General features: G+C 42.1%; 109 protein-coding genes, 6 tRNA genes and 1 pseudogene (1 of these 116 cut by a window edge). 76 read left to right on the forward strand and 40 right to left on the reverse strand.

Going from position 1 to position 115343, the window contains the following annotated elements:
* From nuoM to upp, 3 genes are all read left to right on the forward strand, one after another.
* Positions 1–1284 (forward strand): NADH-quinone oxidoreductase subunit M (gene nuoM, locus B3R63_RS08900; RefSeq protein ID WP_286729865.1); only part of this gene is annotated, 1284 nt, incomplete at its 5' end.
* A 3-nt stretch (positions 1285–1287) separates the two neighbouring features.
* Positions 1288–2781: an NADH-quinone oxidoreductase subunit NuoN gene (gene nuoN, locus B3R63_RS08905; protein WP_005018687.1), complete on the forward strand. Its 1494-nt coding sequence runs from the start codon at positions 1288–1290 to the stop codon at positions 2779–2781.
* Positions 2782–2901: 120 nt separating this feature from the next.
* On the forward strand, positions 2902–3537 hold the full coding sequence (gene upp, locus B3R63_RS08910; protein WP_005018688.1) for a uracil phosphoribosyltransferase: 636 nt from the start codon (positions 2902–2904) through the stop codon (positions 3535–3537).
* A 282-nt stretch (positions 3538–3819) separates the two neighbouring features.
* Here upp and gigC read toward each other — a convergent pair whose 3' ends face one another.
* Complete coding sequence (gene gigC, locus B3R63_RS08915; RefSeq protein WP_005018690.1) at positions 3820–4701, reverse strand: LysR family transcriptional regulator GigC; 882 nt, start codon at positions 4699–4701, stop codon at positions 3820–3822.
* 85 nt (positions 4702–4786) lie between these two features.
* Here gigC and B3R63_RS08920 point away from each other — a divergent pair, with 85 nt between their 5' ends.
* The gene (locus B3R63_RS08920) at positions 4787–5548 is read left to right on the forward strand and encodes a ferredoxin--NADP reductase (RefSeq protein WP_005406562.1); all 762 of its coding nucleotides are present in this window, start codon (positions 4787–4789) and stop codon (positions 5546–5548) included.
* 26 nt (positions 5549–5574) lie between these two features.
* On the opposite strand, the gene B3R63_RS08925 is transcribed toward B3R63_RS08920, so the two are convergent.
* Positions 5575–5997, reverse strand: a complete 423-nt coding sequence (locus tag B3R63_RS08925) for a hypothetical protein (RefSeq protein WP_005018694.1) — start codon at positions 5995–5997, stop codon at positions 5575–5577.
* 156 nt (positions 5998–6153) lie between these two features.
* On the opposite strand from B3R63_RS08925, the gene B3R63_RS08930 reads away from it, so the two are divergent.
* The 4 genes from B3R63_RS08930 to B3R63_RS08945 all read left to right on the forward strand — a co-directional run bounded on the left by B3R63_RS08930 (position 6154) and on the right by B3R63_RS08945 (position 9297).
* A complete protein-coding gene (locus B3R63_RS08930) occupies positions 6154–6486 on the forward strand; it encodes a hypothetical protein (RefSeq protein ID WP_005406693.1) in 333 nt (110 codons plus the stop codon).
* Between the two features lie 272 nt (positions 6487–6758).
* Positions 6759–8720, forward strand: a complete 1962-nt coding sequence (locus tag B3R63_RS08935; protein ID WP_286729869.1) for a mechanosensitive ion channel — start codon at positions 6759–6761, stop codon at positions 8718–8720.
* 78 nt (positions 8721–8798) lie between these two features.
* Entirely contained in the window at positions 8799–9005 is a 207-nt protein-coding gene (locus tag B3R63_RS08940) for a hypothetical protein (protein ID WP_248132445.1), read from the forward strand.
* Positions 9006–9150: 145 nt separating this feature from the next.
* Positions 9151–9297, forward strand: a complete 147-nt coding sequence (locus B3R63_RS08945) for a hypothetical protein (RefSeq protein WP_005027661.1) — start codon at positions 9151–9153, stop codon at positions 9295–9297.
* A 1-nt stretch (position 9298) separates the two neighbouring features.
* On the opposite strand, the gene B3R63_RS08950 is transcribed toward B3R63_RS08945, so the two are convergent.
* The 4 genes from B3R63_RS08950 to B3R63_RS08965 form a co-directional block, all read right to left on the reverse strand.
* Entirely contained in the window at positions 9299–10498 is a 1200-nt protein-coding gene (locus tag B3R63_RS08950) for an NAD(P)/FAD-dependent oxidoreductase (protein ID WP_286729872.1), read from the reverse strand.
* Positions 10499–10528: 30 nt separating this feature from the next.
* Entirely contained in the window at positions 10529–11425 is an 897-nt protein-coding gene (locus tag B3R63_RS08955) for a 1-aminocyclopropane-1-carboxylate deaminase/D-cysteine desulfhydrase (protein WP_286729874.1), read from the reverse strand.
* 102 nt (positions 11426–11527) lie between these two features.
* Positions 11528–12673 (reverse strand): HlyD family secretion protein, encoded by a 1146-nt coding sequence (locus B3R63_RS08960; protein ID WP_286729876.1) that lies wholly within the window; start codon positions 12671–12673, stop codon positions 11528–11530.
* A 57-nt stretch (positions 12674–12730) separates the two neighbouring features.
* The gene (locus B3R63_RS08965; RefSeq protein WP_286729878.1) at positions 12731–14368 is read right to left on the reverse strand and encodes an MFS transporter; all 1638 of its coding nucleotides are present in this window, start codon (positions 14366–14368) and stop codon (positions 12731–12733) included.
* Between the two features lie 463 nt (positions 14369–14831).
* On the opposite strand from B3R63_RS08965, the gene B3R63_RS08970 reads away from it, so the two are divergent.
* Positions 14832–14999 carry an NF038215 family lipoprotein gene (locus B3R63_RS08970; RefSeq protein WP_005018716.1) on the forward strand — a complete coding sequence of 56 codons (168 nt, stop codon included), beginning with the start codon at positions 14832–14834 and terminating at the stop codon, positions 14997–14999.
* 268 nt (positions 15000–15267) lie between these two features.
* Here B3R63_RS08970 and B3R63_RS08975 read toward each other — a convergent pair whose 3' ends face one another.
* On the reverse strand, positions 15268–15723 hold the full coding sequence (locus B3R63_RS08975; RefSeq protein ID WP_286729881.1) for a DIP1984 family protein: 456 nt from the start codon (positions 15721–15723) through the stop codon (positions 15268–15270).
* A 186-nt stretch (positions 15724–15909) separates the two neighbouring features.
* Here B3R63_RS08975 and B3R63_RS08980 point away from each other — a divergent pair, with 186 nt between their 5' ends.
* Positions 15910–16533 carry a LysE family translocator gene (locus B3R63_RS08980; RefSeq protein WP_265768723.1) on the forward strand — a complete coding sequence of 208 codons (624 nt, stop codon included), beginning with the start codon at positions 15910–15912 and terminating at the stop codon, positions 16531–16533.
* 65 nt (positions 16534–16598) lie between these two features.
* Here B3R63_RS08980 and B3R63_RS08985 read toward each other — a convergent pair whose 3' ends face one another.
* Both B3R63_RS08985 and metG read right to left on the reverse strand, forming a co-directional pair.
* The gene (locus B3R63_RS08985) at positions 16599–16955 is read right to left on the reverse strand and encodes a hypothetical protein (RefSeq protein ID WP_005018724.1); all 357 of its coding nucleotides are present in this window, start codon (positions 16953–16955) and stop codon (positions 16599–16601) included.
* Positions 16956–17099: 144 nt separating this feature from the next.
* Positions 17100–19160 carry a methionine--tRNA ligase gene (metG, locus tag B3R63_RS08990; RefSeq protein ID WP_286729884.1) on the reverse strand — a complete coding sequence of 687 codons (2061 nt, stop codon included), beginning with the start codon at positions 19158–19160 and terminating at the stop codon, positions 17100–17102.
* Positions 19161–19526: 366 nt separating this feature from the next.
* Here metG and apbC point away from each other — a divergent pair, with 366 nt between their 5' ends.
* The 8 genes from apbC (at position 19527) to B3R63_RS09030 (ending at position 28463) form a co-directional block, all read left to right on the forward strand.
* Positions 19527–20756 carry an iron-sulfur cluster carrier protein ApbC gene (gene apbC, locus B3R63_RS08995; RefSeq protein ID WP_248132435.1) on the forward strand — a complete coding sequence of 410 codons (1230 nt, stop codon included), beginning with the start codon at positions 19527–19529 and terminating at the stop codon, positions 20754–20756.
* A gap of 221 nt (positions 20757–20977) precedes the next feature.
* Positions 20978–21154 (forward strand): hypothetical protein, encoded by a 177-nt coding sequence (locus tag B3R63_RS09000; RefSeq protein WP_005018733.1) that lies wholly within the window; start codon positions 20978–20980, stop codon positions 21152–21154.
* Positions 21155–21400: 246 nt separating this feature from the next.
* A complete protein-coding gene (locus B3R63_RS09005) occupies positions 21401–21994 on the forward strand; it encodes a LysE family translocator (RefSeq protein WP_005018736.1) in 594 nt (197 codons plus the stop codon).
* A 116-nt stretch (positions 21995–22110) separates the two neighbouring features.
* Positions 22111–22680: a dCTP deaminase gene (gene dcd / locus B3R63_RS09010; protein WP_005018739.1), complete on the forward strand. Its 570-nt coding sequence runs from the start codon at positions 22111–22113 to the stop codon at positions 22678–22680.
* Between the two features lie 246 nt (positions 22681–22926).
* Entirely contained in the window at positions 22927–24390 is a 1464-nt protein-coding gene (locus B3R63_RS09015; RefSeq protein ID WP_286729888.1) for a hypothetical protein, read from the forward strand.
* A 9-nt stretch (positions 24391–24399) separates the two neighbouring features.
* Positions 24400–25056, forward strand: a complete 657-nt coding sequence (locus B3R63_RS09020) for a hypothetical protein (RefSeq protein ID WP_005027633.1) — start codon at positions 24400–24402, stop codon at positions 25054–25056.
* Positions 25057–25089: 33 nt separating this feature from the next.
* A complete protein-coding gene (locus B3R63_RS09025; RefSeq protein ID WP_286729891.1) occupies positions 25090–27366 on the forward strand; it encodes a DUF6160 family protein in 2277 nt (758 codons plus the stop codon).
* A 29-nt stretch (positions 27367–27395) separates the two neighbouring features.
* The gene (locus tag B3R63_RS09030) at positions 27396–28463 is read left to right on the forward strand and encodes a hypothetical protein (protein ID WP_286729893.1); all 1068 of its coding nucleotides are present in this window, start codon (positions 27396–27398) and stop codon (positions 28461–28463) included.
* A 38-nt stretch (positions 28464–28501) separates the two neighbouring features.
* Here B3R63_RS09030 and B3R63_RS09035 read toward each other — a convergent pair whose 3' ends face one another.
* The 4 genes from B3R63_RS09035 to B3R63_RS09050 form a co-directional block, all read right to left on the reverse strand.
* Positions 28502–30217 carry a proline--tRNA ligase gene (locus tag B3R63_RS09035; protein ID WP_248132427.1) on the reverse strand — a complete coding sequence of 572 codons (1716 nt, stop codon included), beginning with the start codon at positions 30215–30217 and terminating at the stop codon, positions 28502–28504.
* Positions 30218–30307: 90 nt separating this feature from the next.
* Positions 30308–33412, reverse strand: a complete 3105-nt coding sequence (locus B3R63_RS09040) for an efflux RND transporter permease subunit (RefSeq protein WP_286729894.1) — start codon at positions 33410–33412, stop codon at positions 30308–30310.
* Between the two features lie 12 nt (positions 33413–33424).
* The gene (locus B3R63_RS09045) at positions 33425–34552 is read right to left on the reverse strand and encodes an efflux RND transporter periplasmic adaptor subunit (protein WP_286729896.1); all 1128 of its coding nucleotides are present in this window, start codon (positions 34550–34552) and stop codon (positions 33425–33427) included.
* 62 nt (positions 34553–34614) lie between these two features.
* On the reverse strand, positions 34615–35196 hold the full coding sequence (locus B3R63_RS09050) for a hypothetical protein (RefSeq protein ID WP_286730682.1): 582 nt from the start codon (positions 35194–35196) through the stop codon (positions 34615–34617).
* Positions 35197–35534: 338 nt separating this feature from the next.
* On the opposite strand from B3R63_RS09050, the gene pilG reads away from it, so the two are divergent.
* From pilG to B3R63_RS09080, 6 genes are all read left to right on the forward strand, one after another.
* Positions 35535–35918, forward strand: coding sequence for a twitching motility response regulator PilG (gene pilG / locus B3R63_RS09055; RefSeq protein ID WP_005018759.1), 384 nt, complete (start codon positions 35535–35537; stop codon positions 35916–35918).
* A 21-nt stretch (positions 35919–35939) separates the two neighbouring features.
* On the forward strand, positions 35940–36308 hold the full coding sequence (locus B3R63_RS09060) for a response regulator (protein ID WP_005018768.1): 369 nt from the start codon (positions 35940–35942) through the stop codon (positions 36306–36308).
* 4 nt (positions 36309–36312) lie between these two features.
* A complete protein-coding gene (locus B3R63_RS09065) occupies positions 36313–36849 on the forward strand; it encodes a chemotaxis protein CheW (protein WP_005018769.1) in 537 nt (178 codons plus the stop codon).
* Positions 36850–36894: 45 nt separating this feature from the next.
* Positions 36895–38976 carry a methyl-accepting chemotaxis protein gene (locus B3R63_RS09070; RefSeq protein WP_005018770.1) on the forward strand — a complete coding sequence of 694 codons (2082 nt, stop codon included), beginning with the start codon at positions 36895–36897 and terminating at the stop codon, positions 38974–38976.
* 165 nt (positions 38977–39141) lie between these two features.
* Entirely contained in the window at positions 39142–43524 is a 4383-nt protein-coding gene (locus B3R63_RS09075) for an Hpt domain-containing protein (protein WP_286729900.1), read from the forward strand.
* 14 nt (positions 43525–43538) lie between these two features.
* A complete protein-coding gene (locus tag B3R63_RS09080; RefSeq protein WP_286729902.1) occupies positions 43539–44003 on the forward strand; it encodes a hypothetical protein in 465 nt (154 codons plus the stop codon).
* Between the two features lie 58 nt (positions 44004–44061).
* Here the strand turns inward: B3R63_RS09080 and dapE are convergent, their stop codons facing one another.
* The 3 genes from dapE to B3R63_RS09095 form a co-directional block, all read right to left on the reverse strand.
* Positions 44062–45198 (reverse strand): succinyl-diaminopimelate desuccinylase, encoded by a 1137-nt coding sequence (dapE, locus tag B3R63_RS09085; RefSeq protein WP_106438854.1) that lies wholly within the window; start codon positions 45196–45198, stop codon positions 44062–44064.
* Positions 45199–45342: 144 nt separating this feature from the next.
* A complete protein-coding gene (locus B3R63_RS09090; protein WP_005018775.1) occupies positions 45343–45483 on the reverse strand; it encodes an entericidin A/B family lipoprotein in 141 nt (46 codons plus the stop codon).
* 137 nt (positions 45484–45620) lie between these two features.
* Entirely contained in the window at positions 45621–46490 is an 870-nt protein-coding gene (locus tag B3R63_RS09095) for a DUF1853 family protein (RefSeq protein ID WP_286729905.1), read from the reverse strand.
* A 105-nt stretch (positions 46491–46595) separates the two neighbouring features.
* Here B3R63_RS09095 and B3R63_RS09100 point away from each other — a divergent pair, with 105 nt between their 5' ends.
* The 9 genes from B3R63_RS09100 (at position 46596) to B3R63_RS09140 (ending at position 48974) form a co-directional block, all read left to right on the forward strand.
* Positions 46596–47003, forward strand: coding sequence for a YbaN family protein (locus tag B3R63_RS09100; protein ID WP_284909020.1), 408 nt, complete (start codon positions 46596–46598; stop codon positions 47001–47003).
* A 3-nt stretch (positions 47004–47006) separates the two neighbouring features.
* Positions 47007–47516, forward strand: coding sequence for a cell wall-recycling L,D-carboxypeptidase ElsL (elsL, locus tag B3R63_RS09105; protein ID WP_248132411.1), 510 nt, complete (start codon positions 47007–47009; stop codon positions 47514–47516).
* A gap of 228 nt (positions 47517–47744) precedes the next feature.
* Positions 47745–47820: transfer RNA gene (locus tag B3R63_RS09110), tRNA-Val, on the forward strand.
* Between the two features lie 24 nt (positions 47821–47844).
* Positions 47845–47921: transfer RNA gene (locus B3R63_RS09115), tRNA-Asp, on the forward strand.
* A gap of 45 nt (positions 47922–47966) precedes the next feature.
* Positions 47967–48043, forward strand: a tRNA-Asp gene (locus B3R63_RS09120).
* 19 nt (positions 48044–48062) lie between these two features.
* Positions 48063–48138 (forward strand) — tRNA-Val (locus B3R63_RS09125).
* 43 nt (positions 48139–48181) lie between these two features.
* A tRNA-Asp gene (locus B3R63_RS09130) sits at positions 48182–48258 on the forward strand.
* Between the two features lie 102 nt (positions 48259–48360).
* Positions 48361–48436 (forward strand) — tRNA-Val (locus B3R63_RS09135).
* A gap of 76 nt (positions 48437–48512) precedes the next feature.
* Entirely contained in the window at positions 48513–48974 is a 462-nt protein-coding gene (locus B3R63_RS09140; protein ID WP_005404351.1) for a DUF2750 domain-containing protein, read from the forward strand.
* Between the two features lie 58 nt (positions 48975–49032).
* On the opposite strand, the gene B3R63_RS09145 is transcribed toward B3R63_RS09140, so the two are convergent.
* Together B3R63_RS09145 and B3R63_RS09150 are read right to left on the reverse strand one after the other, a co-directional pair.
* Positions 49033–50208 carry a thiolase family protein gene (locus tag B3R63_RS09145; RefSeq protein ID WP_286729909.1) on the reverse strand — a complete coding sequence of 392 codons (1176 nt, stop codon included), beginning with the start codon at positions 50206–50208 and terminating at the stop codon, positions 49033–49035.
* Positions 50209–50318: 110 nt separating this feature from the next.
* On the reverse strand, positions 50319–50843 hold the full coding sequence (locus B3R63_RS09150; protein WP_005027608.1) for a type IV pilin protein: 525 nt from the start codon (positions 50841–50843) through the stop codon (positions 50319–50321).
* A gap of 382 nt (positions 50844–51225) precedes the next feature.
* Here B3R63_RS09150 and omp38 point away from each other — a divergent pair, with 382 nt between their 5' ends.
* On the forward strand, positions 51226–52272 hold the full coding sequence (omp38, locus tag B3R63_RS09155; protein WP_265768708.1) for an outer membrane protein Omp38: 1047 nt from the start codon (positions 51226–51228) through the stop codon (positions 52270–52272).
* A 401-nt stretch (positions 52273–52673) separates the two neighbouring features.
* Here the strand turns inward: omp38 and B3R63_RS09160 are convergent.
* The 3 genes and pseudogenes from B3R63_RS09160 to B3R63_RS09170 form a co-directional block, all read right to left on the reverse strand.
* A pseudogene (locus B3R63_RS09160) lies at positions 52674–54112 on the reverse strand (amino acid permease).
* 18 nt (positions 54113–54130) lie between these two features.
* Positions 54131–55147, reverse strand: a complete 1017-nt coding sequence (locus B3R63_RS09165) for a class I SAM-dependent methyltransferase (protein ID WP_286729912.1) — start codon at positions 55145–55147, stop codon at positions 54131–54133.
* Positions 55148–55206: 59 nt separating this feature from the next.
* Complete coding sequence (locus tag B3R63_RS09170) at positions 55207–56577, reverse strand: uracil-xanthine permease family protein (protein WP_005018788.1); 1371 nt, start codon at positions 56575–56577, stop codon at positions 55207–55209.
* Between the two features lie 174 nt (positions 56578–56751).
* Between B3R63_RS09170 and typA the strand changes: the two genes are divergently transcribed.
* Positions 56752–58587, forward strand: a complete 1836-nt coding sequence (gene typA, locus B3R63_RS09175) for a translational GTPase TypA (protein ID WP_005018791.1) — start codon at positions 56752–56754, stop codon at positions 58585–58587.
* A 175-nt stretch (positions 58588–58762) separates the two neighbouring features.
* The gene (gene mscL / locus B3R63_RS09180) at positions 58763–59209 is read left to right on the forward strand and encodes a large conductance mechanosensitive channel protein MscL (RefSeq protein WP_286729915.1); all 447 of its coding nucleotides are present in this window, start codon (positions 58763–58765) and stop codon (positions 59207–59209) included.
* 95 nt (positions 59210–59304) lie between these two features.
* Here mscL and B3R63_RS09185 read toward each other — a convergent pair whose 3' ends face one another.
* The gene (locus tag B3R63_RS09185; protein ID WP_286729917.1) at positions 59305–59589 is read right to left on the reverse strand and encodes a peptidylprolyl isomerase; all 285 of its coding nucleotides are present in this window, start codon (positions 59587–59589) and stop codon (positions 59305–59307) included.
* Between the two features lie 26 nt (positions 59590–59615).
* Positions 59616–60434 carry a bifunctional DNA-formamidopyrimidine glycosylase/DNA-(apurinic or apyrimidinic site) lyase gene (mutM, locus tag B3R63_RS09190; protein ID WP_286729918.1) on the reverse strand — a complete coding sequence of 273 codons (819 nt, stop codon included), beginning with the start codon at positions 60432–60434 and terminating at the stop codon, positions 59616–59618.
* An 87-nt stretch (positions 60435–60521) separates the two neighbouring features.
* On the opposite strand from mutM, the gene B3R63_RS09195 reads away from it, so the two are divergent.
* On the forward strand, positions 60522–61088 hold the full coding sequence (locus tag B3R63_RS09195; RefSeq protein WP_005406623.1) for a DNA-3-methyladenine glycosylase: 567 nt from the start codon (positions 60522–60524) through the stop codon (positions 61086–61088).
* A gap of 167 nt (positions 61089–61255) precedes the next feature.
* Positions 61256–62377, forward strand: coding sequence for an NADH:flavin oxidoreductase/NADH oxidase (locus B3R63_RS09200; protein WP_286729920.1), 1122 nt, complete (start codon positions 61256–61258; stop codon positions 62375–62377).
* A gap of 44 nt (positions 62378–62421) precedes the next feature.
* On the opposite strand, the gene B3R63_RS09205 is transcribed toward B3R63_RS09200, so the two are convergent.
* Both B3R63_RS09205 and B3R63_RS09210 read right to left on the reverse strand, forming a co-directional pair.
* Complete coding sequence (locus B3R63_RS09205; protein ID WP_286729922.1) at positions 62422–63210, reverse strand: tetratricopeptide repeat protein; 789 nt, start codon at positions 63208–63210, stop codon at positions 62422–62424.
* 430 nt (positions 63211–63640) lie between these two features.
* Complete coding sequence (locus B3R63_RS09210) at positions 63641–64360, reverse strand: YgfZ/GcvT domain-containing protein (RefSeq protein ID WP_119879525.1); 720 nt, start codon at positions 64358–64360, stop codon at positions 63641–63643.
* 260 nt (positions 64361–64620) lie between these two features.
* On the opposite strand from B3R63_RS09210, the gene acnD reads away from it, so the two are divergent.
* From acnD to B3R63_RS09270, 12 genes are all read left to right on the forward strand, one after another.
* Positions 64621–67227 carry a Fe/S-dependent 2-methylisocitrate dehydratase AcnD gene (gene acnD / locus B3R63_RS09215; RefSeq protein ID WP_286729925.1) on the forward strand — a complete coding sequence of 869 codons (2607 nt, stop codon included), beginning with the start codon at positions 64621–64623 and terminating at the stop codon, positions 67225–67227.
* Positions 67228–67471: 244 nt separating this feature from the next.
* Positions 67472–68131 (forward strand): hypothetical protein, encoded by a 660-nt coding sequence (locus tag B3R63_RS09220; protein ID WP_286729927.1) that lies wholly within the window; start codon positions 67472–67474, stop codon positions 68129–68131.
* A complete protein-coding gene (locus B3R63_RS09225) occupies positions 68132–68869 on the forward strand; it encodes a hypothetical protein (protein WP_286729929.1) in 738 nt (245 codons plus the stop codon). It abuts the gene before it with no gap.
* A 12-nt stretch (positions 68870–68881) separates the two neighbouring features.
* Entirely contained in the window at positions 68882–69121 is a 240-nt protein-coding gene (locus B3R63_RS09230; RefSeq protein ID WP_080548200.1) for a zinc ribbon-containing protein, read from the forward strand.
* 140 nt (positions 69122–69261) lie between these two features.
* Positions 69262–69945, forward strand: coding sequence for a hypothetical protein (locus B3R63_RS09235; RefSeq protein ID WP_101159914.1), 684 nt, complete (start codon positions 69262–69264; stop codon positions 69943–69945).
* A gap of 39 nt (positions 69946–69984) precedes the next feature.
* Positions 69985–70692: a DUF1003 domain-containing protein gene (locus B3R63_RS09240; RefSeq protein ID WP_286729931.1), complete on the forward strand. Its 708-nt coding sequence runs from the start codon at positions 69985–69987 to the stop codon at positions 70690–70692.
* 604 nt (positions 70693–71296) lie between these two features.
* On the forward strand, positions 71297–71962 hold the full coding sequence (locus tag B3R63_RS09245) for an RluA family pseudouridine synthase (protein ID WP_106438862.1): 666 nt from the start codon (positions 71297–71299) through the stop codon (positions 71960–71962).
* Positions 71963–72192: 230 nt separating this feature from the next.
* Positions 72193–72579: a ribonuclease E inhibitor RraB gene (locus tag B3R63_RS09250; protein WP_286729934.1), complete on the forward strand. Its 387-nt coding sequence runs from the start codon at positions 72193–72195 to the stop codon at positions 72577–72579.
* 99 nt (positions 72580–72678) lie between these two features.
* Complete coding sequence (locus B3R63_RS09255; RefSeq protein ID WP_286729936.1) at positions 72679–73059, forward strand: hypothetical protein; 381 nt, start codon at positions 72679–72681, stop codon at positions 73057–73059.
* 231 nt (positions 73060–73290) lie between these two features.
* Positions 73291–73527 carry a hypothetical protein gene (locus B3R63_RS09260; protein WP_075041013.1) on the forward strand — a complete coding sequence of 79 codons (237 nt, stop codon included), beginning with the start codon at positions 73291–73293 and terminating at the stop codon, positions 73525–73527.
* 128 nt (positions 73528–73655) lie between these two features.
* Positions 73656–74249 carry a DUF2939 domain-containing protein gene (locus tag B3R63_RS09265; RefSeq protein ID WP_286729938.1) on the forward strand — a complete coding sequence of 198 codons (594 nt, stop codon included), beginning with the start codon at positions 73656–73658 and terminating at the stop codon, positions 74247–74249.
* A gap of 114 nt (positions 74250–74363) precedes the next feature.
* A complete protein-coding gene (locus B3R63_RS09270) occupies positions 74364–75407 on the forward strand; it encodes a DUF1176 domain-containing protein (protein ID WP_286729940.1) in 1044 nt (347 codons plus the stop codon).
* 30 nt (positions 75408–75437) lie between these two features.
* Here B3R63_RS09270 and B3R63_RS09275 read toward each other — a convergent pair whose 3' ends face one another.
* Entirely contained in the window at positions 75438–76379 is a 942-nt protein-coding gene (locus tag B3R63_RS09275) for a tRNA-dihydrouridine synthase (protein WP_286729942.1), read from the reverse strand.
* Positions 76380–76595: 216 nt separating this feature from the next.
* On the opposite strand from B3R63_RS09275, the gene B3R63_RS09280 reads away from it, so the two are divergent.
* On the forward strand, positions 76596–77363 hold the full coding sequence (locus tag B3R63_RS09280) for a class I SAM-dependent methyltransferase (protein WP_286729944.1): 768 nt from the start codon (positions 76596–76598) through the stop codon (positions 77361–77363).
* Positions 77364–77406: 43 nt separating this feature from the next.
* Here B3R63_RS09280 and B3R63_RS09285 read toward each other — a convergent pair whose 3' ends face one another.
* Positions 77407–78216: a cytochrome C assembly family protein gene (locus B3R63_RS09285; RefSeq protein ID WP_005027562.1), complete on the reverse strand. Its 810-nt coding sequence runs from the start codon at positions 78214–78216 to the stop codon at positions 77407–77409.
* A gap of 144 nt (positions 78217–78360) precedes the next feature.
* Here B3R63_RS09285 and ffh point away from each other — a divergent pair, with 144 nt between their 5' ends.
* The gene (gene ffh, locus B3R63_RS09290; protein WP_005018824.1) at positions 78361–79776 is read left to right on the forward strand and encodes a signal recognition particle protein; all 1416 of its coding nucleotides are present in this window, start codon (positions 78361–78363) and stop codon (positions 79774–79776) included.
* A gap of 156 nt (positions 79777–79932) precedes the next feature.
* Positions 79933–80499: an RBBP9/YdeN family alpha/beta hydrolase gene (locus tag B3R63_RS09295; protein WP_286729946.1), complete on the forward strand. Its 567-nt coding sequence runs from the start codon at positions 79933–79935 to the stop codon at positions 80497–80499.
* On the opposite strand, the gene B3R63_RS09300 is transcribed toward B3R63_RS09295, so the two are convergent.
* Both B3R63_RS09300 and B3R63_RS09305 read right to left on the reverse strand, forming a co-directional pair.
* On the reverse strand, positions 80481–81212 hold the full coding sequence (locus tag B3R63_RS09300; protein ID WP_248132386.1) for a type III pantothenate kinase: 732 nt from the start codon (positions 81210–81212) through the stop codon (positions 80481–80483). The genes B3R63_RS09295 and B3R63_RS09300 overlap by 19 nt on opposite strands.
* Before the next feature lie 17 nt (positions 81213–81229).
* Positions 81230–81976, reverse strand: coding sequence for a biotin--[acetyl-CoA-carboxylase] ligase (locus tag B3R63_RS09305; RefSeq protein WP_005018828.1), 747 nt, complete (start codon positions 81974–81976; stop codon positions 81230–81232).
* A 30-nt stretch (positions 81977–82006) separates the two neighbouring features.
* Between B3R63_RS09305 and B3R63_RS09310 the strand changes: the two genes are divergently transcribed.
* The 6 genes from B3R63_RS09310 to B3R63_RS09335 all read left to right on the forward strand — a co-directional run bounded on the left by B3R63_RS09310 (position 82007) and on the right by B3R63_RS09335 (position 91717).
* Positions 82007–82816 (forward strand): sulfite exporter TauE/SafE family protein, encoded by an 810-nt coding sequence (locus tag B3R63_RS09310; RefSeq protein WP_286730686.1) that lies wholly within the window; start codon positions 82007–82009, stop codon positions 82814–82816.
* 150 nt (positions 82817–82966) lie between these two features.
* Positions 82967–83662, forward strand: coding sequence for a GntR family transcriptional regulator (locus B3R63_RS09315; RefSeq protein ID WP_005018832.1), 696 nt, complete (start codon positions 82967–82969; stop codon positions 83660–83662).
* A 10-nt stretch (positions 83663–83672) separates the two neighbouring features.
* On the forward strand, positions 83673–87122 hold the full coding sequence (gene smc, locus B3R63_RS09320) for a chromosome segregation protein SMC (protein WP_286729953.1): 3450 nt from the start codon (positions 83673–83675) through the stop codon (positions 87120–87122).
* A 2-nt stretch (positions 87123–87124) separates the two neighbouring features.
* The gene (locus tag B3R63_RS09325) at positions 87125–88135 is read left to right on the forward strand and encodes a cell division protein ZipA C-terminal FtsZ-binding domain-containing protein (protein WP_286729955.1); all 1011 of its coding nucleotides are present in this window, start codon (positions 87125–87127) and stop codon (positions 88133–88135) included.
* Positions 88136–88210: 75 nt separating this feature from the next.
* A complete protein-coding gene (gene ligA / locus B3R63_RS09330; RefSeq protein ID WP_286729956.1) occupies positions 88211–90247 on the forward strand; it encodes an NAD-dependent DNA ligase LigA in 2037 nt (678 codons plus the stop codon).
* 270 nt (positions 90248–90517) lie between these two features.
* Entirely contained in the window at positions 90518–91717 is a 1200-nt protein-coding gene (locus B3R63_RS09335; RefSeq protein ID WP_265768696.1) for an MFS transporter, read from the forward strand.
* A gap of 93 nt (positions 91718–91810) precedes the next feature.
* On the opposite strand, the gene B3R63_RS09340 is transcribed toward B3R63_RS09335, so the two are convergent.
* Both B3R63_RS09340 and otsB read right to left on the reverse strand, forming a co-directional pair.
* A complete protein-coding gene (locus tag B3R63_RS09340; RefSeq protein WP_250705826.1) occupies positions 91811–93247 on the reverse strand; it encodes an alpha,alpha-trehalose-phosphate synthase (UDP-forming) in 1437 nt (478 codons plus the stop codon).
* Positions 93235–94083 (reverse strand): trehalose-phosphatase, encoded by an 849-nt coding sequence (gene otsB, locus B3R63_RS09345; RefSeq protein WP_286729957.1) that lies wholly within the window; start codon positions 94081–94083, stop codon positions 93235–93237. Before otsB ends, B3R63_RS09340 begins: the two co-directional genes overlap by 13 nt.
* A 533-nt stretch (positions 94084–94616) precedes the next feature.
* On the opposite strand from otsB, the gene ftn reads away from it, so the two are divergent.
* The 6 genes from ftn to bioD all read left to right on the forward strand — a co-directional run bounded on the left by ftn (position 94617) and on the right by bioD (position 99867).
* A complete protein-coding gene (ftn, locus tag B3R63_RS09350; protein WP_005018842.1) occupies positions 94617–95081 on the forward strand; it encodes a heteropolymeric bacterioferritin subunit Ftn in 465 nt (154 codons plus the stop codon).
* A 107-nt stretch (positions 95082–95188) separates the two neighbouring features.
* Complete coding sequence (locus B3R63_RS09355) at positions 95189–95905, forward strand: transporter (RefSeq protein WP_286729960.1); 717 nt, start codon at positions 95189–95191, stop codon at positions 95903–95905.
* Between the two features lie 105 nt (positions 95906–96010).
* On the forward strand, positions 96011–97303 hold the full coding sequence (bioA, locus tag B3R63_RS09360) for an adenosylmethionine--8-amino-7-oxononanoate transaminase (protein WP_286729961.1): 1293 nt from the start codon (positions 96011–96013) through the stop codon (positions 97301–97303).
* Positions 97290–98447, forward strand: a complete 1158-nt coding sequence (locus tag B3R63_RS09365; protein ID WP_286729962.1) for an 8-amino-7-oxononanoate synthase — start codon at positions 97290–97292, stop codon at positions 98445–98447. Before bioA ends, B3R63_RS09365 begins: the two co-directional genes overlap by 14 nt.
* Entirely contained in the window at positions 98444–99226 is a 783-nt protein-coding gene (gene bioC, locus B3R63_RS09370) for a malonyl-ACP O-methyltransferase BioC (RefSeq protein ID WP_265761083.1), read from the forward strand. The genes B3R63_RS09365 and bioC overlap by 4 nt, the downstream gene beginning before the upstream one ends.
* Positions 99223–99867, forward strand: coding sequence for a dethiobiotin synthase (gene bioD / locus B3R63_RS09375; protein WP_005406860.1), 645 nt, complete (start codon positions 99223–99225; stop codon positions 99865–99867). Before bioC ends, bioD begins: the two co-directional genes overlap by 4 nt.
* Positions 99868–99915: 48 nt before the next feature.
* Here bioD and rluB read toward each other — a convergent pair whose 3' ends face one another.
* From rluB to B3R63_RS09405, 6 genes are all read right to left on the reverse strand, one after another.
* Positions 99916–100821, reverse strand: coding sequence for a 23S rRNA pseudouridine(2605) synthase RluB (gene rluB / locus B3R63_RS09380; RefSeq protein ID WP_005018857.1), 906 nt, complete (start codon positions 100819–100821; stop codon positions 99916–99918).
* 41 nt (positions 100822–100862) lie between these two features.
* Positions 100863–101453, reverse strand: a complete 591-nt coding sequence (scpB, locus tag B3R63_RS09385) for an SMC-Scp complex subunit ScpB (RefSeq protein ID WP_248136670.1) — start codon at positions 101451–101453, stop codon at positions 100863–100865.
* Positions 101450–102241: a segregation and condensation protein A gene (locus B3R63_RS09390; protein ID WP_248136668.1), complete on the reverse strand. Its 792-nt coding sequence runs from the start codon at positions 102239–102241 to the stop codon at positions 101450–101452. Before B3R63_RS09390 ends, scpB begins: the two co-directional genes overlap by 4 nt.
* A gap of 237 nt (positions 102242–102478) precedes the next feature.
* Positions 102479–102748 carry a hypothetical protein gene (locus B3R63_RS09395; protein WP_286729967.1) on the reverse strand — a complete coding sequence of 90 codons (270 nt, stop codon included), beginning with the start codon at positions 102746–102748 and terminating at the stop codon, positions 102479–102481.
* 74 nt (positions 102749–102822) lie between these two features.
* Complete coding sequence (locus B3R63_RS09400; protein ID WP_005018864.1) at positions 102823–103440, reverse strand: L-threonylcarbamoyladenylate synthase; 618 nt, start codon at positions 103438–103440, stop codon at positions 102823–102825.
* Positions 103441–103534: 94 nt separating this feature from the next.
* Positions 103535–104197, reverse strand: coding sequence for an elongation factor P hydroxylase (locus tag B3R63_RS09405; protein ID WP_111282159.1), 663 nt, complete (start codon positions 104195–104197; stop codon positions 103535–103537).
* 97 nt (positions 104198–104294) lie between these two features.
* Between B3R63_RS09405 and B3R63_RS09410 the strand changes: the two genes are divergently transcribed.
* The 6 genes from B3R63_RS09410 to lysM all read left to right on the forward strand — a co-directional run bounded on the left by B3R63_RS09410 (position 104295) and on the right by lysM (position 108044).
* The gene (locus B3R63_RS09410; RefSeq protein WP_005018869.1) at positions 104295–104852 is read left to right on the forward strand and encodes a YceD family protein; all 558 of its coding nucleotides are present in this window, start codon (positions 104295–104297) and stop codon (positions 104850–104852) included.
* A gap of 73 nt (positions 104853–104925) precedes the next feature.
* Positions 104926–105111: a 50S ribosomal protein L32 gene (gene rpmF / locus B3R63_RS09415; RefSeq protein WP_000290730.1), complete on the forward strand. Its 186-nt coding sequence runs from the start codon at positions 104926–104928 to the stop codon at positions 105109–105111.
* Positions 105112–105265: 154 nt separating this feature from the next.
* Positions 105266–106252, forward strand: a complete 987-nt coding sequence (gene fabD, locus B3R63_RS09420; RefSeq protein WP_286730469.1) for an ACP S-malonyltransferase — start codon at positions 105266–105268, stop codon at positions 106250–106252.
* A complete protein-coding gene (fabG, locus tag B3R63_RS09425; protein ID WP_286730471.1) occupies positions 106249–106983 on the forward strand; it encodes a 3-oxoacyl-ACP reductase FabG in 735 nt (244 codons plus the stop codon). The genes fabD and fabG overlap by 4 nt, the downstream gene beginning before the upstream one ends.
* 85 nt (positions 106984–107068) lie before the next feature.
* Positions 107069–107308 (forward strand): acyl carrier protein, encoded by a 240-nt coding sequence (gene acpP / locus B3R63_RS09430; protein ID WP_005018879.1) that lies wholly within the window; start codon positions 107069–107071, stop codon positions 107306–107308.
* 220 nt (positions 107309–107528) lie between these two features.
* Positions 107529–108044 (forward strand): peptidoglycan-binding protein LysM, encoded by a 516-nt coding sequence (lysM, locus tag B3R63_RS09435; protein ID WP_005018880.1) that lies wholly within the window; start codon positions 107529–107531, stop codon positions 108042–108044.
* A gap of 83 nt (positions 108045–108127) precedes the next feature.
* Here the strand turns inward: lysM and B3R63_RS09440 are convergent, their stop codons facing one another.
* The gene (locus tag B3R63_RS09440) at positions 108128–108895 is read right to left on the reverse strand and encodes a hydroxymethylpyrimidine/phosphomethylpyrimidine kinase (protein ID WP_286730472.1); all 768 of its coding nucleotides are present in this window, start codon (positions 108893–108895) and stop codon (positions 108128–108130) included.
* A 99-nt stretch (positions 108896–108994) separates the two neighbouring features.
* Between B3R63_RS09440 and B3R63_RS09445 the strand changes: the two genes are divergently transcribed.
* The gene (locus B3R63_RS09445) at positions 108995–109651 is read left to right on the forward strand and encodes an HAD-IA family hydrolase (RefSeq protein WP_005027511.1); all 657 of its coding nucleotides are present in this window, start codon (positions 108995–108997) and stop codon (positions 109649–109651) included.
* Positions 109652–109775: 124 nt separating this feature from the next.
* Here the strand turns inward: B3R63_RS09445 and hemJ are convergent, their stop codons facing one another.
* Complete coding sequence (hemJ, locus tag B3R63_RS09450) at positions 109776–110225, reverse strand: protoporphyrinogen oxidase HemJ (RefSeq protein WP_005018886.1); 450 nt, start codon at positions 110223–110225, stop codon at positions 109776–109778.
* On the reverse strand, positions 110225–111454 hold the full coding sequence (locus B3R63_RS09455; RefSeq protein ID WP_005018889.1) for a beta-ketoacyl synthase N-terminal-like domain-containing protein: 1230 nt from the start codon (positions 111452–111454) through the stop codon (positions 110225–110227). The genes hemJ and B3R63_RS09455 overlap by 1 nt, the downstream gene beginning before the upstream one ends.
* Before the next feature lie 291 nt (positions 111455–111745).
* Between B3R63_RS09455 and B3R63_RS09460 the strand changes: the two genes are divergently transcribed.
* The 4 genes from B3R63_RS09460 to fusA all read left to right on the forward strand — a co-directional run.
* Positions 111746–113215, forward strand: coding sequence for an EcsC family protein (locus B3R63_RS09460; RefSeq protein ID WP_286730474.1), 1470 nt, complete (start codon positions 111746–111748; stop codon positions 113213–113215).
* Positions 113216–113374: 159 nt separating this feature from the next.
* Positions 113375–113749 (forward strand): 30S ribosomal protein S12, encoded by a 375-nt coding sequence (gene rpsL / locus B3R63_RS09465; protein WP_000246374.1) that lies wholly within the window; start codon positions 113375–113377, stop codon positions 113747–113749.
* A gap of 164 nt (positions 113750–113913) precedes the next feature.
* Positions 113914–114384 (forward strand): 30S ribosomal protein S7, encoded by a 471-nt coding sequence (rpsG, locus tag B3R63_RS09470; RefSeq protein WP_004655203.1) that lies wholly within the window; start codon positions 113914–113916, stop codon positions 114382–114384.
* Positions 114385–114516: 132 nt separating this feature from the next.
* Positions 114517–115343, forward strand: partial view of an elongation factor G gene (gene fusA, locus B3R63_RS09475; protein WP_005027507.1) — the start only. 1312 nt of this gene lie beyond the right edge of the window; only the first 827 of its 2139 coding nucleotides appear in the window; the start codon lies at positions 114517–114519; the stop codon falls past the right edge of the window.

Raw genomic sequence — 115343 nt, forward strand, 5'->3', positions numbered from 1 at the left:
TCATGGGGTGAAATCCAGAAAAATGTTGGTTTCTTCCACCTGAACTTATTATGGTCTCTAGGTGGAGTCATCGGGGTATTTCTGGCTATCGACATGTTCCTGTTCTTCTTCTTCTGGGAGATGATGCTGGTGCCGATCTACTTCCTGATCGCACTTTGGGGACATAAAGGTTCAAATGGACGTTCGCGTGTTTATGCGGCAACCAAGTTCTTTATTTATACGCAGGTTGCAGGCCTGATCATGCTGATCGGTATTCTGGGGCTGGTGATTTACGGTTATATGATGACCGGTACCATCAACTTCAGCTATAACTATCTGCTGGGCGTTGCCAATGCACTGGACACTCAGCTGCCTTCAGTTGCATACGCATTTATGATCTGTATGTTTATCGGGTTTGCGGTCAAGTTGCCAGTATTCCCGTTACATGGCTGGTTACCAGATGCCCATGCTCAGGCGCCTACAGCAGGTTCGGTTGACCTTGCAGGGATCCTGATTAAGACTGCTGCTTATGGTTTGCTCCGTTTTGTTATTCCGTTCTTTCCGGCAGCATCTGCAGATTTTGCCAATATCGCTATTATCTTTGGTTTGATCGGTATTTTTTACGGCGCATGGTGTGCTTTCCAGCAAACAGACATGAAGCGTCTGCTGGCTTACACTTCCATTTCGCACATGGGTTTTGTGTTATTGGCGCTATATGCCGGTAATATCCTGACCTTCCAGGGTCTGATGATCATGATGCTGGCTCATGGTTTGTCGTCTGCTGCATTGTTTATTATGTGTGGCCAGATTTATGAGCGTCTGCATACACGTGATATGCGTCTGATGGGCGGTATTCGCGGTCAGTTCCAGTATCTGCCATTCTTCCTGATGTTCTTTGTGGCAGCGTTAGTCGGTATTCCTGGTTTGGGTAACTTCATTGGTGAGTTCCTGATCCTGATGGGTTCTTATGCAAAATTCCCAGTATTTACAATTCTTGCAGCAGTCAGTCTGGTATTTGCCGGTCTGTATGGTTTAATCCTGATTCACAAAGCTTTATTTGGTGTGCCAAATGAAGAACAAAAGCAGCATTATTCACATCCATTAAAAGATCTGAATGCTCGTGAAATGGTAATTCTGCTGATCTGTGCGCTAGGTCTAGTCTGGCTTGGTCTCTATCCACAAACTTTCCTTGATGTGTCCAACTCAAGTATGGCGTGGTTAGCAAATAGCTACATTCCTGTTCAAGAAGTCGTTGATGTCACCCAGCAGGTGTCGACTCAACTCGAAAATGTGGAGATCCAATAAGCCATGAACTTCACAATGTCATTTTCCGAGCTTATGCCATTAGCTCCTGTGATGATCGTGGCCTTAACTGCGATCGTGGTAATGATCCTCACGGCAATCAAACGTAACCATAACTTGATTGCTACTGCCACAGTAGTGGGTTTAAACCTGTCCGTCATCTATATCCTGATGGAAATGTTCGGTGGTCATTTTGTACCGGCGAATGTTATGGGCATGTTTATGGTTGATCCATTTACCATGCTGTACCAGTTACTGATCTTGATCGCTGCACTGGCCTGTTCAACACTGTCTCATGCTTATATCGAGACCTATAAGAGTAACCGTGAAGAGCTGTATATTCTGCTACTGACTTCAGTGGTTGGTGCAATGCTGATGGTTTCAAGCAGTCACTATGCATCTTTCTTTATCAGCCTCGAACTGATGTCAATTCCGGTTTACGGTTTGCTGGCCTATACACATCAGCGCGCCCGCTCTCTTGAATCTGGTGTGAAGTACCTGGTGCTGTCAGCTACTGCTTCAGCTATGCTACTGATGGGTATGGCATATATCTATGCTTATACTGGCTCACTGTCATTCTATGATTCAGTACAGGCACTCATGCAGGCAATCCAGCAACCAATGGTAATTATTGGTCTGGGACTGATTATCTTTGCTATTGCATTTAAACTATCGCTGGCGCCATTTCATAAATGGACGCCTGATGTTTATGCAGGTGCACCAGCACCGATGGCAACCTTCCTTGCTACCGCAGCAAAAGTAGCAACTATTGGCCTGTTTGTGCGCTATATACTCACTTCAGGTGCGATCCTGATTGAGTCACTAGTAACTATTATTACCATTATTGCAGTTTTATCGATTCTGGTCGGTAACCTGCTGGCAGTTCGTCAAGTAAACTTAAAGCGCATTCTAGGTTATTCATCGATTTCGCATTTCGGTTATCTGCTGATTGCACTGGTCAGCATGACCTATGTAAGTCTGGGCAGTGTAAGTGTTTACGTAATTACTTATGTATTAACTACGATCGGCGCTTTCGGTGCTGTTGCCCTGATGTCGAGTCCATATAATAATCTGGATGAAGCTGAATCACTGGCAGATTACCGAGGTCTGTTCTGGCGCCGTCCGGTTCTGACTGCAACCTTAACTGTCATGATGCTGTCTTTAGCCGGTATTCCGTTGACTGCAGGCTTTATTGGTAAGTTTCTTGTAGTTATGGCAGCAGTTACTACCCAGCACTGGTTCTTGGCTGCAATGGTGATTGTAGGTTCAGGTATTGGTCTATATTACTACCTGCGTGTAATGGTGGTTATGTATATGACGCCGCCTGAGACACCACGTATCGATGCAGATAAGCACTGGGGCCAGAAAGTCGGCGGTTTAATGGTTCTTGGTGCAGCTGTGCTGGTATTGTTCTTGGGTATCTATCCAGATCCGATGATCAAGCTTGCGCTCCAAGCCGAGATTTTATCTCCAATCCACTTCATGTTAAGTCAGCAATAATTCTTAAAAATTATTGGATTTAACAAAAAAAGCCCCCAGACATTGGGGGCTTTGCTTATTTCAGATATAAAAAACATTTATAATGCCCCCAACTAAAACTTATTCTTTAGGTGTTCTCCCGTGCCCATTCAAGAAATCCGACATCCATTAATCCGTCATAAAATTGGTCTTTTGCGTCGTGCCGATATTAGCACCAAAAATTTCCGTGAACTGGCTCAGGAAGTTACTATGCTGCTGACTTATGAAGCAACACAGGATCTGCCAGTAGTTGACCATGAAATCGCAGGATGGGCAGGACCAGTTACAACTCAACGTATTGCCGGTAAAAAAATTACCGTAGTACCAATTTTACGTGCCGGCATTGGTATGCTGGATGGTTTTTTAAACCTGATTCCGAGCGCCAAAGTTTCTGTATTGGGGCTTGAACGTGATGAAGAAACATTAGAAGCGCGGACTTACTATAAGAAACTGGTTCCAGATGTACAAAATCGTATCGCCATGATTATTGATCCAATGCTGGCCACAGGTGCTTCGCTAGTGGCTGCAATTGATGTCCTTAAAGCCAGTGGCTGTAAGGATATCCGTGTGATGGTCCTGGTTGCAGCGCCTGAAGGAATCAAGAAAGTAGAAGATGCTCATCCAGATGTGCGTATTTTTACTGCTTCAATTGATGAAGGACTAAATGCACAGGGGTACATTGTGCCGGGTCTAGGGGACGCAGGCGACAAGATTTTTGGTTCAGTACAAAAAGACTAAAATATTTGCTGTCGAGATAAGAAAGAGGCAAAAGCCTCTTTTTTTATTAGAATATTTTAAATTTGAAATACTGCAAATTATGCTGTTAAGGTTAAGAGTGTAACATTATAGCAAAGGCCTGTACCCGCTTAATCTGGCTAGAATGAGCGTGATATTAGCCAGATGAATTCTTGCTAAAAAATGAGATTTTTTAAAAAATTGCTCCAAAATAAGAAAGACAGTAAGAATATAGCCAATGAAAATGATGTAGACTGATAAAAAAAGCGCCTTAAGGCGCTTTTTTTATTTCTCTTCACAAAATCGCATAAATGCTTTTAAACCCGGACCCTGATATTTCTGGCGGTGAACCAGCATAAAAAGAGGGCGCGTTAACTGCCAGAAGGGTGTGTCTAGTATGACTAACTGACCTTTTTCACGAAGAGGCTCAATAGCTAGTCTGGAAATACAGGAAATGCCCATACCGCCAGCGACAATTTTTAAAATGGCTTCATTATGCCCAAGCGTTAAACGGATGTTTGCATCAGGTAGATCCTGCAAAATACTATTATCAAATACTTCACGTGTACCTGAGCCTTCTTCACGCAAAATCCACTCAGCATTTAAAAAATCTTTCTGACTCAGCGGTTGTTTAAGCTGTGCCAATGGATGATCAGGTGCACAGCAGACAGCAAGCTCATCATCACGCCAATGGATACATTGCAGTTGGGGTAAATGGCATGAGCCTTCAATGAGTGCCAAATCCAGCTGAAACTGATTTACAGCTTCAATCATCTGGCGGGTATTACCTACCTGAAGCTGTAGATGAGCTTGGGGCTGAAGCTGCAAAAAACCAGCCATCAGATCAGGCATTAAATAATCACTGATCGTTAAGGTGGCACCCAGACGCAAATCAATACTTTGTAGTTCACCTTTGGCAGCCTGTTCAAAAGACTCACAACGACCTAGTATTTCTAAAGCTTGCGGAAGCAAGAAACGTCCCAGATCATTCAGTTGCAGACGTTTACCTAAGCGGTCAAACAGGGGGGCACCCAAACCATCTTCCAGATCTGCCAGTGCCATACTGGCTGCACTTTGAGTCAGTTTTACGGCATCGCTTGCCCGGGTGACGGTACCCTCTTGAGCAACTGCTACAAAAACCGCCAGCTGGCGTAATGTCATACGCATGAATGAAGCCTTAACGTTTAAAAAATATAAAATAAATAGATGGTCATGCTACCATGAGCACAGTCTCTCATGCCATGTAGAAATCATGTCAATTGAAAAATTTACTCAGGAAAAAGTTTTATCAGTACAGCGCTGGACCTCTAACCTGTTCAGTTTTACGCTGACACGACCTGCACATTTCAAGTTTACTGCCGGCCAGTTTGCGCGTATAGGCTTAAAAGTTGGAGATGAGCTGATCGTACGCGCTTATTCAATTGTTTCTTCACCTTTTGATGAAACTCTGGAATTTTTCTCGATTGTTGTGCCTGACGGGGCTTTTACTTCTCAGCTACAGTACCTGAAAGTAAATGACGAGCTGTATCTGGAAAAGATTCCTTATGGATATCTGACTTTGGCACGTTATCAGTTGCCACTGCCTAAAGATCTATGGCTGCTTGCCACAGGAACTGGTCTGGCGCCGTTTCTATCAATGCTACAGGATTTTGAAACTTGGACTAAATATCAGTCAATTCAGCTGGTCTACAGTGTACGTACAGCGGCCGAGCTGGCTTATCTAGACCGCATTCAGGAAATGGCCAAAATATTTGGGGAAGGGCAACAAGGCTTTCATTTTATACCAGTTATCACCCGTGACCCAAATGCCCGATTACATGAACGTTTGCCCGTACTTATTGAAAATGGTGCACTGGAAGCTGCGGCAGGGCTGCAATTTAACCCTGAGACCAGTCATGTGATGCTTTGTGGTAATCCGCAAATGGTAGAAGATACCAAAGAGGCACTGAAACGGCGTGGGCTCAGTATGAATCGTCGGGGTGAGGGAAATATTGCGGTGGAAAATTACTGGTAAGGGATAATAAGTATATATAGATATGTTTAATGCACAAACATATCTACGAACTCGCGGATCTCCTGAATTGCACTGTCAACATCTGAACTGAGCCAAGTCGGTTCAAATATCCCTGAATAATGTTCAATACGGTCTTGTGGGACCACCAGCCGGATTGGACAGTCTTCTTCAAGCAGGCGCCAAGGAATGATAGGCACTTCCTGATCCAGAAATGCACTGATATTACGAATATCAATGATCATCGCATTTACACAATCGGGAAACGGCATTACTGAAAATTCTTCAGTACGACGCCGGAAGTATTCTAGATCGCCCCACTTTAATACATAGCTAGGCTTGCTAAACTCAATAATCCCGATCAGGTGCAGGTCACGCGTATGATGTAAATAGCACTGATGCGTAACATCGGTGTCTAAATCCAGTGAGGTACGCTGTAGACGATATGCCATAAATAAACAGAATGCATAAAACTTGGCCCAATAGTATAGCGCATTTTTAACTACAACTTAGAAACATTGCACACGTTCCCACTATGCTTTTTCACACAATACAACATAAGTGCTTGTTATGATGAAAATCCAAGCCATAAGAATAAGAGAATGACTATGCAACACGATTTTAATAAACCGCCTCATACTAATGGCCCACAGGATACGGCAAAAAAAAACCGTTTACCTATTTATATTCTTATTGCGGTAGGTATTTTTCTGGCGGCTTTAGTGGTTTATATGATTGGCGACCGTGATCCGGATTCTTCTGAGGCTCCGCCACAGCATCCTAATGCAGAAATGGAACAAGCTTCCATGAACAATACAACCCCAGCAGTAGCCGGTAATACCGAAGCGACAGCAGTAGACAACAGTACGGCAACGGCAACAGATACTGGCGGTACAGCAGCAGCTCATGATACCGGTACTGGCTCTGCCCATGGTCAATAAGGCTAGCTAGACGAGGATCAGACTATAGTGGCGGCCGTTTAAATATTGCTATCCACTTAAGTCACCTCAGCCTATAGCCTTAATGTGTATACATTAGGGCTTTTTTGCAATCTTTTACTGACGATTTGTTGTATTTATGCTCACTGTAGTTGAATAAACATTGTCCACAAAATATGTTGAAAAGGAATATAAGCCTAGCTTTCTAAACATTCTTAACAACTTAAAACGCTTTAAAACAAGCAAATTGAAGCATAACAAGAGGGCATAACAAAATGAATGATTACTATGCTGGAGGAGCCCGAGGTCCGGGTTTTGATGCAATGTACTATTGGGATCAATTCCATCCCATTATTGCGGCGGTTGTGATATTAATTCTGGGCTGGATTATTGCATTGGTCATTGCTGCCGGAGTTAAAAAGCTTCTGCAAAAAATGAATACCAATCATAAATTATCTAATGCAGCAGGGCACACTACAACTACAGGAACGTCTCCGAATTATGAGGGACTTTTCTCACGTATTGTATTCTGGTTTATTTTAATTATTGCCATTATTGCTGCTTTAAATGTTCTGAATATCAATAGCGTCAGCGGTCCGTTTAGTAATATGATCAGTCAGGTGCTGGTATTTATTCCTAATCTGATCGCAGCAATCGCGGTAGGCTTTATTGGCTGGCTGGTAGCACGTCTGGTGCGTACCGGTTTAACCAAGGTACTGGCCCGTACACAACTTGATGAAAAGTTGAGTAATGACGTTGGTGTAAGTCCTATCAGTAAAAATATTGCTGATATCATTTACTGGTTAATCCTTTTACTGTTCCTGCCAATTGTCCTTTCTATTCTGGGACTGGATGGCCTCTTGGTGCCAGTTCAAAACCTGGTTAATAAAGCTGCGCTATATATTCCTAATATATTCATGGCAGCTATCATCCTATTTGCAGGCTACATTCTGGCCAAAATTGTTCGTGGCATTGTAGAAGGTCTGGTTAATAGCCTTGATTTGCAGACTCAGGTACAAAAAGTAGGTTTATTTAAAAATTCTAATTTACCTGGATTCCTTGGTTCATTCGTGTTTGCAATCATTATGATTACAGCACTGATTGTAGCTTTTGAAGCACTAGGTATACAAAGTATTTCTCAACCTGCAACTGCGATGCTCTATGAAATCATGAATGCAATTCCGCATATTATTGCTGCGGGCCTGATTCTGATTCTGGCATACATCGTGTCACGCTTTGTTGGCCGTCTGGTTGCTGAACTGATTGCCGGTACAGGTGCAGATGAACTACCAGCTAAGGTTGGTGTTCAGCGCTTCATGGGTAATGCCAAAGTATCCAGTATTGTTGGTTACCTAATTGTATTCTTCACTATGCTGTTTGCTCTGTCTGAAGCAGCAAACCGTCTTGGTTTTGAGCAGGTCAGCGCGCTGATTGCCATGTTCATTTACTTTGGTGCCAATATTCTGCTAGGTGCAGTAATTTTGGTAGTAGGTTTCTGGCTGGCCAATATAGTAGCGAATGTTGTTGAACGTGGTGAATACAATAGTTCACGTTGGTTAGGTTGCCTGGTTCGTGTATTAATCATGGGTCTGGTAATTGCTATGGGTCTACGTGCAATGGGCATTGCCGACTCTATTGTAAACCTTGCCTTTGGTCTAACTCTGGGTGCGGTGGCAGTAGCATTTGCTCTAGCCTTTGGTTTAGGTGGACGCCAACCGGCTGAACGTGTTTTGACTGACTTGATTGATAAAGCGAAACGTGAGGCGAACCATCCAAATCCTTTACGTAATAATGACTCCGGTACTACCAGTTCAACAATGACTTCAACCACTGGTTCATTTGCAGCTGCTCACACCCCTGCAACTAGCCCGTCAATGACTTCATCTCAAGGTACAGATACTTCAGCTGCTAAATCATCTGAATTATCTATGGACGGGGCTTCGTCTCAGGTAACTGACAGCACAACTAAAACTGCGGAGAATGGAACTTTTATGCCAGATACCGATAATGATACCAATGCGCCAATGCGTACTGATTTGTCAAATACTACTCCGGCGACATTAACGACTGCACCATATGGTGATGATGAAGCCTCTGGCATTGATCAGGTTACGCCTGATTCAGTAGGGGTTAATCCAGTAAATCCGCCTACTAATAATCCATTTGGCTCTACAGGTGAAGCGGAGCCGAATGTAGATGCTAACAAAAATCCAGAAAAGAAAGATGAACAAAAATAAGCTTTGATCTGAATAAAAGATGGGTCACCTGAGCGTGGCCTTTCTTTTTAAGTTCATAACAGGAGAGGTATAAAAATAATGCAAAACTATCCGGAGCGACGTCCACCCAACAAGGTTCTTGCACCATTAATTATTGCCGGTATTACTACAGGTTTTTTAAGTGCGGCTTATAAGTTTATCTTTAAGAAAAATTCTGAGTTAAGTCATAAACAGAATGTAACCGAAAATAAGTCCGAACATAATTCAAAGGTAAAATGTCCAGAACAGAAGCATGAGGAGTTCTGAAAAATCTTTAGGACCAAATATCGTCATGAAAATATGGCAAATTTTATAGGGTCTCAATTGTACTGAGGAAACAGTTTATATATGATGAACACTTAAAGAAAAATATTACTCAGCTATTCAATAAAAATCTAAACAAGGAACTGTTATGTCAATTAAAAATCTTTTAAATACAATGTTTAAAATAGAAAAATCAAGTTCAATGAGGCTTGCTGTAAACAAGATGGAAACAGCCATTAGCCGTTTACAGCAGGCGCGCCAGATCATTTTATTACGTACAGATTATCTCGAATAACTTATACATATTGACTGGCAGCATGGGCAGAAGCCCATGCCCATTGAAAGTTGTATCCCCCTAAGTGACCAGTGACATCCAACACTTCACCAATAAAATAAATCCCTTTCTGTTTTTTGCTTTCCATGGTTTTGGATGAAACTTCAGTCGTGTCTATCCCACCCAAAGTTACTTCAGCGGTACGGTAACCTTCTGTGCCAGAAGGCTTAACACTAAAATTTTGCAGATTCTCACCGATTTCTTCTAGTCTCTGGTCACTTAAATTACCAATTCCAATTTCAGATTCTTCAGGCCAAATCAAGTTCTGTAGCTCTACTACAATACTTTTAGCTATATATTCATTAAGTAATGTACGGAGCAGAACTTTAGGCTGCGACTGCTTTTTTTGTTTTAACCATATCGCTATATCTGTTCCCGGCAGAAAATTAATCTGAAAGCTTTCACCATTACACCAATAATTAGACAGTTGTAGGGCACTTGGGCCACTTAGACCGCGATGGGTAAATAACAGGGCCTCAGTAAAAGTATTTAAGGAATTACTTAGAGTTGCCTCCAGTGCATTACCACTTAAACGGGTAGTCACTTCCTTGAACTGATCACTAAAGGTGAAAGGAACTAAGCCTGCACGAGTAGGGTAAATATAATGACCGAACTGTTTTGCCAGTTCATAGCCGAAACCTGAACCACCCAGTGTAGGAATAGACAAACCACCAGAAGCTACAACAACAGATTCACAGTTAAACTGACCTTGTGCTGTGATAACTTCGAAGCTGTTTTCACAAAGTGGATTTACCGCTTTGACTTCACAGCTGCTTCGAATTTCAACATTCCCTGTTTTTTTACATTCACTGAGCAGCATGTTTAAAATATCTTTGGCGCCGTTTAAGGTAAAGAGCTGTCCATGCTTGCGCTCTTCATACTCAATACCATAATCACACACCAGTCCAATAAAATCCCAGTTGCTATAGCGGGATAGAGCAGAGATAACAAAATGCGGATTATGGGAAATGTAGTGTTCAGGCTCGACATATAAATTGGTAAAGTTACATTTACCGCCACCAGACATAAGAATTTTTTTGCCGACTTTATTGGCTTTCTCTACAACCAGAACCTTACGCCCCCGTCTGGCAGCCAAAGCTGCGAGCATTAGTCCAGATGCGCCGGCACCTATAACAATCACATCATAATATGCTGCAGCCATAGTAATTCCCAGTCATAAAAAAGCTCGGCATTATAGTCGATTTTCAGAAAAAGATTCAGGATGTAGAGGGAAACCTTGTAATCCTCCACTGTGAATGGCGAGAATACGGGTATGAGGTTGAAAATAATTCTTTTGAATCAGATCTATTAGTCCAAATAGCATTTTTGCCGTATAGATTGGTTCAAGAGGAATACTATAAGCTTTCTTAAAGTGTTGTATAAAGTCGAGCAGTGCAGGCGTAGTTTTAGCATAACCACCAAAGTGATAATCCTGTAGCAGCTGCCAGTGGGTTTTGTTAGTCCATTGAGTGATTTCTGCTTGTAAAAAATCTCCCTTTAGCACTGGAAAACCTAAGACCTGATGCTGTTCTGAACTGACTTCAATCAAGCCACTCATAGTTCCGCCAGTACCCACCGCACAGCAGAAAACATCATAGTTTTCCAGATCTTCTGAAGAAAGGATTTCCTTGCACCCAGTTACGGCGAGTGAATTGGTACCGCCTTCTGGAATGATATAAGCCTGAGGAAAACGTTGCTGTAACGTCTGCAGGTAGGCCTGATCAGCCCGGTGTCTGTATTCATGACGACTTACAAAATAGAGCTGCATGCCATTTGCTTGGGCCTGCATAAGGGTTGGATTAAACGGACGCTGAGCCAGTTCTTCTCCCCGGATAATACCTATAGTAGATAAACCGGCAAGTTTGCCTGCGGCGGCGGTAGCAGCAATATGATTCGAAAAAGCGCCCCCAAAAGTCAGAAGCTGTTTGAATCCTTCTGCCAGAGCAAAATGGATATTGTTTTTAAGTTTATAAAATTTATTGCCAGAAATTTCTGGATGAACCAGATCTAGCCGCTTGACAGTTAAGCTCAGTTGAGCGTTCTGAATAATAGTCTGGTAAGGTACAGGCTGAGCTAGAAGGTCAAGCATAAAAACTGGCAATATAGACTAGACTAAGATAAAACAATCATAAACTGTTGTAGCTAAAAAGGCAGTTCACTGCTGTTACATGGTAGTTATTTAAACAGCTCATTATGAGCTGGTATCAACTGAACTGATTACGGACATACCCGGACGCAAATCCTTAATTCCTGGCTGATTTGGATCAATTGCAATCCGTACCGATATACGCTGTACCACCTTGGTAAAATTGCCTGTAGCATTATCAGCCTTAATTACACTAAATTCTGAACCGGCTGCTGGAGCGATCCGTTCTACGCGACCAGTAAACTGACGATCATTCAAAGCATCTACTGTAAAAATTGCTTTCTGACCAACTTTCATATTGGCAATCTGGGTTTCTTTAAAGTTGGCAATAACCCAAGTCTGTTTTGGAATCAGAAATAACAGCTGTGAACCTGCAGCAACGTATTGCCCCACACGCGGGTTTACCTCTCCAAGCTGGCCGTCCATTGGAGCACTGATCAGACTATAATTTTGGGTGGTCTGAGCCTGTGCTTGTTGTGCCTGTGCATTTTTGACCTGTGCTTTCAGACCAATCTGGGCCACTTGAGCAGTTTTCAATGCTTCACGTGCGACCTCAACATTTGCCTCAGCCTGTCTAAGCTGTGCTTGTGCATTTTTTACATCAGCTGCGGCTCTATCCTGTTCTGTTTTAGAGGCAGCACCACTATTACCAAGCTGCTGATAGCGCTGTAGCTGGCTACGCGCTAGTTCATACTGTGCTTTGACCTGTTCTACCTGCGCCTGAGCTGCTGCAATATCGGCGCGGTGCTGGGCAATTGCCTGTTCTTGGTTAGCCAGATTGTTTTCTGCCTGTTCTACCGCAGCTTCTGCCTGGACAACTTGTTCCCCATAAGTTTTCGCATCAATTCTCAGTAAAGGTTGCCCTTTTTTGACATAGTCAAAGTCTTTGACCATAACCTGCTGAATATAGCCATTAATTTGAGAAGACAAAATAGTTGTTTGCCCTTTAACATAGCTGTTATCAGTACGTTCGATTGCTGTATGAAACGGACCTAAACGCCAGGCCCATAAGATAATTGTAATACCAATAATTAAAACAAGCAGCATCCAGAATAAAGTGGAATGTCTGGTTGGAATCAGCTTGCTGGAAGGTTGAGGTGTAGCAGGAGCTTCAGTCTTTTCATGCTCAACCTGTTCAGATTGTGCTGCCGGTTCTGTCTGTTGATCAGTTTTATTTTGGTCTTCTGGCATGGATATAACTCAAATTCTGTTTTTATATCAAATTTTCATTTAACTTGCAGATTGTGTCTATGTCTGCATGCGTCTTGCAACAATCTTCATCCGGACAATAATAAACAGTCCCCAGATTAACAGTACTACAGCAAACAGCCCGTTCAGGGCAATAACATCATTATAGGCCCGGACTTGTGCTTCGCGGGTTACAACTTGATTCAAGTTTCGTAATGCTTGAGTTTGTGCGAGTACTATATCAGGTGACTGAGCAGCTGTGGTTGCTTGGTACTGATGTAAACGCTGGCTAATCAGTGGATCGGTTCTGTCCATTTCTAAAGTAATTTCAGCTTTGTAGTTTTGGGTACGATGCTGTTGGTAGGTATTGAAAAATGAAGAACCGACCAGTCCGCCAAAAGTCTGAGTTGCAGAGAACAGCACAATGAAGGTAACGACATGCGATGGCCCTTGTGCTAGTGTTTTGGCAAAACCGGCCAGTAGCAGGGGGCCAATAAAAACACCACCTGCAAACCCAACCAGAAACTGACTGGTAAAGAAATTGGAAGGCCGTACCTCACTGGTCAGATGATAATCGAGACCACATGCCACCAGGATTAAAAACTCAGCCAGTACCAGATGTATAATAATTCGCTCTCTGGAAAAGGTTAGAGCGCTAAAAAGTGTACCGGACAAAATACCTGCTCCAATAACGATATACAGTGGCACAAACTGGTCTGGCCCCATACCTACCGTTTTTAAAAAACTGACAGCGGCATAACTTTGTTCCGACATGAGCAGACGAATGGCAAAAGCGCCCAGAATAAAATGTAAAATTGCTCCTGTACTCAACCAGCGCGTCATAATAAGCGGGTTGACCCGGTAGTGTTCATAAAGTAATCCGGCGACTAACAGGGTAAGACCAGCAATAAGCACATATGCCAGCCATTCACTATTAAACCACCACAAGATTGGTCCCTGAGTAAGTACTATACACAGGCAGGCAAAACCTGGAGCAAGTAATAAAAAGGTAAAAAAGTCCTGTTTTTCAAAAACATAAATTCTTAGACTGCGTGGTAATTTTAATGAAACTACCATTGCCAGACAGCAGATGGCTAACCCTAGTTCAAAAGTGTAAAGTACCATCCAGCTATGAGTATCGACCAGGTAAGGTGAAATAATCCAGGCTAGAGGCAAGCCAAGCTGCTGAAAACCAAAAGTAATATAAATACCTTTGGCCATATCTTCTTTCTTGAAAGCTTGCATAACATAATACATACCCAGAGAACTGAGCGGCGCGGCAGCCAGACCGGCAATAAAACGGGCAAAGAGAGCCATTTCATAGGTATGTACTAAAATATGCAGAATCAGAACTGCAATAAAAGCAATCAGCCCGACTTCTGAAAACAGACGTAAACCATATTGTTGTCGGGCTTTAAATAAAATCAGGTTTGAGCTGACATTAGCCATAACATAGGCTGCTGGTAGCCATGCCGCTTCTGATAGGGTTAAACCATATTCTCCCTGGATGATAGGTAAATTGGCAGTGATAAAGCCATTACTCAAGCTGGCCGCAATGGCTACAAATAATCCAATAAACAGATAAAGAAAACGCTTTGGGCGTGAGTGGGCGATTGCTGCTGGAGAACCAGGTAAGGTCGGGCGTTCATCCGGTGTCCAGTCCGGTGGAGTTTCTATAAAACGTGGTGTTTTATCCATACAGCTTCCCAGTTTTAGAACCCAAGGTTATAAACCTTAAGTTCCACGCATATTTCCCTATATTAAGGCGACCGTCAACTCTATAAATAAAGCTTCAAACAAAGAGTGAGCTTATTACAAATCATAGCTTTCTCGCTAATTGAATTTTTAAGTATTAAAAATGATGGAGAGTTCGACTAGGCATATATTGAAAGCTATATACTGATATGTAAGTAAGTTTTTTGTTGAAACTCTAAAGCTTTAGTTAAATATAAGACACTACAGTATAAAAAGAAAACTGCATTTATACTTTTCAAAGGGGCAGTTTTGAGCATGCTCCCTATGGTTTTCTGCAAGTTCAAGGAAGGCTAAAGTAAATATAAGTTTTATATAAAAGTTTACTTATTGAGGCTGTTTGCTGAGCGATGACTGTTGTATTATTTTCAGTATGAAACAATAACAACAACAAAAAAGGAGTGCCAGTATGGAAAAGCAGTCCCCAATTTTTTATCTATTTGTATTAATGCTGCTGAGCGGATGCGGTCAAGATCAGCTGAACAAACCGGTAACTCAGACACCCCTCAGTATTGCAGGTACGCCTGTATATGAGCAGCATTACCGTTTGACAGATACACAAACAGCTAGGCCATAAGATAAATTATATCCTTACAAGAAAGTTAGCTGAAAAAGAAAGGAAGGTGGGCATATTGTCAGTACGCGGTAGTGCCAACTAAAGAGTAAGAGATAAAAGATGAAAAGTGCTACGTCAGACTAATGAAGTATTGAAGTAGACGTCTTACCTCTATGCAAGGGTTTGTCTTATTTAAAACCTTACAAACCGGATAAAAAGGTCTTGTACTCGCCCAATATGCCCGAACTTTGAATATTGTCCTGTTTTTAAAAACAGATCAATAAAATAATCAAATGAGATCTACTTGCCAGTTTGATGCTTGAATTTCCAGATTGTTCTGACGCAATTTCTGACTGATCTGGTCGGCCTGTTTTTGTAGATCGCTGACAGAGACTACTTTTATCCAGCGAATTTCACTGGAACTGTATCTTGCAGATTCACGCCGTGTACTGTCAATTGCCTGTTGAAGAATACGATGCTGACTAATCAGGAAATCCCGTTCATTTAAAACATCCAGTAAAGCTTTACCCTGAACGGTTTGGGCCTGGGCATTAGTCATGTGAATCCGTTTAATCAAATCATGCAGCTCAATGTTGATTGCAAATGCTTCTTTTAGCAATTGCTCGGGGTCTTCACTGGGCTGGTCGCCTTCTTGTATCAGTACATTGTTATTAATACGTTGCTGCAAAGATGCAAGCTTGGTCTGTAAATCACTTCGCAGTATCAACGCTTCGGCAAGTTTCATGAGATAAAGTTATACTCTGCTATTTTCTTAATATAAAAATATTCTGAGTCTTTATTTAATACCATACAATTTCAGTTTGTATCTTGGCTGCTGTATGTTTTCTAATAAATTGATAGACTAACTCTATGCACTTCGCTATAAAGACCACAATTAAAGATTTCTCTCTAATGATTTGAGGACACGCTTGTGGAATCGTTATTTATTATAGGTTCAATTGCACTAGCTCTGATGCTGGGCGCAATAAGTCCGGGCCCAACATTTATTTATGTGGCAAAAAATTCAATTGCGATTTCACGTAAGCATGGCCTGTTTACTGCACTGGGCACAGGGACTGGCGCAGCATTGTTCGGTTTTCTTGCTGTTATGGGGTTACAAGCCATATTGCTGGCTGTGCCTTCAGCCTATTTTATTTTGAAAGTCTGTGGCGGTTTATATTTACTTTGGCTGGCTTATAAAATTATTAAGTATGCTAAAGAACCAATGGGTAGTACCTATGGAACAGTTCAACCGATGAGCTATGCCCAAGCTTATCGTTTAGGCCTGATTACACAGTTAAGTAATCCTAAAATTTCTATTATTTTAGCCAGTATTTTTACTGCGCTCTTACCTAAAGAAATACCTGCCTATTTTTATGTGGTTTTACCTCTGCTGTGTTTCTTTATTGATGCTGGCTGGTATTCTCTGGTAGCTGTTGCATTATCTGCCGAGAAGCCACGTCAGGTTTATTTAAAGTTTAAGGCTATTTTTGACCGGATTGCTGGTGGTGTGATGACATTATTAGGTCTTAAATTAATTTTTGGGATGAAGTAATACTTTCTTTTTTTATAAAATAATAAGACCTTTTTAAAAAGCCCCTCACTTGAGGGACTTTTATCTTATTTTCTACAGTTCGGTTGAGAAAGGTCAATCACTTGAGAGCCTTCTACACGGTAACCAATTTGACCAACAAGAAAAGCCTGATTTAATTGAGTAATAACTACATCAGAAAGCGCTACAGAGCACGGATTTTTTTCAATGGCACGATCAATAGCAGTTTTAAAGTTTGGTATGCCTAGTGGAAATAATACAACAGGTACTTTATCTTCACCTGTAACGCGTTCACCTTTAATAAACTGATTAGAGTTTAAGTTATAGTTTTTGGTTGAAGCAACCGTCATATCTGCAATACGCATCGTACAACCTGTAATTGCAATAGTTGATGCAGCTAGTGCAATTACTAATAGATTTTTCATATATTCCCCGGATAATTGTAATAAATGAAAAAACGCAGGTATTTTTTAATAATTTAGAATAAATTTCAATAAATTAATTATACTTTTAAATAAAAAGGCCTCTATAGTTGCTATAAAGACCTTATGCAGTTTAAGTGTTGAGTGTTAAGACACTTTATCACCCGGTTTAGCGCCATTCTCAGGTGAAATTACCCATACACCTTCGCCATTACCTGCTGCCAGAACCATCCCGTTAGAAACACCAAAACGCATTTTACGTGGGGCCAGGTTTGCCACCATAACAACTAATTTACCTTTAAGATCTTCAGGTTGGTAAAACTCACGAATTCCACTAAATACATTTCGCGGTTCAGTTTCGCCAACATTTAAGGTAAGTTGAAGAAGCTTATCAGACCCTTCTACATGCGCAGATTCTAAAACTTCTGCTACACGCAGGTCAACTTTTATAAAGTCTTCAATACCAATAATGTCTGCTTCACCGACTTGAGCTTCAGCTTTTTTCTCTTTGGCTTTTTCTTTTTTCTTCTCTACTTTAGCAGGCTCTGCCACAGGTGCTCCTAATGACTCTTTAGATGCATCAACCATTGCTGTAACTGCTTTTGGATCAACGCGTTGCATCAGCGGCTGGAATAATTCAATTTCGTGATTTACCAATATTTGCTTACGGGATTCAAAGTTAAAACTCTCAAGCTTCAAAAAGTCTTGAACCTGTTGAGCTAATACCGGAAGTACGGGCGCCAAGTAAATTGCCAGTTGGCGGAACAGGTTAATACCGACAGAACATACATTATGAACTTGAAGCTCTTCACCTTCAATTTTCGCAAGCGCCCAAGGTTTTTTCTCATCAATATACTGATTTGCACGGTCAGCCAATGCCATGATTTCACGAATAGCAGTCGAGAATTCACGGGCTTCATAAGCCTTCGCAATCGAATCGCCAGCTTCAATAAAACTCTGTACCAGCTCAGGTTCAGCACATTCAGCAGATAGTTTATGATCAAATTTAGTATTAATAAACTTTGCACAGCGGCTGGCAATATTAACCACTTTTCCAACTAGGTCAGAATTTACCTTCTGAATAAAGTCGTCCAGGTTAAGGTCGGAATCTTCTACTTTGTCTGAAAGCTTTGAAGCAAAATAATACCGCAGGTATTCAGGATTTAAATGTTCCAGATACGTTTCTGCTTTAATAAAGGTCCCACGAGATTTTGACATTTTCTGTCCATTAACAGTCAGAAAGCCGTTTACAAATAAACCTGTAGGGGTACGATAATTAGCACCTTCAAGCATGGCAGGCCAAAACAGGGCATGGAAATAAACGATATCTTTTCCAATGAAGTGATATACCTCATTTTCAGAATCTTTTTTCCAGAAATCATCAAAATTTAAATCTGGGCGTTTGGTCTGAATATAGTTTTCAAAACTCGACATATAGCCAATCGGTGCATCTACCCAAACGTAGAAGTATTTATCCGGTGCATCTGGAATTTCGAAACCAAAATAAGGCGCATCACGGGAAATATCCCAGTCTGAAAGCCCTGCATCAAACCATTCATCTAACTTGTTGGCAATTGAAACCGGTAAACGTCCTGAATCACGAGTCCATGTCTGCAGATATTCTGAGAAGTTAGGTAATTTAAAAAAGTAGTGATCTGAAGATTTCTCTACTGGTGTCGCGCCGCTTAAAGTTGATTTTGGATTAATCAGCTCAGTTGCATTATAGGTCGTTCCACATGCTTCACACGAGTCACCGTATTGGTCTTCCGTTTTACATTTTGGGCAGGTACCTTTAATGAAACGGTCTGAGAGGAACATGCCTTTTTCAGGGTCAAATAGCTGAGTAACCGGGCGAACCGCAATATTTCCAGCTTCACGGTTTTTAATATAGATTTCTTGAGAGCGTGCTTTATTCGTGTCGCTATTGGTAGAGTCATAATGATCAAAGTGAACCCCAAAGCCATTAAAGTCACGAATGTGTTCTTTTTGCACATTGGCAATCTGTTCTTCCGGTGTAATACCATTTGCCTCGGCACGTAACATAATTGCTGTACCGTGAGCATCATCTGCGCAGACATAAGTCACGTCATGGCCCATTGCACGCATAGCACGAACCCAGATATCCGCCTGGATATAACCAAGTAAGTGTCCCATATGGATGGGGCCATTAGCGTAGGGAAGGGCGTTAGTGACTAAGATATTACGCACAGATTGACTCTCTCATTCGTATTCATTATTTAAGACGGTCAATTTTACCTGATGAGCGAAGGAAAACAAAGCAAGGCTTTATTTAACAGTAAGTCTCACGCTGTAGTTAATTAAAGAAAGAAAAATGAGTTTTCAAAGAAAATAAGACCAAATCTTTATTTGATGAATAAAGGCAGAGATAATTAAAAAGAATTGAATAGAACTAGATTTAGAAAAAAATTAGAAACCAGCAGCTATAAAGCTGACTAAATTACTTGGAAATTAGAGGCTTTTGTCTGTCTGGCACAGAACAGCTATTAACCTTCACGACACTTACAGGTAAACTAACCCTATTCAGCAGAAATGGTCCGGTTTGGAGTCAAAGTTATGTCATGGTTTTCTTCATTAAAATCAGTATTTTCACCAGCTAAAGGGGTGAAGGAAGAAGAAATCCAGCAGGTACTGCAAAATTATGTGCTGCCGCATTCTAATAACCGTTTGCAGGACCGTATTACCCAGTTGCAATTGCATGAGGCAACCCTGCAACTGACCATTAAAACATATCCTGAAGAAAAGCCTTATCTACAGCAATTACATGATGAACTGGCTGACCAGTTAGAAAAATGCGGATTGCAAGAACTGAACCTGCATGTAATTCAACAAAAAAATAATCTCGCAGCTGCCACCCCTGCTCAAGACAACCAGAGTGAGAAAAGTTCTTTACCGCCGGTAGTGGATGCTTCAGCTCAAGTCAGTCCTAATACTGCGCCTGACAATGACCCGAATAATCTACCTATTGAAAAAGCTGCGCCCCAGCAACGCGATGTACCAAAACATTCACGTATTCAGAATATTATTCTGGTCTCTTCTGGAAAAGGTGGGGTAGGCAAGTCTACAACAACTGTTAATCTGGCGTTAGCGTTACAGAAACTGGGCTTAAAAGTTGGAGTACTGGACGCCGATATTTATGGGCCGAGTATTCCGACTATGCTTGGCAATGCTGGACATACGCCTCTTATTGAAGCAGAAAATTTTGTTCCTCTTGAAGCCTATGGCATGGCCGTACTTTCAATCGGCCATTTAACCGGAGATCATAATACACCTGTAGCGTGGCGTGGTCCCAAAGCTACAGGCGCACTGATGCAGCTATTTAACCAGACTTTATGGCCTGAACTGGATGTTCTAGTAATTGATATGCCACCCGGAACAGGGGATATACAGCTTACATTGGCTCAGCGTATTCCAGTAACAGGTGCTGTAATTGTAACTACACCTCAGAATGTAGCATTAATGGATGCCACTAAGGGAATCGAACTGTTCAATAAGGTACAAATTCCGGTATTAGGTGTAATCGAAAATATGTCTACACATATCTGCTCAAATTGTGGTCATGAGGAACAGATTTTCGGTACAGGTGGAGGTGACCAGTTGGCAGATCAGTACCAGATCTCGCTGCTTGGGCGTCTTCCACTCAATGTTCAGATCCGTGAAAATGCCGATGCCGGTAAACCTTCTGTAATTGCAGAGGATGAGGCAGCTGAAAGTTATATTGAAATTGCCAGAAAAATTGCTGAAAAACTGCCTCAACATAGTCGAGATGAGAAGCGCATCTTCTAATTTCGATATTCTGAAAGCAAAGCCTTCTTGATACGGCAGGGTGAAGTTCAAGAAGGTTTTGTTGCTTAATATTTTAAAATAACTAAAATTAATTAAGTATTTACTCTAGAGTGACTGCCAAGTCAATTTGGAAATTTTCGCCGTTTTTATCATTTTTTCTTTATTAGCTCCCCGCTAAGCTCTCAGCTGTTTTTTTAACTGTTATTTTTAGAGCTAATCTTATGAAAACTCTCCTGAAAGTTTTACCTCTCTCTTTAGGTATACTAGTCGCGGCTGCTCCTATAATAAGTTCTGCTACAGTAGTTTATACTCCTTCATTTCCTGCTTCGAAAAAAACTGTGCCTGTTCAGGCAGCTGAGGTACAAAATGCAGGAATTACTACAGAAGCAGCTGCTTAATATTTCAACTACCTAGCTATAAATAAAAAAGGATCAGAGCTGATCCTTTTTTATTTATAGTCTTTCGAACAGAAGAAGTGACTCAAGCGTTCTATTTGTATTTTTTCTTACAAATTATTGTATTTAAAATATTTATATAAATAACACTCGGTGGTAAATTCTATTTTATAAAGGCTCCTAAAATTATATTTTGCGAGAGTTTATAAACTCCTTTAATCTTCGCTCACTCAATAGTGAGGTGACTCTATGATTTCATGGCTTTTTATTGGCCTAGTGGCAAGCGTGCTGCTTACACCAGGACCGACAAATACTCTACTAGCCTCTTCTGGAATCCGGCTTGGGGTGCGACGTTCTGCACGTTTAATTCCAGCAGAAGTTTTAGGTTATATTATTGCCATTACTGTCTGGGGCACCTTGATTGATACAGTATCAGCTACCCTGCCGATCCTGCCAACTTTATTAAAGCTTTTAAGTGCGTTTTATATTATTTTTCTGGCAGTTAAACTATGGAAAACTGCAAATGTACAGCTTGATCTGAACCAGCCTGCGATTCGTCCTCGTGAGCTATTTGTAGCGACTCTACTCAATCCTAAAGCTTTATTGTTTGCTTCAGCTATTTTTCCGGTTGCTGCATGGGTCAACTGGTCTATCTATGCTGTGCATATGGGAGTTTTTCTGGCTCTTATTGTGCCGATTGCATTATTCTGGACTTTTATTGGTTCAAGTTTGAATACCCCAAAAGTCCGGTGGTTAAATCAGCGTAATCTACAGCGAACGGCTTCCTTGATTCTGGTCAGCTTTTCTATTCCACTAAGCTACTCGGCTTTACTGAGTCTGTAATAATATTCAACATGCATACGTATCAAGGCTTGTAGCTGATCTTGTTTTCATTGGGACAGATTTAAGTTAAAGTACAGCGCAATAATTGATTTTCAGTATTTTTGGATAGAAACAAGATGGCTATTAAGTCTGATCGTTGGATTCGCGAAATGAGCGAAAAACACGGCATGATTGAACCGTATGCAGAAAACCAGGTCCGCCTCGATGAAAATGGTCAAAAACTGATTTCTTATGGTGTGTCTAGCTATGGCTATGATGTTCGCTGTGCACGTGAGTTTAAAGTTTTTACAAATGTCCATTCTGCAATTGTTGATCCAAAAAATTTCGATGATAAAAGTTTCATCGATATTGAATCAGATGTCTGTATTATTCCACCTAACTCGTTTGCTTTGGCCCGTACGGTAGAGTATTTCCGTATTCCACGCAATGTACTAACAATTTGTCTGGGTAAATCCACCTATGCACGCTGCGGTATTATTGTTAATGTCACGCCGCTGGAGCCAGAGTGGGAAGGCCATGTTACGTTAGAATTTTCAAATACTACCAATTTGCCAGCACGTATTTATGCAGGTGAGGGTGTTGCTCAGATGCTATTTTTTGAAAGTGATGAAGTGTGTGAAACTTCTTATAAGGATCGTGGCGGGAAATATCAGGGGCAACGAGGTGTGACTTTGCCAAAAGCATAATTCAGGTTTCATTTATAATAAGTAGGCGGATCATTTGAATCCGCCTATTTTTTTACAATTCATTCATCGGAAAACATGTCTTTCAAGGCTATTTTTTTTGCAATTACATTTATATTCAGCATAATTAACTTTAAAAGATCTAGGTATAAGTACTGTTATAGCAATAATTGAATAAAGCTAGAAATACCAAGATATCGAGGAATAAAAATAAATGATGCGGAGCATCAGATAAAAAGGAAGACCGAGATGATTCATCATTGGAAGACTACAGGATTTCGTATGTCCTGTTTGGCCGCTATGGCCGGCTTATGCTTGACCCAAACTGGTTATGCACTTGAATCCTTGTCTGATGACCGTTTAGCTGAAACAACAGGAGAGGGAATAGCACTTCTTCCCGAGAATTTTAAAATGGTCTTTCAGGGACCCAATGATCAGTCGGCAGCTTCAAGTTATAACCGTTCAAATATTACCGATGCAGCTAAGTATGATACAGGTTTCATCCGAATTATTCCGACGGGTGAGAACTATGAACAACTTAAACTAACCGCCGCACAAGCTGCAGCAATGCATAATAAAGCAGACATTTTTATCTACGGTCTGGCTTTATCAAAATCCAATTCAGACTTGAACCAGAGGTTCAGTAATCAGGGGTTTAACTGGGGAGATGCTGCAAATCCATGGTTATTCCGTGCCGGAACAGCGACCAATATTAAACAGTTCGCTGCAAAAAATCCTTCTGGTGATATCAGCTATCTAGCTCTAGAAGCTCCCCTAGTTAAAGTTGATGCCGATGAATCAGATAATAATATCAAGCTGGGTTTCTGGCTGGATGCTTTTTCACGCTCTTGGGATTCCTCTAATACATTAAATCCCATTACGGGAGCACCGATTCCCAAGCCAACTTCTGATAGAAATGATCAGGATCTTGATAGAAATCAAAGACTGCGGATGCAATTCGTAGCAAATGGCCTGAGCCTAAATGGGTCTCAAGTCCGTTTATTTCAGACTCAAGCTTCAGACAATACCCAGCATAACCAGTCACTTGGTATGGCTAATATTATCCGGTTGAATACCAATGATAACCCATCCACTCTCAAGATAAGTGACTCAGAAACCAGCCGCAGTGCTAAAGCTATACGTTTGAGTACAGCAGCTATTCAGGAGGGTACGGCAGCTACACCAGCTTTGGATAAATCTTTCGCGCCAATTTTTAATGATCAGGAAGGTTTATATCTGTACAGTCCAAACCTTAATCTGGTCTTGGGTAATATGTATCAGCCTTTTGTTCTAGGTTCTGAAGGAAACAATATTATTCTTGAGGTCACCCGCATTCCGAATGTGCCGGAAATCTATAGCCAGATTTATACTTTTTATAATGATACAGATAAAGATACCAAGCTTGAGGGTGCTTTAACCGCAGCTTCTTTTAAGGGCTCAACCTGTAATGTGGCTTATTGCGGTTCGAATTTATCTGATGTGAAAGCCGGTACCTCAACTATTAAATATCAGGGCACAAATGCTACTCATAGCAGTATCTCGATTGGTAGCGTAACACGTGATCCAACTACAAATTTACTTAAAGCAAATACTGATAGTAATGCTACAGGTGTGGTATTCAGAGGACCATCCAATACGATGACTAATTTAGGCTCTGCGGTGATTGACGGGGTCATGATACAGCATCTTAAATTCAAGACGACCGGGCTATAGGAGAAGTATATGTTAAATAAATTTAATTTATTATGTGCTTTAGTCCTTTCATCTACAGCGCAAGCAGAACTTATAAATCTCGATAATGAGGCATTGTTGAATATTACAGGTCAGGGGGGAGCTGATTTAAGCTGGACATTGTCGTTAAACCATCAGTATGCCAATAATATGAGTCTTAAAAATATTTCTGAATATGATCCACAGGGAACTGTAACTCAGGCTTTTTATTCTTATCAATGTGTTTCAGATATTTTATGTCGATTCGCTTTTTCACCCAACAACCATACCGAAAACGGCAGTCAAAAATGGCTGGTATTTAAACAGTTACAGGGTACTCTTCAAATAGATAAATTCTCTTTAGATGGTTCTACAATTCTAAACCGGGAGGGTGAACCGCAAACTGCACTGCAACTTACTTTTTATGATGACCATCCGTTAAAAGTCCGTAATTTGGGCTTTAAAAGTCTTGCAGTAGAAAGCGGAAGTGAAGGGTATTTAAATGATAAAAAGTATACAACTTACGATGGCGGCAAGCTGGTTCCGAGATTTGATCAAGGAGGGGAACAAGGCTTTATGGGAGTGAACATGCATGGGAACCTGCATATGTCAGGTAATCTGAAGATTTTCAGTTATAACTGTGCGGGCACAACGACAAGTCGCTGTTAAAAGAAAAGAGAGCTCATCAATAAGGATGTTGAAATGAGAAAAATAACAAAATTAAAGTGGCTCAGTGTCTGTATATTTATGGCACAGCATTCTTATGCATTGCAGCAACTTTCTGATACGTCATTAAGTACAGTCACCGGTCAGGATGGTATTTCTATTACTCATGAAGTATCTAAAGTGGTTGTTGATCAAGCGAACTGGGTAGATTATTCCAACACTGGAAAAATGAAACTAGGTTTACATAATGTCAGAGTAGAGGGAACCCATCAGCAGAATATCAACAGTACTTTAGATATTGATGTTGGAAAAACTGAGCGGGGCGTAGGAATAAAGATACAGGGCAGTATTTCACCTTTTCAGGCGACTGTCGAAAAACTGATGCTGATCTGTGATACTAGTTGCACGAACACCGTGGCTCAACAAAACCTGGGTTCCTTGAGCCTCGCGACTATCTCGCCACTTATTTTTAATCTGGAAACAACAGCGGGCTTGTTTAACCGTGACGAGAAAGCTCATCTGGATTTCAGACTACAAAATGCCAGTATTGGTTATGGCTTGAATGGCCATAATCTGACCTTGAAAGATTTAAATTTTAATATTTCAGCGGATGGATATATGTATATCGACCCGACAGAAGGAATTGTACTGGCCACAAAAAGTAAAAATGGAGCCACAGATCATGTAATTGAACTGGGCCGGGTTTCTGATCTAACTGATGTTCATTCAAGCCGGAGTGATGCTACTAACCCTGGAGTAAACCTAGATTTACGTTACGGTTCTGACCCCGCTAACCAGAAAAACCTGATCCGTATGGGAGCATCAGGTGCTTTAACCAATGGCAAGATTTTTCTAAATGCTGACCAGACAGGACTGGCAAATTTTAATACAGTTAATGCTACAGATTTGAAAGAAACAACACGTAAAGCACAAGGGTATGATACCAAAGGTGGATTACACTTAGGGTTGGCAGCAGAGTTTACCCGTCAGGGAAATCCATTACTTACTGCTAATCATCAGGCTACAACTCTTGAGTTAGGTCATACGGGTAAAGGCAGTTATGCGATCGAATTTTCTAACTTGTCTCCCTTGGCCATTCGCAATGCAAATAGTATAACTGCTTATAACACCCAAAATGCTTATATAGACTTGGGTGATATCTATATTAATGCTGCCCAGACACCTACATTAAGTTTTATCATTAATGAAAATATGAGAAAGGTATTGGGTGAAACAGCAGTTGAACTGGTCTATAACATAGTGCCATCCGGTACTACACAAAATATTGCCTTACTGGCTATGCGTGGTATGGACTTTCAGGCGATTGCCCGTAAAGCAAGATTCATTTCTGATAATTCTATGGCAGCATTAACCAATCAAAGTGCGGAATGGGGTATTGGTATTCCTATTTTTAACTTAAATACCAATCTTGCCCTATTTTCTAAGAATTATAGTTACCACGGAAGCAGCAAAGCCGGGTTAGGCTATAACCTGGCTTTGTCTACAGAAGGTTATGGCATTGACCAGAAAACCAATACGCCTAGTACTACCTCGCTTATTATTGTTGATGGCGCAAGAGGTTCGCATGGTGAAGAAGTAAATTATTATGCAGGTTTCAGAAATATAGATGCGTATTTAAAATCTGATGGTGTCATCGGATTTGAAGATGAGGGAATCTACATTAAGGCTGACCACTTGTTACTCGCTGCTAAAGCAGAAGTCGCAATTGGCCAGTTACCTGGCTCTTTATATAATTGTCCGGCTGGGGTAACAAGCTGTGATAAAAAGGTAGTACCCATTGATAACTTTGCTCGCAAAAATGATGTTTTAACCTCGTTGGCATTTAAACTGGATGGTAATGGTGAGTTGTTTATTATTCCGGGTATTAACCCGACTGAAGGGAATCTGGATAGCAATTTTTTAACTCTAAAGGCAAATTTCGATTTTAGCGAGTTAAATACTTCACAAAAGCAAGAGCCTTCAGTGCTAGGAAGCTATGTAAGTCTGATTAATGAAGACATAAGGCCAGATGGCACGTCTAAAACTTCAAGCATAAATATCAATAAAATGCAGGGTAGTGTCGGTCTTGAATCTAGAGTCTATGTAAAGCAGGATACCGTGAAGGTAGACAGTCAAATACAGTTTAACCGCCCTTCTACATTAATGAGCCCTGGACAAGTTAATACATTGAATGCAGGTAAGATTTTTAAAGCAGAGATGGCGATGTCCCCTTCAGGTAGCATGCAAAAGATTGCAGACCTTGCAATTACGGGTGGCACCATGCGTAGTACTTTAGGTATTACTCCACGCTAGATTATAAAAAGAACAGATAAGGAAAGATAATGAAAAAGACAGGATTAGGTATTTTGTTTGTCTCTATATTAAGCAGTTCAACCCTCTATGCGATGACAGAGTTAGATGACAATGCCCTCTCACAAGTTGAAGGGCAGGCTTTATTAAATTTAACATATAATCAAGGCGTAAACTCTGGCCCTATGCAGCAAAGCAATATGGGATTTTATCGTTTAGGACTGGCTGCTGAATTATCTCTGAATGCCAATATTAAGAAATTACAGTTAGGATGCGGGGGAAGTAAGGGAGCAGGCTGTGATATTGATATTGATAATATTGCTCTGACTGGAATAAATCCTGTAGATGGTTCATATGTAAACTCAGATTTTGTCTTAAATAATCCTTTCATTGAATTTGCTATTGATAATCCTAATTCAGCAGCCACACGTCAAGTGGCTGGTTTCCGTCTGGGTGCACTTTCAGCTTTAGGTATGATGAGTATAGGTTCAAATAATAATTTAAAAAATTTAACAGATGATAAAGGTATTAATAGTTTAAGTGGAGATATTGGAGTACGTGTAACTAATGCAATGATGAATGATGTGAGAGCTTGTATAGGTTTATACGCAGGAGATTTTTGTCTAGGAGGTGAACTAAAAGGTACAGCTAATGTAGCAAATTATACCACTACACTAATTGCAAACAGATCATCTTCATTCGATTTAACCAAGATGACTGCACAAGCTTCTAGTTCTTTATTGGGATTGAAACTTGAAAATGTTAATATGTTAGGAATCCCTTATGCAACTGTACATAAGTTAGTTATTGCTGGAGAGGATGGTAAAGGTACTAGTAATGCTTCTCTCTCATTACAGAATAAAGATATTTATTGGCAAAATGTAACTGATGGCTCTTGGAAAGAAAATAGCGCTCAAAAAGGTTGGTGGATGTCTATTCCGGAGACGCAGTTTACAAATTTATCAGTAGATGAAACTATAAGATTAAATGGAGTAGGAGCAGTTTTTGGAGCACTATTTAAAACAGCAGTAAATATGGATGGAGTAGACTTAGGTCAGCTGCCTATTTCTAACTGTTACGGTGGCCTTAAATTTTGCTAATAAAAAATCCCGCATTGAGCGGGATTTTTTATGGAAACCTATTTAGCAAGTTTTGCCAGTAATTCATCTTTGTTAATGTTAACTGATTCTGTATCCGTACGGCCTTTATATTCAAAAGTACCTGCATCCAAGCCTTTTTCACCAATCACAATTCGATGTGGAATACCAGTTAGCTCCAGGTCAGAGAACTTAACGCCTGGGCGCTCATTACGGTCATCTAGCAGTACATCAAAACCTTGAGCCTGTAGTTCAATATACAGTGCTTCAGCGGCTTCCAGAGTGCGTGGCGACTTATGGGCATTCATTGGTACAATCGCTACTTCAAAAGGAGCAATGGCAGCAGGCCAAATGATACCTTTTTCATCATAGTTCTGTTCAATTGCTGAAGCAATTACACGAGTTACTCCAATACCATAACAACCCATAGTAACGGTAAGTGGCTTGCCATCTTCTCCCAAAACTTTACAGCCTAGCGCTTCAGAATATTTTTTACCAAGCTGGAAAATATGTCCGACTTCAATACCACGCTTAATTTGTAAAGTACCTTTGCCATCTGGAGATGGATCGCCCTCTACCACATTACGCAAATCATAAACTTCAGTAAATGATGCATCACGTTCCCAGTTCACTCCAGTTGCATGTTTGTCAGCTTCATTCGCTCCAGCAACAAAATCTGAAAGTATCGAAGCAGCACGGTCAACAATTACGGTAAGCCCTTTCTCGACCAGCCCTTGGGGACCAATGAAGCCGGCAGTCAAGCCCAGTGCGGCAATTTGTTCTTCAGTCGCGAAAGTGAGCGGTGCAGCAATCAGTGGATGCTTCTCTGCTTTAATTTCATTAAGCTCATGGTCGCCACGCAAAAATAATGCAATTACAGGTGAGTGACCTTTTTCATCGGCGATACCCTGCACGAGAAGTGCCTTAACAGAATGGGCAGGATCAGTGTTCAAGAAAGTTGAAACATCTGCAATGGTTTTTTGATTTGGCGTGTCTACAATTTCGAGTGCTTGAGTAGGCGCTGCACGTTCTCCCACTAAAATAGCCTCTGCCATTTCAATATTGGCTGCATAATCCGACTCTGTTGAGAAAGCGATATCATCTTCACCACTTGAAGCCAGTACATGAAACTCATGTGAACCTGAGCCACCAATAGAACCTGTATCTGCTTGTACCGGACGGAAATCGAGTCCTAATCGACTGAAGATCCTGCAGTAAGTTTCATACATCACATCATAGGTTTCTTGTAGGGATGCCTGGTCAACATGAAAAGAATAGGCATCTTTCATGATAAATTCACGTGAGCGCATAACGCCAAAGCGCGGTCGAACTTCGTCACGAAACTTGGTCTGAATCTGGTAAAAATTGATTGGCAACTGCTTGTAGCTTTTAAGCTCATTACGCGCCAGGTCAGTGATTACTTCTTCATGAGTCGGACCGAGTACAAACGGGTTAGTATGACGGTCATTGAAGCGCAGTAATTCCGGACCATATTGTACATAACGGCCAGATTCTTCCCAGAGACTGGCGGGCTGGGTCACGGGCATAAAAGTTTCCAGAGCACCAGCCCTGTTCATTTCTTCACGTACAATCGCCTCTACTTTATTCAGCACACGTACGCCCATCGGCAACCAGGTATACAGCCCTGAAGCCAATTTACGAATCATCCCAGCTCTTAACATGAGCTGATGCGAAATAACTTCTGCATCATTTGGGGTTTCTCTTAACGTTGCAAATAGAAAGCGGCTTGCGCGCATGAAAACAGTCCTAAAAGTGAGCATTGTAAAAATAAGATTATACGACAAAAGATGAGATGAATATTTCATCTCATTTTTTTCATGGCCTGATTATGACATTAATTTACGGAATTGATGTATCATCAGGTTCTTTAGATCATCCAGATAAGTAAAAATGACTGGAACCACGACCAGTGTCAACAACGTAGAGGTAATCACGCCACCAATTACAGCATGGGCCATGGGCGAACTCTGTTCACCACTTTCACCTAAGCCCAGTGCCAGCGGTACCATCCCCATGACCATAGCGCTAGTTGTCATCAGAATGGGTCTCAAGCGTGTTGTACCCGCAGCAATAATGGCATCGTAGCGGTCCATTCCACTTTCAATTCCTTTTTTAATAAAATCAATCAGCAAAATGGCATTTTTGGTCACCAGACCCATTAACATGATGATACCGATAATCGAGAACAGGTTCATGGTCGAGTTAAATAGATAGAGGGCCAAGAATACCCCAATCAGTGAAAGGGGGAGAGAAGCCATAATAGCAGCCGGATGAATAAAGCTATTAAACTGTGAACCTAAAACAATATAGATAAATACAATGGATAAGGTAATTGCAGTAATTGCATATCCTAAAGATTCAGCCATATCTGCATTAGCGCCTTCCGTGTCGAAACTATAGCCGGGCGGCAACTTGAACTGGGCTTGCATGGCATCAATATCCCGGCCAATATCGCCAGCAGGGCGGCCTGAAGTATTCGCTTCAATCAGCACTTCACGGGACAGTTCACGGCGGTTAATCTGGGACGCACCTGAAGTTTCCTTGAAGCTTGCGACCGTTGCTAGCGGAACCAGAATATTCTGGTTGTTATTATCCAGTTTTTCTGAAGTAATATACATATTCTGGATATCACTTGGCAGAGTGCGCGCATTTTCACTCAAGCGTAAATTAACGTCATAGTTCTCCCCACGTTCATCTTCCCAGGTTGTGACGTTATCACCTGCAATTAGTGGACGTACGACATTTGCAATCTGGTTCACTGATAGTCCTAAATCACTGGCCAAGATACGATTAATACTGACAGAGAGTGTAGGTTTTGGCTCTTTAAGAGAAGTTTCAAGATCAACCACACCATTAATTTTTTTCATTTCTGCCATAAAACGGTCGGATATTCTCTGGAGTTCATCCAGATCGGGTCCTTTGATTGAAATCTGGATAGGTTTGCGTCCACCGGAAACGACCTCATCTGCCGATGCCACTGAAGTAATAGTAATACCACCGACCTGTTGTAACCGGTTACGCAGGTCATTGTTCAGATCATTTAAGGTTTGTTCACGTTCGTGTCTTGGCGTAACAGTCACCCGGATGCTGCCGTGGTTTTTTCCGCGGTCAGTCATACCGTTAATTACGCCATATGTGGTCTGTACTTCCGGGTGCTGCCGAATAATATTTTCGACCTGTTGCAGTTTTGCCTGGGTATATTGCAAAGAGGCATCAACCGGAGTTTCAAACTTTACCCGGATAGAACCTTTGTCAGGTGTAGGTACAAATTCAGTACCGATCAGTTTTGACAAGGCAAACGCCCCAAATAAAGAAAGTACAGCAATCAATACTGTTAACAGGCGAAAGCGTAAGGCTAACCTGAGCAACTTTTCATAAACTGCTGTCAGGTCATCCAGCTTTTTAGAAGTCCATGCAAAAAAACGAGTTAAAGCATTCTGTTTTTTAGGCCTGTCTTTGCGTTCAGCCCAGTGTGCAGAGAGCATCGGGTCAAGAGTAAAGCTGACAAACATGGAGATCAGGACAGCGGTACTAACAGTAACGCCAAACTGATAGAAGAAACGGCCAATAATGCCGCCCATGAAAGCGACAGGCAAAAATACAGCCACAATGGTAAGGGTAGTTGCCAGCACTGCCAGTCCAATTTCTTTAGTACCATCAAGTGCTGCGGTCACATGATCTTTACCCATATCACTGTGCCGGACAATATTTTCCCGAACTACAATCGCATCATCAATTAGTAAGCCGATACTTAAAGAGAGTGCCAGTAGAGTCATCATATTGATAGTAAAACCAAATGCCCAGATAAAGGTTAGTGTTCCGAGCAAGGCAATCGGCAGAGTTAAACCGGTAATGACAGTAGAGCGGAAAGAGCCTAAAAACAACAGTACAATAATAATTGCCAGTACCGCCCCCTCTACAATGGTACGGGCAACGTCCTTAATGGTGGATTGAATTGATTCTGAGTTATCAACTACTACTTTTAGCGTAGTACCTGCCGGTAACTGTTGCTCGATCCGGTCAATGACTTGATAGGCATTTTTGACCACATCTACAATATTGGCGTCCGCACTACGTAAAATATCAATGGCAACTGCTGACTTGCCATTTAAATAGGCCGCGGTTTCCATTTCAGCCTGAGAGTCGGTAATCGTGGCAACCTGTTTTAGGTAAACTGGAGTACCTTGTTTATTGGCTATAATAAGCTCGCCGAACTGATACGGATTGAGAACCTTGGCCTGAATTTCAACCACCAGTTCCGAGTCAGGTTGCTGCAACGCTCCACCTGGAATCTGTACATTTTCATTTTTTAAAGTATTAATTACCTGGTCAATACCGACTCCAAAGCTTTGGAGCTTTTTTGGATCGACTGCAATACGGATTTGTCGCTGTGCATCGCCGAGCAGATTAACGTTACCGACTCCTTCTACAGTCCTTAACTGCGGTAAAATCCGCTGATCCAGATAAGAGCTCAGGTCTTTTAATGACATGTTATTAGATTCGAATACCAGCGACATGATGGCACTTGAGGTCGGATCATACCGCTCTACTACCGGATCTTCAATTTCATCCCTGAACTGTGCTGTTACTGATGCAATTTTATCGCGAACGTCTTGTGCGGCTACAGAGGATGAAATATCCAAGTCAAATTCTGCCACAATGGTTGAAAGCCCTTCGCTTGAGGTCGAGGTAAGCTTTTTCAGGCCTGAAATGGTGTTAATCTGATCTTCCATTTTTTTTGTAATTTCAGACTCAACCGTTTCCGGGGATGCGCCTGGGTAACTGGTATACACCACTACAAAGGGAAAATCTACGTCGGGATATTCTTCTACACCCATTCGTTGCCATGAGGCAAGTCCCAGCACCATCAAACATAACATCATCATGATAGTAAAGACCGGGTACTTCACACTGATCCGCGTAAACCACATATGTCTAGATCCTTATGATGCAGGCTTGCTGATACTGACCGGCTGGTTAACCTGATCATTGGAAAACTGGACCCGGCTGACCACATCCGTATTTTGCAGTCCTTTTACCACAGCCGTATTATTGCTGAAGTCTTGACGCAGAAGAGTAAGGGGAACCTTGGTAATACGATTATTGCGGATAGCCCAGACATATGGGCTCTGGTCTATGCTCTGAATCACATCTAGAGGTATAAGCTGACCCTGAAGCTGGTCACTGCTAATGATATAACCTTCAACAAAAGCACCAATACTTAGGGACTGAATGGCTTCATTTGGTCTTGCAAAGAACTCAATCTGGCGGCTGACCTGATTAGCAATTGGTGAAATCCGGCTTAAGGTTGCAGTGAGCTGCGCCGAGTTACCCTGAATCTGGTATTCGATTTTCTGGCCGACTTTCAAGGCCTGCTGCTGATCAGCTGGTAAGGATGCCTGTATTTCCAGCTGGCTAGGATCAACAATTTCAAATAAGGTCTGACCGGCGCTCACTGTCTGGCCCGGCTCCACTTGGCGTGCAGTAATTACACCTGAAATCGGACTGCGTAAAATACCGTCTCGGTCAGCTTTTTGTGCAATATCTACATTCGCCTGTTGAGCTCTGACGTTTTCCTGCTGGCCTCTATAGTCAACTTGGGCTTCTTCATACTCTACCTTGGAGATAAATCCTTGATTAAACAGGCGACGTTTACGTTCTACCATTAAACGACTCTGTTCAGCCTGAGCACGGGTAGAGGCTAAATTAGCTTGTGCTTGAGCCAGTCTGGCAGCATTATCCTGATTATTAAGCTGCACTAGCACTTGGCCTTTATGAACAGACTGACCTACGGATGCATTCACTTGAGTGGCAGTTGCTGTAATTTGTGCCTGAATTGAGCTTTGATTTACAGCTTTAATTGTTCCGGTAAAAGCCGTTCTATTAAATAAAGTACCACTTTTAACCGGAATCAGATCTTGAGGAATCAGTTCAATTTTAGTGGCTTCGGTCGGTGTTGCAACAGGTTCTGACCTGTCACAGGCTATTAAAGCCAGACAGAGACATAACAGGCTTATTCTGGGAATAAGGTCAAGAGTAGGCAGAGTCAATATACGCGTTGCTACTCGCATGCATATTCATCCTTATGTTCAGCATAATGCTTTTAAATTATTTTTCTCTAAAAAAGCTTACATTATTCAATGGCTTTTAAACGTGAGATAATTCTGTCGTATTGGGCTTGGGTATTGCGATAGTTCGTTTGTAAAGAAGTAATATTATTTTTAATGAGAACAATATTCTGATAATTGCTGTTCAGACTATTTTTCAAGACAGGAGGTACAGGTTGGCCTTTCCTTAAATAATCCATTTCCTGCCGTTTAAAATAGATCCGGTCACTCTGTAATTGTCGAAGTTGGTCTTGTTGAAAACTAAGCTGTTTTTTGAGGTTAGCTAAATGTTCATCACGTTTAGCCTGAGCTACCCGGCTGTTGGTATATGCTCTTTTAAGTTTTAGGTCCTGTTCACGCTCTCGGGCCTGAACGGCGCGCTGTGGAGCCTGCTTTATGTCTTTATCTACATTGTAGGGCCGACTGCGTTGAATAACCTGCATATTCTGATCTAGTGCTTCATATCCATAACGAATATGGGCCGGTGTCACCGAGGTACTAATATTGGCAATACCATTGTTATCATAATAACGGTACCACACCGCTTTAGGTGTTTCATTGACATTTGCAATGACTGGAATAGTCAGGCAGCTCAGGCTGCAAACTATCAAAAACTCACGGGTTATATTTTTCGTTCGTATCCAGCAACTTTTAGCTATAGCATGTAACACCATAAAATTCCCCAACACACTGGACCGAAGCACTTATCTTTCAGTAATAAAATTGTTATATTAGAGCTGATTTTTGCAGTTAAAAATACGGTATAGGCAAAAAAAAACCAGTTTCTGATAAAAACATAAATTATCTTATTGATTTAAATGACACCCTATAAAGCTATACTTAAAATGTTCATTGGAAATACAAGTAAATTTATGTTAAAAAAGTTGAATAACTGTAAAAATTAATCCGTCAAATATTATGTTGAATAAGCGGGAAGGCCGATTAGATGGAAGACAAATTTCAAAACCTTAAGGTTATGGTAATCGATGATTCAAAAACTATTCGCCGTACAGCAGAAACTTTGCTGCAACGTGAGGGCTGTGAGGTAATTACTGCAGTTGATGGTTTTGAAGCATTGTCCAAGATTGCCGAAGCCAATCCTGATATTGTCTTTGTCGATATCATGATGCCACGTCTAGATGGTTACCAGACCTGTGCACTGATTAAAAACTCACAAAATTATCAGAATATACCGGTCATTATGCTGTCTAGTAAAGATGGGCTATTTGATCAGGCTAAAGGTCGTGTAGTGGGTTCGGATGAATATCTGACCAAACCGTTTAGTAAAGACGAATTGCTCAATGCAATACGTAATCATGTCAGTGTCTAGAAAAAGAACTTGGGGAAGAAAATGGCTCGTATCTTGATTGTTGATGACTCACCTACCGAAACTTTCCGTTTTAAAGAGATCTTGACCAAGCATGGTTATGAGGTTCTTGAAGCGACTAATGGCGCAGATGGGGTAACTATTGCCCAGGCAGAATTACCGGACCTGGTATTGATGGATGTGGTGATGCCGGGTGTTAACGGTTTTCAGGCAACTCGTCAGATTGCTCGTGGTGAAACAACTAAAGATATCCCGGTGGTCATTGTCAGTACAAAAGACCAGGCAACTGACCGGGTTTGGGGCAAGCGTCAAGGCGCCCGTGACTATCTAACCAAACCTGTTGATGAAAATAAACTAATCGAAGTAATCCAACAATACCTCAACGCAGGATAGTGCTATGGCAGCAAATGGATTTATCGAATTACTTCGGCTGGCAAAGCGTGGCAACCGTAGCTATGCTGCCAGCAATAATGAAGTAAACCGGTGGTCAGGTATTGCTTTTGAAATGCTGGGGCAATATTTTGTTGCTCCACTTGGGGAGGTTTCTGAGGTTATTTATCCTCCAAAGTATACCGCAGTTCCTAATACTCAGCCTTGGGTACGTGGACTGGCTAATATTCGGGGAAGACTACTTTGTGTGGCTGACTTGGCACAGTTTATATCTGGACAACGCAGCAATTTCTCACCTACTCAAAAAGTACTCTGCATTAGTCATAATGAACAATATGTGGGTGTGGTGGTCGATCGGGTTTTGGGGATTCAGCATTTTAACAAACAAAGTTTTTTTTCAAAGAATGACGGGCTGGAGGATCAGTTAAATCCATATTGTCAGGGTTATTTTTATCAGCATAACCAGCATTGGCATGTGTTTTTATTCAGCCGTTTATTGAAAGACTCACAGTACATGAACGCATCTACAAAATTTATAAACTAATTTGACGCGCCTACTCAATAAAAGCGTTTTCAGGGGAGAGGCTGTATGGGCTTTAAACTCAAAAAGAAAAATACGGGAGAAAGCGGTGCTGCTCACAGCAGTAATGCGTTTTTAACCAAAATACAAACACAAGTCGAAGACTTTGCACGGTTATTTGGAGATAGTTCCAAATCTAAACCGTTTATTTATGGGGCAGCATTATCTTTAATTCTATCCGTTATTCTTTTACTGTTTTTATTCTATAGCGTACCTCGTCATAATGAGTTAACTCGTAGTTTGGGTGAATTGCGTCTACTGTCGCAAACTATTTCCCGTCAAGCAACCGAGGCGACTGCTTCTGGAACGCCTGAGTCCATTAAAACCCTGTCACAGTCACAGGCGCGCTTTGCTGAAAACCTAGAAACTGTACAGGATATTCATGGCTCAACTGATGCCGAGGTTCGGCAGGTTGAACAGACCTGGAATGCGGTATCTCGAAATATTGACCAGATTACCAGCCAGCAAAAAATTATTAACAAACTCTACGATACCAATATTGCTATTTCTGAAACCATTCCAGGTATTCAGGCAGAATATAACCTGCTAGTCGACCAGATGGCACGACAAAATATGAGTAGTAGCCAGGTAGTTATTGCTAAAAACCAGGTATTTATCGCGGAACGTATCTTGCGTTCGATCAGTTCCGTACTTGTGGGTAATGATAGCTCACGTGAATCTGCAGACGACTTCAATGCTGATACTGAAACTTTCGGTACTTATCTCAATGCACAGCTGAACGGCAGTAGTGAGCTAGGTGTAGAGCGTATTAATGACCCTGCATTACGTGAATCTCTAACCAATATTCAAGATGAGTATAATGCGGTCTTAAAATCTGCTGCAGCGACAGTTCTAAATAACTCCAACCAGATTGTTCAGGTCCGTCAGGCATCAGCACAAATTTTCTCTCAATCTGACGAACTGCTGGCAGCTCTAAACAAACTGACTGAGTCGGCAAGTAGTAACTGGGCAGAAGTGGCTCTTGCAATTCTGCTGCTGGCGTCAATTGCTGCCTTGATCTTCTCTGTAATTAAACTTCTGGCACTGCGGGGAGCGACGGATAAACAGCGTGTGACCCGCCTACAGGACGAATACGACCGTAACCAGAATGCAATTTTACGTCTGCTGGATGAAATTGCAGATCTTGCAGATGGTGACTTGCGTTCTTATGCAACCGTATCTGAAGACTTTACTGGTGCGATTGCGGATTCGATTAACTTTGCGATCGACCAGCTACGTGATCTGGTATCACGTATCAATGAAACCTCGCAAGAAGTATCACGTTATACCCAAAATACGCAGAATATTACTAACCAGCTGGCTGAGGCTTCAGAACATCAGGCTCAGGAAATTGCCGGCGCTTCCAGTGCAATCAGTGAAATGGCAACCTCAATTGACCAGGTATCTGCCAATGCTTCTGAATCTGCCGAGGTTGCACAGCGCTCAGTACAGATTGCTTCTAATGGTGCAGACGTTGTAAACCGCTCTATTGAAGGGATGGATACCATCCGTGAACAGATTCAGGAAACATCAAAGCGTATTAAGCGTCTGGGTGAGTCTTCTCAGGAAATTGGTAATATCGTTTCCCTCATCAATGATATTGCAGACCAGACAAATATTCTGGCATTGAATGCGGCTATTCAGGCATCGATGGCTGGTGAAGCAGGCCGTGGCTTTGCTGTGGTTGCCGATGAAGTACAGCGTCTTGCAGAGCGCTCAACCTCTGCAACGAAACAGATCGAGACACTGGTAAAAACCATTCAGGCCGATACCAATGAAGCAGTAATCTCGATGGAGCAGACCACAGCCGAGGTAGTACGCGGTGCCAATCTGGCAAAAGATGCGGGTATTGCACTGGATGAAATTCAGAAAGTATCAGGCGATCTGGCAAAACTGATTGCGAGCATTTCTGATGCTGCAAAGTTACAGGCTGCTTCAGCAGGTCATATTTCCAGTACCATGAGTATCGTACAGGAAATTACCTCGCAGACCACCAGCGCTACTTTCGATACTGCACGTTCAGTATCAGAGCTGGCCAGTATGGCAGAGTCACTACGTGAATCTGTAACTGACTTTAAACTGCCTGAATAACCTCAATAAAAATAGAAAACCAGACAGCAGTCCCTGAAGCAGGCTGCTGTCACAGGCACTAAGCGCATCGACAAGATGAATTCGTGTTCGAAAGTAACGTCTTGCATGATGGTTACAAAATAGTTTTCTGCCGGTCTTGGTAGAAGAAACGAAGAAGTTTTAGCTATGAAACAAATACTAAAAGACCTGATTGGAACAACGACTCTTCCTGAAGATAGCTATCTTGACCAAGATGCAGAGATTCTTGAAATTTTTGTTGAAGAACTAGAAGAAATCTTTACTGATTTGGATGTTTTGATCCAGCAGTGGATACAGCAGCCTGAGCAGCAGGACAAGCTGACCAGTATTCGCCGTTATTTTCATACCTTAAAAGGCTCCGGCCGGATGGTAGGAGCTAAAAGTTCCGGTGAGTTAGCTTGGACGGTTGAAGATCTCTTGAATCGAATAATTGCTAAAACACAGGCTTTTACCCCGGCGATCAGTCGTTATGTAGAATTAGTCTTTAAGATTTACAAATACAAGTTATTTTATAACTTTCAAAATAGTCAGCCTCATGCGATTGATTTGCGTCCCCTCGTATTGATCGGGCAACAACTGCAACAGCAGGGCAGTCTTGAACCGGCACTTGAGGAATTACTGGAGCTTAGCTGGACCTTATTTTCGTCTGAAACAGTCACCGGGCTTGAGCTGGTGGAACATACAGCAGAGACTCTACCACCACTAGGTGTAGAGAAGCTTGAAATTCACGAGGAATTTGATTCATTAACTGCCGAGACACTGGCGATCTTTCTTGAAGAGTCGGAAGAACATCTGGCAACTATTGATGAGTTCTTGAATAATAATGAACAGGGCAGTAATTATAATGCTCTGATCCGCGCTTTACATACTTTGCGTGGCAGCTCGGCCATGGCTCAGGTAGAACACATATTTGAAGCAAGTAGTAAAGTTGAAAACCTGTTTAAAACAATGCTGCAAGATGAGCTGGTATCTACTTCAAATGAAACCGCTTTACTTACTCATTATGCTGAATTTGTAAGAGATTATCTCTACATTCTAAAACAGGAATGTAATATAGAACAGTTGGAACAGGTTTATCAGACCTTTAATCATGCTTGGGAAAACTACGGATTCCATCAAGAACCTGTGGATGATCTCGTGAACCCTCAAGGTCTGGTTTCAAGGCTCCTCGAGCTTGAAATCAACCAGTTGCTAGATGCCGAGTTCGAGTTTGATCAGCGGGTCCGTACCGAATATCCAGAATATTTACAGCTTTTGGTACAGCAGGCACAGGAGCTGGTTGAACATACACGAAACCGTGCCTCCCAAGGCGTATATGATTTTACATTAGAACTACTTCAGAGCTATCAGCAGCTCTTGGCAAAACCGCAGCTATTAAATCTTGATTATGCATATGAACTTTATACTCAAGCTCATCAGCAGCTGATTTATCTGTTTGATACGCTTGCAGCGGGACAACGTGTCAGCCTGAGCCCGGCTCATCAAAGTCTGCTTGAAGAATTATCTGCATTTGTACAGCAAGAAATAGAACAGGTAGAAGAGTTGTCCACTGTTACTGAGCCTTTTAAAGCTCCGGTTGACGTAGCAGTTTTGGAACATACTTTCAACCTGGGAGAGCTTTCAGCACGTATAGCGGCTGATAAAGCGCTGATGCATTCTGAACATAGTAATCAGGTTGCTGATGCTGATCTGCGCGATATCTTCTTGGAAGAGGCCGAAGAATTACTGGCTGGTATGGATAGTGACCTGAACAGTTGGACAAAAGAATCAGGCCAAGTTACTGCTCTGAACAATCTAATGCGTTATTTGCATACCTTAAAAGGTGGTGCAAACATGGTGCAGGCCACCCATATGGGATTAATTGCACATGAGCTGGAAAGCATTTATCAGAGAATTATTAACGGGCAGGTTCAGGTCTCTACTGTACTGATGAGTATTATCCGGCTGGTACAGGATGAGCTGGCAGAACGCATCCAGATACTACGTGAACAGCAGATTGACTACCCGGCGCCAGCAACTATTGAAATCCTCAAAAATATTGAGTCGATCAGCACTGGTGTATTAGTGACTACGGCTGAGCCAAAAGTAGCAGAAGAGAAGCTGTCCGAGTCGAGCCAAAATATTGAATCAGATATAGCTGATTGTACACTTGCGGATGCGGAAATCGCTGAGCATTCCGAAGAGTTACAAACAGATGAACAGGTAAGATCAATTGTTGAAGAAGTTTTTCTCGAGGAAGCCGAAGAGCTGTTACAGACCGCTCATAAATTGCTAGATCAATGGGTAGAAGAGCGCAGTAACCGGAGTCTATTACTACAGCTGCAACGGAATGCTCATAGTCTTAAGGGCGGCGCACGGATGGCCGAGCTTGAGCCGGTAGCCGTGATTGCTTATGCGCTGGAAAATACTTTTGAACAATTTGGTCTGCACAATCTTACCACCAGTGTTTATGACCCGCTTTTACATACTGCTTTACGCTGGTTGGAAAATGCTATCTTCAAAGAGCAGTATGAAAACTTTGACAGTTTGAAGCACAGCTTGGACTCGATCCAATTTACTGAAATTCCTGCTCAGCTCATCAATCAGATTCCTGCAGATAATATCGTAGCTGATGGCAGTCTGTTTGAATTCGTGCATGGTGATGGTACTGAACCGCCTTCCATGATGGGGGAATGGGACAATACAGACCGGGCTGAAAATAATGAAATGATCCGGATTTCAGCCGATCTGGTTGAGAAAATGATTGACCTTGCAGGTGAAAACTCCATTAACCGTTCCCGTATTGAAATGGATGTGGGACAGGTCGGCTCTATTCTTTCCGACATGGAACTGGCTATTCAACGACTGGCTGACCAGTTACGCCGTATGGAGGGTGAGCTTGAGAGTCAGATTATTGCCAAGCATGGTACTGAGAATTCACGTTACAGCGATTTTGATCCTTTAGAAATGGATCAGTATTCTTCGCTAAATCAGTTATCCAAATCACTGGCTGAGTCAGCATCTGACTTACTTGACTTTAAAACCACATTATCTGAAAAAATACGTGATACTGAAGGTCTGCTATTACAGCAGTCAAGGATTCAGGCAGAGATTCAGGAAAACCTGATGCGGACCCGTCTGGTACCCTTTTCTCGATTATTACCGCGTTTACAGCGCATAGCACGGCAGACCTCTTCAGCACTAAACCGTCCTGCAGAACTCGTTGTTCAAAACACTGAAGGAGAGCTGGACCGCAATATTTTAGAGCGACTGGTCACTCCGCTTGAACATATGCTGCGAAATGCAATTGATCATGGTATTGAAACGTCTGAGCAGCGTCTCAAGCAAGGGAAACCTGAAAGTGGCCGTATTGAGCTAAATATTAATCGCCAAGGTACGGATGTCATCATTACTTTTACAGATGACGGCCAAGGTATTAATCTTGAAAAGCTGAAAAATAAAGCACTAGAGCGAGGCCTGATTGGAACGGAACAAAAACTGGAAGCTGAAGAACTGGCCCAGTTGATTTTTCATCCAGGTTTAAGCACTGCAGCAGAAATTACCCAGATTTCTGGTCGTGGTGTAGGGTTGGATGTGGTACAGAGTAGTATCAAGGCGATGGGTGGTCATGTGACGGTCGAGTCTGTACAGGTGCAGGGTACAACATTTACGATTCGTGTACCAACTACAGTAGCAATCAGTGATGCCCTGATGGTTAAAGCAGGTGACCAGCAATACGCTGTACCATTGGCGCAGATTGAACGTATTGTGCGTATCTCTCCTTCTATGCTGGAAGACTATTTTGCTGGCAAAGAAGATACTTTCCGTATCGACAATATGTATTATAAGCTACGTTATCTTTCAGAGTTTGTAGCAAATCAGTCTCTGCCTCGTCTTACCGGTATAGCCCACTCTCTGCCGGTACTGCTGATTAAAGGGAGTAGTGGCCAGACAGTAGCGTTACTGGTTGACCAGTTGGTCGGATCTCGTGCACAAATTGTGGTAAAACCAGTGGGTCAACAGCTGGCCAGCGTAGGTGCAGTAGCTGGTGCAACAATTTTAGGTGATGGACAGGTTTGTCTCATTCTGGATGGGCAGTATATTGCTCGTCAGGTTCAGTCTTCATTACGTGTCAAGGAAGTAAAAGAGTCTCGTGAGTTGCATCGCTTTAATGATGAACGACGTCTGATTATGATCGTTGATGACTCAGTCACTGTACGCAAAGTCACCAGCCGATTGCTTGAGCGTCAAGGTTATGATGTAGTGACCGCTAAAGATGGTGTTGAAGCGATTGAACAGCTGGAAAGTATTAAGCCTGATTTAATGCTGCTCGATATTGAAATGCCGCGTATGGATGGTTTTGAAGTAACTAATCTGGTACGTCATCATGATGTACATCGTAATATGCCAATTATTATGATTACTTCACGTACAGGTGAAAAACATCGTGAGCGCGCTTTTGCACTCGGAGCAACGCAATATATGGGCAAACCTTTCCAGGAAGCAGACCTGTTGGCCAATATTGAAGCGTTACTTGAGGTTATGGTCTAACGCGGGAGAAAAAAATGAGTCAAACCAATGCGAATTCAACTCTGCCAAAGATTGATCAACAGGAGTTGCAGCACCTGATTACAGTATCGACCGGTTTTATCGATGCTTATATTATTCGATGCTATGCTCAGGTACCGATGTTGCTACCCCAGAATATTGTATTGTCCGCTCTTGATAGTTCGATTAACGTCGATCATATTGATTGGCATGATTTTAAGCTTCCGGTCTATAAGGTAAATAGCCCTACGGCTAAAACAGCAGTTGCACTGGTAATAGAAGGAGAGCAGGTAGATCAGCGCTTTGCCTTGATCTGTGATGAAATGCCTCAGACTATCAGACTGCGGATTTCAGAGGTGGTCGATGAAGAACAGCCTTTTGATGATTCAAATATTTATCAGTATGTACGTATGGGAGACCAGATTTTTCAGGTTCCCAACCTGAACAAGATTCAAAACCAGTTAAGTCATAAGACATTCTAAAAATTCATTTGAAACAAAAAAGGAACCGACAGGGTTCCTTTTTTTTATCTTATATTCATCAGCTCAGGAGCTGTATCAGGATTTTTTCATAAATCTCTGCTAGCGGTTCCAGATCGTCTACATTTACGTGTTCATCAATTTGGTGGATACTGGCATTCAATACCCCAAGCTCTAGCACCTGTGCACCAGTTGGAGCAATAAAACGTCCGTCTGAAGTACCACCGCTGGTTGAAAGCTTGGCCTCTACACCATTAACCTCATGTATCGCTTGTACAGCAGCGTTTACGAGCTCCCCCACGGGTGTCAGGAAAGGTAAGCCAGATAAGGTCCACTTAATATCAAAATCAACCTGATGGCGCTGTAAAATAGCAATTACTCGTGCTTTAAGCTCATCTGCGGTCACTTCAGTAGAATAACGAAAATTAAATGTAACTGTCATTGTGCCAGGCACTACATTGGTTGCACCGGTACCAGCTTGGATATTTGAAATCTGGAAAGAGGTTGCTGGAAAATACTCATTCCCGCTGTCCCATACGGTCTCACATAGCTCTGCAAGCGCTGCAGAAGCTGTATGAATCGGGTTAATCGCCAGATGTGGATATGCTACATGTCCCTGTTTACCCTTAACAGTTAAAACACCATTTAAAGAGCCCCTACGACCATTCTTAATGATATCACCGAGCTGATGAGTACTAGATGGCTCGCCCACCAGACACCAGGTCATTTTCTCATTACGGGACTCAAGTGTTTCTACTACCTTTACGGTCCCATTTATTGAAGGACCTTCTTCATCAGAAGTAATTAAAAAAGCAATTGAGCCTTTATGGTCAGGATGCTTGGCAACAAAACGTTCTGAAGCGATTACCATTGCTGCCAGAGCTGTTTTCATATCGGCACTACCACGACCATATAGCTTACCATCACGTATTTCAGGAATAAAAGGATCAGAATTCCAGGCATCCAGGTTTCCAGTGGGCACCACATCAGTATGTCCTGCAAAACAGAAAACTGGGTCTTTAGTACCACGACGGGCCCATAAATTATCTACGTCTTCAAAGCGCATGTTTTCTATATGAAAACCGACCTTTGATAAACGTTCAGCCATAATATTCTGGCAGTTATGGTCTACAGGAGTAACTGAGGGCTGGCGCAAAAGTTGCAGGCTAAGGTCGAGAGTGTCTGATGATGAAGTCATACCGGAGAGTCAATGTCTTTAAAACTTGCCGATATAATAGGGGAATATGTAATTGAAAGGGAGTTTAATTAAAGCAAAGCTAGTCTGTATAAAATTAGGAAACCCTATCCGTAGATAAGGTTTTTTGAAAAACTGATAGCAAAATTAAAGTTTTTGTTTAGTATCTTCTGCAGTATTTGATACAGCACTTCCTGCACTAGAAACATCCTCGCCCAAGCCTTTTACTGTGTTACAACCAGTCAGTACTATTGCCAAAAACATTGAAGCAGCTAAAATTTTTTTCATCATCATCTCCAAGTTAGATTTATTTTGATGTTCACTCAGGCTAAAAAATCTGCTTACTAAATAACATTATGTTTTGATAGTAGAAACGTTATTAAATGTTTCAGAAAAAGATAAATGACTTATTTATATTGCATTTTTTAAACATTATTAGAGGTTTTGAGTAAGGGAGATAGACGGTACATAAAGAACTGTGGAGATGCATGATCAGAATAATATAAACCTTGAGTCCACCATAAAGCCCTGTTCGAACTTTGCACCTGATCCGGGCATAACCACTCCTGTCGCTGTAGACGATAGTAGTCTTGCTGGGGAATATAATCGGCCCATCCTCCAAATCTACGAGAGAAATTAATCCAGGTTGAAAAGGGCTCAGAAGAGTCAGGCCAGTTTTTTAAGGGGAAGTAAAGTTGTCCCTTGAGAATAGCGTAGCGCTCTTGAATAAGATGTCCTGATACCTTTTCAAACTGGAACTGTTTCTGCGTAAAGTGATTTAGTTTGCGTAATAAGGTATCACTACGGTTAAGACCAAACCACGATGCCAAAGAAGGTTCTCTTTCAGCCAGATAATATTTTAAAGCCACTTCCCAATGTTCTGTTTTTCCCGTTTCGGTATTTAGAATTAAAAAATCCAGCTCACCAATTGTTTTTGGTCCATCAATAATCTGGATGCTATGTCCAAGTAAACGATATGGATGATATGCATGATCAAGTAGCCAGAACCAGATCAGCATTTCAAAACGTAGTCCTAGGCGCGTACTTTTAAGCTGTCGAAGGAAGAGCTCAAGTGGTTCAGGTTGCTGGTCAAGCTGTTTTAAACGGGGCAAATAGGCTTGGAAATATTTTTGCCAGATATGGTCACGATGTAAATTAAAATGATGCTTAATTATGAGTTCTTGTGGCAGGCTTTTAAGAATATTCGGACTGGCTAGACTAAAAGCCAGCTGACGTATGGCAGGATGCTTAAATTGTAACCATGGTTCAAAATAAGCCTGCTGATCACCAAACATATACATAGTCCGCCCATAAATATCATAAGAAAACGCGCAGAATAAAAATATAGTGCGCATATAAAACACTTTATACTAGCGCAATTGCGGGATTAGGAAAGAGATATGAGAACATTGTTTTGGCGAAGTCTGGTACTGATTTTTATTGTACTTGGACTGATAGGGGCAATTTTACCCGGCATGCCAACGACAGTGTTTTTAATACTTGCTGCATGGGCTGCGTCTAAAGGCTGGCCACAAATGGATAACTGGTTACTGAATCATCCAAAATATGGGCCAACGCTCAGGGCTTGGAGAGCTAATGGCACTGTTCCGCGTAAAGCGAAATGGTTGGCCAGTATCATGATGTTAATAAGCGGTATTATGATGCTATTTACTAATGCACCACTGCTTGTCAAAATCTTTACAGATGGCATCATGCTGGTTGTGGCCATCTGGTTATGGATGCGTCCTGAGCCTCAAGATCGACCTTTACAGTCCATCGAAAAAAAAGTACCGAGAGAAATTGAGTGAAAAATGTCTAGCTATACCTTGGATCAGGCAGACCTGTTAATTGATCTGGCACAGCAGAAGCTTCATCTTCCTAAACTAAAAAAGTGTTATGCCATTTCTTCTGGTAAAAATGGAGTAGGTGAGCAGGAAAATACAGGCCAGACTCCACGAGGTTGGCATCGTATAGAAAAAAAAATTGGGGCGGAACATCCTAAAAATTCAGTGTTTATTGCACGTCAGTTTACTGATGAGATTTATAGTCCTGAACTGGCTGCTCAGTTCCCACAAAGAGACTGGATTCTAACACGCATACTCTGGTTACATGGGCTTGAGCCTGGTTTTAATCAGGGAGAAGGGCGGGATACCTTCCAGCGCTATATTTATATTCATGGTACACCAGATACTGAGCCGATGGGTATTCCGATGTCACATGGCTGTATTCGTATGCGTAATGAAGAAATCATTGAGCTTTTTGATTTAGTCCCCGAGCAGGCTTTAGTTTTTCTCTCAGAAATACCGCTTGAATTGTTTTAAACAATACATAAGCCACATTATATTTATCAGATATAAGTAAAAATAGACTGTATAAACACCTCTAATTTTTTAGAGAAATGTTTAAATAAAATACAAAAAACATTGTTTTTCCTTTAATTTACCTATTTTTTAATCATTCGAAAGTATTTTTATGAAAACAGATAGAAAAGCGTTTGACACCAGATGAGGATTCTCTATAATGCACCTCACAAACGATGAAGACCTAAAGGGCGCTTAGCTCAGTTGGTAGAGCGTCTGCCTTACAAGCAGAATGTCGGCGGTTCGATCCCGTCAGCGCCCACCAAGCCTTTATGTTGTGATCTTTCGTGCAGCGGTAGTTCAGTTGGTTAGAATACCGGCCTGTCACGCCGGGGGTCGCGGGTTCGAGCCCCGTCCGCTGCGCCACTTAAGATTTCAGAGTTTGTACCACAATAGCGACATTGTGCAAATGCAGCGGTAGTTCAGTTGGTTAGAATACCGGCCTGTCACGCCGGGGGTCGCGGGTTCGAGCCCCGTCCGCTGCGCCATTTATGCAAATCCTATTGAGGGCGCTTAGCTCAGTTGGTAGAGCGTCTGCCTTACAAGCAGAATGTCGGCGGTTCGATCCCGTCAGCGCCCACCATAACTTAGTGACTTTTACATTATTTTAAATAATGTAATGTGATGCAGCGGTAGTTCAGTTGGTTAGAATACCGGCCTGTCACGCCGGGGGTCGCGGGTTCGAGCCCCGTCCGCTGCGCCATTTCATAAAATTTGGTATCCTAATTTCCTGAGATTAAGATATTAATTAGTGTATAAGCATAACTGCTTATGCTACTATCTCTAATAGCTATGCTATTTCTCAGGGCGCTTAGCTCAGTTGGTAGAGCGTCTGCCTTACAAGCAGAATGTCGGCGGTTCGATCCCGTCAGCGCCCACCATATATCCTCTTCAGTTGTAAAACATTATTTGTTCCCCTAAGATTGTCTAAAAATATTCTTAATATAACTAATAATTATGAAAAACCCTTATCAGCGTAAAACTGTATCAAAAAATCAGCAGAAACCTTATTCGGTGCTCGAGAACTATCAGCAATTTATTCAAAATATTATCGCGCAACGTATGATTATTGCGCTTTATCATGAAGGATGGGCACTCTGCGCAACGCCTTCAGGTCAGCAGGCATTTCCCGCCTGGCAAAGTAGAAGTCTGGCAAGATTGTTAATAAAAGATCAGTGGGAAAACTATAAGATTCATGAAATTACATTAAAAGATTTGATTGGAAAAGTTCTGCCTTATCTGAGGGTAAATGACACACATCTGTCTTTAGATCTGACACCAGAGGGACAAAATATTCTGGTTCGACCAGAAAAATTTTTACTTGATCTTAAAAACTATTTATATCAGCTGTATTTACAGCAACCCGAAGTATTTAGAGAAATGCAATTACCTGCTCCTCGAAGTATTCGTCTTCATTAAAAGTTTATTTTTCTAAATAAAAAATCCCGCAATAGCGGGATTTTTTATTTGATTATTTTTAAAGAATTTCAATTGCCACAGCTGTAGCCTCACCGCCACCAATACATAACGCAGCTATGCCTTTATGTCCACCTGTACGTTTCAGGGCATGAATAAGTGTCAGAATAATACGTGAGCCGGTAGAACCTACAGGATGACCAAGAGCACATGCACCGCCATGAATATTTACTTTTTCTGGATCAAGGCCAAACTCATCGATTGGGCACATGGTAACCATTGCGAATGCCTCATTAATTTCCCATAAATCGACATCAGCCGCGGTCCAGCCTGCCTTGTCTAGAACTTTTTTTACTGCACCTACCGGCGCAATGGTAAATTCAGAAGGGTGCTGGGAGTTTGAAGCGCTCGCAATAATCTTTGCTAAAGGTTGTAAACCACGTTGCTTAGCAGTTTCATCCGAGCAGAGAACAAGCGCAGATGCTCCGTCCGAAATTGAGCTGGCATTGGCTGCTGTAATTGTTCCATCTTTTGCAAAAGCCGGACGCAAAGACGGGATTTTATCAATATTGGCATTAAATGGCTGCTCATCCTGATCTACTACTGCCTCACCTTTACGGCTAGATACAGTTACAGGGACGATTTCATCTTTAAAATAACCTTCAGTAATTGCGGTTTGAGCACGTTTTAAAGAGCGGATGGCAAAATCATCCATTTGTTCACGTGTATAACCGCGCTCATTGGCCATATCCTGGGCAAAAGATCCCATCAGGCGTCCAGTTTCTGCATCTTCCAGGCCGTCAAGAAACATGTGGTCTTTGATTTCGCCATGACCCATGCGAAAACCTCCACGGGCTTTTGGCAGAAGGTAAGGCGCATTTGTCATGGACTCCATACCGCCTGCAACTACAATGTCTGCTGAACCGGCTTTGATCATATCTGCGGCCTGCATTACAGCTTTCATCCCTGACCCACAGAGTTTATTAATAGTAACAGCGCCTGTACTATCTGGAATGCCAGCCAAACGCATTGCCTGGCGAGCAGGGCCCTGTTTTAAGCCTGCTGGAAGTACGCAGCCCATAATGACTTCTTCGACGTCATGTGCCTGCAGTCTAGCACGGGAAACTGCTTCTTTAATTACTGCTGCACCCAATTCTGGTGCAGTCTTTGTAGCGAGTGAACCTTGGAAACCACCCATCGCAGTACGCGCACCGTTAAGAATCACGATGTTTACCATTGTTCTAATCTCCACTATTTCATTATAAAAATAACTGATCTTGAGCAGTATATTTAGAAAAAATTAATGAATAAAGAATAAACACTAGTGAACATTAGACTGAACAGTTCTTAGCAAGTACTTGCTAACGATTCTACTCGTAAGTGGCCCATGGGACTAAGTACTAAACGTTTATTTAGGCTGGCAGATGAGCTGGCACAATAGAAAAAACTGCCATTCGAACCACGCGGTAGCCCGGTATCTGCTTTAAAAAACAAACGCGGTTTATTAAGAGCACCTCGCCAATCTAGTCGACCATACTCAAGATCAAGCATTACTGTAGACAGTATTTTTTCATTAGAATTAAGCTCCTTATCATTATTGGTATCTATAAAGATGAGTAAACCTTTATTCCATTGCTCATCTTCACACTGCTCTAGGTTCTGGCTTGAACAGATAACTATTTGATTACGATAAGTTAATGCATAATTTTTAGCTTGAATAATCTGCATGTTTAATAAGTGTGGAAGTGATTTGGCTTCCTGCTGTGCTCGGTACTCTTGGTAAGCAGGAATAGCAAAAGAAGCTAAAATTGCCACAATCGCTATACAAACTACGAGTTCCAGTAAAGAAACTCCATTGTTATTTTTCTTCATGGTTAAAAAATTACCTGTTTATTATAGTTTTTTGTTTTTTTAACAGTAAATTAGTGTGTAGTTATTGCATTCAAAACCAGAACAAATGATCATTAGCTTAGCTTTTGAATACTGTTAAAATAAACAGAAGCGAAAAAGATAAGCTATTCATTAGAATAAATTGAGTGAAAATTTACCGAATTACAACGGAAATTGTAAGTAATTTTGTCAATAATTTACTTGATTAAAATTATCAAGCACTTGGAAAAAAAACAAAGTGTTTGTATGATTCAAAGTGAGTAGCTTAAAAATAATACTGGGGTATATATAAGCTTATCTCAGGAGCCAAAAAGTTAATTTTAGGCTGAGCTTGAACAACAATGTTATCTCTGGAGGATAATCCATGAAATTGAGTCGTATTGCACTTGCTATGCTTGTTGCTGCTCCTCTTGCTGCTGCAAATGCTGGCGTAACTATTACCCCATTAATGCTTGGTTACACAATGTTTGATACCCAGCACAACAATGGCGGTAATGACGGTGATTTAACTGATGGTGTAGAACTTGATGATGACCTGTTTGTTGGTGCAGCACTTGGTGTTGAACTTACTCCATGGTTAGGTTTTGAAGCTGAATATAGCCAGATCAAAGGCGATACCAGCGTTGCAGGCAACGAATATAAAGGCGAAAATATCGCTGGTAACTTCTATGTTACTTCTGACCTATTCACTAAAAACTATGACAGCAAAATCAAGCCTTATGCATTGTTAGGTGCTGGTCACTATAAATATGAGTTCGACACTGATGCTGGTCGTGCTGGTCGTGGCTTAGACGAAGAAGGTACTCTAGGTAACGCAGGTCTTGGTGCATTCTGGCGTATCAATGATGCTCTGTCTCTACGTACAGAAGCACGTGGTACTTACCATTTTGACGAGCAGTTCTGGAACTATACAGCTTTAGCTGGTCTGAATGTTGTTTTAGGTGGCCACCTGAAACCTGCTGCTCCTGTAGTAGAAGTTGTTCCTGTTGAGCCAACACCAATTGTTGAGCCACAACCACAAGAACTGACTGAAGATCTGAATATGGAACTTCGTGTGTTCTTTGATACTAACAAATCAAATATCAAAGATCAGTACAAGCCAGAAATCGCTAAAGTTGCTGAGAAGTTGGTAGAATATCCAAATGCTACTGCTCGCATCGATGGTCACACTGATAATACTGGTCCACGTGCACTGAACGAACGTCTGTCACTGGCTCGTGCTAACTCTGTGAAATCTTCACTGGTGAACGAGTACAATATTGATCCATCTCGCTTGACTGCTCAAGGTTTTGCCTGGGATCAACCAATTGCTGACAACAGCACTAAAGAAGGTCGTGCTATGAACCGTCGTGTGTTCGCGACAATTACTGGTAGCCGTACTGTTGTTGCTCAACCAGGTCAAGCTCAATAATCTGAGTTTAACTTAAAAAAGCAGTTCTTCGGAACTGCTTTTTTTTATACTAATTTTATTTTAACAAGCCATCTTTTAGTATCTATCTTTACTTTTAATTAATCACGGCCTATCTGTGATCAGTTCAAAATTTTTACCTTAATTTTTATTCTTAACCTATAGACTACTTATTTATCTAAATTTTTTTAAGAACAACAGGCGTAATATATTAGAATAATTTTTATTTCCTAATTTAGAAGGCAATAATTGCTTTTCATAGTTACATCTTATGTCATATGAAAATAACCAAGAACGCTACAAGTATAAAGAAATATAGAAATAAAAATACCCAGCACAATCTATATAGAATGAGCTGGGTATATTCATATTTAGAAAGAGGGTTAAGTTCTTGAAGGTAAAAACTAGTCAAGCTTTCCTGGTTTGACATCCATTTCTTTGTAAGAAACTAACTTAGTTTTATGTTTAAGCTTATAACCAAACCAGATGACTAAAAACAAGGGAATACTGATATAGGTTGATAGCAGTCCAATCCAATCAATTTTTCCTCCTGTCACAGCTTCGTAATTTTGCCCAAGAATAATAATGGAACATAAAATAAATGCGAACCATGGAGCGAAAGGAAAGAATTTTGCTCGATAAGCCAGGTCTTCAAGCTTGTAGCCTTGCGCGATATAACCTTTACGGAAACGATAATGTGAGATCGCAATACCCAACCAGACAATGAAACCGCACATGCCCGACATATTCAGTAACCAGTTAAAGACTTCCTGCTCACCGACAAATGTCGTCAAGAAGCACAGCGCGGCAATCGCAGTGGTGGCGTATAATGCGTTCATTGGAACGCCACGTAAATCCAGCTTAGAAAATATTTTTGGCGCCCGGCCTTCACGTGCCATATCAAATAACATACGAGTGGACGAATACATACCCGAGTTACCCGCCGATAGAATGGCAGTCAAAATTACAGCATTCATCAGGCTGGCAGCAAAGGCAAAGCCGGCCTGTTCATAAAGTAAAGTAAAGGGTGAAAGTGCTATATCTTCACTGGCAGCTGCTTGTAGCAATCTTGGATCATCATAGCTCACTAACGTGCCAATGATAAAAATACATACGATATAAAACAGCAGGATACGCCAGAAANNCGTTTTGGATCTTTGGATTCCCCTGCAGCTACTCCGACCATCTCAGTGCCCTGAAATGAAAAACCAGCAATCATGGCTACACCGATCATTGCCTGTAAGCCACCAACGAATGGTGCTTCGCCTTTGGTCCAGTTGCTAAAAGTAATCATTCCCGGCGTTAACATGATTTTTATAATCATGGCGATACCAATAATGATAAAGGCAATAATGGCTACTACTTTGACCATGGAAAACCAGAATTCGCTTTCTCCAAATCCTTTAACGGTCAGTGCATTGATGCCGAAAATGATGGCCAGAAAGATTGCACTCCAGTAAAAACCAGGAATATCTGGAAACCAGAATTTCATAATGAACTGAACTGCCACCAGTTCAAATGCGACAGTAATAGCCCAGTTGTACCAGTAGTTCCAGCCCAAGGCAAAACCAAACCCATCTTCTACATATTTGCTGCCATAGGTAAAAAAAGCACCAGAGGTTGGATTATGGGTGGCCAGTTCACCAAGGCTGGTCATCAGAAAATAGATCATGATACCGATTAGGCCATAAGCCAGCAGCGCACCACCAGGACCGGCATTGGCAATAGTTGATCCTGACGCAAGGAACAGTCCTGTGCCAATAGAACCACCGATCGCAATCATATTTAAGTGGCGAGCTCCCAGCTTGCGCTTGAGTTTCGCGGGCTGATTTATTTCGCTCATCGAGATTCCTTTATTACATTAACGCGCACAGGCATACAAAACTTTAAAGCCTTGTTGATCAGCCTTAAGAGTGCATTGACCAAAATGCTGTTCAATCAAATGGGGATAATTTAAAAAACGGTTTGCAACAATCCATAGCTCGCCACCATTCTTTAAATGCTGAGGCGCAGTCTTACAGAGTTCTTCGCTGGCCTCATAATGGGTATGAATACCCTGATGAAAAGGCGGATTACTGACAATTGCATCAAGCTCAAAAGGTGCATCTGCAATACTGCTCACAGGTTGCAGACGCAATTGGGATGCTGGAACCTGATTACGCTGAAAAGTAAGTTCTGTTGAACGTAAAGCAAAAGCATCGACATCAAGAGCATATACAGTATTTGCCGGATTGGATTTTGCCAAATAGCAGGCAATAACACCAGCCCCGCATCCAAAGTCGGCAAGTCTACCTGATTTTACCTGGTCCAGATAAGGAATTAATACAGCGGTGCCAACGTCCAGATGACTCTGGCTAAAAACGCCCGGAAGGGCACAAATCTCGATTTGCTGGTCTTTTAACTGGACAGTATAGGTTTTTAACCAGCTCTCAAGCGGTTTTTGCTTTTCTATATGTTCCAGTTTTAATTGCCAGAACTGGCAATGACGTGCACTGTCGAGCTTGACCGGATGCCCAAAAGTATGTAACTGCTTGGCTGCACGTTCAACACCTCCTTTTTTCTCTCCGACCAAAAATACAGACTGACCGATTTCTAAATGGCTGACAACATTATGTAGTACATAGTTAAGTAGTTCCTTGGACTTAGGAACAAATATGACCACCTGATTAAACTGTTGTTGCGGAAAATCTACACCAAAATGGGCTTTAAAACCTGCTGCCTGAAATCCCTGATAATCATTAAAATTCCAGGTCCAGATAGAAGCATCTATCTGCGGTCCCAACTGGTTTAATAGCTGATCATTGGGTGCATGAATAAAAAGCACCTGCCCAGAGAGCTGGTCAATCTGCCGCAGCACAACTTCACTTCTTGGATCCATGGTATTTCTCATCAAAAACAATGCCCAGGCTGGGCTGGGCAATATCACTATAACAAGTATTATTTCCTGGTTTCAGGTAATACGATATTAAGAATTAATGCTGCAATACCACCTGTCGCTACACCAGAACTAAAAATATTTTTAAATAATTCAGGCAAATGTTCCAGAATTTGAGGCACCTGCGCCACACCTAAGCCCAGTGCCAGAGAAATTGCAATAATCAGCAGGGCACGACGGTCAAGCTGAATACCTGACAGGATATTTACCCCGGATGCAGCAACTGCCCCGAACATCACCATCACTGCACCACCGAGTACCGCTTGTGGTACTGCCTGAATAATCCCGGCAACGGCAGGGAAGAGACCCAGGATAATCAGCATAATTGCAATCCACAGACCTACATAACGGCTAGCCACACCAGTCAGCTGAATGACACCATTATTTTGTGCAAAGACTGAACTCGGGAAAGTATTAAATAAACCTGCCAGCAAAGAGTTGGCACCATTTACCAGAACGCCACCTTTAATACGTTGCATCCAGCTATCGCCATCTACTGGCTGATTTGACAGTTTACTGGTTGCGGTAATATCACCAATTGCTTCTAATGAAGTGACCAGATAGATGAAAGCCATCGGAATAAATAAACTCCATGAGAAGCTTAAGCCAAAGTGCATTGGTGTCGGTATCTGGATTAAAGGTGCCTCTTCAAGCGTAGAGAAATCTAAATAACCCATGAATCCGGCCAGAATATAACCGGCAACTAAAGCAATTAAAATGGCGGAGCTTTTGATCCAGACTGCTCGCATACGGTTTAGCAAAATAATAATTGCCAGGACAGTACAAGACATAATCAGGTTATCGGCACTGGCAAAAGTTTTACTTTCCATTGCCTGATAGCCACCACCCATAGAGATCAGGCCTTCTTTAATTAAGGTTAACCCGATGAGCAGTACAACAATACCAGTTACTAAAGGCGTAATCAGTTTTTTTACCCAAGGTAAAATACGGGATACCCCCATTTCAATGAATGAGCCTGCAATCACTACACCGAAAATAGCAGCCATAACCGCTTCTACCGGCGTGCCTGACGCTACCATGGCTGAGCCAATCCCAATGATAGGGCCAATAAAATTAAAACTGGTGCCCTGTACAATCAGTAGTCCAGCACCAAATGGTCCGACTTTCTTACACTGCAAGAATGTCGCGATACCTGAAATGACCAGAGACATTGATAAAATCATGTTGGTATCTTCACGAGACACCCCCAGCGCCAGACAGATCAGCAGGCCTGGAGTAACAATAGGTACAATGATGGCGAGCAAATGCTGTAATGCAGCCAGAAATGCAATTAATGGACGAGGCCTGTCATTAAGGCCGTAGACTAGATCTAGACGCTCATTTTGATCAGATGAAGTGTTTAAGTCAGACATGAGACAAACAGGGGAGTGGCAAGGTGGCGCTATTCTAATCGAGTTGTTACACTTTAAAAACCTTAAAGTACACCGCTTGTCAAAATATATTGTAGTTGTCAATCAACTGTCACTACTAATGCGTAGCATTTTTTTGTATAATTTGCCCTCAAAATTGTAGGCGTATCGAATTTCATGTCAGATATCAAAACTCTCCGCAACATCGCAATTATTGCGCACGTTGACCACGGGAAAACCACTCTTGTCGATAAACTTCTTCAACAATCAGGTGCACTCGGTGATCGTGCCGGCGAGATTGAGCGTGTCATGGACTCGAATGCGCTTGAATCAGAGCGTGGTATTACTATTCTCGCTAAAAATACAGCGATTACATGGTTAGATAAGCGTACTGATACCACTTACCGTATCAACATCGTAGATACTCCGGGACACGCAGACTTTGGTGGTGAAGTTGAACGTGTTATGTCGATGGTAGACTGTGTACTTCTTCTGGTTGACTCTCAAGAAGGCCCAATGCCACAAACCCGTTTTGTAACACAAAAAGCGTTTGCACGTGGTCTGAAACCAATCGTCATTATTAACAAAGTAGACAAGCCAAGTGCCCGTCCAGACTGGGTTATCGACCAGGTATTTGACTTGTTCGACAACTTGGGTGCAACTGATGAACAGTTAGACTTCCCGATTGTATATGCTTCAGGCTTACGCGGTGTTGCTGGTCCTTCACCAGAAGAACTGGCTGAAGACATGACACCACTGTTTGAAACTATTGTTGACATCGTTGAACCACCAGCAGTTGATGTTGATGGCCCATTCCAAATGCAGATTTCATCACTTGACTATAACAGTTTTGTTGGTGTAATCGGTGTTGGCCGTATTCAGCGCGGTTCAGTTAAAACCAATACACCAGTAACTGTGATTGATAAAGAAGGCAAGACCCGTAATGGTCGTATTCTGAAAATCATGGGTTACCATGGCCTCGAGCGTATCGATGTTGATTCTGCAAATGCAGGTGACATTGTATGTATTACCGGTATTGATGCACTAAACATCTCTGACACTATTTGTGATCCGAAAAATGTTGAAGCATTACCGCCACTGTCTGTAGATGAACCAACCGTATCTATGACTTTCCAGGTAAATAACTCACCATTTGCCGGCCGTGAAGGCAAGTTCGTGACTTCACGTAATATCCGTGAACGTCTGGACCGCGAATTGATCCATAACGTTGCTTTACGTGTTGAAGATACAGACAGTCCGGACCGCTTCAAAGTTTCAGGCCGTGGCGAACTTCATCTGTCTGTACTGATTGAAAACATGCGTCGTGAAGGCTTCGAGATGGGTGTATCCCGTCCTCAAGTGATCATGAAAGAAGTTGACGGTCAAATGCAGGAACCGTATGAAAATGTGACCTTTGATGTTGAAGAACAGCATCAGGGTTCAATCATGGAACAGATGGGTAACCGTAAGGGCGAGCTGACCAATATGGAAGTTGACGGTAAAGGCCGTATCCGTATTGAAGCAACTGTACCTTCACGTGGTCTGATCGGCTTCCGTTCTGAATTCCTGACCATCACTTCTGGTACAGGTATCATGACTTCTAGCTTCTCGCACTATGGCCCAGCCAAAGCAGGTGCTGTAGCTAAACGTCAAAACGGTGTGCTGATCTCTATGGTAAATGGTACCTGCCTGGCATTTGCTTTGTTCTCGCTGCAAGACCGTGGCCGTCTTTTTGCTGAACCACAGCTTGAAGTTTATGAAGGTATGATTGTTGGTATGAACTCACGTTCAGACGACATGGTGGTCAACCCGACTAAAGCAAAACAGTTAACTAATATGCGCGCATCTGGTACAGATGAAGCATTAACACTGACTCCAGCTATTAAATTTACGCTGGAACAGGCGCTTGAATTTATTGAAGATGATGAACTGGTTGAAGTTACACCTAAATCAATTCGTATTCGTAAAAAATTCCTGACAGAAAACGAACGTAAACGTGCTTCACGCAGTTAAGTCTCGTTTAAGTTGAAAAAACCGCCAGTAATCTGGTGGTTTTTTTATATAAATAACAAAAAGAAATTGGAATCTTTAAAGAAATCGCTAAATTATCCTAAAGGTTAATGCCATTTAAATAGGATTAAGAATGTGAAAAAGATCAGAGCATGGGTAAATTGAGTCTGGAGATAGAATGAGTATTATTCAAGAATTTAAAGAATTTGCCATTAAAGGCAATATGATTGATCTTGCAATTGGTGTCATTATTGGTGGGGCGTTTAATAAAATTATTGACTCTCTGGTTAAAGATATTTTTATGCCCCTGATTTCTTTTATTCTGGGTGGAGAAGTTGATTATTCTAACTGGTTTCTGGTGCTAGGCGATAATCCAAATAATGTTAGTAATCTTGCAGCGGCCAAGGAAGCAGGTTTGAATGTCTTTGCCTATGGCAATTTTCTCACTATCTTGATCAATTTTCTGTTGCTGGCTTGGGTTGTCTTTTTAATGGTTAAAATGATTAACCGTTTACGCCGTAAACACGAGGAAGCACCACCTAAAGAAGAGGCAACACCTACACCAGAAGATATCCAGTTACTGCGCGAAATCCGTGATGAGCTTAAAAATCGCCCCGCACCTTAAAATATAAATGGAAAAACGGCACAACAAATGCCGTTTTTTATTTTGACCGAATGCGTCACTTTAAGTCTTAAAAAATATAAAGCTGAATAAAACTGCTAGAAATTTATACGAAACTTGATTTCCAGCAAGTGGAAGCCAAACTGGCTTTTTACCGGACCATGGATTACACGTTCAGCACCACTAAAAACCAGTTTATCGATTACCGGCACCAGTTGACCTTTCTTAACTTCACCCAGTTCACCTCCGCGTCTAGCTGAGTTACAGGTCGAGTATTGCTGTGCAAGTTTATTAAAGTCTGCACCACTCTGGAGCTTCTTTTTCAACTGTTCAGCCAGTGTTTTTTCTTTAACCAGAATATGACGGACGATTGCTGTTTTCATATAATTTCTCCTGCAACTGAACCGGTTTATTTTACTGCTCGTAGCGGCTGGCATTCAGGGCAAAAAACACTTGCACGCTGTCCTAAACGGATATTCTGCAAAGGGGTTTCACAATTAATGCACATTTCGCCTTCACGGCCATATGCCAGCAGAGTCTGCTGAAAATAGCCATTTTCTCCTGCGGCATTACTGTAATCACGCAAGGTTGAACCTCCCAGTTCAATTGCAAATTTTAAAATCCTTTTAATTTCAATCACCAGCTGATCAATTTGTTCATAGCTTAAGCTTGAAGCAGGTTGAGCTGGATGGATTCTGGTATTGAACAGGCTCTCGGTTGCATAAATATTGCCGACACCGACCACTACATGATTATCCATGAGTGCAACTTTTATGCCGACCTGCTTGTTTTTAAGTTTATTTACCAGGTACTCAGTATTAAATGCCTCAGATAATGGCTCTGGTCCTAATGGGTCAATTAATTTATTTTGTGTTTCATGGTTCAGCCATAAAATACAGCCAAAACGACGCGGATCATGATAACGCAGCTGTATATTTTGGAAACTAATAATCAAATGATCATGTTTACGTAATTCGGTCGCAGGCTCACACAAGCGAAACGAACCTGACATGCCTAAGTGCCATAACATGGTATCGTGTTCAAACTGCGCAAGAATATATTTAGAGCGGCGATTTAACCTGATGAGCTTCTGGCCTTGTAGCTTTTGAATATCTTGAGGAATGGCCCAGCGAAGCCGCGGCTCACGGACCTCAACAGACATAACTTTTTGCTGTAATAAGGGTTCAAGGCTCTTTTTGGTGGTTTCAACTTCGGGTAATTCAGGCATTGATCGAGTCATTCTTATGCAATAGCAATAATATCGGGTTGCATGAATAATTTACAAGCTGGCATTGATATGAAAAGGAGGAAAAACATGGCAGAGATTCTACCTTTAACCTGGTTTCAGCGCGATACTTCAGACGTTGCGCGTGATCTGGTTGGGTGTAGGTTATGTGTGCGCCAAGATAGTGGAGAAATCAGGCGCTGTATCATTACAGAAACAGAAGCTTATCTGGGCTGTCAGGATAAAGCCTGTCATACCTATAATAACCGTAAAACACCACGTACCGAAGTTATGTACCAAGCAGGTGGAACTATTTATGTATATCTGATCTATGGTATGTATGAAATGCTCAATATTATTACCAGGACTGAAGGTGTGCCAGAAGGTGTGATGTTGCGGGCCGGCTATTTTGAGGATGCCGAGACACGGCAGGAATTCAAGTTAATGGCTGGTCCAGGGAAACTGACCCGGCATATGGGAATTAATCGTACTTTTAAAGGACAGAAAGTCGGACTGGAAAGTGGGCTATGGATAGAACAGAAAACTCAGCAGCCTGAAATTGTACAGACACCGCGTATTGGGATCGACTATGCTGAAGAGGCCAAAGACTGGCTGGAGCGTTACTGCTGGAAAGCACATCCGAGTTTGAGCCGTTAAGGTTTGGTTCATATTAACTCCTGTACAGAGTATGTTGTATTAAAGGCTGTCTTGCTCATGATTTTGTATGGTTTTTTTAGGCTGGACTATAAAAATAAAGCTGGTTCAGTGTAGGCTAGTGAGCGTCTAGGCACTCTGCCCACTTAATAATAAAACCGGAGAAATATATGGCCAAGCTGTTTGAGAAAGTTAATTTTGGTAGCCTTGAACTTGCCAACCGCATTATTATTGCACCTATGTGCCAATATTCAGCCACTGATCAGGGTGAGGTGACTTACTGGCATGAACAGCAGTGGGCCAATTATGCTCTGTCTGGTGCCGGTTTATGCATTGTAGAGGCAACGGCGGTACAGGCTGAAGGTCGAATCAGCTATGCTGATCTGGGCTTATGGAATGATCAGCAACGCGATCAGATGTGGGCTTTGCTCAGTAAAGTCCGCCAGATATCTCCCATGCCTTTTGCGATTCAGTTAGCTCATGCCGGGCGTAAGGCATCAACCGATAAGCCATGGCTAGGCAAAGGCCAGATTGCACCAGATCATGAACATGGCTGGAATACGGTGGCACCCAGTGAATTAAGTTTTGCCGCAGCTGACCTGAAACCACATGCCTTAACACTTGATCAGATTCATCAGGTACAGGCAGATTTTGCGGCGGCGGCGCGTCGTGCAGTCGAAGCAGGTTTTGACCTGATTGAACTCCATGCAGCCCATGGATATCTGTTGCATCAGTTTTTATCGCCCTTATCCAATCAGCGTACAGATGAATATGGCGGCTCACTTGAAAACCGTATGCGGATGGTACTGGAAGTATTTCAGGCGATCCGTGATGCAGTACCGGCAGGCTTCCCGGTCGGGGTGCGTCTTTCGGCTACTGACTGGATGGATGAGCAGGGAGGCTGGAATGTAGAATGTAGTGCCGGCCTGTCAAAAGCCCTCCAGATGCTGGGAGCGGTTTACATCCATGTTTCATCAGGCGGACTGCATGAAATGCAGCGTATTGAAGTCGGGCCAAATTATCAGGTGCCTTTCGCAGAGAAAATTAAACAGGGTGTAAGCATTCCTGTTATTGCAGTCGGACTGATTACTGAGCCTGAACAGGCCGAAGAAATCCTCCAAAAAGGTCAGGCAGATGCAATTGGTTTAGCCCGTGCCATGCTATATGACCCACGCTGGCCTTGGCATGCAGCTGCAAAACTCGGTGAAAATATTTCAATTGCACCGCAGTATCTACGGAGTCAACCGCATGGTTTAAAAGAATTATTCCATCCTTTTAAAGCAGAAAAATAAATTATAAAAAACCCCGTCATCTGGCGGGGTTTTATATTGAATCTTTAGCTTTTCTTGGCTTTATTCTGATCAGTCATCATTTTATTAACGGTATCGAGTGATTCTTTAGCGCGTGGAACATTCTGCTGGGCCAGTGCACTAAAAATTTTCTGTGCCTCAGGCAGATTTTGCTGCACAATGGTTCCATTGGCAAGCATATTACCCACTGCCATCAAGGCTGGTATATAACCTTTTGTGGCCAGATTCTGAATACTTTGGAGCCCCTGATTAACTTTGGCTTCTTGCTTGTTCTTGATGCCTGTACTAATGTCATAAAGTGCCTTGGTATGAATTGCCGGCATACTGTTTTTCTTGATAAGCGGATCAAGTCGCTTTAATGCCTGTTGGTCAGATGCTGGCTTATTTTCTGAAAATAGCGCCACTGCAAGCTGGACAGTTGCATCATCAAAGCCCGCATTTGAGGCTTTTTCCAGATACTCTCTGGCTTTCTTCTCATCTTTAGGCAGGCCCAGTCCACCAGTCACGTAGTTATTGGCAAGTACATAATCGGCCACTACATAGCCTTTCTCTGAGGCCTGCTGGTAGTATTTTAAGGCCTGCTGCTCATTTTTAGTTACGCCTTTTCCCACCTGGGTCAGGTAACCCAGATTATACAACGCCTGCGGATTACCTTCTTGAGCCAGCTTTTGCAACTGTTGATAAGCGGTGGTGTAATCATTTGCTTTAATTAGCTGTTCAATTTGTTCAAAAGCCGGATTTTTATCGCTACTTGGTGCAGCCATGCTAAACGTGCTGGTGACTGCAATCAGGCTGGCGAGCAGAATTTTTTTCATTTTTTTCCTCTTCTTTCTGCACATAATTCCATTTATGGGGAATGACTGTGATTCATTCAACATAAATCATAAGCTGAATTATATGAATGTAAATATGGGACACCAAAAATCTTGCAAGATTAATCAGGCTACAGCTATGACTATGCCGGTCTTTCCTTAAACTCTGATTAAAAAATAAAAGAATGTATTAGGTGATAATTTTTGATGAAAGCTCTAAAAATATTGAAATAGTTTTTATACCTTAGCCTGCTTCGTAGATAAAAATATTTATAATATTTTGATTTTTCTATTAGAAATTTGGTTAAAACTGGTTTTTCTTCCAGAACAATAGGGTTGAAAGAATGAGCTTTAAAAAAATATAAACTGATTGATAAAAAACCTCCAGATTCACTGGAGGTCATATTTACTACCCATAATTTCAAACACAGCTTTATTTTGGCCGTGCCACATCGCCTCTAAGCGATTCTGGCAATTCCAATAAGGTTAATCCAAGCGTATCAAGTGCTACCGGTTTAGCGACTACTAATGCCTTATAGCCATCTTCAACAGCGATACTATTAACCACTTCTACATCATCATGCAGTAGAGTCGCCGGAGCAGGGGCAGTACCTGAACCTTGTACTAAATGTAGCCAGTGCTTCGGTTTTGCCTTGAACCATAGCCGAGCGACGATTTCCTGACCCAGATAACACCCCTTGTCATAATGCACACCACCACGCTGATGCAGGCGTAGTTCCTGAGGCTGGAATTCATGCTCGGTTAAGCTGGTGATCCAGGCTTGGCCCTGTTCAATTGCCTGTAATTGCCAAGCATTTAAATCCGTATCTTCACTACCAAATCTGGTGAGAGCATTAACCATACTTGGAAAAACGGCACCACTCTCTTCAAATGCCATTTTAGAAAATGCACCATATTTGCGAATATGCTTGGCAAATTCTTCAGACTGGTCCTGAGTCACCACAATACTGAAATTTTCAGCATCCTGCCGACTTAACCATAAGCCAAAATGAATACGGCCTTTTAAGTCACAAATAGCAGTATAACGGTAGTTACTGTCCAGCCGCTCTACATCTGCCGTGACTTGGCCCTGCAAGAATTTTTGTGCATCAACACCTTTTAAGCTAAAACAGAGAAAAGCCAAACTAGTCATGTTATCAGTCTCAATCTTGCAATTTAATACTAAAGAATGAGTTGTATTTTCCCTGATTTTTAATAAAAAAGCAGCTTTTTGCTAGAAAAGCCCATTTAAAGGTAACTAAATATTTCAAAAACTGGTATTTTTATATATAGGTATTTGAAATATATAAGATTTGGGAAATGGGTTTTGAACAGCGTACAATGCCAATGCACGGAAAGTGAAATCAACACAAAAAGATGAAATAAAGCAAAAAGATGCAGAGGCAAGTACGTATGAATAACCAATACCGCAAAACGTTGCCAGATACCCAGCTTGAATACTTTGATGTGCGTCAGGCCGTCGAAGATATTCAGCCAGGCGCTTATGACCAGCTTCCCTATACTTCCAAAATACTTGCTGAACAACTGGTGCGCCGCTGTGAACCAGAAATATTAACTGAATCTTTACAGCAACTGATTGAGCGCCGCCAGACTCGTGACTTTCCATGGTATCCGGCACGTGTGGTTTGTCATGACATTTTAGGCCAGACTGCCTTGGTTGATCTGGCAGGCCTGCGTGATGCAATTGCTGAACAGGGCGGTGATCCGGCCAAAGTTAATCCGGTGGTACCGACCCAGCTGATTGTTGATCATTCGCTGGCTGTAGAATATGGCGGTTTTGACCCGGATGCTTTTGAAAAAAATCGCGCTATTGAAGACCGCCGTAATGAAGACCGGTTTCATTTTATTAACTGGACTAAAACTGCATTTAAAAATGTTGATGTCATTCCTGCTGGAAATGGCATTATGCACCAGATTAACCTTGAAAAAATGTCACCAGTGGTTCAGGTCAGAGATGGTGTTGCATTTCCAGATACCTGCGTCGGAACAGATTCGCATACCCCCCATACCGATGCGCTGGGCGTAATTTCGATTGGGGTGGGTGGCCTGGAAGCTGAAAACGTGATGCTTGGCCGTGCCTCATGGATGCGTCTGCCGGACATCATTGGTGTGGAATTGGTCGGTCAGCGCAAGCCGGGCATTACAGCAACGGATATCGTGTTGGCATTGACCGAATTCCTGCGTAAAGAACGTGTCGTGGGTGCATATTTAGAATTCTTCGGTGAAGGTGCAGACAGCATGTCTGTGGGCGATCGTGCCACGATTTCCAATATGACCCCTGAATATGGCGCAACGGCTGCAATGTTCTACATTGACCAGAATACTATCGACTATCTGCGCCTCACAGGTCGTGAACCGGAGCAGGTACAACTGGTTGAGCAGTATGCCAAACAGATCGGGCTCTGGGCCGAGCAGATGAAAGAAGCGGTTTATCCAAAAGTATTACGTTTTGATCTGTCTCAGGTAACCCGTAATATCGCCGGGCCGTCTAATCCGCATGCGCGTGTTTCTACCAGTGACTTAAAAGCAAAAGGAATTGCCGGGGTAGTTGAACAGCGTGATGACGGTTTAATGCCGGATGGGGCGGTTATTATTGCTGCCATTACTTCATGCACAAACACGTCTAACCCACGAAATACAGTAGCTGCTGGTTTGCTGGCACGTAAAGCCAATGAATTGGGTCTAACTCGTAAGCCTTGGGTGAAATCTTCATTTGCCCCCGGCTCAAAGGCGGCAGCATTATATCTTGAAGAAGCAGGGGTGCTTGAAGATCTGGAAAAACTCGGCTTTGGTATCGTGGCCTATGCCTGTACCACCTGTAACGGTATGTCAGGCGCGTTAGATCCGGCCATCCAGCAGGAAATTATTGACCGTGACCTGTATGCCACAGCTGTACTTTCTGGTAACCGTAACTTCGATGGCCGGATTCATCCTTATGCTAAACAGGCATTTCTGGCTTCACCGCCATTAGTCATTGCCTATGCAATTGCCGGGACTATCCGCTTTGATATTGAAAATGATGTGCTGGGTCATGATCAGGCAGGAAACCCGATTTATTTAAAAGATATCTGGCCTTCTGATGAGGAAATTGATGCACTGGTGGCACGTAGTGTAAAACCGGAGCAGTTTCAGCAGGTTTATATTCCCATGTTTAATCTGGACCGATCCGAGCAGGCAATAAGTCCACTATATGATTGGCGTCCGCAAAGTACCTATATTCGCCGTCCACCATATTGGGAAGGCGCCTTGGCTGCACCGCGTACCCTTGCAAATATGCGTCCTTTAGCAATCCTTGGCGATAACATCACTACCGATCATTTATCTCCATCAAATGCGATTGTACGTGATTCGGCAGCGGGTGAATACTTAGCAAAAATGGGTGTGCCCGAGGAAGATTTTAACTCTTATGCAACGCATCGTGGTGATCACCTGACTGCACAGCGTGCCACTCTGGCGAATCCGAAGCTGTATAACGAAATGGTAGTGCGTTCTGACGGTACGATCAAGCAGGGTTCAAAAGCACGTGTAGAGCCTGAAGGCGAAGTGATGCGTATGTGGGAAGCGATTGAAACCTACATGAACCGCAAGCAGCCGCTCATCATTATTGCCGGTAAGGATTATGGTCAGGGTTCAAGTCGTGACTGGGCTGCCAAAGGTGTACGTCTGGCAGGTGTTGAAGCGATTGTGGTTGAAGGTTTTGAACGTATTCACCGGACCAATCTGGTTGGTATGGGCGTGTTGCCGCTTGAGTTTAAGCCGGGTACAGACCGTAAAATATTAAAACTGGATGGTACTGAGCTGTATAGCGTGATTGGTAATATTGCGCCACGTTCGACTTTAACTCTGGTGATTGAACGTGCCACCGAAGATGGTAAGGAACAGACGATAGAAGTGCCTGTGACCTGTCGTCTGGATACCGAAGAAGAAGTGCATGTGTATGAAGCGGGTGGGGTATTACAGCGCTTTGCACAGGACTTTTTAGAAGGGAGCTTGATTTAATAAATTGATTAATAAAGCCTTTATTTCAAAAATAAAGGCTTTATTATAATTTCACCCTTCTAATTTGAAACATATTTGAGATCAGCATGAATATTAAATTTGATTTTTTAATTGATTCTGAAGAATTTTCAATTGATATGAAAACTGGTCTTGAAAGTCTGGAAGTGTTTCTGACACGTTTAGATTAATAGGGGAGGCATTATTAACTGATGATGTTGCAGATCGAAAAACTCATCGAAATGATGTGAGAACCAATTTAGAAAAGAATTTTAAAGGCTCTTATGGCCAAATTTTTAGTTTAGAACCTCATGATAAAGATGCGATACTTGCATTAAGAAAAATGGGGAAAGATACATTTGTCGAGCTTGTGGAGCATTTTATATCTGAAGCATTATATGAGGATCCAAAAGAATTAAGTCCAGAAGCATTAGAGGTCTTAGAAAATTTATCTAATAGAACTATCAAACTATTGATGAAAAAATTACGTAATCCATTAAGAACATTGCATAAAATTCATAGAGCATTTGGTTATTCATTAAAAATTAGATACAGGAAATATGGTAAAGACCCAATATTAATTCAAAATTTTGATGCTGAAACCTATGAGGCACTTAATGCAGTTGAAGAAAATGAAATTATAGATATCCAAGCAGCAGTTACAAAGATAAACGTACATACAGGTAATGGGAGAATTCAAATGATAGGCGCAGATAAAACTGTGGCATTTGGATTTGGAAAAGTATTTGAAAGCTTACCATCAGAGACAAAGAAGATTTTTTCCGAGAATCTGAACCATATTATGGGAACAAATCGAGAACATTGGCTATATCTGAATTTAAAAGTTTCGCCAGTAAAGTTAGGTGATGGAAGTATTGTAAAATATATTTTTAAAGAGTTTGCCTAAATGAATAATTATATTTGGGCTGCTGGGATTGCTTTATTTTTAGTATTTTCTAGCTATATCTACCAGTTTTATATAGTTTTGGATTTTCCTTTCTCCAAAGATCAAGAGGTATGGGGGCAGTTAGGTGATTTTATTGGAGGGCTTTTAAATCCATTATTTGGATTTATTTCTATAATTTTGTTAATCAAATCCCTAAGTTTACAAAACCAGTCTAACAAAAAATTGATTGAGCAAATTAACAATACACAGCGAACAGAGAGCTTAAAAAGTTTTGAAAATCTTTTCTTTAATCTGATTGATATTAAGAATGGCTACTTCACTCATTTTCTAGTAGAAATAAGTTTATCTCCACATGAGAAGAAGATTTTTGCAAAAGATATTGCAGTGGATAAATTAGAAATAATTATTCAAAAATTTCGAGAGAATTCATATACAGATGAGCAGATTAAAAATTATTTAGATGAGATCAATAACAAAAATAATATATTTAGCCAAATTAGGTGCTTCTACGTAATTGTTAAGCTCATAGATGACCATCTTTCAGATATTAATGGATTTACAAAAGATGAAAGAGAAAAATATTATAAACTTTTAATAAATTTTACAGAATTTTCCCATATACGTCTCATTTTAATATCAATGCAATTTTTAGATTTTGAGTCAACTCGATATCTTAATAATAATCCTGATTTTCAAGCTGTTTTAAATGACCTCAATCTGCGATTGAATCCATATTAGAGAACTTCGCCCATCTGCCATCATCATTTACAAAAATGGACAATAGACATTCATCACAACAGGGTTATACTGCTTAGACCATTTTCTAAACACTCATGGAGAACAAAGATGGTAACAGCTGGCTCAAAACCGGGAACAGGTTTCTATTTTTGTGTTCAATGCGGGCATCGCGTTTACTTAGAAATTGGTACAGACCGTTTACCCCCGTGTACCAAATGCTACGGCACCCAATATAACGATAAGGTGGCTTAAGCAATAAATAAAACAGATACCCCTGTTTTTTAGAAAAGCCCTATTACTCTATAGGGCTTTTTGCTTTTTAAACACTCCTGTATTTTACAGACAGTCGAGTTCATACTGTAAAAAGCTATTACCTTGGAAGTATCATTCTGATGATTCCTTATATTTTTATATTCTTCATGGTTGTTACGTTTCCAACATTAATATGGGCTGAAAATAAAAGTCCTGAAGAAATCCGGCTGAAAGAAGACAGTAGTCGCTACAAATCTTATATTCCGAGAAGTTATAGACTTACTGAAGTTATAACAGGAGATTTGAATAAAGACCGGAAAACAGATGTGGTGCTGATAGTTAAGGCAACTGATCCTGCAAAATGGGTAAATGATGAGTATCAGGGAAAGCTAGACCGAAATCGTCGTGGCATAATTGTGCTTGTAAATGAAAATGGTCAATATAAAAAGATCATACAGAATCTGTCATGCTTCTCGTCGGAGTATGAAGATGGGGGCGTATATTATGCGCCGGAACTACTATTATCTGTCGAACAAGGGTTGCTGAATGTGCATTATGCCCATGGCCGTTATGGTTACTGGCGCTATCGCTTTCAACTAAAAGAACATGATCTGCAATTGGTAGGCTATGACAATTCAGATAATTTCGGTCCTTATATTAATAGTCAAACAAGTATTAACTACTTAACTCAGCGTAAATTAGTAAGAGAAAATATAAATAAGAACCGGGATGACGATATACCAAAATTTAAAGAAACTTGGTATAAGATGAATCAGGCACCTGTGTATTTATCTAAAATTAAAGATTTTGATCATTTAAATTAATTAAAATAAGCAGACTGAACTACAAAAAAGGACATAAGGGTGAATGATAAAAACGAATTACATAAATGTCTGGTTTGTAAAAAAAATTTTAATGAAAAGAGTCTGATTCCTTTAGATACGGTACGGCAAGATATTACACAGGAAATTGCAAAGGATTTTCCAGCATGGTCTGTTCATGATTATATTTGTCAGGTTGATTTAACCCACTATCGTATGCAGTACGTGCAAGGGTTATTAAAGTCTGAACAGGGGGAAGTTTCTAGTCTTCAGTATGAAGTTATTCAAAGCCTGCAAGAACATGAGCTTATTACAAAAGACACAGAAACAGAATTTGACCAGAACTGGACACTGGGTGAACGGCTGGCCGATAAAATAGCAACTTTTGGTGGTAGCTGGGCATTTCTGATCTGCTTTACACTTTTTCTGGCAGGCTGGATATTAGTCAATACCGTTATAATGATAAACCGTCCGGCAGATCCTTATCCATTTATCTTGTTAAACCTGATTTTATCATGTCTAGCTGCAGTGCAGGCGCCTATTATCATGATGAGCCAGAACCGGCAGGAAGCCAAAGACCGGTTACGTTCGCAAAATGATTATCAGGTCAACCTGAAAGCAGAGCTTGAAATCCGGCATTTACATGAAAAGCTTGATCATCTGCTGATGCACCAGTGGGACCGGTTAGCTAAAATTCAGGAAATTCAGCTAGATCTATTAACTGAGCTCAACAAAAGAAACTTAAAGTAATAAAATAAAATTATTTAATGACGAGATAAATATAGAGTTAGAAGTTTTCTGATTCTAAAAGAAAATAATTCTGTAAAAATAAACTTTACTGCAATAAAAATATTAAAAAATGAGAGATAAAAGAAAAAATCCTTAAAACTTTACTTTTAGTAGAAAATTTTTCTAAAAAATATAAAAATTAACTGAACTTCGAAAATTAATTCCGTCCAGCTTTAGTTAAAGTAGATCTCAAGGTGTAGTAGGGATCGAAAAGAGTAGCATGCTGTGAGCGGCGCAAAACGCGAGTGCAGTACTTACCCAAAAGGTCTCGATTCGGCTTAGGACGCTATAAACCAGAAGTTTATAGGCTATAAGATCATCACTTACAAAGTTATGATAGTTGAAGTAAACCGTAAAGTTTTCCCTGACACCTGAAATATTCTGTTATTACAATAAATCTTTAGATAGTAGAACTATCAAAATAATACTTTCAAAAATATAAAGCTGCTCTTTCAGTTTGAATTCCAGACCAGAAAATCAACTGTTTAACCTGTTATAAATCAAGAATTGACAGCTGTATAATCCCTTGTTATTTTTCGGGCTAATTTGTTCTCCATATAACCGCATGGCTTTGAATCAACCCTTTATCTATGCACCGCCGCAACAGCCATTATCCATTATATATGAAGATGATGATTTAATTATTATAGATAAACCGGCAGGATTACTTTCTGTACCCGGACGTCTGCCTGAGCATCAGGACAGCGCATATCTACGTCTGTTGGAAAAATATCCGCATGCTAAGATCACCCATCGGCTGGATATGGCAACTTCAGGTATCCTGATGTTTGCCAAACATCGTGATGCAGAAGTCGCGATCAGCAAAATGTTTCAGTCACGTACCGTAACCAAGCGTTATGTTGCGCTGATACAGGGCCAGCTTAACGATCAGGGCAGTATTGATGTGCCATTAATTACCGATTGGGAAAACCGTCCGCGGCAAATCGTACATTTTGAACTGGGAAAATCGGCTAAAACCTTATTTCAGGTACTTCAATATCATGAGGAGCATGACATGACCCGGGTATTGCTGACACCTATAACTGGTCGTTCGCACCAGTTAAGAGTACATATGCAATATATTGGACATCCTATTATGGGAGACAAGTTATATCATCCTGAACCTGGTGGTTTTTACTTAAAGCGAATGGCATTGCATGCCAGTTACCTGGCTTTCCAGCAACCGCTAAGCAAAGATTTGATTGAAATTAATATGGCTATCCCGTTTTAATCACAGGTGATCTTTAAACTGGTATATTAGCTGTATAAATTAATTTAAATATAAAACAGGTGGTTCTTAAACCAGGTGCAGGGTTATAAACTTTATATTTAAAATCATCATGAATTAATTAGAAACAGAATTAAGCTGGTCATGTGAAATTAAAATAGATTAATCTTTGTGCTGATATTGAATAATGATGATTTATTTATAATGACCACAAGCATAACAAGGATAATCTCATGACTCGTAACTATCAGCAATTTCCTGACGATGAAAATGGCGATGTACTTTGGCAAATGTATGAAGACGGCAATGACTTGAGTGACCTGCATGAGGTCGAATTTTCTATTGTTTTTAAAACTCAGGAACTGGCAGAAAAGTGCGCGCTACATTTACTGCAGCAGGAACAAAAAGTTTCCATGTTTCAGGAAGACGAGCAGACTGACGGGGCAAACTTATGGATAGTAAATATTCATATTAATATGATTCCTGAACATGAAGATATTGTGGACCTAGAAGAATGGTTTACTAAAATTGCTGGAGAATTTGACGGCGAATATGATGGTTGGGGCTGCATGTCTTATATCTATGAAGATGAAGAAGAAAGTCCTAATATTTCATCCTGATAAAATTTTGATCTGACCTCAAGATTGTAAATAAAAGTATTTTGTTTCTGATATTAAGTACGCTATTTTGGCCGATAAATTTTCTAGATTTAATCGGTCATGATTCGTACTTTATTTTTAAGCCTGCTGTTGGCTAGCCCTTTGACTCATGCAGCCAACTGGAGCTGCAAAAATTATGATTTCGAAATCTATTGTGGTGCGCGTGGCTGTGAAATAAATCAGGAAAATTTTACGCCGATGTATATCCAGCTGCAGCAAGCTGTTGAGTTAAAGGTTTGTGCCTATAGCGCTTGTTGGTCAGGACAAGCAAAAATTTTATATGACCGGCAGCATCTTTTAGCCTCAGCGAATGAATTGGCAATGCATGGACAAAAAGATATTGCAGCCAATTTTATTCTGGCGATAAATGAAAATAACCAGACTGGATTTATTCAGGGTGAGGGTTTCGCAATGCCGGTACAATGTGAGCCTGAAAAATAATTATAAGTATCTTTTATCATGGGAAGCCTAATTTTATGGCAGCTGAACTTATTAGCCATTATTTAAATACATGAAGTGTTTAGGTTGCTTTTCAGCGTTTGCCCGTTGATCAAAATTATACAAAGCGGTAGGGCTGAAAGATTAAACTAATACAACGTAAATTAAAAAATCAGTTGCTCGCCTTGCAGGATAGAATAGGGCGACTGTGTTAAGAGACAGGTGGGCCTGATCTTGGAACCATATAAAGACGTTAGCGGTAAATCCCATATTGAATTTTATTATATTGGCTCGGACTACATCATGGTGCAGTTTAAAGGATCAGCCAAACAATATGTCTATACCTATATTAGTGCGGGTGAACATCATGTCGAAAAGATGAAGCAGCTTGCAGTCAGTGGTAAAGGACTCACAGCCTATATTAATCAGCATGTGCGTGATGCCTTTGCTACTATAATGTATGCTCAATAAAAAGTAAGAATTGACTAAGGCACAGAGATTTTAAGATAAAAACTGAATAGCTGAAAGAAGACTAAAACTGAAACCAATGATGCAATAAATAAACATCACTAGTTTAGATGAAATGGTAGAAAGGTTATATGAAAATTCTGAAAGTATTCAGTGGACTATTGGTATTATTGATTGCCGGCTGGTGGTTTGCATCACCTTATTGGGTACTTTATCAGGTTAAGCAGGCAGTTGAGGAGAATCAGCCTGGCAAGCTTTCAGCCTATATCGATTATCCGGCTGTGCGGCAAAGCTTAAAAAGTCAGCTAAGCCAATACTTGGAGCAAAAAATGGGTTTTGAGCAACGCTCTAATCCGTTTGAGCAATTTGGTGCGCAGCTTACAACAGACTTGACTAACCACCTGGTAGAAACTTTGGTTAATCCATATGGTGTCGCACTGTTACTACAAGGGAAAGAGTTCTCAGAAGTAATCCGGCTCACCCGGTATGAACGCTCTTCAGTTGTTTATCATCTGTCTGAACCTAAAAAAGCTGCTGCCTCATTCTTATCTGGGTCATCTGTTGCTTCAGCATCTTCTTCACAAACAGCTTTAAATTACAAGGCTGGGTATTTGAGCATGAACAGGTTTAGAGTTCAGGTACCTACAGCTAATAGGTATATCAGCTTTATCTTGAGTCGTAGTGGGTGGAGCTGGAAAATTACGGCCATTAAACTGCCTCAGTAAATAAAAAACTTTAAAATAACTATAATTATTTCTTTTTATTTACAATTTCAAACTAGGCATCTGGGCAGATGCAATTCAATATCAGGGACAATAAAATAAGTACAGGAAGCCAGTATGAAAACAGTATTTGGTCTCGGCGCTATTTTGATGTGGCCCACATTATGTCTGGCCGGTGCCTCTGCCAGTTTGGCCTTTGAATATAAAGACTGGTCACTCGCCTGCGAAAATACAGGTACCTGTCGTGCTGCCGGTTATCAGACTGAAGAAAACATCTCCCATCCGGTATCAGTTTTGTTGACACGTAAGGCTGGGCCAGATACCGCAGTGCTGGCTCAGGTCCAGATTAGTCATGAAGACGAAAAATTTCTGGAACAGATTAAAGGTACTCCTTATCTTAGTTTATATATTAATGGTCGCCCGCTGGGCAGTATTATACTAAAAAGAGACAATGCGCGTGGTACGCTTTCTAAACAACAAACCCAGCATATTTTAGCCGCTTTAAAGGGCAATAGCCAGATTGTCTTCAGTTTAGGTAAGGAGCAGTGGCAACTGTCTGATCAGGGTGCAACCGCAGTGTTACTTAAAATGGATGCCTTTCAGAACCGGGTAGATACTGCATCTGCTCTGATTCGTTCTGGAAATGTCAGCCAAGATAAAGTAATCAAGGCCCAGTCTATGCCAGTACTTACTAAAACCTATCGGCTGGGCACAGCACGACATTTCGCCTTAAATAGCCCACAAGCCAAGGCACTAATCACTAAATTTAAAAAAACAGCAGACCGGGAAGGCTGTCCAATTTTATTTGAAGCAAATTATCTTGATCATGACCAGATAACGGTCTATCCATTAGACAAGCAGAATGTTGTAGTTGAAAGTCCGTGCTGGCGTGGTGCCTATAATGCCGGTTCAGGTTACTGGGTGATGGACCCTCAACTTAAACAGGTCAAGCATCTGGCAACTACACAGGGTTCAAGTTTTAGTGAGGGTGAAATTTTTGCCCATCATAAAGGCCGTGGCTTGGGGGACTGCTGGAGCCAGCAGGAGTGGGTCTGGACCAGTAACGGTTTTGTAGAAAGTTACAATGCAACCACTGGTCAATGCAAAGGTTTTGCAGGTGGAGCCTGGCAGTTACCTACTTTTGTTTCACAAGTTAAGTAACTGGTGTGGCCAGTCTGTTATATTTTAATTTTACGGACTGGCCAGCTGTATTGCGATCTTTTCATTAATCTCGTCAATTTTTTTCAGACGTTTGATTTCATTCCACAGCATTTTTGCTTCTGGATAATGTTTTGACATCATGCCTAACCACTGTTTATAACGGCCAACCATACCGATTTCAGTTTTGGATGGGCCATTGATAAAGCGTATTTGTAAATCTAACAGGTCTTGCCAGCAAAGCAGAGGTTCATCTGAGTTATTGCGGATGCATTGGGTTAAATCGGGGGTGGTAACTGCACCACGTCCAATCATCAAATCTTCACAGCCAGATTCTAGCTGGCATCGACGTGCATCAGTGTTGTTCCAGATTTCGCCATTGGCAATTACATTAATCTTCAGGGCCTCATGAATGGGTTGCAGCTGGTCCCAGAACGCAGGCGGAGTATAACCATCAGCTTTGGTACGGGCATGAACTGTCACCCAAGATGCGCCTGCATCTTCAATAGCATGCGCATTGTCCAGCATAAAGTTACGGTCCATATAGCCTAAGCGCATTTTAGCCGAAACTGGAATATGGGCCGGGACTGCATCACGTACAGCTTTTACCAGCTCGTATACAACTTCTGGTTCATCTAGGAGTACAGAACCACCACGATGGCGGTTTACAGTTTTTGCAGGGCAGCCAAAATTCATATCGATTGCGGGAGCACCCAGTGTAGCAGCGCGTACTGCATTTGCCGCCAGCATTTCAGGATTATTGCCTAGAAACTGGACATGAACCGGAGTACCTGCGGCTGTTTTACCTTCAGTTTTTAATTCAGGACAATAACTGTAATAGATATGATCGGGCAGAACAGAGTCCGTAACACGAATAAACTCGGTCACACACCAGTCAAAGCTCCCCACATGTGTGAGTACATCCCGCATAATCGGATCAGTTAAGCCTTCCATAGGCGCAAGAACAAGTTTCACAGTGTCTTACCTGGACAATGAAAAAACAGCGTTATACGCATTTTTAAGTGGGATGTCCAGAATCGAGATAAAATAAGCTTTAATAGAATTAAACTAAGTTATGAGGATCAATTAATCTACTAAACTACTTTGTATTTTAACTATTTTAATAGATAGCAACAGGATAGGCTTTGCATTGTACAAGGTTTTATTCAAATTCAGGCAGGATGGGTTCCCATGGAAAACCGACAGTTTAAGGACCATTTTTCAAAAGACTCAAGACAGTATGCATTGTACCGGCCGAATTACCCCCATATATTAGCCAAAATGCTGGCCGAGCTTACTCCATCTTGTGCGCGTGCATTGGATTGTGGCTGCGGTACAGGCCAACTTTCGGTCTTGCTTGCCGAGTATTTTGATGAGGTGGTTGCGACAGATGCCAGTACAGAGCAGATTGCCAAGGCTCAGCCACATCAACGGATAAACTATAAAACTGCCTTGGCAGATAATAGTGGACTACCCGGAGAAAGTGTAGATCTGATCACGGTCGCGCAAGCCGCGCACTGGCTTAAACTGGAAAGTTTTTATGAAGAGGTGAGACGGGTTGCACGTCCAGATGCCATAATCGCTCTGATAAGTTATGGTGTGTTACATGTAGACGGAGAGGTAAATGCACCTATTCAACATTTTTACTACGACATCATCATGCCTTATTGGCCTCCTGAACGGCGCCATGTAGAAGATGAATACCAGAACTTGGCTTTTCCATTTCAACCAGTTGAAACACCTGCTCTGAACATGCACATGATGTGGAATCTGGAACAGCTTCTCGGGTATATCAGTACATGGTCTGCATTAAAACAGGCCAGACAGAGCTTGGGTATTGATCCCTTAAAGTCACTTCAAGCCGAATTAGTGGCAATGTGGGGCAATCCTCAACAGACCAAACTGGTTAAATGGCCATTAGCCTTGCGTATTGGTCGTGTACATCCAGTATTAAAATAAGAAGCTGACGTAAAACTGAGATTCAAGAAATGCTCAATTTTATTTAACGGCCTAATATCATTTCTAAAATAAATTTACTGCCAATGAAGCCAATAGCCAGCAAAAGAAAACCGACTAATGTAAAGCGAATCGCCTTTTGACCACGCCAGCCGAATTTGTAATGCCCAAGTAAAAGGGCACCATAAATAAACCAGGAAATGATACTAAAAGCCGTTTTATGAGCCAGATGCTGGGCGAAGAAGTTATCAACAGTAAAGAAACCCAGACCCAAGGCAATCGTAAGTAAAATAAAGCCGGTAATAATCAGGTCAAATAGCAGGGATTCCATTGCCTGAACAGAAGGCAATAAATTCACCCAAATCCGGCGTTTCTGTTTGTTTTTAAGTTCACGGTTCTGGAACCAGAGCAGCACCGCATGAATAGTTGCCATCAGCAGAACCGCGTATGCAGATAATGATAAGATAATGTGCAGGTCTAAACCTAAATCCCGCTGCTCAATAATCTGGGTCGGACGGCTAAAAGCGAATCCCATGACCAGACCGGTCGCCGCTACAGGTATACCTAACAGGTTTAAGGCCAATACCGGTCGGTAAGTACTAAACAGCAGGCTCAACAGCAGCATCAGTCCTGAGGTGAAAGACATCAGGTTGAAAACATCATAATTAATGCCCGCTGGTGTAAGCATATCGCTATACAATACTGCTGCATGCAGAAAAAGTCCTAAGCCCAGCATAATGCCGATGAGCCCATGGTTTGGTTGATGTTTAGACATTAAATTAACAAACAAATACCAGAATGATGTGGTATAAGCGATTAATGCTAAGATCGTAAAAACCAAGGGGAGACTGAGCATGTCAAACCTTTTCTCGGACTATGAATATTGAAGTTATAAGATATAAATTCTACGCGAACTACAGTATCCTATAGCATTCTATGCATAAATTTTCTATTTTTAGGAAAGATTTTTTGCAACTGGCCATTTTAAGCGGATTTTGCAATGTTTGATACCTTAACAGAACGACTCACGCAGAGTTTAAGAAATGTTACTGGCTCAGGGCAACTGACCGAAGACAATATTAAAGATACGTTACGCGAAGTACGTATGGCGCTTCTTGAAGCCGATGTTGCGTTACCTGTAACTCGTGAATTTATTGCGAAAGTTAAGGAACAGGCATTGGGGCAGGAAGTTATGAGCCAACTTTCTCCTGGGCAGGCTTTTGTCAAGATCGTCTATGACGAACTGACCAAAATGATGGGAGAGGCTAATGAAAGTCTTGACTTAGCTGCAAAGCCTCCGGTTATAGTACTACTTGCAGGTTTGCAGGGCGCTGGTAAAACGACAACTGCTGCAAAATTGGCTCGCTTTTTAAAAGAACGTCAAAAGAAAAAAGTAGCAATGGTTTCTGCCGATATTTACCGCCCGGCAGCCATTAAACAGCTTCAGACCGTTGCGAATGAAGTCGGTGCGGAATTCATTGAGTCAAGTGCTGATGAAGATCCGATTGTTATTGCGAATCGTGCCATAGAACAGGCCAAGATCAAGTTTGCTGATGTGCTGATTGTCGATACTGCAGGCCGTCTGCATATTGATGATGACATGATGGGCGAAATTAAAGCACTCCATGCCGCCATTCAGCCAACTGAAACCCTGTTCGTGGTAGATGCCATGACTGGTCAGGATGCTGCAAATACTGCCAAGGCGTTCAATGATGCCTTGCCTTTGACTGGCGTGATCCTGACCAAAACTGATGGTGATGCACGCGGTGGTGCGGCATTGTCAGTGCGTGCTATTACCGGCAAGCCAATCAAATTTCTGGGGATGGGTGAGAAACTTGATGCCCTGGAACCTTTCCATCCGGAACGTGTTGCACAGCGTATTCTGGGTATGGGTGATGTTCTGTCACTGGTCGAAGAAGTTGAACGCAAGATCGACAAAGAAAAAGCCGAAAAAATGGCGAAGAAACTGCAAAAAGGCGGCAGTTTTAACTTTGAAGATATGCTGATGCAATTCGAACAGATGAGCAAAATGGGCGGCATGATGGGTTTTCTGGACAAGTTGCCAGGTATGAGCAACTCAGGAATTCAGCAGGCGCTAGAGCAGGCTAATCCTGAAAAGCAGGTCAAGAAAATGGAAGCTATCATTCAGTCTATGACTGTAAAAGAGCGCCGTAATCCTGATCTGATTAATCCGAGCCGTAAAAAACGTATTGCTGCTGGTTGTGGTATGGACGTCGCCGAAGTCAATAAACTGATTAAACAGCATGCTCAGATGGCAAAAATGATGAAAAAGTTCTCCAATCCCGCAGGTATGAGCAAGATGATGCGTTCACTTGGCAATCTGCAAAAACAGTTTGGTGGCGGTGGTGGCGCAGGCCCGCTTTTTGGCGGAAACGACCCGCAGAAAAAGCCTTAATCGTATTTAAAAACAGAGCGCACTAAGCGCTCTTTTTTATTTTCAAGCTTAAGAATTTAGATATTTTAAGGTTAAGAAAACCCAACATTTGCTTACCCGAATCAGTCATAGTTTACGGCACACTCAAGGCATTCATCGTCAAAAGTGAGAAGAAAAATGACACAGGTTATTGTAGTTCATGGTTATACCGCTGGCCCTGAACAGAACTGGTTCCCCTGGATTCAACAATATGCCAAACAGCAAAATGTCAGTTTGCAGGTACTACGTCTGGACCCTTCAACAACTCCTAAACTGCAAGACTGGGATCAGCAAATGGCTGAGCAAATTAAAGAGATTAATGAAAACAGTATCTTTATTGGTCACAGTCTGGGCTGTATTGCCACCTTGCATTACTTATCACATCAATTAAAAGACCAGAAGATCAAACAATTGGTACTGGTGGCAGGCTTTAACGGTCGTTTAGGGCGTCTTGAAGAGGTTGACCCTTTTATTAATGCCTGCAAAATTGACCTGGAACTATTAAAGCAGCAGATAGAACATCGGGTTGTGATCTATTCAGAGGGTGATGACCGGGTACCACCAAAATTTAGCTTGGAACAGGCTAAAAGCCTGGATGCTGAAATTATCCAGGCTAAGCATCAAGGGCACTTTATTGACTCTGAAGGCTGTACCGAGCTACCGGAGGTGTGGCAGGCGATTGAACCTTATGTGCTGATTGAATAATAAATATAACGTTGTAGCCCCTTGAGCAGTAAATCAGTTTCAACTTCGGGTTGATACTGCTCAAGGAAGCGGGCAAACAGTGGTGCATCGCCTCCAGTCAGAATTAACTGGCGGGGGGACTGTAGCAAGACATGCTTGATAGTACTGAGGAGGCCTAATAATATTCCATGGTGTACTGCATCGAGTGTATTACGGCCAGGACTCAAGTCATCAAAAGCTGCTTCAGGAATACGAATTCCTTTAGTGTGCTGAATCAATGCATCACGTTGCAGATAGAGGTTCGGCAAAATATATCCACCTAAATGCTGATGACCGTGGGTCAGATCAATAGTCAGTGCTGTTCCGCAGCTGATGATACATAAGTCCTGTTTCGGCCGGGCTACGGCAAGAACCTGCAGCCAGCGGTCAATACCGAGCTGCGTGACATCATAGGCACATTCAAGGCCAGCATATTCAGCATGAACTTTGGCAAAAGTTACAGGAATATTCAGGAACCTTAAAATTTTATAAATACGGTCATTATTTTTTTTATCCTGAACCGAAGATACGCCAACCCGGGATAAATCTAAACTTTTAAAGTGCTGAATCAGACCTAATAACAAGTCAGATGGTGACTGTAAATGCAACTCGGCTGCATGTTCAATCACCTGTTGATCTTCAGTAATCCAGTATTTCAGGCGTGTATTACCAATATCTAACCATAACTCTCTCATAGCACAACCCTGATTTTTTACTGCTGACGGCGTAAGCGGCCCTGATAAAAAGTATGGCTTTCATCAGCGATTTGTAACGTAACTGCGCCATCATTTTGAATTCCGATGAATTTTCCTTCAGCAATACCTTGATGATGCTCGAAGTAAACCATATCGTTTAAAAAAGCGGCATGATGATTAAAGCGGTTTGCCAGCTGATGGCTACCATGACTAAACCATTCTCCTGCCTGCTGGATGGCATGATAAAGTTCAGCGATAAGTTGCATTAAATCTGTTTGAGCCAAACCCAGCTGTGTCAATGAAGTTACCGACTGGTCGAGTACATCATGTATCTGGTAAATGTTGATCCCTACGCCAATAATAGCTTGCTGTGCAGTAATCGGTTCCACCAGAATGCCGCCCCATTTTCCCTGATGGCTGTAAAGATCGTTTGGCCACTTGACCTGAAGTTTAAGTGGTTGTAGAGAAGGGCATTGCAAGATATTCAGGGCTATTTCAAGAGCCAGCCGGCCGTCTATTGCTGTTCCTGTCTGCAACAATGTGCTTAAATAAATGTTTCCTTCAGGCGATACCCAAGGCCTCTGATGCTGGCCACGCCCTTGAGTTTGTCTGGCACTACAGACCAGTGCAGACTTTATTCCTTTCTGTGCAATTTCACGGACATCATCATTGGTTGAGGTGGTCTCTGCTTTAAGTACTACTGCCTCAGGGTAATGGTGTGTTTGCGCCAGGAGTTGCTGGAGCCGGCGGGAATCTAAATCCATATTGAAATAAAGAGAAATGAGAAATTAATGATGGAGTTAACCATATATTTGCTGATTGGTGCAATTGCAGGTTTTGCTGCCGGTCTGTTTGGAGTAGGCGGCGGCCTGATTATTGTACCTATTCTTTATATCGTTTTTACCCAGTTAAATTATGATCCGAATGTGCTGATGCATATGGCGGTTGGTACTTCTTTAGCCACCATCATTGTTACTTCAATCAGTTCGGTAATGGCACATCATAAACGCGGTGCCGTATTATGGGCAGTGTTTAAAAACTTGGCTCCTGGCTTGGTTCTTGGTTCTTTTCTGGGAGCGGGTGTGGCAGATCTGCTGTCTGGACAGCATCTGCAGCTGGCTATTGGGCTGTTTGCCATATGGGTTGCATACAAGATGTTCAGGGGCGCACATGTTCAGGTAAATCCGGGCCGCACATTACCTTCTGCACCGGTACAAATGCTGGCCGGAGGAGGTATTGGTATAGCTTCTGCCATTTTTGGTATTGGTGGAGGCAGTCTGACAGTACCTTATCTAAACCGGCATGGTGTGATTATGCAAAAGGCTGTAGCTACCTCTGCAGCCTGTGGCTTACCAATTGCCATTGCAGGGGCCTTGGGCTTTATCTGGTTTGGACGCCAAGCAAATGTAGAAGTGCCAAATGCGATTGGCTATGTTCATATCTATGCATTTATTGGTATCAGTACAATGAGTTTCATTACGGCCAAGCTGGGTGCCAGAGTCGCCCATATGCTTTCTCCCGCTATGCTCAAAAAGTGCTTTGCCGGACTGTTGAGTGTCGTAGGTCTATATTTTATTTATCAGGCAGTCAGTATTTATTTCTAAAGCTTTCTCTTTCATGATGTGAGAATTGACCTAAAATACCTGAAAATTGTCCGACAATGACATAGTTTTAAAGTTTAAAGCTGTCAACAATTCATTTACCAATAAAAAACTGCATTCAGTGCAGTTTATATAAATAAAAGTAGGTGAGTCATGACAGTTAAAGCAACAGACAGTCTCTCTGAACAAATTGCTAAAAGCATTGCTGAACAGATTATCAGCGGAGAACTGGTTGAGGGTGAACGGATACAGGAATTGAGAATTGCCAAGGAGCTGGATGTCAGCCGTGGGTCAGTCCGTGAAGCACTGCTTTTATTAGAGCGTACTCATCTGATTGAGATTTATCCGCGTCGGGGGGCAATTGTAGCTGAAATGTCGCCTCAACAGGTTCGGGCACTATTTGATACCAGTTGCTTGCTGCTCGGGCAGGTGGTCCAGCAGATCAGTCAGGGCTGGCGTGGTACAGATGCCCAAATTCTACAGCAACTTCTGGTTTATTTGCAGGAGCAGGTAAAACATGGCCATACAGAAAAATTTTATGATCAGATTTTCGAATATCTGATGGAGCAGCAAGGATTAGTTGTCAATCTCTATTTAATGAAATTTCTGAATGAGCTGTTACCTTCTTTGAGACGCAGTTATTTTCTGACCTTAAATACTTCACGTCGTGAGCTGCAGGAGTCATTTGAACTGTTTAAATTAGTGATTGATGCTATTTTGAACCGAAATTCACAACAAGCCACTTTATTTATGGAAGATTTTTGTCGACACTTGCGCAACCTTGTGTTGGAATCGCTGACACGAATGAAACAGATCGAATTAGCTTGGGCCCGTCGCTCGCGTCGCTAATCAGGACACTATGCGTTTAAGCAGTTTAAAACTTTCCGGCTTCAAATCGTTTGCCGATTCAACCACCTTGAATTTCAGAGATAGCCGCAGTGCAGTGGTAGGCCCAAATGGCTGTGGCAAATCTAATGTGATTGACGCTATTCGCTGGGTAATGGGCGAGTCTAGTGCTCGTCAGCTGAGAGGTGGCAGCATGCAGGATGTTATTTTTACCGGTACAGCAAAACGAAAACCTGTGGGTATGGCCAGTGTCGAACTCCGCTTTGACAATACCTATGGAAAACTGGGCGGCGCCTACAATGCATATAACGAACTGGCTGTACGTCGACAGGTTAACCGTGAAGGTAAGTCTGAATATTTTCTTAATGGTACGCGCTGCCGCCGCCGCGATATAACCGATATCTTTTTGGGAACCGGTTTGGGCCCACGTTCCTATGCCGTTATTGAACAGGGCATGATTAACCGGCTGGTAGATGCCAAACCTGATGAAATGCGGGTTTTCATTGAGGAGGCCGCCGGTATTTCACGTTATCAGGCCCGTCGCCGAGAAACGCTGCTACATCTTGAACATACCACTCAAAACCTATCCCGTCTGGAAGATATTGCGCTAGAGCTTAAAAGTCAGCTAAAAAGTTTAAAAAAACAGGCCGAAACTGCAGTTCAGTACAAGGAACTGGAAAACCGGATTCGTACCCTTAAAATCGAAATTCTCTCTGTGCAATGTGAACGAAGCCAGCATTTGCAGCAGGAATATACCTTGCAGATGAATGAACTGGGAGAGTCTTTTAAACTGGTGCGTTCTGAGCTACATACTCTAGAGCATAATCTGACCTCGACCAGCGAGCTGTTTCAGCGGTTATTGCAGCAATCTGCCCCTTTACAGAGTGAGTGGCAGCAAGCTGAAAAAAAAATGGCTGAACTCAAAATGACGCTGGAACAGAAGCAGTCACTATTTCAGCAAAACACCACGATGCTTAACCAGCTTGAGCAGCAGAAAGTTCAGACTAAAGAACGGCTGAAGTTGATTGAGCTTCAGCTGGAAAATCTGTATCAGCAACAGGAACAGCTGGATGAGCAGACACAGCAACAGGAACAGCAGCACCAAGGTCGGACTCAGGATATACAACTTTTAAAAGCCCAGCAGCAACAGGTAGGGCAACAGTTTGAGCAGCTCAAACAACAGGTCGAAAAACAGCAACAGCAGAAAATGCAGATGTTGGCGCAGACCGAGCAGCTCTTAAAAAATATTGGTCGGATTGAACAGCAACGTGAAACCTTACATACCCAGATTGCCCAGCTTCAACAGCAGTATGAATCAGATGAGCTTGAACAGCGACATACTGAAAAACAGCAGTTGCAACAGCAGATTGAAGTTTTAGAACTGCAGATTAATACAAGAAAGCAGAAAATTATCGGGCTTGAATCAGTCTATACACAAAAGAGCAGTAAACTGGGAGAGCTGAAATCATCAATTCAGATACTATATTCTGAACAGAAAAACCTGAAACAGTTGATGACTCAATATGGCCCGGTAATCCAGAAAGACCAGGTACAGTTAGTACAAATACTTAAACTGAACAAGCAGGCCAAACCATATGCAAGCCTCATTGAAAAGTTTCTGTCTAAATGGCTGACTGCACATGTGCTAGAGACCGGGCAAAGCTTCAGCGAGAACATTTCAAGACAACTTAAAGGCCATTCAGATGAACTCATTCAACTGGACCACTTACCCTGTTTAGCCAACTGGATTGAAACACCACATTATTCTTTATGGACTCAGGTTGCGGTCGCTACAACTTTATCTGAAGCGCTATATTTAAAGGATAAACTGCATACTGGTCAGTCCATCCTGACACTCGATGGTTATCATGTAGGTGCAGATTGGGCCATTGCACTTTATTATGATGATGACAGCCAAGCCGGACAAGGTATGTTAAGCCACCGTATCCGTCTGGAAGAAATCGAAGCATTATTAATGCAGTCTGGTGAGCAGCTGGAACAGCAAGAAGCTCAGCTGTTAACGGTCAAGCAGCAAGTCCAGACTGAGCAGCATCAACAGCAATTACAGCTTGATCTGCTTAAGCAGCAGCAAACAGTATTACAGCAGCTTGATATCAGCATTGCTAAAATACAAAGTACCGCACAGGCACTGAAATTACAGCAGCAGCAATTACATATCCAGCTGCAACAGTTTGATCTTCAGCTGCAAGAAGATGCCATGCAAAAGGATGATCTGGAAATTGATCTGCATGCCCTAGATTTAAAGCTCGAGCAGATACTGCCAAACTATAAAGCCCAGCAGTTCCAATTTGAAGAACTGACTGAGCAGCTGGAAAGTATGCAGCAAAATCTGCAACATGCCCAACAGGAGCTGGATTTAATACGCCGGCAGGCAATGCAAACCAAGCAACAGATTGAATTGCTGGAAAAAGATGCTTCATTTTTAAAAGTCCAGTATCAGCAGATTATAACGCAAATAGAGCAGTCTAAAAAATTTGTTGACCCTATTCAGCTGGAGTTACCTAATCTGGAGTCGCAATTTTCACAGCAGCAGCAACTTACTGAAAATTTAGAAAAAAGCTGGCATAAATGGCAAGTTGAACTGAATCAGGTTCAGGAAAAACAACAGCAACTGACGGAACAGCGTTATCGTTTTCAGCAGCAGGATGAGTCTTTGCGTACCGAGCTGGAAGAAAAGCGTCTAGCCTGGCAGGCGGCCAAATCAGACTTTTTGCATTATGCTGAACAGCTTAAAGAATTAAATAGCGAGCCGGTTTTAGGGCTAAAGATTGATTTGTCTGGTCATCAGCAACAGCTTGAAAAAATACAGCAAAAATTTGAAAAAATTGGTGCAGTAAACCTGGCTGCTTCACAGGAATATGATGAGGTAAGCCAGCGTTTTGAAGAGCTGATTCATCAGATGCGGGACTTGGAAAATACTGTAGAGCAGCTAAAAAATGCCATGAAGAGTATCGATCAGGAAACCCGTAAGCTGTTTATGAGTACTTTTGATCAGGTAAATGCCGAGCTACAGGTACTATTTCCTAAAGTCTTTAATGGCGGTGAGGCCAGTCTGAGCTTGGAAGATGACTGGCAATCTGGTATTAAATTAATGGCACGGCCACCTGGGAAACGTAACAGTTCTCTGGCTTTATTGTCAGGTGGAGAGAAAGCACTGACTGCACTGGCCTTGGTATTTGCAATTTTCAGGCTAAATCCGGCTCCGTTTTGTGTACTGGATGAAGTTGATGCACCTTTAGATGATGCCAATGTTCAGCGGTTTTGTAATTTGGTAAAAGAGCTTTCTGAACAGGTACAATTCATTTACATTACACATAATAAAATTGCAATGACCATGGCAACAGACTTACTCGGTGTAACCATGCCTGAGCCAGGAACATCAAAATTAGTCACAGTCAATTTAGAACAAGCAAAAGAATACGGTTTAGTCGCGGAGGCATAAGTATGGAAGTCACTACCCTGATAGGGATTATTGTTGCTGTTATTATTATTCTAGTCGGGCTGCGTATGATGCTGAAAAAGCCAAATATGGCACCCTCACTCGAATCTGAACTTTATATAGACCCGCAAAGCAACAAGCCGGTGATTCCCCGTCATGTCCGTGACCAGCTACAGGCCAGCGAGAGTGCAGCTACGCCAACAGTGCGTAAAGAACCACAGCTTGATCAGAGCTCGGCCACTCAACAGTCTGTACCAATAGCCGGACAACATTCTAACCAAGCTTCAGAACCTGAAGTATCTGCTTCTCAGTCTGTCTCTGCAGATAAGGCTGAAACTCGGGCTCAGCCAGAAGCACCTGCAGAAGCTATTGCTTTGAGTGAAACTCAGGCGCAAGTAAAGAAAGTAGAAAAGACAACTTCAGAATCAACTGAAGTGGCTGATGGGTCTGAGCCAAAAGAGCCGGAATTTAGCTTGAATCCCACTATTGAAACTGCCGAAATTGCCGAGTTTGATGGTGAAAGTAATATTCTTGATGTACATTTACATGAACAGCAGCGCTGTGATGATGAAAGTGCTCTAGCAACTGCGCAGCAAATTATTGCACTGAATGTTTATCCGAATCCGCGCCGTGCTCTATCAGGTGATAAGGCCCTGAAGGTGCTGTTAAAATATGGTTTGCGTTATGGTGAAATGTCCTGCTTCCACCGCTATGAAAAAACAGAAGAACAAAGTCCACTGATGTTCTCTGTACTGCGTATTACTGATGAAGGTCCGGCAGGTTTTGACCTTGAAAGTCTGTCTACCGAGCAAGTACAGGGTTTGGCTTTCTTTCTGGCATTGCCGAATCCGAATGCTATTACCGGTTTTGATATGATGACCAGTATTGCCGGCCTGATTGCGCGGGAAATTGATGGTAAAGTATATGATGAACAGAATCTTGAGTTTACGCCACAGCTTAAAGAGCATTGGCGTCATCAGGTGATTGATTACCGGCCGGATCATGTCAGTGTCTGATCGGATATTTAATTAAAAAACAGATTGAAAGCAGCATCAGGGCGGGAGTATCCGCCCTTTTATATGGTGAATCTTATGGAATCTACAGCAGGCATTGTGACGCAGATGCGTCAACTTATACAGCTGATCGCACAGCATAATCACGCTTATTATGTAATGGATCAGCCCAGTATTTCCGATAATGAATATGATTCCCTGTTTCATCAGTTAAAAGCACTCGAAGAGCAGTATCCGGATCTTGTTCAAAATGATACGCCGACTCGTCGTGTAGGTGGACAAGCTCTGAGCAAGTTTATGACAGTCAGACATGCAGTGCCGATGCTGTCGCTCGGAAACGTGTTTAATAAGGAAGACCTGTTCGCGTTTGCCCGTCGGGTAGAGGAGCGTCTTCCGGGACAACAGGTCAAGTATGAGGTTGAGTTAAAACTCGATGGGCTGGCTATTTCACTCTGGTACGAAAATGGTGAGCTGGTACGTGGGGTAACGCGGGGCGATGGAGAAACTGGAGAAGATATTACCCAGAATGTTAAAACTATCCGTAATTTGCCAAAGTACCTTTATTCTGATCAGGCTGCTATACCTAAATTGCTGGAAGTGCGAGGGGAAGTTCTAATTCCTAAAACCGGTTTTTTAAAATTAAATGCTGAAAATGAAGCCAAAGGTGAAAAAATATTTGCCAATCCGCGCAATGCTGCTGCTGGAAGCCTTCGCCAGTTAGATCCGGGTATTGCCGCTGCACGTCCATTGGCCTTTTATGCTTATGGAATTGCCCAGTGTGAACCAGAGCATCACTTAAATTCCATGACCGAAAGTCTGCACTGGTTACGTGATCTGGGCTTTGAAATTGCCGAACGGCAATTTTTATGTGATTCGATTGAAGAAGTACAGCGCCGCTATGAAAAAATTATGGAAGAGCGCGCTGACCTGGGTGTGGAAATTGATGGCATGGTGGTTAAGGTAGATAGCCTTAAACAGCAAAAACAGCTGGGCTTTCTAAGCCGGGAACCGCGCTGGGCAACTGCCTATAAGTTCCCTGCAATTGCAGCCCTCACTACAGTAGAGAATATAGACTGGCAGGTAGGACGAACAGGTATCTTGACACCTGTTGCCCGGTTAAATCCGGTATTTGTCGGAGGTGTAACAGTATCCAATGTAACACTGCATAATATTGGCGAGATTCACCGTCTAGATGTAAGAATTGGCGATACAGTGAGCGTTTACCGAACCGGAGACGTGATTCCTAAAGTGGAAAAAGTCTGGCTTGAGTTTCGTCCGGACACTGCCGAAGTCATAAACCTACCGGAAACCTGTCCTGTGTGTGCCTCACCTGTAGTGATGCCGGAAGGTGAGGCTTTGGCCCGCTGTTCGGGAGAGTTATATTGTGCAGCACAGCGAATTGAATCAATTCGCCATTTTGTGTCCCGCAAGGCTATGGATATTGAAGGTCTGGGGGACCGCTGGGTAGAGTCACTGCTGCATCTTGAACTATTGAAAGATGTCTCAGACATTTATCATCTGCACCAGCATCGGAATACGTTGCTTGGCATTGAAAAAATGGGTGAAAAATCAGTTCAGAACCTGATCAATGCAATTGAACAAAGTAAAAAAACTACACTGGCCCGTTTTATTTATGCCTTGGGGATACGAGGTGTCGGTGAAACAACGGCACGGATGCTGGCCAACAGCTTTCAAACCCTAGAAGCCTTGCAACAGGCAGATGTAGATAGCTTGAAAAAAGTGCCTGATGTAGGCGATATAACAGCCGAATGGATTTATGACTTTTTCCGTGCAGAACATAATCTGGAAGTAATTGATCGATTGCTGGCCGCAGGCATCCATTGGGATGCACCAATTGCCTCAACGCGTCAGCCATTGAATGGTGAAAGCTGGGTTTTAACAGGCACACTTAAGCACCTTACACGCGAACAGGCTACCCAGATGTTACAGGCTTTAGGCGCACGTGTAAGTGGCAGTGTATCTGCCAAAACTAAATGTGTGGTTGCCGGGGAAAAGGCTGGGTCAAAACTGGAAAAGGCACAAAAGCTTAATATTCAGACACTAAATGAAAAGCAGTTTATTGAGCTAATGGAAACCTATGGTCAAGTAATTTAATGTAAATTAAATTACATGGTTTATCCATATTTATGCTGTTTTCTAGTGCATTGAAAATGTTTTCAAAGCCTTACGTAGTAAGGCTTTTACAGTTACAAAAAAGACTGAAAAAATATTTTGAAATGGATGTATTGTTCTTGTAAGTGTGTATAATTTCGCCATCAAAAGCCCTTGCCAATAAGTAGATATATCTACAAACCGGTAGGGGTTTTTCTATTGGAATTCTCTGGAATGGAATACCGAGGTCTTTTTTAATGGTGGTGGCACACTGTGATACTTTTCTCCAGAACAGCAGTTTTAGATAGCGCAGCTCAACTGAGTGCACAACGTCTATCTACACGTTTGAACTTTTTTAGCTTGGGCTTTGGAACGGCGGCCTGGGCGCCCTTGATTCCATTTGCACAGCAGCGTCTAAATTTAAATCATGCTGATTTTGGTTTGTTATTGCTCTGTATGGGTGTAGGGTCAATGATTGCTATGCCTGCGACTGGGGTTCTGGTACAACGAATCGGTTGCCGTGCAATTATTGGCTTTGCGGCGCTGTTGATACTGTTAGTATTGCCGGGGCTTGCTGTCTGGAATACATCAGTAATGATGGCGGTTTCTCTGTTCCTGTTCGGTACAGCTGCAGGAAGTTTTGGTGTCGCCCTCAATTTACAGGCAGTTATTGTAGAGAAGAACAGTCTGCGTGCCATGATGTCGAGTTTTCATGGTATGTGCAGCTTAGGTGGCTTGGCTGGTGTAATGACTGTAACGGCGCTTTTAGCGGCTGGCGTATCGCCACTGATTAGTGCGCTGGCAGTAAGTATTATGCTACTCTTCATCAGCATTATTGCGGTCCCAGCTTCATTAAGTGAAATTGAACGCGATGAACAGATTGAAGCAGACACGGCAGAGCATAAAAAAAGTCATAAAAAACTGCCTGCGCCTATTATCTTGCTGATTGGACTGATGTGCTTTATCACATTTTTATCGGAAGGTGCGGCCATGGACTGGAGTGGCATTTACCTGACCAGCAAATATGGTGTTAATCCCGCCTTTGCAGGGCTGGCTTATACTTTCTTTGCGATTGCCATGACATTGGGCCGTTTCTCGGGGCGTTACCTGTTGAAAAAACTAGGTGAAAAAAATATCGTAACTTATAGTGCTATCTGTGCTGCTACAGGTTTAGCAGTAGTGGTACTGGCTCCACATTGGTTTATTGTACTGTTAGGTTATGCACTGGTTGGTCTAGGTTGTTCAAATATCGTACCTGTCATGTTTTCACGTGTTGGACGTCAGAACTTTATGCCTAAAGCGGCAGCCCTATCTTGTGTATCGACTATGGCTTATACAGGATCTCTGTCTGGCCCGGCATTGATCGGTGTAGTTGGTGAGATGACCGGCTTAACCATCATGTTTGCAAGTGTGGCAGTATTATTGGCTACTGTAGCTATTTTAAACCGGTTTACTCGAGTAGACCCCGCCTAAAGTCAGCTTATTTAAACGCCACTACATAAAAACCGGTAAGCTGGAACTTTACCGGTTTTTTTATGGACAAAACTTCTATATAAGCTGAGGGCACTACAGCAATTGATAAACTGGATTGGCTGTATCACGGCCAGGCCGTTTAAAGTTCTGTAATTCATTATTTTGACGCAGGTCAACCAGAAATGCATTACGCCAGTCATTAATATCAAAAGCTTTAAGCCCCGCAATCAGTTTTTGATAACGGCGGGTACGCTCCTCTTGAGGCATATCTAGCGCAAGTTTTAATGCCTGAACCATTGCTTTAGGATCTTCTGGATCAACAATAATAGCTTCTGGCATCTGCTCAGCAGCCCCTGTATATTTTGAAAGGATCAATACACCAGGATTTGCAGGGTCCTGAGCTGCAATGTATTCTTTTGCTACCAGGTTCATACCATCACGGATTGAACTGATCCAGCAGATACTTGATTTGCGGTAGATGCCCATTAATGCCTCATGAGCAACGACATCATGACTGCATTCAATTGGCAGCCAGTCATCTTGAGCAAATTGTGCATTAATAGTTTTAACCTTTTCTTTTAGACGTTTAAATAATTCCTGGTAAGCCACAATATCCAGACGGCATGGGCAGGCAATCTGTAAATCTGTTACTTGACGGTGATATTCCGGATAAGTAGCTAAAAAGTCGGAATATGCATTAAAACGTTCAAGTAATCCTTTGGAATAATCAATTCGGTCAACCCCAATAATAGTCTGCTGTTTACCTAAGGCATCAAAGTCAAAAACAGACTGTGAGTCATCGGCATACTGACGGGCTACTTTCTGAATATGATCCGGATTGACCCCAATCGGATAACATTTAATAGTGGTAATGCGTTTCTGGTAACTAAGCAGGTATTGCTGAATCTTTTGTGCCTGAAGTAGGGTGGTGCAGGCCTGCATACACAGGTTCTGGTCATGTTCAGTTTGTAAACCCACTACATCATACTGACATAGGTCTTGAATGAGGCGGTTTGCCATAGGTATCTGGCGCCATATGGCTAAACGTGCAAATGGAATATGCAAGAAGAAGCCGATTTTGTTTTGCATGCCTAATTCACGGCAATAGCGTGCTACGCTAAAAAAATGATAGTCATGAACCCAGATCACATCATCTGGCTGGGCAATATCTTTTAGTTTTTCAGCAAATAAGCGGTTTACCTGCTGATAGGTTTCATATTCTTCCGCATTACATTCAATCAGGTCTGCGCGCTCATGCATTGCAGGCCATAGGGTATTATTGGCAAAACCGCAGTAGTACTGCTCATATTGGTGGTGAGTCAATGGACAGGTCAGATACTCTACATTTTTATTATTAATGCGACCAAACTCGGCTTGTTGATCATTATTGATTTGTTCGCCATTCCAGCCTAACCATATCCCGCCGGTTTCATCAAGTGCATCCTGTAACGCCACTGCCAAGCCTCCCGCAGCGGGCTTGTCGGGATTTGGCAGACTAACACGATTCGATAATACGATTAGTTTAGACATGCTTTTTCTCCATTTGGTGTTTGATTCTGTGTCAAAACACGCGTTTTTAAGAATTCTGAAAATAGTGCAAGAAAATCAGCTACCGTTTTAATATCTTTGAGCCGATAATGAGCCTGGGTTTCTCCTGGGCCGACTTTTATACTTATACCGTTATGGTTGTTTATTGTTCTAAAACCGGATTCATCGGTTTTATCATCACCTATAAAAATCGGTAAAACTTGAGTAAGTTCCAAATGCTTTAATATGGTGTTTATTGCTTCTCCTTTATCGGCTTGTCGAGGAAGTAACTCAATAACACATTTACCTTCATTGATTTTAAGTGTCGTATGAGATTGATGCAGTACCTGCATGATTTGCTTTGCTGTGTCTGCCAGTTCAGGACACTGCCGGTAATGCAAAGCAACCGAGTACTGTTTATCCTCAATTAACAGCTGGGGATAAGATGCACAAGCTGCTTTTAAATCCTGCCTCAAGCGGACAAAATCAATCTGACTCAGATCAGGTTTAAAATGTGTATGAGCATCAATTTGGATATCTAGCCCATGCAGTCCAGCAACTGGAATGCATAAGGGGGCAAAAAGAGACTGGGCGACCTGTACATGTCGGCCGGTTACCGCAATAATAGGCACATCAAGCTTTAAAATGGTCTGAAGAATATTTAATGTGTTTTCAGGAATAAAACTATCTTCGGGATCATCCTGAAAATCAGAAAGTGTGCCGTCAATATCGAGAAACAAACAATAATGAGTATTTTCCTTATGACCATCTGCAATCATCTTCTGTAATGAAACAGCAGAGAACTGTACTGTGGCAGAGGAAAATGCAGATTCGTTCATTGCTCAAATAGCCTGATTATTCTGATAAATGGTCTATATTATTTATCATTAAAAGTTGACTTTTGGCCGGAATTTATTATTAAACCTACATAAGGTTAACAAGCTTTACATACTTTATTCACATTAACAATATAGTAAAAATAAGCCAATTTGATATGTTGCGTGAGTGCTGACTAAAAAATTGAAAGACCTGTCTTTTTCTATATTACTTATAAAAAGTAGGATTCAGCCGGTTTATATAGTTCACTCAAATCATATTAAAACCCGTTTTTAAGAGGTATTTAGTTATAGCTCAGCAGTTAATAAGATTACTTTTTTAATTTTTTGTAAATAAATTAAATGACTTTAAAAAATCGCCAATCTCAAAATAAGAAAAATCTATTATGAAAACAACCAATTAATTGATGATATAAAATGCAAATGCGTATGCTTCTCATTTTTAATTTATATAAATCATAAACTTACATAATTATAGTTTTGCATTCTAAATACCAATCACCCATAATAACTTTAAAATGATGAGGAGTAAGAATATGCGCGGCAATCCAGAAGTCATAGACTACTTAAATATGTTGATTGGTGGCGAACTGGCAGCTCGCGATCAATACCTGATTCATTCTCGCATGTATGAAGATTGGGGCCTGAGTAAAATCTACGAAAGAATTGACCATGAAATGCAGGAAGAAGCAGCTCATGCTGATGCAATTATCCGGCGTGTCCTGTTTTTAGGCGGTACACCTAATATGGAGCGTGACAGTATTGATGTTGGTTCAGATGTTTGCACCTGCTTAAAAGCTGATCTTGCACTTGAATATCATGTGCGTGAAAAACTGGCCCGTGGTATTCAGTTATGTGAAGAAAAAGGGGATTACATCAGCCGTGACATGTTACGCCAGCAGTTGTCTGATACTGAAGAAGACCATACATATTGGCTGGAAAAACAGTTAGGTTTGATTGAATTAATTGGCCTGCAAAATTATATTCAGTCTCAAATTTAAAATTTGTATGATTCAAGCCAGCCCAGTCAGAAGATTGGGCTTTTTAATGACTGTATTCTATTGAGCAGTATTTTATAGTAGAACCGATCAATTAAATCAGATTAAGCATGCAAAAGATTTTACTTATTAGTGGCTGGGGCTTGGGCTGTCAGTCTCTAGCGGGACTTAAAACTGCTCTTGAAAACCTACATTTTCAGGTTGAACTGATTGATATATTCGATAGTTCTAACCCGGCAGTTTTGGAGGGGGCGCTTCAAAAAGCGGTTAAAGCTGATATTTTAATGGGCTGGTCGCTAGGAGGTCAGCTTGCCACTATTCTGGCTCAGAAGATTTTTGAACAGACCGGTCAGGCTAAAATTCTGGTTACATTGGCTTCCAATCCGTGCTTTGTTGCTACAGAAGAGTGGCCAAATGCAATGTCTCGTGTAACTTTTGAGGCATTTAAAGGTGCTTTTCTGAATGACAGGGAGGCTACTCTAAAGCGTTTTTGTCATCTGGTCGGTGCAGGGGGAGTTACAGCTCGTAACGATATAAGATGTCTAAAAAGTTTTATTAAAACTGATGATCCTATAAATCTGATTTCTGGTTTACAGCAACTTGAGCAATTAAATTTAGTTTCAATCTTACAAAAATATCCAGGTCGACAGTATCATCTCGTCTCTGAACAGGATCAGCTCATACCTTGCCAGATTATCGCTGATTTTCATTTTTTAAAGGCAAATTTACTTAAAATCGAACTGTTGCCTAATGTTGGACATGGTTTTCCTTATAGTGAAATTACATTAACTAGCAAAAAAATTTGTAGTTTTTTAAATATGACTTAGGGAAATATAAACTTTGTTGTTTCTCGCAATTTATTTTATTGCTTTACGCTATTAAGATGGATGAGTTATATAAATAATAGTTTTAATGTGAAGGATGGGTGTTGGATGGCTGACTTATTTGATCTTGAGCATCTTTGGCATCCTTATACTTCTATGACTCAGCCTTTACCAGCTTTCAAGGTAAAACGGGCCTATGGCTCAACTATCGAACTGGAGAATGGTCACAAGCTTGTTGATGGTATGTCATCTTGGTGGTGTACTATTCATGGTTATAATCATCCTGAATTGAATCAGGCTGTTCAAGATCAGTTACAGGATATGGCACATGTCATGTTTGGTGGACTGACCCATAATCCTGCGATTGAGCTGGGCAAGCTTCTTCTGAACATTACGCCACCAGGTCTCGATAAGATTTTCTATGCTGATTCCGGTTCGGTTGCAGTTGAAGTCGCTTTAAAAATGGCCGTGCAGTATTGGAGCGCGCAGGGCCAGCTGAAGAAGACTAATTTTGTTACGCCTCGCTCCGGGTATCATGGTGATACCTGGAATGCAATGTCGGTATGTGATCCAGTAACCGGCATGCACCAGATTTTTGGTAGCAGTCTGCCCAACCGTTTTTTTGTTCCGGCTCCACAAACTGCTTTTGATGAAAAGTGGAATCCGCAAGATATTGCAGAGCTAGAGCAAACTTTAGTACAGCATCATACCTGTATTGCCGCGCTGATTCTGGAACCCATTGTACAGGGTGCAGGAGGTATGCGTTTTTATCATCCTGAATACTTGCGTCAAGCCAAGCTACTTTGTGAAAAGTATCAGATCCTGCTTATATTTGATGAGATTGCTACCGGTTTTGGACGCACTGGTAAACTGTTTGCTTGGGAACACGCGGGCGTTGAGCCGGATATCATGTGTATAGGAAAAGCCTTAACTGGCGGATACATGACTTTGTCAGCAACTTTAACCAGTAAAGCGATTGCTGAAAAAATCAGTCAGGGAGAGGCAGGGGTATTTATGCATGGGCCTACTTTTATGGCCAATCCACTTGCCTGTGCAGTTGCCCTTAAAAGTACACAGTTATTACTGGCTCAAGACTGGCAAGCCAAGATCCGCCGTATTGAACAGCAACTCAAACAGTTCTTACCTGCACTATCTCAACTGGAGTATGTTGAGGATGTTCGAATATTAGGTGCTATCGGTGTTGTTGAACTGACTGTTCCGGTAAATATGCAGATTCTACAGCAGGAATTTGTCCGTCGTGGAATTTGGGTACGCCCGTTTGGACGACTGGTATATGTGATGCCTCCTTATATCATCACTTGTAATGAACTGGATTATTTACTTCAGCAGTTGGTAGAGGTAGTGCAACAGCTACAGGAGCTTCAGCATGAAACTGCTTGAGCACTATACCAAGCAGCTGGAGCAGTTAAGACAGCAGGGGAATTTTCGCCAGTTTACTGCCAACCGGCAACAAGGACGGATCATTGAAATTGCAGGCCAGCATATGCTGAATCTGTCTTCTAATGATTACCTGGGTCTGGCTGCTGATCTCGAATTAAGACAGGTCTTTTTTGATCAGTGCCCTCTGGAACAGCGCTGGCTCAGTTCCTCCTCTTCACGTCTGCTTACTGGTAATTTTCCGGAATATGAACAGTTGGAAGCCTGTATGAGCCAAGCTTTTGACGGGCGTGCAGTGCTGCTGTTCAATAGTGGCTATCATATGAATATAGGGATTTTACCGGCATTAAGTGATGGTAAGACTCTGATTCTGGCGGATAAACTGGTTCATGCCAGCATGATTGATGGAATTCGCCTGTCCTCAGCCAAATATCTGCGGTACCGTCACAATGATTTAAACCATTTACAGCAGCTCTTGCAAAAGTATCATGCAGATGACGCTTATGAACGCATCATTGTGGTCACCGAATCTATTTTTAGTATGGATGGTGATGAAACAGACCTGAACCAGCTGGTGTCGCTAAAACGGCAGTTTGCAAAAGTTATGTTGTATGTCGATGAAGCTCACGCTATTGGTGTCCGCGGAGCGCGGGGATTAGGCTGTGCGGAACAATATGCAGTAATTAACCAGATTGATTTTCTGGTAGGCACCTTTGGTAAGGCGCTTGCTTCAGTGGGAGGATATCTGGTCTGTGAACCTGTAATTCGTGAATATCTGATTAACAGTATGCGTCCACTTATTTTCAGTACCGCATTACCTCCGCTTTCGATAGCTTGGACTCGGTTTGTTTTCGAGCATATGCAAAAAATGCAGAAGCAGCGCGATCATTTGGCAGATTTAAGCCATCATTTACAGCATAAAGTTCAGAGTCTTGGTTTTTGCTGTCCCTCAAGTAGTCATATTGTTCCTGTTATTATCGGAGATAGTCAGCGGGCAGTAGACAAAGCCAACTATTTACAAGCACAAGGTTTTTATATCATGCCAGTACGCCCACCTACTGTACCGGCCAATAGTGCACGACTGAGAATCTCACTGACATCACAAATTCAGCCAGAAGAAATTGAGCAATTGGTAGCATTACTGTGAGTCAAAATTTTCATATAGATACCGGGTTGATTGCCCAGCGCTTCGCTAAAGCTGCCTCCAGTTATTCTGAACATGCAGTCGCGCAAAAGATAATTTGCCAGCGATTAATTGAAATGATGCGCCGGCATATATCCATACAACTTCCTCGAGTACTGGAACTGGGCTGTGGCTCAGGTCACTTAACAATATTACTGCAACAGAACTTTCAGATCGAACAGCTCATACTCAATGATCTGTATCCTGAGGTCAGACAGCATTTTTCTGCTGCTGAACAGCTGGACTGGTGTATTGGAGATATTGAACGGCTTGATTTTCCGGAACAACTTGACGCTATTATGTCCAGTTCGGTGTTGCAATGGATGCATGACCTGGAGCAGGTATTTAAGAAATGCAGTGAGGCATTAAAACCGCAGGGCTGGTTTTGTTTTTCAAGCTTTGGTTCAGAAAACTTGCGTGAGATTAAAACTTTAACGGGTCAGGGGTTAAATTACCTCAGTCTGGAAGAGCTAAAAGAAAAAATGTGCAAATCAGGGTTTGAAGTCCTTGAAATACAGGAAGAGCAGGAAACCTTATATTTTGAGCATCCAAAACAGGTTCTCCAGCATTTAAAACTGACTGGAGTAACGGCAACCAGTAGTCAGCATCGCTGGACTAAGCAGTCACTATACAAGTTTTATGATCAGTATCAGCAGTTTGTAAAGAGTCCAGCTTATGAGGGGATACAGCAATACCCATTAACTTACCACCCAATTTATTGTATAGCTCGGAGAGTTCGATGACAGGCTCAATTTATTTCGTGAGCGGAATTGATACTGGTATAGGAAAGACCTTTGCCACCGGTTATCTGGCCAAAATCTGGAATGAACATGGTACCCGTACTATTACACAGAAACTGGTACAAACCGGAAATATCAACATTTCGGAGGATATCGAACAGCACCGGACTATTATGGGCATGGGCTGGTTTGCCGAAGATGAAGAAAAGCTTACGATGCCGGAAATTCTGTCTTATCCAGCTTCGCCGCATCTTGCAACAAAAATTGATGGGCGTGAGATTGATCTGGATAAAATTCATGCTGCGACTCAAGAACTGGCTAAACGTTATGATGCAGTGCTGCTAGAAGGTGCCGGCGGGCTTATGGTTCCTTTAACAGATGATGTGCTTACTATTGATCATGTAGCAGCTCATCAGTTCCCTGTTATTCTGGTTACCTCAGGGCGTCTGGGAAGTATTAATCATACTTTACTGAGTCTGGAGCTGCTGAAAAGCCGAGGGGTAGAGCTGTTTGCTGTGGCCTATAATGGAATGGATGATTCTCAAGACCCGCTAATTGCCTGTGATACATCAAATTATCTACGGGCTTACATGACAAAGCATTTCCCGGAAGCAGAATGGATTGAAATCCCGGTGATCCGTTAAAAAAAGTCGCCTTGGCGACTTTTTTGTTTAAAGCAGTAAAAGACCGTTTTAAAATTTCTTCGGACTATAAGGCTTGCGTGGTGCAGCAGTTTGTTCTGTTCCTTCATTCTCGCGGCGCTGTTGACGCAAATAACCACCGCGGCGGGCTGCCATAGGTTTTTCAGCCATACGTTCAGTACGACGTTTTGCCATGCCATACAGGCCAGTACCTTGACGCGGTTTAAGCTCAACCGACTTGGTCAGGTTGTCGATATCTGCTTTATCCAGCTCAATCCAGCGCCCAGTGCGCAGCTCGCGCGGCAGAATAACCGTGCCATAGCGAGTACGTAAAAGACGACTTACTTTTAAACCCTGTGATTCAAAAATACGGCGAACTTCACGGTTACGTCCTTCTTTAACCACGACCTGGTACCAGCGGTTAATACCATCACCACCAATTTCAGAAAAAGATTCAAACTTGGCTGGGCCATCATCTAGCACGACGCCATTTAGCATATTCTGACGGATCTGCGGGGTAACTTCGCCCATAACACGGACTGCGTATTCACGTTCGATCTCATTTGAAGGATGCATCAGACGATTTGCAAGCTCACCATCATTGGTAAACAGTAAAAGGCCGGTAGAGTTAATGTCCAGACGGCCTACCATAACCCAGCGGTCATTGGCGATTGTAGGCAAATGATCAAATACAGTCGGACGTGACTCTGGGTCATTGCGTGAGCAGATTTCACCTTCTGGCTTATAGTAAATCAGAACGCGACGACGAATCTCATCTTCAATCTGAAATTGCACCTTACGGCCATCAATACGCAATTCGTCGCCTGGTTCAATACGCTCACCGACCTGAGCAACACGACCATTGACACTTACGCGACCAGCAGCAATGACCTCTTCCATATAACGGCGAGAACCTAGCCCGATACGTGCTAGGACTTTTTGCAATTTTTCACTCATGACAGCATAACCTTAGAAATAATTATCAACAGTCCACCTATTCATGACAGTGCTGCATTAGCATCAAGCGTCATGAAAGCTTCCTTGGCATCCTGCAGGGGAGGCAATTGACCTAATGAAGCCAGGCCAAAAGCATTTAAAAATTGAGACGTCGTCACTAACAACGCGGGGCGTCCCGGAATCTCTCGGAAACCGGATTCTTTAATCCAGTTCCAGTCAAATAATGTTTTCAAAATCTGGCTATTATTCGAAACTCCGCGAATCTGTTCAATATCTGCACGTGTAACAGGCTGATGATAAGCAATGACAGCCACTGTTTCGAGCAAAGATGGGGAAAGCCGGGTTGGCCGCTCCGGCCAGGTCTGGGCAATAATCTGTTTGTATCTGGCACGAACCTGAAAACGAAAGCCCTGAGCACTTTCGACCAGCTCAATTGAACGGCCATGTTGTAAAACAGCCAGCTGCTGTAAAAACTGTCGCAACTGCTGTTTATTATACTGGTTCTTGAAAGCTTCTTTAAGCCTCAAAAGACTGACCGGTGCTTCACTGGCAAAAATAATGGCTTCAAGCTGCATCAGAACTTCATGATGCAGCTCATCAACTGAGAATGCTGCACTTTGGTCGATAGTCATGCTACTGCTCCCTGAATAGTCAAGGGTGCTTCTATTCCGCTATGAATAATCTGGATTCTCTGCTGGCGGGTGAGCTCCAAAACTGCCATGAATGTCACCACCATACCCATTTTACCTTGGCTCGGTTTGAGCAGCTCGTCAAAACTTAAGCTTTTGCCTGATTCAATCAATTCTTCAATATAGGCAATCCGCTCTTCAAGTAAAACTGGTTCCTGCTGAATCTGATGAACGACAGGCTCAGGGCGGTTAAAGATGCAATATAGCGCGTCTCGCAGATTTGCAGCATCATAGCCTTCATAAATACTATTTACTGTTCCTAAACTTACATTCACATTGAATGTATCACGTTCCAAAACTGGCATTTGTCCTAAACGTTCAGCTGCCTGTTTAATGCGCAAATAATTTTCGAGCCGGTCAATCAGCTGCTGCTTGGGATCTTTTTCCAGAGTTATAGCAGCAGGTTTAGGTAATAGCAGTCGGGACTTCAAGTCTGCAAGCAAAGCTGCCATGACCATATAGTCCGCAGTCAGTTCAATGTTGAGAGATTTCATGCTATCCATGTAGGACAGATATTGGCTGGCAATTGGTGCGATATCTAACTGCAGTAAATCAAAGCCATTTTTCTGGATCAGGTAAATTAAAAAGTCGAGGGGACCTTCGAAATGTTCAAGTAAAATTTCGAATGCAGCAGGCGGAATATAAAGATCATCTGGAATACTGTGCTGCCATTCATCCATTACGCGGATATAAGGCAACTGTTCCATAGAACTATGGGTCGCTTGATTCATTTCGGTTATAGGCCACGCGAATTTTCAAAGGCATGAAAGCTGGAGAACTTCTAGGATCTTGCACGCAAGAAAGCGAGATCACTAAAAAGCAAAAAATAAGGTGAACGTATTCTAATAGAAAAGCCAGGCTGAATAAATTATAAAAACCATAAAAATGTAAAAAAACTGATAAACCTGCGTGGTAGGCAGGAAAGAATAGGGTGAGCTATAGAAATTGGTAAAGAGCCTTTTTAAAGGTCAGGCATCATTTATGGCGTATTCGATCACTTTCTGACAGCTCTCCCGTAAACAAAGGTTTGTTTTGGTCAGACTAATCAACAGCTCTTCAGCTATATATACTTCTAGAAAATAGCTATAGCTAATATCTTTAATGTTTAGGGTTACGCTCCTGGAGTCTGGTTCTGAGACGACAATTGTTTCAGATTCAAGTGTCCAAGGAAGCTCGGCATAAATAGTGTGATCTTCTGGAAAATTCTCTAAATCAAGAAGGACTTTAAAAAGGTTCATACCAATTGCCTCAGCATCAACTTATCAGATGTTGGGTGCATATGATTTTACAATTGTCCGAGAAAGGGTAAAACCTACTCAAAAGCACTGACATCACCTTCGCCATAGCGGATAATTTCCGGATTTTCTCCAGAAAGGTCTACGATACTGGTGGTGCTTAGCATGCCAAAGCCCCCATCAATGAAAACATCAATACGTTTACCAAGTTGCTGCTCGATTTCGTAAGGGTCATCCAGCGGGTCTTCCTGTCCAGGTAAAATCAGGGTACTAGTGAGTAACGGTTCTCCCAATTCCTGGAGTAACATCTGGCAAATTGGATTACTTGGAATACGTAAACCAATAGTTTTCCTTTTCGGATGCATTAAACGCCGTGGTACTTCACTGGTGGCGGGAAGAATAAATGTAGTAATTGCAGGGGTATTGGCCTTTAACAGCCGATACATGGCATTATCAACCTTGGCATAGGTTGCAATATCGGAGAGGTCACTGCACATAATGGCGTATTGATGTTTAGGCCCTAAACCGCGGATTTGCGCAATACGTTCCATAGCATTTTTATTTCCGATCTGGCAACCAATTGCATAAGCAGCATCGGTGGGGTAGACCACTACATCGCCCGCACGGATCCGTTCGACTGCCTGAGTGATAAGCCGTGGCTGTGGATTCTCAGGATGTACTCTTAAATGAAGCATCTTATTGTTCCTCAAAGTTCACGGACAGTAACTTTCTAAATTATCAGTGCCCAGAGAATTGGGTTACAAGTTTAGATCGGTTGATTTATGTAAATTAATCAAGCATTTCTCTTTTAAATTCGCTGGCCTGTAACATTTCGCCACCACGTATGCAGGTACAAATACAGGAAATCAGATACCAGGCGTCTTTCGGCAGGCGGGCTTCTGCATTCAGGTAGCGGCACACTTGGGCATAGACATTGTCTTTAAATGTATTGCTATTACCACTTTCACCAGTAAGGTTATCTAAAGAGACCCGAAACTTACGGCCAAAAGCTGTGGCAAAAAGCCATTCAATTGCCTGCGGTTTAACTTCAACCTGTTCGAATAGGGCTTGCTGCTCTTTTGTCCGTCCGTCTGGAGCATACCAGTATCCCAGGTCAGCCAGCAGGCGACGCTCTTTACCGGCAATCGTCCAATGGCTGATTTCATGCAGGGCGCTGTTAAAAAAACCATGAGCAAACTGGATGCGGGCAGGAGAGGTATCGGTGGCCGGGAAATATTCTGGTTCAAATTCTCCTCGTACCAGCATGACATTATGGTGGGAAAACCAATAATTAAAGTGTAAGATAAGCCAATCAACTTGCTGTTCTTCTGTATGCAGTGCGTTCCAAGGCAAGAGTTGCAGTGCCGCCAGAGCCGATACCTGCCCAGAAGTGGAGTTGATGCGAACAAGAGACGAAGTTATGACTTCAGGTTGCGGCTGCAACTGATCCATGACTGAATAAACCCAAATGATCTGTCTAAATAAGTACAAAATTGTATCTTAATCTTTGACAGAGTACTGATGAATTTGTAGAATTGCCGCCTTAATTATGTCAGCAAATACCTTTCCGGCACAGATTGAGCCGTTTAAATGGGCTGAACAAGGCTTTACATGGTCAGGTACCCTGCCATTGTCTCGCTTTGTTCGTATTGCTCGTGAAGCTGTTGGACCAATTGATCATCAACTGGTCTCTATAGACTGTAAGCTATCAATGGATGCGTATCATCGTGTCGCGTGGTTTGATGGTCATGTTGAAACGAAAGTTCCAATGGAATGCCAGCGTTGTCTGGAACCGGTGGAAATTTCACTTGTTTCAGACTTTCATATCGCGTTACTGGATGATGAGTCACTGATAGAGCGCTTGGATGAGGATGCTGATTACATCGTTCTAGCTGAGAGTGAAGCTTTGATCAAAGGTGATCCTGATGCACCTGCCCTGATTGATTTGGTCACTCTGCTTGAGGATGAGCTGTTATTGTTGGTGCCACTTTCACCTAAGCATGACGCTTGTGAACATAAGCATCGACCTGCCGAAGAGCATGCCGAAGAAAAGCGTGAAAATCCGTTTGATGTTTTGGCAAGTTTGAAAGGCAAACTTAACTCATAAGTGCTATACTTACAGGTTAAGACAACTGAATTTTTGTTCTGATCCATTTTTTCGATCTTTGTAAGGAGCCATCATGGCCGTTCAGCAAAACCGTAAAAGTCGCTCTCGCCGTGACATGCGCCGTTCACATGACGCTTTAACCGAGAATGCATTAACTGTAGACCAAGCTACTGGTGAAACTCATCGTCGTCACCACGTGACTAAAGACGGTTTCTACCGTGGTCGCCAATTGTTCGCTAAAGCAGCTGATGCTGAATAATGAGCAATAATATGCATTAAGCATCATGCTTAAGTATAGAAAAAATGGGAGCGTATGCTCCCTTTTTTTGTTGTATTTCGCAATTAAAAAACGATGAATTAAATGTTAAATTTCTGCACCGGAAATGAGTGAAGACGAAATAAAGGATTTTTATATGTCTGCTAAACGACTCGAGCAAGTGGCTCAGGCAACAAAAACTGCATTTGTGTTTCCTGGTCAGGGCTCACAAAAAGTCGGCATGCTCGCTGAACTTGCAGAACAGTTTAGTGGTGTGATTGATACTTTTGCGGAAGCTTCAGAGGCTGTGGGTTTTGATCTTTGGCACATTGCACAAAGTGGTGAAGGCCTAGACCAGACAGAAAATACTCAACCGGTGCTATTAACGGCAAGTATCGCCTTGTGGCGTGTATGGCTGGAACTTGGTGGCTTAACACCGAAGTATTTAGCTGGTCACTCTTTGGGAGAATACAGTGCGCTGGTGGCTGCAGAAGCGATGTCTCTGGCAGATGCGGTGAAACTGGTACATTTGCGCGGAAAACTGATGCAGTCTTCCGTACCTCAAGGTGAGGGTGCCATGGCAGCAATTCTGGGCCTTGCAGATGAGCAGGTGGTTGAATTGTGTCAGGTTGCTTCACAGGCGGGTCAAGGTTCGGTTGAGGCGGCAAACTATAATGCACAAGGTCAGGTAGTCATTGCAGGAACTGCTGCACTGGTAAGTAACGTCATGGCCCAAGCCAAAGAAAAGTCAGGCAAGGCAATTGCACTTCCGGTATCTGTACCATCACACTGTTCATTAATGAAGCCTGCCGCAGAGAAATTTGCAGAAGCATTGGAACAAACTGCCATTGAGCTACCTGTGCTACCTGTAATACAAAATGTCAGCGCAGAAATCGCGACAGATGTTGGCCAGTTGCGTCAAGCTTTAACTGCACAACTGTACCAGTCAGTTCAGTGGACCAAAACTATGCAATACCTGCAAGAGCATGGTATCCAGTACGTTGTAGAATGTGGTCCGGGTAATGTACTGGCAAATCTGGCAAAGCGTTTACCGAATATTGAAAAAGCATTTCCACTCGACACTAAAGGTCGTATGGAAGATGCATTAAATGCCGTTTTAGTGGCAGAAGGGAAAATCGCATGACACAAGAACGTAAGGTTGCTCTGGTTACAGGTGCAAGCCGGGGCATTGGTGCGGCCATTGCTCAACAACTTATTCAAGACGGTTATTTTGTTGTGGGCACTGCAACTTCGGAAGCAGGTGCCCAAAAGCTGACCCAAGACTTTGCAGAACAAGGTACTGGAGCAGTGCTGGATGTACGTAGTGCCGACGCAATTGATACTCTGGTAACTGAAATTGAGCAGAAATATGGTCCAGTTCTGATTCTGGTCAATAATGCCGGTATTACTAAAGATAACTTATTACTGCGTATGTCAGAAGATGACTGGGATGACATCTTAAATATTCATTTAAAAGCTGTTTATCGTCTATCTAAACGTGTATTAAAAGGCATGACACGTGCCCGTTTTGGTCGCATCATCAATATCAGTTCAGTGGTAGCTCATTTTGCGAATCCGGGGCAGGCCAACTATTCTGCTGCAAAAGCTGGTATTGAGGCATTTAGCCGCTCGCTGGCAAAAGAAATGGGTAGCCGCCAGATTACAGTAAACTGTGTGGCGCCTGGCTTTATAGCAACGGAAATGACAGAGCAGTTGAGCGAAGAAATACGTAAGAAAATGAGTGATCAAGTGGCACTGCAACGTTTGGGTGAGCCACAAGATATCGCTAATGCAGTAAGTTTCTTGGCTAGTGAAAAAGCAAGTTACATTACTGGTACAGTTTTACACGTAAATGGTGGTTTATACATGGCTTAAGGCTGATGGATAAACTTTTAAAATAATTGATATTCAATTAAACTAACGGCAATTAAAAACGCCACAAGCAATGAGGAGAATTCCTGTGAGCGATATCGAACAACGCGTAAAACAGGCTGTAGCAGAACAACTCGGTATGCGTGCTGAAGAAATTAAAAATGAAGCATCTTTCATGGATGACTTGGGTGCAGATTCTCTGGACCTGGTTGAACTTGTGATGTCTTTTGAAAATGATTTCGACATTACTATTCCTGATGAAGATTCTAACGAAATCACTACTGTTCAATCAGCAATTGATTATGTTACCAAGAAACTTGCTCAGTAAGTTATCTTTTAGCATGTGCTGATAAAAAGCCACCTTAAGGGTGGCTTTTTTTATTTCATCCTTAATTGAAACAAAAGACTAATAGGTAGTAAGTAGAGCGTAGCAAGTCTTACATAAGTTTACTGTTTACAGCCGAAATAAAACTTAAGTACCTTAAATTGTTCGGTATAAAAATAAGATAGCAATACACAATATTCATCCACTAACATGGAGTAGAACGATGGGACTTTTTGACTTTGTAAAAGGTATTGGTAAAAAGAATGAAGCAAAGGTAGAACAGCATCAAGCTGCTACGCCTGCTAATTCTGCCCCTCAAGCGGCTCCACAGGCTCCACCTAAGGCTGCAGAACCTTCAGCACAACAGATCGCGAATCAGTTACTGGCTCATGTAAAGAGTCTGGGGCTTGGTGTAGAAGGTCTGTCAGTCAGTTATAACAGTAATACTGATTTGGCTACAATCAAAGGCCAGGTGAAAAGTCAGGCAGACCGTGAGAAAATTATTCTGGCCGTCGGTAATATTGATCATGTGGCTCAAGTAGATGATCAGATGACAGTTGCTACACCTGAACCGCAAAGCAAATTTTATACTGTAAAGTCTGGGGATTCTCTCTCTAAAATCTCTAAAGAATTTTATGGTGATGCTAATCAATATAATAAAATTTTTGAAGCTAACCGTCCTTTGTTAAAAAATGCTGATGATATTTATCCAGGTCAGGTTTTACGTATTCCTCAATAGACAGGGCGAGTAAGCAAAAATTGTTGTTTGTATGCTCAATAAAGCAATAATAAAAAGCCCGCTATTTAAGCGGGCTTTTTATTTTAAAAACGTTTTGGTATTTTCTGCCCATCAGGCACTGGAGTTTCTGCATTTTTTAAGACACCAAATAGCCAGGTTTCTGCATGTTGGACTGCCTGAACTAGCTGGTCTCCTAATGCTAAGCGTCCTGCGATAAAGCTTGCCAGTGAGCAGCCAGAACCATGATATTCACCTTGTAATCGTGGACAGTGGCTTTCTGCCACCATTTCACCCTGAATATAAAGTGCATTACGAATATAGTCTGGGGTATTCTCATGCCCACCTTTAACCAGAACGGCTTTTGCACCCATTTCAAACAGTTTTTGGGTGGCAGTTCCCAGGTCATCAATACCAGTTAAAGCCCGCAGTTCGACTGTGTTGGGGGTTAGAATGCTGGCCAGAGGAATAAGCTCTATAAATGCTTTAACTAAAGTTTCCTGATTACCAAGTGAACCGCCACTATTGGCCACCAGTACCGGATCAAGCACATATTGATAATCCGGGTGAGCTCTTAAAAATTCAGCCAGCGCGCTAATATTTTCTGTAGTACCCAACATGCCAGATTTTACACATCGGATAGGTAGGTCGCCAACTACTGCATTGGCCTGCGCTAGTAATAATTCTCGTGAACTTGCCTCAAAACCGAATACTTGTTGAGAGTTCTGTATGGTTAGAGCAGTACAGGCAATTGCAGCATGTGCACCACTTTGCCCAATTGCTTCAATATCAGCCTGCAGACCTGCGCCGCCTGAAGGATCAAGTCCGGAAAAACAAAGAACTGTAGGACGCACTGCCGTATCCTTATTTAATGCAAATTACGCTAGTATAGAATAGTTTACTTCATCTCTCGACCTTAATCCCGCGTTAAACCTACTGAATGACTGTGCAACATGACTATAAAGAATCTGCTGATTGACCTTGATGGCACCCTGACTGATCCTAAGGTGGGAATACATACTTGTATCCGCTATGCCATGGAAAAACTGGGTTATCCCCTAAAGCCCGATCTGGATATTGACTGGACCATTGGGCCGCCTTTAAAAGCATCTTTTGTTAAGCTGCTTGATAATGGAGATGAACAACTTGCTGAGCAGGCTTTGCTGGGGTATCGGGAGCGTTTTTCTGTAGTCGGACTTTTTGAAAATAAAGTTTATCCGGCTGTGTCAGAAACTCTCGGATATCTCCAAGAGCAGGGGTATCAATTATTTCTTGCCACAGCAAAACCTACTATCTATGCCAGACAAATTTTGGAACATTTTCAGCTCGCAGATTATTTTACTCAAATTTATGGAAGCGAGTTGAGCGGTGAGCGTACAAACAAAGCAGAATTAATTGCTTTCATTTTGCAGCAGGAGCAACTTAGGCCACAGGAGTGTTTAATGATTGGAGACCGTGAGTATGATATTTTAGGGGCGCGTTATAATGGCATAAATACAATTGCGGTCGAGTATGGTTACGGTTCCGCAGAAGAACTCATGCAGGCACAGCCTCAATATATGATAAAAAGTTTTGATACATTACCGGCAATTTTAAGTAGGCTGAGCTAAAAAATATGGGAATCAGTTTTTAATTTTATATTTATATAGTTTAAAGGTCTTATACATAAATAAATTTAAAAAGCTGAGACAAATAAAAAAGCCCCGAATCTGGGGTTTTTTCGGTTATTGATAATTAAAAGGGCTTGACCACTACCAGAATAACAATAGCAAACAGTAAAAGGGTCGGCATTTCATTAAAAAAACGCCAGAACTTATGTGTTTTGTAATGTGCATTTCCGATCAGTTTTTTACGGTAATAGCCACAAACAAAATGGTAAATGACCAGTAAACCGACTAATGCTACTTTTAGATAAAACCATAAAGCTTCATGGTAATGATAAAACTGATCCCCCCAGTCCACCAGAAAGTGTGCTGTAATCAGGGTGGCTATCATTGCAGGCCACATAATTCCCCGGTACAACTTACGCTCCATTACTTCAAAGCGCTGATGACTGACTGTATCATCACTCATGGCATGATAAACATAAAGACGTGGTAGATAGAACAGAGCAGCAAACCAGCATACCACGGCAATAATATGTAAAGCCTTTATCCAAAAGAAAGCATCAGAAGGTGCATTCATCAATTATCCCATTTCTTGAAAATCAGGCAGGCATTGACGCCGCCAAAACCAAAACTGTTACTCATTACAGTATTTAGTTTCGCATCACGTTTTTCAAGCACAATATCAAATGGTTTAGCGCCTTCATCCAGTTCGGTCACGTTAATGTTGGGAGCAATGAAGTCATTCTGCATCATTAAAACAGAATAGATTGCCTCATGTACTCCTGCTGCTCCCAGACTGTGACCAGTCATGGACTTGGTTGAGCTGACTGCTGGTACATGGCCTTCGCCAAAAGCGCGTTCCATTGCTTTAAGCTCGGTTACATCGCCAGCAGGTGTTGATGTCCCATGAGTATTCACATAATCGATGCTTTCTATACCATGCTGTTTGGCTTCTTCAAGCGCCATTAAAATACAGCGGGTTGCACCTTCACCGCTTGGCGCTACCATGTCCGCACCATCAGAATTGGCTGCATATGCAACCACTTCAGCAAGGATTTTGGCACCGCGAGCCTGAGCATGTTCAAGAGATTCTAAAACAACAAAACCACCGCCACCTGCAATGACAAAGCCATCACGATCAGCTGAATATGGGCGTGAAGCTTTTTCTGGTGTGTCATTATATTTTGAAGACAATGCGCCCATAGCATCAAATAACAGGCTTTGAGACCAGTGATCTTCTTCACCGCCACCTGCCAGCATTAGGTCCTGTTTGCCTAGCTGAATCAGATTATAGGCATACCCAATTGCATCAGCAGAAGTAGCACAGGCGCTGGTAATAGAGTGCGCCATACCTTGAAGTTTGAATGCAACACCTACGTTAGCAGTAATGGTATTACTCATATTGCGTGGCACAAAAAAAGGTCCGATTTTACGTGCGCCTTTTTCTTCTAGTAACTTGGTCATTTCAACTACAGAAGCTGTTGAGTTACCGCCAGAGCCACCTGCAATGCCGTAGCGTGGATTACCAGCGAGATCTTCTACCTGAAGGCCCGCATTTTCTACTGCAGCCACAGCCGAGTTATAAGCATACATGGCGCATACGCCCATAAAACGTTTCAGTTTACGGTCAATATTGTCAAAGTTCTGTTCTGCAGCTGCACTTACATGGCTTTTGAAATTAAGTTCAGCATAAGTTGGATTAAAACGTGTTCCTGAAATGCCGTTTTGTAAAGAGTGAGTAACATCTTCTAAAGTATTACCAATGCATGAGTTAATACCCATACCAGTGATTACAACACGTTTCATCTACAGTTCCCTTTATGGTGAGGTTATGAGCTTGGCTTGGACACTCTGGCAGGAGCGGGGTTATGCCGGATGCGCTACGCTACTCATCTTTCAAATTGAACTCATAATAACAGAAAGGTTTTTGTTTTCTTATGGCAAATCCTATGCGTATTGCAAGCTATACACGAGTTGCACATAGCATGCTTTGAGTTACCTGCTTATAACTAAAAGAAACACTTTAGAATTGTGTTAAATCTTCACTACACCTAGTATTTACTATCAAATAACTAACTGAATGAAGAGGGGAGATTGATGACGAATACTAATAATAATCAGTCAGCAGGTTTTATTTCCAGTGCTGTGAAAGTGGCTAAAAAGCTCAGTTCTACAGGTTTGGATATGCTGAATCAAGCAACGCCTGGTGGTGCCACTAAGCAGAATGGACAGACAGATCAGAATCAGGTTATTGAAGGCTCTGCTCGTGTAAAAAGTCCAATGGAAGCTAGTCCTAATGATCATCCACAGCATATTTTACGTGATTATGTGCCCAAAATGTCACGTCAACTATTAGGTCGTCATTACAACCGTTTTAATGGTGTTGCTAATTTTATTCCTCCTGAAGTCAGCAACAAAATCTCTGATTATATGTTTGAATGTCTGAGTGAACTCAGTTCACAACTCAGTTCGGTGGAAGCCATTTTAAGCGAGGCAGGTGCCAGTAAACTTGAAGAGCTCGAAAAAGATCCTAAACGTTCAAAACGTTTAAGTCAGGCTCTGGCAGAGCAGAATAAATGGATTGCATCAGTCCAAGGCGCAGTCAGCGGTGCAACCGGTATTGTAGGGGCCGCGGTTGATGTACCAGCATCTCTAGCGTTAGCTCTTAGAACCATTTACCAGACCGGACGGGCGCATGGCTTCGATTTGAAAGAAGATCAGGAAATTGTACAACATGTGCTGCGACAGATTGACATGGGTTTGATTGCTGAAAAACAGGCAATACTGATGGGCCTTAAAGCTGTGAGCGGTATGCTGCAAAATAATGATGTTTCACAGTTACAGCAGCTGTTAGGGTCGAGTAATGATTTTGAAATGCTTAAAAAATGGATCGGGCAGGATGGTCAGCAACAAGATAATCTTACTGTTTTTTCTAAGCTATCTATATTGACTAAACTTACTCCTTTGGCTGGTGCAACAGTTGGCGCAATCTATAGCTGGAAACTGGTTGAAGAGGCCAGCCAAAAGGCACAGACAGCATTTGCTGAAGCACGATCTTATCTAGAGCAGCATAACGACTCTTCACTTTCACCTCTGGAAGCATTTAACCGTTCAGAGAAAGCCTTGGAGCAGGCAAGTCCTGCGGTTTCTGCCAAACCGGAAAAAATTGAACAGCCAGAACAGGTCAACCTTGACAAGATAAAAGAAGTTGAGCTTAAAGACCATGACACGATTGCCAAGGTGAAAGTTCAGAAAAAACCTTCTGAAGAAGAGAAAAAGACAGAAGCTGATATTGAGCAGGAAGTTCAGCAAGATATCGAAAGCTTGGCGGAAGATATGGTGGAGCCTCATGAGGCAGTAGAGCCTCAAAAGACTGCTGTGCCATTAGATGAAGATAACCCGGTAGTTGATGAGGAAGAACTGGTTGCTGGCAATCAGGCTAAACTTGCAGCCGAAGAAGCAATAGATAAGCCTGTTGATCAGGTTAAAGTTGAAACTGGTGACACTACAAACTCTTCTACAGAAGCTAAAGAAGCAGTTACAAAAAACTCTTCTTCGAAAAAATAGGCTAAAAACATAAAAGCTTGATAAATAAGCTTTGTCAGGTACTTGGTCAACATTTGTTATGGCATCAAATGTTGACCATTTTTGTGTCTTGGCTTACAATTGCATGCCCTCAAAAAGTGGTATTTTTTTGAGGTTTTTTATTTACGGGAGAATTGCCATATGGCAACAACAAATCAGTTGATCCGCAAGGGTCGTACGACTTTGGTTGAGAAATCCAAAGTTCCTGCGTTGAAGGCTTGTCCACAACGTCGTGGTGTTTGTACACGTGTTTATACAACTACACCTAAAAAACCTAACTCAGCAATGCGTAAAGTTTGCCGTGTTCGCTTAACTTCAGGCTTTGAAGTATCAAGCTATATCGGTGGTGAAGGCCATAACCTGCAAGAGCACAGTGTTGTTCTGATCCGTGGTGGTCGTGTTAAAGACTTACCAGGTGTACGTTACCATACCGTTCGTGGTTCTTTAGACTGCGCTGGCGTTAAAGATCGTAACCAGTCACGTTCTAAATATGGTGCTAAACGTCCTAAGAAATAATTTCTTAAGGATATAGAGCCACAAACCTTTATCGTCTCGCTTGTCTGATTTCTGCATTTATTTTTGTGAAATTCAAGCGACGTGTAGTAAGGCCAGCGAATGCACACGACACTTTGTGCTACTGCTGGATTAACCTGAAGTGTCATATTTATAGGTAGTTTAAAATGCCAAGACGTCGCGTAGTCGCTGCTCGTGAAATCCTTCCGGATCCAAAATTCAGCAGCCAAACCATCGCTAAATTCATGAACCACGTAATGCAAGATGGTAAAAAATCTATTGCTGAAAGCATCGTTTACGGTGCTTTAGACCGCGTTCAAGAAAAAAACAAAGTAGATCCGGTTGAATTTTTCGAGACTACTCTTGAAAAAGTTCGCCCTATGGTCGAAGTAAAAGCACGCCGTGTTGGTGGTGCTACTTATCAAGTACCTATGGAAGTGCGCCCATCCCGTCGTACTGCCCTAGCAATGCGTTGGTTAGTAGATGCTGCTGCTAAGCGTTCTGAAAAAACTATGGCTTTACGTCTTGCTGGTGAGTTGCTAGATGCAGCTGAAGGTAAAGGCGCAGCGATCAAAAAACGTGAAGATGTGCACCGTATGGCTGAAGCTAACAAAGCCTTCTCTCACTACCGCTTCTAAGCGGTTAAAACAGGCCCTAATCAGGAAGATGATAGGCATGTTTTTCATTGATCTGTCATCAATTCGCTTTAAGTTGCAAAAGTAGCTTAAAGCGTCCTGTTTTAACAACAAAATTTAGGAATGCAAGAAATCATGGCTCGTCAAACCCCAATTTCTCGTTACCGTAATATTGGTATCTCTGCGCACATTGACGCAGGTAAAACAACTACGTCTGAACGTATTTTGTTTTACACAGGTGTTTCTCACAAAATCGGTGAGGTACACGACGGTGCCGCGACTATGGACTGGATGGAACAAGAGCAAGAACGTGGTATTACCATTACTTCTGCTGCAACTACTTGTTTCTGGTCTGGTATGGGTAACCAATTCCCGCAACACCGTATCAACGTAATTGATACCCCGGGACACGTTGACTTCACAATCGAAGTTGAACGTTCTATGCGTGTACTTGATGGTGCATGCATGGTGTACTGTGCGGTAGGTGGTGTACAGCCTCAGTCTGAAACAGTATGGCGTCAGGCAAACAAATATAAAGTACCTCGTTTGGCATTCGTGAACAAGATGGACCGTACTGGCGCCAACTTCTTCCGTGTTGTTGAACAAATGAAATCACGTCTGGGTGCAAATCCAGTACCTGTAGTAATCCCTGTTGGTGCTGAAGATACTTTCACCGGTGTTGTTGACTTGATCGAAATGAAGTCAATTATCTGGGATGAAGCGTCTCAAGGCATGCAGTTTGAATACGGCGAAATTCCAGCTGATCTTCAAGATCTGGCTGAAGAATGGCGTGTAAACATGGTTGAAGCCGCTGCTGAAGCTTCAGAAGAGTTAATGGACAAATACCTGGAAGAAGGTGATCTTTCTAAAGAAGACATCAAGAAAGGTCTACGTGCCCGTACATTAGCATCTGAAATTCAACCTATGCTTTGCGGTTCTGCATTCAAGAACAAAGGTGTTCA

The organism is Acinetobacter sp. UBA1297 (genome assembly GCF_002307755.1).
GTDB classification, from domain to species: Bacteria; Pseudomonadota; Gammaproteobacteria; order Pseudomonadales; family Moraxellaceae; genus Acinetobacter; species Acinetobacter radioresistens.

Coding starts and splice junctions, on each gene's coding strand:
- B3R63_RS09365 (WP_286729962.1), top strand. CDS start 97,290: ATGAAACTGCTTGAGCACTATACCAAGCAGCTGGAGCAGTTAAGACAG.
- smc (WP_286729953.1), top strand. CDS start 83,673: ATGCGTTTAAGCAGTTTAAAACTTTCCGGCTTCAAATCGTTTGCCGAT.
- B3R63_RS09305 (WP_005018828.1), bottom strand. CDS start 81,976: ATGGATTTAGATTCCCGCCGGCTCCAGCAACTCCTGGCGCAAACACAC.
- B3R63_RS09250 (WP_286729934.1), top strand. CDS start 72,193: ATGACTCGTAACTATCAGCAATTTCCTGACGATGAAAATGGCGATGTA.
- omp38 (WP_265768708.1), top strand. CDS start 51,226: ATGAAATTGAGTCGTATTGCACTTGCTATGCTTGTTGCTGCTCCTCTT.
- B3R63_RS09355 (WP_286729960.1), top strand. CDS start 95,189: ATGCAAAAGATTTTACTTATTAGTGGCTGGGGCTTGGGCTGTCAGTCT.
- B3R63_RS09185 (WP_286729917.1), bottom strand. CDS start 59,589: ATGAAAACAGCAATCGTCCGTCATATTCTGGTTAAAGAAAAAACACTG.
- fabD (WP_286730469.1), top strand. CDS start 105,266: ATGTCTGCTAAACGACTCGAGCAAGTGGCTCAGGCAACAAAAACTGCA.
- B3R63_RS09445 (WP_005027511.1), top strand. CDS start 108,995: ATGACTATAAAGAATCTGCTGATTGACCTTGATGGCACCCTGACTGAT.
- B3R63_RS08960 (WP_286729876.1), bottom strand. CDS start 12,673: ATGCCAGAAGACCAAAATAAAACTGATCAACAGACAGAACCGGCAGCA.
- lysM (WP_005018880.1), top strand. CDS start 107,529: ATGGGACTTTTTGACTTTGTAAAAGGTATTGGTAAAAAGAATGAAGCA.
- B3R63_RS09170 (WP_005018788.1), bottom strand. CDS start 56,577: ATGTCTGACTTAAACACTTCATCTGATCAAAATGAGCGTCTAGATCTA.
- B3R63_RS09410 (WP_005018869.1), top strand. CDS start 104,295: ATGTCAGCAAATACCTTTCCGGCACAGATTGAGCCGTTTAAATGGGCT.
- B3R63_RS08925 (WP_005018694.1), bottom strand. CDS start 5,997: ATGGCATATCGTCTACAGCGTACCTCACTGGATTTAGACACCGATGTT.
- B3R63_RS08985 (WP_005018724.1), bottom strand. CDS start 16,955: ATGAAAAATCTATTAGTAATTGCACTAGCTGCATCAACTATTGCAATT.
- bioA (WP_286729961.1), top strand. CDS start 96,011: ATGGCTGACTTATTTGATCTTGAGCATCTTTGGCATCCTTATACTTCT.
- B3R63_RS09205 (WP_286729922.1), bottom strand. CDS start 63,210: ATGAAAAAAATTCTGCTCGCCAGCCTGATTGCAGTCACCAGCACGTTT.
- rluB (WP_005018857.1), bottom strand. CDS start 100,821: ATGAGTGAAAAATTGCAAAAAGTCCTAGCACGTATCGGGCTAGGTTCT.
- rpsL (WP_000246374.1), top strand. CDS start 113,375: ATGGCAACAACAAATCAGTTGATCCGCAAGGGTCGTACGACTTTGGTT.
- B3R63_RS09210 (WP_119879525.1), bottom strand. CDS start 64,360: ATGACTAGTTTGGCTTTTCTCTGTTTTAGCTTAAAAGGTGTTGATGCA.
- B3R63_RS09340 (WP_250705826.1), bottom strand. CDS start 93,247: ATGTCTAAACTAATCGTATTATCGAATCGTGTTAGTCTGCCAAATCCC.
- nuoN (WP_005018687.1), top strand. CDS start 1,288: ATGAACTTCACAATGTCATTTTCCGAGCTTATGCCATTAGCTCCTGTG.
- B3R63_RS09325 (WP_286729955.1), top strand. CDS start 87,125: ATGGAAGTCACTACCCTGATAGGGATTATTGTTGCTGTTATTATTATT.
- B3R63_RS09285 (WP_005027562.1), bottom strand. CDS start 78,216: ATGCTCAGTCTCCCCTTGGTTTTTACGATCTTAGCATTAATCGCTTAT.
- B3R63_RS09150 (WP_005027608.1), bottom strand. CDS start 50,843: ATGAAGAAAAATAACAATGGAGTTTCTTTACTGGAACTCGTAGTTTGT.
- typA (WP_005018791.1), top strand. CDS start 56,752: ATGTCAGATATCAAAACTCTCCGCAACATCGCAATTATTGCGCACGTT.
- pilG (WP_005018759.1), top strand. CDS start 35,535: ATGGAAGACAAATTTCAAAACCTTAAGGTTATGGTAATCGATGATTCA.
- fabG (WP_286730471.1), top strand. CDS start 106,249: ATGACACAAGAACGTAAGGTTGCTCTGGTTACAGGTGCAAGCCGGGGC.
- B3R63_RS09235 (WP_101159914.1), top strand. CDS start 69,262: ATGATTCCTTATATTTTTATATTCTTCATGGTTGTTACGTTTCCAACA.
- B3R63_RS08970 (WP_005018716.1), top strand. CDS start 14,832: ATGGAAAAGCAGTCCCCAATTTTTTATCTATTTGTATTAATGCTGCTG.
- B3R63_RS08955 (WP_286729874.1), bottom strand. CDS start 11,425: ATGCTTGACCTTCTAGCTCAGCCTGTACCTTACCAGACTATTATTCAG.
- B3R63_RS09035 (WP_248132427.1), bottom strand. CDS start 30,217: ATGCGCGCAAGCCGCTTTCTATTTGCAACGTTAAGAGAAACCCCAAAT.
- B3R63_RS09195 (WP_005406623.1), top strand. CDS start 60,522: ATGGCAGAGATTCTACCTTTAACCTGGTTTCAGCGCGATACTTCAGAC.
- B3R63_RS09000 (WP_005018733.1), top strand. CDS start 20,978: ATGAAAACTCTCCTGAAAGTTTTACCTCTCTCTTTAGGTATACTAGTC.
- B3R63_RS08930 (WP_005406693.1), top strand. CDS start 6,154: ATGCAACACGATTTTAATAAACCGCCTCATACTAATGGCCCACAGGAT.
- B3R63_RS09255 (WP_286729936.1), top strand. CDS start 72,679: ATGATTCGTACTTTATTTTTAAGCCTGCTGTTGGCTAGCCCTTTGACT.
- B3R63_RS09140 (WP_005404351.1), top strand. CDS start 48,513: ATGAAAAACCCTTATCAGCGTAAAACTGTATCAAAAAATCAGCAGAAA.
- elsL (WP_248132411.1), top strand. CDS start 47,007: ATGTCTAGCTATACCTTGGATCAGGCAGACCTGTTAATTGATCTGGCA.
- acnD (WP_286729925.1), top strand. CDS start 64,621: ATGAATAACCAATACCGCAAAACGTTGCCAGATACCCAGCTTGAATAC.
- B3R63_RS09395 (WP_286729967.1), bottom strand. CDS start 102,748: ATGAACCTTTTTAAAGTCCTTCTTGATTTAGAGAATTTTCCAGAAGAT.
- mutM (WP_286729918.1), bottom strand. CDS start 60,434: ATGCCTGAATTACCCGAAGTTGAAACCACCAAAAAGAGCCTTGAACCC.
- B3R63_RS09025 (WP_286729891.1), top strand. CDS start 25,090: ATGAGAAAAATAACAAAATTAAAGTGGCTCAGTGTCTGTATATTTATG.
- B3R63_RS09390 (WP_248136668.1), bottom strand. CDS start 102,241: ATGAATCAAGCGACCCATAGTTCTATGGAACAGTTGCCTTATATCCGC.
- B3R63_RS09005 (WP_005018736.1), top strand. CDS start 21,401: ATGATTTCATGGCTTTTTATTGGCCTAGTGGCAAGCGTGCTGCTTACA.
- B3R63_RS09095 (WP_286729905.1), bottom strand. CDS start 46,490: ATGTTTGGTGATCAGCAGGCTTATTTTGAACCATGGTTACAATTTAAG.
- B3R63_RS09015 (WP_286729888.1), top strand. CDS start 22,927: ATGATTCATCATTGGAAGACTACAGGATTTCGTATGTCCTGTTTGGCC.
- B3R63_RS09400 (WP_005018864.1), bottom strand. CDS start 103,440: ATGCTTCATTTAAGAGTACATCCTGAGAATCCACAGCCACGGCTTATC.
- B3R63_RS08975 (WP_286729881.1), bottom strand. CDS start 15,723: ATGAAACTTGCCGAAGCGTTGATACTGCGAAGTGATTTACAGACCAAG.
- B3R63_RS08935 (WP_286729869.1), top strand. CDS start 6,759: ATGAATGATTACTATGCTGGAGGAGCCCGAGGTCCGGGTTTTGATGCA.
- B3R63_RS09080 (WP_286729902.1), top strand. CDS start 43,539: ATGAGTCAAACCAATGCGAATTCAACTCTGCCAAAGATTGATCAACAG.
- dcd (WP_005018739.1), top strand. CDS start 22,111: ATGGCTATTAAGTCTGATCGTTGGATTCGCGAAATGAGCGAAAAACAC.
- B3R63_RS09270 (WP_286729940.1), top strand. CDS start 74,364: ATGAAAACAGTATTTGGTCTCGGCGCTATTTTGATGTGGCCCACATTA.
- B3R63_RS09060 (WP_005018768.1), top strand. CDS start 35,940: ATGGCTCGTATCTTGATTGTTGATGACTCACCTACCGAAACTTTCCGT.
- B3R63_RS09090 (WP_005018775.1), bottom strand. CDS start 45,483: ATGAAAAAAATTTTAGCTGCTTCAATGTTTTTGGCAATAGTACTGACT.
- B3R63_RS08920 (WP_005406562.1), top strand. CDS start 4,787: ATGTCAATTGAAAAATTTACTCAGGAAAAAGTTTTATCAGTACAGCGC.
- B3R63_RS09300 (WP_248132386.1), bottom strand. CDS start 81,212: ATGAGAGAGTTATGGTTAGATATTGGTAATACACGCCTGAAATACTGG.
- otsB (WP_286729957.1), bottom strand. CDS start 94,083: ATGAACGAATCTGCATTTTCCTCTGCCACAGTACAGTTCTCTGCTGTT.
- rpsG (WP_004655203.1), top strand. CDS start 113,914: ATGCCAAGACGTCGCGTAGTCGCTGCTCGTGAAATCCTTCCGGATCCA.
- B3R63_RS09245 (WP_106438862.1), top strand. CDS start 71,297: ATGGCTTTGAATCAACCCTTTATCTATGCACCGCCGCAACAGCCATTA.
- apbC (WP_248132435.1), top strand. CDS start 19,527: ATGTCATGGTTTTCTTCATTAAAATCAGTATTTTCACCAGCTAAAGGG.
- ffh (WP_005018824.1), top strand. CDS start 78,361: ATGTTTGATACCTTAACAGAACGACTCACGCAGAGTTTAAGAAATGTT.
- B3R63_RS09200 (WP_286729920.1), top strand. CDS start 61,256: ATGGCCAAGCTGTTTGAGAAAGTTAATTTTGGTAGCCTTGAACTTGCC.
- rpmF (WP_000290730.1), top strand. CDS start 104,926: ATGGCCGTTCAGCAAAACCGTAAAAGTCGCTCTCGCCGTGACATGCGC.
- B3R63_RS09165 (WP_286729912.1), bottom strand. CDS start 55,147: ATGGATCCAAGAAGTGAAGTTGTGCTGCGGCAGATTGACCAGCTCTCT.
- B3R63_RS09310 (WP_286730686.1), top strand. CDS start 82,007: ATGGAGTTAACCATATATTTGCTGATTGGTGCAATTGCAGGTTTTGCT.
- B3R63_RS09100 (WP_284909020.1), top strand. CDS start 46,596: ATGAGAACATTGTTTTGGCGAAGTCTGGTACTGATTTTTATTGTACTT.
- B3R63_RS08965 (WP_286729878.1), bottom strand. CDS start 14,368: ATGGATAAAACACCACGTTTTATAGAAACTCCACCGGACTGGACACCG.
- mscL (WP_286729915.1), top strand. CDS start 58,763: ATGAGTATTATTCAAGAATTTAAAGAATTTGCCATTAAAGGCAATATG.
- ligA (WP_286729956.1), top strand. CDS start 88,211: ATGGAATCTACAGCAGGCATTGTGACGCAGATGCGTCAACTTATACAG.
- B3R63_RS09145 (WP_286729909.1), bottom strand. CDS start 50,208: ATGGTAAACATCGTGATTCTTAACGGTGCGCGTACTGCGATGGGTGGT.
- scpB (WP_248136670.1), bottom strand. CDS start 101,453: ATGACTATCGACCAAAGTGCAGCATTCTCAGTTGATGAGCTGCATCAT.
- B3R63_RS09405 (WP_111282159.1), bottom strand. CDS start 104,197: ATGGATCAGTTGCAGCCGCAACCTGAAGTCATAACTTCGTCTCTTGTT.
- B3R63_RS09065 (WP_005018769.1), top strand. CDS start 36,313: ATGGCAGCAAATGGATTTATCGAATTACTTCGGCTGGCAAAGCGTGGC.
- B3R63_RS09070 (WP_005018770.1), top strand. CDS start 36,895: ATGGGCTTTAAACTCAAAAAGAAAAATACGGGAGAAAGCGGTGCTGCT.
- dapE (WP_106438854.1), bottom strand. CDS start 45,198: ATGACTTCATCATCAGACACTCTCGACCTTAGCCTGCAACTTTTGCGC.
- gigC (WP_005018690.1), bottom strand. CDS start 4,701: ATGCGTATGACATTACGCCAGCTGGCGGTTTTTGTAGCAGTTGCTCAA.
- B3R63_RS09045 (WP_286729896.1), bottom strand. CDS start 34,552: ATGCGAGTAGCAACGCGTATATTGACTCTGCCTACTCTTGACCTTATT.
- B3R63_RS09225 (WP_286729929.1), top strand. CDS start 68,132: ATGAATAATTATATTTGGGCTGCTGGGATTGCTTTATTTTTAGTATTT.
- B3R63_RS09030 (WP_286729893.1), top strand. CDS start 27,396: ATGAAAAAGACAGGATTAGGTATTTTGTTTGTCTCTATATTAAGCAGT.
- B3R63_RS08940 (WP_248132445.1), top strand. CDS start 8,799: ATGCAAAACTATCCGGAGCGACGTCCACCCAACAAGGTTCTTGCACCA.
- B3R63_RS09020 (WP_005027633.1), top strand. CDS start 24,400: ATGTTAAATAAATTTAATTTATTATGTGCTTTAGTCCTTTCATCTACA.
- B3R63_RS09455 (WP_005018889.1), bottom strand. CDS start 111,454: ATGAAACGTGTTGTAATCACTGGTATGGGTATTAACTCATGCATTGGT.
- B3R63_RS09460 (WP_286730474.1), top strand. CDS start 111,746: ATGACGAATACTAATAATAATCAGTCAGCAGGTTTTATTTCCAGTGCT.
- bioD (WP_005406860.1), top strand. CDS start 99,223: ATGACAGGCTCAATTTATTTCGTGAGCGGAATTGATACTGGTATAGGA.
- ftn (WP_005018842.1), top strand. CDS start 94,617: ATGCGCGGCAATCCAGAAGTCATAGACTACTTAAATATGTTGATTGGT.
- B3R63_RS09075 (WP_286729900.1), top strand. CDS start 39,142: ATGAAACAAATACTAAAAGACCTGATTGGAACAACGACTCTTCCTGAA.
- B3R63_RS08950 (WP_286729872.1), bottom strand. CDS start 10,498: ATGGCTGCAGCATATTATGATGTGATTGTTATAGGTGCCGGCGCATCT.
- B3R63_RS09280 (WP_286729944.1), top strand. CDS start 76,596: ATGGAAAACCGACAGTTTAAGGACCATTTTTCAAAAGACTCAAGACAG.
- hemJ (WP_005018886.1), bottom strand. CDS start 110,225: ATGAATGCACCTTCTGATGCTTTCTTTTGGATAAAGGCTTTACATATT.
- B3R63_RS09265 (WP_286729938.1), top strand. CDS start 73,656: ATGAAAATTCTGAAAGTATTCAGTGGACTATTGGTATTATTGATTGCC.
- B3R63_RS08945 (WP_005027661.1), top strand. CDS start 9,151: ATGTCAATTAAAAATCTTTTAAATACAATGTTTAAAATAGAAAAATCA.
- B3R63_RS09295 (WP_286729946.1), top strand. CDS start 79,933: ATGACACAGGTTATTGTAGTTCATGGTTATACCGCTGGCCCTGAACAG.
- B3R63_RS09315 (WP_005018832.1), top strand. CDS start 82,967: ATGACAGTTAAAGCAACAGACAGTCTCTCTGAACAAATTGCTAAAAGC.
- B3R63_RS09040 (WP_286729894.1), bottom strand. CDS start 33,412: ATGTGGTTTACGCGGATCAGTGTGAAGTACCCGGTCTTTACTATCATG.